We start from the raw sequence: 91,178 nt of genomic DNA, 5'->3' as shown, positions 1-91,178 counted from the left end.
ATCCTGGGGCTGTAGTCGGTCCCAAGGGTTGGGCTGTTCGCCCATTAAAGCGGTACGCGAGCTGGGTTCAGAACGTCGTGAGACAGTTCGGTCCCTATCCGTCGTGGGCGCAGGAAATTTGAGAGGAGCTGTCCTTAGTACGAGAGGACCGGGATGGACGCACCGCTGGTGTACCAGTTGTCTTGCCAAAGGCATCGCTGGGTAGCTATGTGCGGAAGGGATAAGTGCTGAAAGCATCTAAGCATGAAGCCCCCCTCGAGATGAGATTTCCCATAGCGTAAGCTAGTAAGATCCCTGAAAGATGATCAGGTTGATAGGTCTGAGGTGGAAGCGTGGTGACACGTGGAGCTGACAGATACTAATAGATCGAGGACTTAACCACAATTGATTGCTTAGTAATTCTTCTTCTGCATTATCTAGTTTTGAGGGAATGAAAATTTTAAAAAAATCCCTTGCAAAACAAAAACAAGATGATATAATAATACTTGTCTTGAAAAAATAGTCTGGTGGCGATAGCGAGAAGGTCACACCCGTTCCCATACCGAACACGGAAGTTAAGCTTCTCAGCGCCGATGGTAGTTGGGGGATCTCCCCCTGTGAGAGTAGGACGCTGCCGGGCGAAACAAAAACATTCCGCAGTAGCTCAGTGGTAGAGCATTCGGCTGTTAACCGAACGGTCGCAGGTTCGAGTCCTGCCTGCGGAGCCATCCTTAATACCGCTTAAGGTATTGGGCTAATGCTTCCATAGCTCAGTAGGTAGAGTGCTTCCATGGTAAGGAAGAGGTCACCGGTTCGAGCCCGGTTGGAAGCTTATAGAGATCATAATTTGTTAAATTAATAGCAAGGCCCCTTGGTCAAGCGGTTAAGACACCGCCCTTTCACGGCGGTAACACGGGTTCGAATCCCGTAGGGGTCACCATTTTGGAGGATTAGCTCAGCTGGGAGAGCATCTGCCTTACAAGCAGAGGGTCGGCGGTTCGATCCCGTCATCCTCCACCATATTTGCCGGTTTAGCTCAATTGGTAGAGCAACTGACTTGTAATCAGTAGGTTGGGGGTTCAAGTCCTCTAGCCGGCACCATTTCCTTTACTTATCTGTAATGGAATGTGGAGGGGTAGCGAAGTGGCTAAACGCGGCGGACTGTAAATCCGCTCCCTCCGGGTTCGGCGGTTCGAATCCGTCCCCCTCCACCATTTTGAATAAAAAACTCCAGATTTGGACAATCTTATAAATGTCCTTTTTATTTTGACCGTCAGGTCATTGATCAATGGGCTATAGCCAAGCGGTAAGGCAACGGACTTTGACTCCGTCATGCGTTGGTTCGAATCCAGCTAGCCCAGCCATTTTTTGAGCCATTAGCTCAGTCGGTAGAGCATCTGACTTTTAATCAGAGGGTCGAAGGTTCGAGTCCTTCATGGCTCATCATAGCAGGGCAGGCCTTAGGTTGTATACCCTAAGGTTTGTCTTAATGAATGCGGAAGTAGTTCAGTGGTAGAACATCACCTTGCCAAGGTGGGGGTCGCGGGTTCGAATCCCGTCTTCCGCTCCAATATACGGGGCCTTAGCTCAGCTGGGAGAGCGCCTGCTTTGCACGCAGGAGGTCAGCGGTTCGATCCCGCTAGGCTCCACCATTACTACATACATCTTACCTTAAACTCTGCCGGGTTTAAGGTTTTTTTATGTTTAAAAATGTTATACCTTCTAACAGCTTTACATGAACCTAAAATCTAAATCTGCAGCAGCTTGTGTTAGCCGCGGGTGATCATGCCACTTTCGTTAGGATCCTTGCTGCCGATTCCCCAGGAACTACCCCTATCTTTTCATCCTTTTGATTTTTCAGAAAAGTACGCATATATATGCATGATTTTGTCGAGTTGAGTCATTGCTTTGAAAGCGGTTAAAATGAAAGCAGAACAGGGGTGAAGGAGGAACATAGAGAGATGAAGAAACTATCGATTATCGGGATGCCGATGGATCTTGGACAAATGAGGCGAGGCGTTGATATGGGGCCAAGTGCTATCCGCTATGCCGGTGTAAATGAACGCCTGAAATCTTTATTTGAGCACATTCATGATCTGGGTGATATAGCGATTGGACGCCCGGAGGTGGAGATAGATCCAGATACCAATCTGAGGAATCTTGAGCTTATTGCAGATAAGACCGGCCAGCTTGCAGAAAAGGTCGATGAAGTAATCAAGGGTGGTTCATTCCCTCTTGTGTTAGGCGGGGACCACAGCATTGCCATCGGGACGCTTGCAGGTGTATCGCGGCACTATAAAAACCTCGGCGTCATCTGGTATGATGCCCATGGAGATCTGAATACAGCAGAAACATCGCCTTCTGGGAATATCCATGGCATGCCGCTGGCAGCTTCGCTGGGCATCGGCCATCCGCTTCTGACCGGAATTGGGGGCTACTCACCGAAGGTAAAGCCTGAGAATATCGTCATCATCGGAGCAAGGGCCCTGGATGAGGGTGAGAAAGAGCTTGTGAAGGAGAAGGGCATCAAAGTGTATACAATGCATGAGATTGACAGGCTCGGGATGGCAAGAGTGATGGAAGAAGCAATTGAGTATCTGAGGGACCGTACTGATGGGGTCCATTTATCATTGGATCTGGATGGGCTGGACCCCAACGATGCACCAGGCGTGGGGACTCCAGTCATAGGCGGCATCAGCTACCGTGAAAGCCACTTGGCGATGGAAATGCTTGCAGAAGCGGAGCTGATCACCTCCGCTGAGTTCGTGGAGGTCAATCCGATCCTCGATGACAAGAATAAGACGGCATCTGTAGCCGTTGCGCTCATGGGATCGCTTTTCGGCGAAAAGCTCCTTTAAAGAAAGAAACAAAAAACGGTAACTTGATTTTTCAAGTTACCGTTTTTTGACTAGATGATTGTATTTGTTCAGCAATGAATCCAGCCTTGTACTGGCTTCAATTACGTGATGGCTGGACAAAGAGGTACGGGAAGCCAGTTGGACCATTTCCTTGCGGCACTTTTCAATATCCTGCAACAGTTCTTGAATGCCCATTCACAAAAAACCTGCCTTTTCCTCAGCTTAATTAGTTCCTTTATACCCCATTTTAAACTTTTTAAACATGAAGAAGTAAATTTTTGTTAAAATAATAGTTATTGAGAAATTTTATATAAAAAAACGAAACCTTTTCCGCTATCGATCCGTAATATCGTATAGCCGCATTAGAGCGGAGGTAAATAGAAATGGAAGCAATCGTAAAGAAAAGGATCAAACAGGTATTAAAAGGCGACCAGAATGCTTTTGGGGAAATTGTGGAAATTTATAAAGACAAGGTGTTCCAGCTTTGTTTCCGTATGCTCGGCAACCGCCATGAGGCGGAGGATATTGCACAGGAGGCTTTTCTGCGCGCATATGTTAATATTCAAAGCTTTAATATCGACCTGAAGTTTTCCACCTGGCTGTATAGAATCGCAACCAATTTATGCATTGACCGGATCAGGAAGAAAAAGCCCGACTATTTTCTGGATGCGGAGGTTGCCGGGACGGACGGATTGACGATGTATTCGCAGATTGCAGCGGATACAAGGCTGCCCGAGGAAGATGTAGAGAGCCTGGAGCTTCAGGAAACCATTCAAAACGAAATTTCCAAGCTTCCTGAAAAATACAGGTCAGTAATTGTGCTGAAATATATCGAGGAGCTTTCTCTCAACGAAATAAGCGAGATTATGGACCTGCCGCTCGGGACGGTTAAGACCCGCATACACAGGGGCAGGGAAGCTTTAAGAAAGCAGCTGCGTCATGTGTAGAGATGAATGGCTATGCCATCTTCTTTTGCAAAAATGAATTCAGCTTATCATTTTAAGAGGGTGAGAACTTTGAAATGTCCAGCAGAGATTGTCGAGTATATGCACGAGTATCTAGATGAAGAGATCTCAGCCGAGCATGAACAGCAATTAAGGGAGCATTTGAGCAGCTGCGACGAATGCCGCTCTTATTTTCATGAATTAAAGAGAGCTATTGCACTGGTGCAAAGCACTTCACATATACAAGCTCCGTCAGGCTTCACAGCTGGTGTAATGGCGAAGCTTCCAAAAGAAAAGAAGCAGGTGGGCTTCCAGCGGTGGTTCAGGCATCATCCCCTGCTTACTGCTGCTTCCCTGTTCCTCGTCCTTATGATGGGAAGTGTCGTCTCCACCTGGAATAAGGACCATAATTTTTCGGTCTCCAAACAGCCGAACCTGATCGTCCAGAATGACACGGTCATCGTACCGGAAGGTGAAGTAATCAAGGGCGATGTGATTGTCCGCAATGGCAAGATAAAAATCGAAGGCCAGGTTGATGGCGATGTGACCGTCATCAATGGAGAGCAGTATATGGCTTCTGCAGGCCAGGTGACTGGTGATATCAAGGAAGTGAATGAAGTGTTTGAGTGGCTCTGGTATCACATCAAGAGCCTTGGCAAAGATCTTGTGAATGTGTTCGATGAGAAAGAAAAAGAGCCTGCAGCAGGCTGATTGAATAGAGAGAGCAAATCCCTGTCAAACTAGAAATATCCGGCTGAGCCGATATTCATTTGGCAGGGATTTTCTTTTAGCGAATGAGAAGGCACGCCGGGAGCTTTGCAATATATCCCATGTCCATATCATTGGTTTTCAGAGTATTTATGATATAATATGTGAGTTACATACATTGAAAACAAAGCTTATGCTTTTTGGAAAAATATATTTGGAGGAAGGGATAATGTCGTTTGCAGATTTCTCAATTTTGAAATACCTGGCTAATATTGTTGACATTCTCCTTGTTTGGTACGTCATCTACAAACTGATCATGATTGTGAGGGGCACCAAGGCCGTACAGCTTTTGAAAGGGATTTTTGTCATTCTGATCGTCAAGGTGATCAGCGATAAATTCCAGCTGCAGACACTTGGCTGGATGATGGAACAGGTTCTGCTATGGGGGGTCCTGGCCATTATTATCATCTTCCAGCCCGAGCTCCGGAGGGCGCTTGAGCAGCTGGGAAGGGGAAGATTCTTTTCGAGAAGCAGCTCCCAGGAAGAAAATGAACAGGAAAAGATGGTGGATTCCATTACAAAGGCCGTTGATTATATGGCTAAACGCCGGATTGGCGCCCTGATTTCGATTGAACGTGAAACAGGGATGGGCGATTATATAGAAACAGGCATTCAGCTGAATTCAAAAATATCATCAGAGCTCCTGATCAATATTTTCATCCCGAATACACCTCTTCATGATGGGGCGGTCATCATCCAGAGAAACTGTGTGGAAGCTGCAGCCTGCTATCTGCCGCTGTCCGAGAGTCCGTTCATTTCTAAGGAACTTGGCACAAGGCACAGGGCCGCCCTGGGAATCAGTGAGGTCACAGACAGCCTTACAATCGTTGTATCTGAAGAAACGGGCAGCATCTCACTGACTAAAAACGGTGAGCTTCACAGAAGCCTGAGCTCTGAGGCATTCAAGGAGCTCCTATCCAATGAATTGATTGTCAGCCAGAAGGCGAAACAGTCTTCTTCAGCCCGCTGGAATTGGAGGGGGAAGAAAAATGGATAAGCTGATTGATAAGCTGGTGGACAACAGGTGGTTCATGAAAGCTGTGGCACTTGTTCTGGCTTTGCTCCTTTTTGATGCTGTCTATGATGGATCCGACAAATCGGGCGAGGTTAATGTTCCCGGGGATCAGGACACTGAGCTGATTGAAGATGTCCCGGTCAAATCCTATTATGATACCGATAATCTTGTCGTCACCGGAGTCCCGGATACTGTGGATGTGAGGGTGTCAGGGCCGAAAAGCCATGTCCAGATCGCCAAGACACAGCGGGACTTTGAAGTATATGTAAATTTATCTGATGCCGAAGTTGGAGAAAAGCAGGTCCGGATCCTTGTAAGGGATATTTCGGATCGCCTCGATGTAACGGTCGAACCGCTATATGCAACAGTCTCTATCCAGGAGAAAGTAACGAAGGAGTTCAAGGTAGAGCCTGAATTCAACCAGTCCCTGCTTGGAGACGGATTCACATCCGGAGCACCATCTGTTAAGCCTGAAACTGTTAAAATAACAGGTGCCAAGGACGTAGTCGACCGCATCAGCTATGTGAAGGCAGCGCTCGATGTCAAAGGTCCGATAGAGGAATCTGTTACAGGAGCTGCAAGCATCAGGGTGCTCGACAGGGATATGAATAAGCTGAATGTAGCTGTCGATCCAGAGACGGTAGAGGTTACCGTGTCTGTGAAAAGCCTCGCTAAGACCGTGCCGATCGATATCGTCCGGAAGGGTTCACTGCCTTCGGGTGTGACGCTTAACAGTATTGACCTGGATACAGCTGAGGCGAGAATCACCGGAAGCGAAGAAGCGCTGGGCCAGACGGAAAGAGTAAGGGTTGAGATTGACCTGGGCAAGATCACCAAAGATGGTGTTCAGACCCTTCCGGTCATCATCCCGGACGGCATCACTTCCGTCGATCCGAAGACAGTCGAGGCTTCCGTGGATGTGACAGCTGAAAGCCAGGAAGATCAGGAGGATGCCGGGTCAGAAGCAGAAGAAGATGAAGCTGAGACGGCGACTCCTCCTGCGGAAGAAACAGAGAAGGATGAAACCAAAACCTTCTCTAACCTTCCGATTGACCTGACTGGGTCATCAGAAGGATATACCGCTGCTTTCGCTGATGGATCAGGAAGAACAAATCTTTCTGTCCAGGGGCCGGTCAGTGTGGTCAATGGCCTCGGTTCTGCAGATTTCAATATATTTGTCGATGCAAGCGGCCTGTCAGAAGGGGAGCATAATGTGCCTGTAAAGGTTACTGGCCCCGATAATGTAAGCTGGAAGCTATCAAGAGAAACAATAAAGATTTCTATCACTCAAAAGAATGAAGAAGCTTAAATATAATGTCACTATGGTTAGAAGGAGCGATTTTTAATGGGTAAATATTTCGGTACCGATGGAGTACGAGGGATTGCAAACAGTGAGTTGACCCCGGAGCTGGCATTTAAACTGGGCCGGTTTGGCGGATATGTGCTAACAAAGAATGAGGAACGCCCGAAAGTATTGATCGGCCGCGATACACGCATATCAGGGCATATGCTGGAAGGAGCCCTTGTCGCAGGACTGCTTTCCATTGGCGCTGAAGTTATGCGCCTCGGCGTCATTTCAACACCTGGAGTAGCGTATCTGACAAAAGCCCTTGGTGCACAGGCAGGTGTCATGATTTCAGCCTCCCACAACCCTGTAGCTGATAATGGGATCAAATTCTTCGGGCCTGATGGCTTTAAGCTTTCAGATGATCAGGAGCTGGAAATTGAAGGTCTCATGGATAAGGCAGAAGATGAGCTTCCGCGTCCGGTAGGGGCGGACCTTGGCCAGGTGAATGATTATTTTGAAGGCGGACAGAAATATCTTCAATATCTGAAGCAAAGTGTTGATGAAGACTTCTCTGGCATACATATTGCGCTTGACTGTGCGAACGGTGCTACATCTTCACTGGCAGCACATTTGTTTGCAGACCTTGATGCCGACCTTTCGACAATGGGCGCATCCCCTAACGGCCTTAACATCAACGATGGCGTAGGCTCGACGCATCCTGAAGCGCTTTCGGCCTTTGTAAAGGAAAAAGGGGCGGATGCCGGATTTGCTTTTGACGGGGACGGAGACCGTTTGATTGCTGTAGACGAAAATGGCGACATTGTTGATGGAGACCAGATCATGTATATCTGCGGAAAATACCTGAAAGAGCAGGGCCGCCTGAAGCATAACACAGTTGTATCCACAGTCATGAGCAACCTGGGCTTCTACAAAGGGCTTGAAGCAAATGGCATTGAAAGCATCCAGACTGCAGTCGGAGACCGCTATGTGGTGGAGGAAATGAAAAAAGAGGGCTACAGCCTTGGCGGGGAGCAATCCGGCCATATTATATTCCTTGACTACAACACAACCGGTGATGGCCTTTTGACTGGCCTTCAGCTTGCCAATATCATGCAAGCGACCAAGAAGCCGCTGTCAGAGCTTGCGAATGAAATGAGGAAGTTCCCGCAGACGCTCGTCAACATTAAAGTTACAGACAAGCACCATGTAACAGACAACGATAAGGTTCATGCCGTGATTACAGAGGTTGAAAATGAAATGAACGGAAACGGGCGCATCCTTGTCAGGCCTTCCGGCACTGAGCCTTTGGTCCGTGTAATGGCTGAGGCGCCTACAAAGGAGCAGTGTGAGGCCTATGTGGAGCGCATAGCCGCTGTTGTCCGCGAGGAAATGGGTTTAAAAGAGTAATGGAAGGGAAGATATGCATAGAGGAACGCTTTGGCGCCTCTATGCATATTTTTGTATATGGAGCCCCAAAGCTTCATGGGAAAATGTGTATTTTTTATGATATCAGTTGACGGAGTCTCGCGTGGTGATGTATGATTATCCTGTTTTTGCAAACCATAGTGCAAAGCATATTCAATAATAGAAAGGTGGGTCGTCAGGGTATACTTTTAAAGCGCCTGAACTAGCCATGAGAGGGCTAGTTGACGAGGAGGAGGTTTATCGATTTTTCGGCGGATGCCTCCCGGTTGAGCAAGCACAACCGAAAATCCTTCTTTAAAGCATCAAGGCAACTTGGTGGACAAAGAGAGGGATATGCTTCTGAACAAACAAAAACTAGAGATAAGGGGGCAAGTGTGCCCTCTAAAAAAGGCTTCTTGCCCCCTTTATTAGGGAGGACACAGAAGTATGTGCGGAATTGTAGGTTATATCGGAAACACTGATTCAAAGGAAGTATTATTAAAAGGCTTGGAAAAGCTTGAATATAGAGGCTATGACTCAGCAGGGATCGCTGTCATGAACGAAAACGGCGTTCATGTTTTCAAGGAAAAAGGCCGCATTGCCGACCTGCGCAGCATTGTTGATGGAGATGTGGAAGCCCATACCGGGATTGGACACACGCGCTGGGCGACACATGGCGTACCGAGCAAAAAGAATGCCCATCCTCACCAGAGTACTGGCGGACGCTTCACACTCGTACACAACGGTGTTATTGAAAACTATGACCAGCTGAAGCGCGAATTCCTGAGCGGTGTAGAGCTTCAGAGCGATACGGACACAGAAGTCATCGTTCAGCTGATCGAGCTGTTCGTAAATGAAGGAGAAGCAACAGAAGACGCTTTCCGCAAGACGCTGCGCCTGCTGAAGGGTTCTTATGCTTTGGCGCTCCTTGATGAGCAGAATGATGAAACGATCTTTGTAGCGAAGAACAAGAGTCCGCTCCTTGTCGGCCTTGGCGACACATTCAATGTGGTTGCGAGCGACGCAATGGCTATGCTTCAGGTTACAGACCAGTATGTCGAGCTTATGGACAAAGAAATCGTTATCGTCAAGAAGAACGAAGTCATGATCCAGGATATGGACGGCCAGATCATTGCCAGAAATCCATATACTGCTGAACTGGATGCAAGTGATATTGAAAAAGGCACATATCCTCACTATATGCTGAAGGAAATTGATGAGCAGCCGCTTGTGACACGCCGCATCATCCAGAAATACCAGAATGCAAATGGTGAATTGGTCATCGACCAGGATATCCTTGATGCGATGAATGAAAGCGACCGGATTTATATCATTGCAGCTGGTACTTCTTATCATGCCGGCCTTGTCGGCAAGCAGTTCATCGAAAGAATGGCAAAAATTCCGGTAGAAGTCCATATTGCCAGCGAATTTGGCTACAATATGCCTCTTCTGTCAGAAAAGCCGCTATTCATCTTTATTTCACAGAGCGGTGAAACAGCAGACAGCCGTGCCGTGCTTGTAAACATCAAGGAGATGGGCTATAAAGCACTGACCATCACGAATGTACAGGGATCAACCCTTTCCCGTGAAGCTGATTACACGCTGCTTCTTCATGCAGGTCCTGAAATTGCCGTTGCTTCAACAAAAGCATATACTGCCCAGCTGGCTGTACTTGCCATCCTGGCAGAAGTAACAGCGAAGAGCAAAGGGCTTGGACTGCCGTTTAACCTGGTTCAGGAGCTTGGCATCGCTGCCAATGCTATGGAGGTTCTCTGTGACAGCAAAGAAGAATTCGAAGCGATTGCCCGCGAATATCTGGCAACAACACGCAACGCTTTCTTCATCGGCCGCGGCATCGACTTCTATGTCGGCCTTGAAGGCTCACTGAAGCTGAAGGAGATTTCGTATATCCAGGCTGAAGGCTTTGCCGGCGGAGAATTGAAGCACGGTACAATTGCCCTGATCGAGGAAGGTACGCCAGTCATTGCCCTTGCTACACAGGAAAGCGTCAACCTGAGCATCCGCGGAAACGTCAAGGAAGTTGTATCCCGCGGCGCAAACCCATGCATCATCAGCATGAAGGGGCTTGAGCAGGAAGAAGACCGCTTCGTTATTCCGGAAATTAATGAATTATTAACACCTCTTATCTCTGTTATACCATTGCAGCTGATCTCTTATTATGCTGCCCTGCACCGCGAATGCGATGTAGACAAACCGCGCAACCTGGCTAAATCTGTTACGGTTGAGTAAGCGGATTTAGGATTATATATTGTATGTCTAAGGAGGCTCCTTTCAGGATGCCTCCTTTTTGCATAGGTGTGGAAATGCAAAGGTATTAATCAAATGTTTAATTAAGGGCGGCAATAGTACTGCTGACACAGTATCCAAGGTATTAATCAAACGTTTGATTAAGAGCAAATAGACTGCTGCTGCAAAAGTTATAAGGCTTTAATCAAACGTTTGACTAAGGATAATAATGGACTGCTGCTGCCAGGTATGTGAGGCTTTAATTAAACATTTGAACAACAATGCCTGGGCAAAGAAACGATCATAATTTATCTGCTGGCAACCCTCTTTATTCCGTTTTACATTATTCCGGCCATAATGAAGAAATTTTAAGGAGATGGAATGGATGAATCAGGATTTACTTATTTTTGGGACTATTTTTCTTGTGCTTGGTTTTTTGGTGGGTGTTAAGAAAATGACGTGGCTTTTATCGGGGTTTAATGAAAAAAGGGTGAGGGACAAAAAGAAACTGGCCCATTTGGTGGGGGGAACGGAAGCGGTTCTTGGCATTGTTCTCATTATCGGCGGCATTCTGGGAGTGGGTTCACCGAAGTTTTTGATCATGCTCTGTATAGCCATTATGATGGGGCTCGTATTTTATGTGAACAGCAGGATGGTAGAGTGAATAAGGAGGGGAGCTGCCCCTCCTTATTCTTCTCCTCCGTTAAACCATAGGAGAGCATCATCATCAGGATCGCCGTTATAGTTGATCATGATTTCTTCATCTTTTTTAATATCCTTGTAAGCATAGAAATCAAAAGAGTGATTCTCGAAACTGATTTCATAATCGGCATTCGGCTCATAGGAATGGTTGAACAGCATTCCGTATCCAAGGAGAAGGGCAGAATGGTTCGTCCCATACTCGAATACATAGTCGGCGAGCCTGGTTTTTTCAATATATTTATGTTCTTCATTTGGATATGCAAGTACCGGGGCCCTGTGGATCAGCTCTCCCTTTTTGATATCACGGGTAGCGAACACACCTTTATTGGTTTCATCATCGGTAATGTTTGAGATTCTAACTTCAATCAAGCTTTTCACCTTCGCCTTCATAATCTGTCAATCCTAGTCTGACAGTCTTGGGGCAAAAATGCAATCGCAGGAAGCAATTGGATGACAGTCCCAGGGCTGTGGGGAGCTGATTTGATACCAGCCCGGGTGTTTGTATGGTAAAGTAATCATAACAGCAAAGGAGGAAATACAGATGCAAATCACCGATCAGGCACGCGATATTTTAAAGCAGATGTTTGAAAAAGAAAATGCCCGCAATATCCGCATATATTTCGCAGGCTATGGCTGAGGACAGCCAAAAGTAGGACTGGCTCTGGATGAGCCGGAAGAGGACGACAATGTATCAACAATCAATGAAATCACGGTGGCAATCGATCCGATCATTGAACCGAATGTAGAGGATCTGGTCCTTGATCTCAGCGGGGACAAGAAAGGCCTTGTACTGCTGGGGAATACGGGCAATTGCTGCTAGAATAAGAAAGCATGGAAAGGGCTTCTGCTCTTTTACATGCTTTTTTTTGTTATTCCTCAAGGCACAGGGGCAGCTGCAGAGCATGCAGCCTGTTCTCACAAAAAACATGCAGACACACTCGAATTGTACTATAATGAATACCAAAATCAGGATAATCGGGAGGTGGATATAATGGCAGAAATATTCCGGCTGCCGGATACTGGAGCGGCTCATGCAAAGCCTGTAAGAGGAAAGGCGATACTTTGCATGGGGAGAAGATCTATATAATCGCCCTTACAATGTGATCTCATTTCTATTACTGGCTTTGCCCCTTATTTAAGAAACCATTAAAATAAGGAGCTGGCCGAAATGAGCTATGTAAAAGCAGCCGCTGTTTTGCCTGAAGAGCTGATAGCGGAGATACAGAAATATATTCAAGGTGAGATGATCTATATTCCCAAGCCTGAGGCTGCCCGGCAAAAGTGGGGGGAGTCCTCCGGAGGGCGGAAGCAGATTGATGCACGCAATGAGGAGATCAGGAAGGCATTCCGGAACGGAAAGCCGGTCGAAGTGCTGGCGGACGAATACTTCCTGGCCAATGAAACAATCAAAAAGATAGTCTATTCAAAACAGAAACGCAGGCAGTAGGTACACTTTGGTTCAGAGTCATTCTCTGCCTATTCCCGGCTGCTGATTTTTCTTATAATTGTCTTGAGAAATCAACAGCCTGATCCGGGCCAGAATAGGAGTGAATGAAATGGAACACTTTATCCGGAACGACCAGTATAATTTTATAAAAGAACAGGCAGCCCACCTTGTGAATGGGCACAGCTCTGTAAATGATAAAGGGGTTTTGAATGCGCTGAAAGCCATCACCTCTGAGAAGGCTAAAGCGCTGTTTCCAGAGCTCACTGCTGAGCAGGAGGAGATTCTTGCCCCGTTGTCTGATATAAAAGACAGAACAGATGCAGACCGGTTCCTGGAAGGCCTGCAGGATTATATCATCCCATTCCCGGCAGTGGGCGAACAGGCAGCCAGGAAGCTGTTTCCCAAGGCTAAAAAGCTGAAGGTGCCTGAAGCCGGGCTGGAGGAGCAGAAAGGCCTTTCCTACTTTTCCTGGGACGACAAGGGCACGGGGAGAAGGTATATGGCCGTGCTGTATAAAAATAAGCTTGCCGGCCTGTCGGGAACCTTCAAGCCGATCAGCCAAAAAGGGATTTGTTCCATATGCGGCAAACATGGAGAGGCAGGACTGTTTGTTTCCCAAAAGAAAGGCGCCGTTCAAGGGACTTACGTAAGAAAAGGCAATTATATCTGCAGCGACAGTGTGAAGTGCAACGAAAGCCTGACAAGCCTTGAGAAGCTGGAGCAATTTGCAGAACTGGTGAAATAGCATAAAAGAAAAGACAGGGGCCTGGTTTCAGGTCCCTGTCTTTGCGGTAACCCGCTGGGCAGGTTCTAAAGATCTTTGCCTCAGGTTATTGAAGCTGATCATCCTTATAGTCAACATAAAGGGTGCCATTCTGCTGAACTTCAGCATAAAAGACATCAGACAGGGAGGCGCCGCTTTGCTGGAGCTGGTCTTCAATCCATTCCTGGGAAAGGTTTAAGCCGTCGAGATTCCGGGAGACAAGCTGGCCATCGGAAATGACGGCAGTGCCGACCGGATAGGCATCTTTAGGCACCGGGTTCCCCTGGGCTGCGTGGCTTTGTGTCAGCGGGCGCTTTCCTTCTTTTTTGAGCACCGACAGCTTGCCGTTTGTTTCAAAGATTGCGTAGTCTGCATCTGAAATGGAGAAGATATTTTTTTGCCTGAGCAGGGCGCTTAGCGCATTGATATCCAGCCTGGCTTTGCGGAGGGAATCTTCCATCACCTTGCCGTCTTTTATGACAATCAGCGGCTGGCCCTCCAGGAACACCCTGGCTTTCCTGGATTTGATATCAAGATAGCCCATTAGGATGGTGAATACTGCCCAGCCGGTGAGTGCAATGACGCCGCTCCGAAGGGCAACATTCGGGTTAAGAACTGTGTTGGCTGCAATAGATCCAATAGCAATGGCCGATACAAAATTGAAAAAGGTCATCTGGGCAATTTCTTTCCGCCCCATCAGCCTGGCCAGTAGAAAAAGGACAAGAAATGAAACAGAGATCCTTATGAGCAATTCCGAAATATTCACGTTACACCTCGTTTAGTTTTTATTGGCTGCAAAAAGCATTTGATTTGTAGACTAATCTGTTCTCCTGTCAAGATGCATCCTTATTTTGGCAGTGGAGCATCTTTTTATACATAAAAAAGAAAGAGAGATGATTTGTATGCTTGAATTATTGCTGATCCGCCATGGCCAGTCAGAAGCTGACCTGCTGGGCGTCCACGAGGGCAGGGCGGATTTTCCGCTGACATGTTTGGGAAGGAGGCAGGCGGGCCTTCTTGCCGAGTTTATCACCGAACACTATCCTCCAGATATGATCTGGGCAAGTACGCTGAAAAGGGCCTATGAAACAGCGGTTATTACAGCTGACAGAGCAGGGTGCGGGCTGAAGGCGGATGAAAGGCTGATGGAATTCAATAATGGGGTACTGGCCGGGATGTCCCGGGAGGAAGCGGGCATCCGCTATCCTGAACCGCCTGAGGGCAGAAAGCCGCATGAGCGCATCGAGAAGGGGGAGTCGATGCTTGAAATGAGATTCCGTGCCGAAACTGTATTATCAGAGCTGCTGGATGATGCGGAACAAAAAGGATTCAAGCGGATTGCTGCGGTTTCGCACGGCGGGTTGATTTCCATGCTGATCCTGGCGCTGCTTGGACTGCCCAATACCAGCACCCGGCTCTTTGCTACAGGAGATACCGGTGTTCATTTGTTCAAGCTGGATCATAAAAGAAGAGTGGCCATGTTTTTGAACAGCCAGCGCCATTTGCCTGATGAACTTTTAGGATAGGAGGGGACAGGATAGCCTGTTCCTTTTCTTTTTTCCATAAAAAGGAGCTTGTTTCCCAATTTTCGGTCTTTCCAAACCGGGACGGACGAAGTATGATAATTCTATCAAACTGAAAGGGAAGACAATATAGCGGGAATGAATCTCCTTTTCCTATTTGCGATCAGTGTTTATAGTCTATGGGGATTTGGGCATGACCCTTTCTCGAGCCTGCTTTCGGGCGATGACAAGCGCTTTGAGATGATTGTACTGGAGGAGGGCAAGGCTTTTTCGAAAGAAAAACCTTTTGAGCGAAAAGGGAAGCTCCTGGGAACGGGCCCGTATCTTCCATTATTGGCAGCGCCGGCCGGCATGCTCCTTTTTAGAAGATTTTTCCGGATGGATATCATGCTGGAAAAATTGAGGTTCCTGCTTACGCCGGTCTTTTTTCATTCTAAGTTTTTTATCTCCTCCTCTGTTAGTGATGGATAAAACTAATCTGAAAAAAGAGGTGCAGAGATGAGGAATTTAGGCTTTGGGGAAATCATGGTCATCGTTTTTGTTGCGCTGCTTATATTTGGTCCGCAAAAGCTTCCTGAGCTTGGCAGGGCAGCCGGCAATACGCTTCGTGAATTCAAAAAGGCAACAAAAGGCATCATGGAAGATGATAAAGAGAAAGATAAATAAATAGATGGCAGGACTGCTCCGCCGAGTGAGAGCTCATATTAGAAGCTTTTGCGTGCGGGGCAGCTGTTTTGTTCTGGAGGAAAATGATGAAAGAGATGATTGTTGCCCTGATATTGGGCATTGTTGAAGGCCTTACTGAATTTGCGCCCGTTTCGTCTACGGGCCATATGATTATAGTGGACGATATTCTATTAAAATCCAAAGAGCTTTTCTCGAAGGAAGTAGCCAATACATTCAAGGTTGTCATTCAGCTTGGGTCGATCCTGGCGGTGGTGATTGTGTTCAAGGACCGGTTTATCCAGCTGCTCGGGCTGGGTAAAGGGGGGAAGGAACAATCGGATGGACCGAGGCTGAAGCTCACGCAGGTGATTGCAGGCCTGCTGCCTGCTGCGGTTCTTGGGCTTCTGTTCGAGGACTATATTGATGAATATTTATTTTCGATTAATACGGTGGTGATAGGCCTGGTTGCTGGCGCTTTGCTTATGATTGCAGCTGATTATTATTCAAAGAGGAAGCCGGCCATCGAGACAGTGGACAAGATCACTTACCGGCAGGCAATCCTCATTGGATTGTTCCAATGCATCGCCTTATGGCCGGGCTTTTCACGGTCAGGCTCCACAATCTCGGGCGGGGTGCTGCTTGGCCTCAGCCACAGGGCAGCCTCTGACTTTACCTTTATTATGGCGGTGCCTGTCATGCTTGGAGCGAGCGGGCTGTCGCTCTTGAAAAATTGGGAGTATTTCACGCCTGATGCCGTTCCATTCTTCATTGTAGGCTTCATCAGTGCTTTTGTATTCGCCCTGCTATCAATCCGTTTTTTCCTGGCGCTCATCAACAGAATCAAGCTGGTGCCGTTCGCCATTTACAGAATTATCCTGGCAGCAGTCATTTATTTTGTTTTTCTGTGAGGCTAAAGTACAGTTCCAGTATTTAAATATTTACAGAAGCTAGGTTCATAGAGTAAAATTAAAAAAAAATTATCGAAAGATGCGCTTAATCTTTTAAAGAGCGGGGGATCCAACCGGCATACACATGCCTCGGGGTGAATCCTTTACAGGTAGGGCACTCTCAAAGCCCGAATCCGACAGCTAACCTCGTAAGCGTTATTGAGAGGACAAGTCTGCGTTCAAACACAGAGGTCTCGCCCTCTGTGTTTTTTTATGCTAAAAATTCGATTAAGGAGGCTTGCGTTATGAAACTATCAACAAAGATTATCATCGCTCTGATTGCGGGGGGCATTGTCGGCTTATTATTGAATCTGTATTCTCCCGATTTATTTGAAACATTGAATACGTATTTATTTACTCCGCTGGGGAAAATATTCCTCAACCTGATCAATATGCTCGTTGTGCCGATCGTGTTCTTCTCCATCACACTTGGCACCGCAGGCCTTGGCGATCCTAAAAAGCTCGGGAGAATCGGCCTGAAGACCATTACTTTCTTCCTGGCTACCACCTGTATGGCTTTGATCATCGGGATTGCGTTCTCTTACATCTTCCAGCCGGGGAATGTAGGGACCTTTGATACGACCGGGGCAGAGTTTGAAGCGCAGGAGGCGCCGCCCGTATCTGAAACCCTGCTGAATATCATCCCGACAAATCCTATCAAGGCATTTACGGAAGGAAATATGCTTCAGATCATTACTTTCTCTGTTTTCATCGGCTTTGCCCTTACAATGCTTGGCGAGAAAACCAGAGGTGTTCTAAAGCTGTTTGATCAGGGGAATGAGCTGATGATGTACCTGGTGAACCTGATTATGCGTTTTGCGCCATATGGAACCTTCGGCCTGATCGTATCGGCTGTCGGCACCCAGGGGGTTGATGCGATTAAAGCCATGGGGCTGTATATGGGTGTGGTGCTTGCGGCACTGATTGTCCATACGCTTGTGACATACGGATCAGCGGTATACTTCCTGGCCAGGCGCAGTCCGATTGAATTCTTTAAGGGCTTTGCCCCTGCGATGAGCGTGGCTTTCAGTACATCGAGCAGTAATGCCACACTTCCGGTTTCCATGAATGTGGCCCAGAAGAACTTAAAGGTCCCTGAATCGGTTAGCAGCTTCGTTCAGCCGCTTGGCGCAACGATCAATATGGATGGCACGGCGATCATGCAAGGTGTAGCCACCATCTTTATCGCTCAGGTATATGGCCTTGACCTGACGTTCACGCAGCTTGTGACGGTCGTCCTGACTGCTGTCCTTGCGAGCATCGGTACAGCGGGCGTGCCGGGTGTCGGCCTGATCATGCTGGCGATGGTCCTTCAGTCTGTTAACCTTCCTGTTGAAGGGATTGCCCTGATCATCGGGATCGACAGGCTTCTTGATATGACGAGAACAGCCGTCAATATTACAGGCGATGCCGCTTGTGCGGTAATCGTCGGTGAATCTGAGAAAAAGAAAAACAGGGAATTAACCTGATAATAGGGAAAGCAAAACACCGTCCGGATGAAGGACGGTGTTTTTTAATGGACCTGGTGAACCGAGGAAAGTTCTTATGCAGTCGGCTCGGCCGCTTCTTCTATCTTTTTCTGCAGGAGAAGCTTCTTGAGCTGCGGCTTGCACTTGCGGCTGGCGAGGATATACAGCACATCTCCTGGAAGGATGATGGTGCTGCCGGCCGGGGTGATCAGTTCATCATTGCGGATGATGGCATTCACAAGCGCCCCTTTAGGAAACGGGATATCAATCAGGGTCTGCCCGATGATCTGGGCATCATCCTCCATTTCGTATTCAATCATTTCTGCATCGGCTTTTCCAATGGACACAAGCTCAAGCGAATGCATAGGCGTCGTTTTTTTCGGTCCGGTCAGCTTCAGCTTCGCTGCGAGTGCTGTAATCGTTGAGCCTTGAATGAGGCAGCTGGTCAGGACGACGAAGAACACAACATTGAAGATCTGCTGGCTTCCCTCAATTCCTGCAAGAAGAGGGAAGGTGGCCAATACGATTGGAACGGCCCCTTTTAGTCCTGCCCAGGAAAGGAAGATCAGTTCATTCTTTTTATATCCCATTCTAATAGTAGACAAAAAGACAGCTGCGGGCCTTGCGATCAATATGAGAATCGCAGAAATGGCGATGCCTTTCAGGAAGATATCCAGGCTGAACAGCTCTGAAGGGAATACCAGCAGGCCGAGAATCACAAACATCATAATCTGCATCATCCAGGCAAATCCTTCAGAAAAGCGGAAAATGGTGTGTTTGTAGGCAAGTTCCATGTTTCCGATGACAATGGCAGCGATATAGACGGCTAGAAGGCCGCTTCCGCTCGCAAAGGCTGTAATTCCATATGTTAAAAGTGCAAAGGCTGTGGCGAAGACAGGATAGAGGCCGCCTGAATCCAGATTGATGCGGTTAAGGGCAAAAACGGCCAATCTGCCAAAAATAAGGCCAAACAGGAGGCCGATGCTCATCTGGAGGAAAAAGGTTCCGATCAAGGACCAGATGCTTGCTTCCGGAAGGGTGATCAATTCAATCATGGCGACTGTCAGGAAGACAGCCATCGGATCATTGGAGCCTGACTCTGCTTCAAGAGTGGCGCCGATCCGTTCATCGATATTCTTATCCTTGAGGACAGCGAAGACGGCAGCAGCATCCGTTGATCCGACAATGGCCCCGAAAAGGATTGATTCAAGCCAGCCTGTCCCCAGGATGAATTTCGCTGCTGCAGCTACAATTCCGGATGTGAGGATGACGCCGAGGGTGGCGAGTGACAATGATGGGAGGACGACCGGGCGCAGTGTTTTCCACTTAGTCTGCAGGCCGCCTTCAAACAGGATAATGATCAAAGCAAGAACACCAATCATTTGGGCTGTGCTGGCATTGTCGAAATAAATGATGCCCAGTACATCGCTGCCCATCAGCATCCCGACTGCCATAAACAGCACGAGGGAAGGAACGCCGAGCCGCGAGGAAAATTTAGTCGTCAGCACGCCGGTGATGAACAGGATGGCCGCAAGCAGGATGAATGTATCTGTATGCAAAACATTAATCATTGTTATCAGCTCCTTTTCTATAAGTTGACGTCGAGAGTGACAGGTGGAGGGTTCTTAGGTGAAATCCCCAGATAGCTATAGGTTTCTGACGGGGAGGATTGCTGGAGCCTCTTTTGGATGAGCGACACGGCAATGCCTTTTGTATAGGCATGATAGCCAAAGGTTTTTCTTAGCGTATGTGTGCCGACAGGATCTTCAATGCCGGCGGCCCGGGCAGCCTCATTAATGATCCGGTATGCCTGTACCCTTGTGATTGAGTTATGGGACTTTCTTGACTTAAAGAGCGGGTCTTCCCATTTGAGGCCATTCTCCTGGATGCATGTATGGAGGGCTTCACGGACCTGCAGGTTGAAATAAATAGGGGGAAAGCAAGCTTCCGAGGCAGGCAAATAGGAAAGGATATTTCCATTTTCATCTGCAGCATCTTTTACCTGAAGATGAAGCAGGTCATTGATGCGTATTCCGGTGTTGATGCCGAGCAGGAACAAACAATAGTCCCGGGATGACCGGGTTTGGAGCCATTCCTCCATAAACAGGATCTTCTGTTTGTCAGTTATTGCACCAACTGTTTTCATTAATTCACCCCCCAATGTAACTTAATCCTATTATAGCATATGGTTATGTAACATGAAAAAGAATAGAACCTGCTTTGGCTCCAATGAGTTCTGTGAAAAATGGAAATAACATGAAATTGAAAATAATTTTTGTTACGATAGAAAAAAAGCCCGGCTCTTATAAAAGGAGGAACCATGTTAAAGAAGTTGTTTATGCCTATTATTTATATAAGTGAGTGGGTGGTGTTTTTTTATACTGTCCTCTTTATGATTGTTTTCAATCTGACTTATTACGTAAACATGGTCATCATTGATATGCCTTGGGAAGAACGTACCTCCCTGCCTTTTATAAAGACTGTGATTTTCATGACAGGTGCCTGTATGGTTTGTTTCCTGTATATCAAATACGTGAAAGGAAGAAGGATTTATCAGAATATAAAAGATATCCTTTGGGGTATTCTGTTTGGAGTAAATGGCCTGCTGTGTATCCTTATGCTGGGGATAAGCCTTATCTTTGAGCTGCCTATTAATGAACGGGTTCTGCTGGCATTGGCCTTCATTGCAAGTGCAGGGTTTTTTTTGGCGTGCATCAGAAGCCTGTTGCTTTCAAATATAGGACGCCCTTTTTCATCCAGGTAACTACAGCCAACATGGTGATCAGGATCATATAATAAGCGCATGGATGTTAACATCCATGCGCTTATGAATACTTTGATAACAGGGCATATCCCTTTTTAAAAGCTTCTTATAAGAATTTCACACATACAGGGTAAGGAACTGAAACATCCTTCTGCAGCAGGGATAGCCTGCCGCTTTGTGCGTCACGGGCAAACAGGGTGAGGTTTCCGGTTTCCTGGTTGGAGGCAACGATATATCTTTCTGAAGGATCGAGCACAAAGTCGCGCGGCCAGTTTCCTTCGGTTGAAGTATGCTCGATGAAATCCAGCTTGCCTGTTTCTTCATTTACAGAATATACGGCAATGCTGTCATGTCCGCGATTGGCGGCATAGACAAAGCGGCCGTCAGAAGAGATATGGATGGCGCTTCCCTGGTTATTTTCCCGGAATGTTTCAGGAATGGCCGGTACTGTCTGCATTACCTTGAAGCTGCCGTCATTCGGGCTGTACTCGAGCACGATCACCTCGGAGCTCAGCTCTGTCATCACATAGGCAATATTCCTTTCCGGGTGGAAAACAAGATGCCGCGGACCGCTGCCGGGCTTTACATCCAGCTTGGCTGCTTCCTTCAGCTGTCCATCTTGTAACTCATACGTAATGATTTCATCTGTACCCAGGTCAACAGCGGCAATATATTTTTCATCTGGCGTAAAGCCTGCATAGTGGGCATGCGGCTTTTCCTGGCGGTCTGCATTCGGGCCTGTGCCTTCATGCTGAGCAACCGAGGAAGCCGAAAGCAGGGAACCGTCTCCTGTCAGTCCGTATGCTTCAATCGTACCTTTATGGTAATTGGCAGTCACTGCATAGCTCAATTCTTTATTTACACTGATATGGCATGGAGATGAACCGTCAGACAGCTGGCGGTTCAGTTCTGTAAGCCCGCCGTCATCGCTGATGGAAAACGCGGCAGCGCCGCCCTTCGCCCCTTCCTTTACGACGGAATAAAGGCGTGTTTTATCTTCGCTGATTGTCACATATGTAGGGTTTTCAAGCTCTGCGGCGAGCTTGACATTTTCGAGCCTGCCGTTTTCTGTATTCAATTCAAAAGCATAAATGCCTTTGCTGTCGCCTTTTGTGTAGGTGCCGATAAAACCGGAAAAAATATGGTCCTTCATACTATTTCTCCTTTCAAAGTGCGGAATTGCCTCTATTATAGCATGAACCTTTTCAGTGCATTCAGCAGGGCATTGTGAAAAAGCCAAAGGACCTGGCGGGTCAGTCTGCCAGGTCCTTATTGGCCAGCTGACCTCTTATCCTTTAGGATAGTCTGAATTAGGCTGGCGCGGGTCAGTATAATCGCGGTTCACTTCATCTCTCAGTCTGTCTTCATCTGCAAAGGGATTGCTTACCACTTTGTCACTGAGAGGGGTATTCGGATCTATATTCTCATCTGTATACGGGCGGTTTTGATCATTATGGTCCTGGAATGCATTTTCACCTTTATCCAGTTCACCAGGATTAAGAGGATCAACTATATAGTCGTCATACTTATCTTCCTGGTCCGTAGCCCGGATGGCTGTATTCCTGTCTGTTGTGCCTACGAAATCCTCGTCAGTGCGGCGGGCGTCATTGACAGCTCCTCCGGTGAAGATTGTTTCATCATCTGTCAGGCGGTCGCGGTTCCGGTCATCGGGATCGACAAGGATCAGGATTCTTCCTTCTTTTACCTCTGCTTCATAACGGCTGGCCTCTTCTTCCGGGATGCCCATGCCGATCAATGCGCCTGCAAGTCCGCCTGCCCCGGCGCCAACCGCTGCCCCGGTCAGTGTTGCAGCAATCGGACCCGCCGCAACGATCGGTCCAATTCCAGGGATTGCAAGGGCGCCGATGCCCACGAGCAGACCTGTGAGCCCGCCCAATGCTCCGCCGGCAGCAGCGCCAGCCGCAAGGCCTTCCTCTGTCTTCGTCCCGGTTTCCTCGCTCACAGCGTCAAGATCATCACGGTTTTTGCTGATGACGGAAATGTCCTCAGCCCGGTAGCCTTCTGCTTTCAGCCTTTCAATTGTTTCAACCGCTTCATCCTCTGTTGCATATGAGCCTACTACGCGCTTATTATCTTCTGCCATGTTCATTCCTCCTTATTATATAAAAACTTTTCTAATAGAATACATACCCTTATGTGAAAAAGGCCTAAACCTCAGCCCGCCTGAAATATATGGCAAAAAGCCGCTTCGTGCGGGGGCTCAGGGAAGGTCAGCGTTGCAATACAGCAGGGAAATGCTATGATATAATTGTCAGACTTTTTCATGGGAGAAGGGATTGCATTGAGGAACGAATTGCTTAAGATTGGCACAAGAATAGTAGAGAGCAAAGAGCAGCTCGTCAATCACATATTTGAACGGGAATGCCCTTTCTATAAGGAAAAGCTTAAGAAATCGACTGTTGCCAGAAAGCAGATAGCTGAATGGCGCAAAGCCTTGATTCAGATCCTGGGTGAATCATTATATACGGATCAGGAGGAAAGCGGGCGCAAAATTGAAAAATGGGCCCGTGACACAGGAGAAACTGCGATAGAAAACGGCGTTCCCCTGGACGAATCCCTGCGTGTGCTGTCCCTGTTCAGATCGGTTATTTGGGACGTTTTCACTGAGGAGCTGGAGAAAAATCAATTTGCTGCAGTCACGATGCTTGATGTCAGCAAAATCATCAACCCGCTCCTGGATGAGGTCGCGTATATATTCAGCAATATTTACATGAACTACAGCACAAGGAAAATAGAAGTAGCCCGGACTGCCCTGCAGGAGCTGTCCGTTCCGGTTGTCCCGATTTCAGCGGATATTGCCGTTCTTCCGCTCGTTGGGGAAGTGGATACAGAGCGCGCAAAATTCATTATGGAAAAATGCCTGAAAAACAGCTCAGAGCTTCAATTAAAGCAGCTGTTCATTGATGTTTCCGGCGTACCGATGATAGATACGATGGTTGCCCATAATCTGTTTCAGATTGTAAAGTCATTGAACCTGATCGGCGTGAAGGCAACTATGACCGGAATACGGCCGGAAATCGCCCAGACAATCGTGGCTCTCGGAATAGAATTCCGGGAAATCCCGACAAGGGCAAATCTTAAGCAGGCGCTGATGGCAGCAGGATTCGAGCATACTAAAAGATGATATTTGTGTGAAACTTATATACAAATGAGGAACTGACTGAATATAAAGTGATACACTAATCATATACAGTTGAAGGGAAATCTATTAAGCAGCCTTCTGGAAAAGCGGGGAGTCGAACATGAAGCTGGGATTAATCATCGTTATAGCCATTATCATTCTTTCTTTAATTTTCACCCTTATGCTGGCCGGCAAAAGTGATGCTGACTACTCAAAGTCAGCCAGGAAAAATACGGTCAACCTGACTGTGATTTATGCAGTAGTCATTCTGCTTTCTATTGTCGCACTGGGTGTCTATATAAAATGGGGAATCTAAAAAAAGTGAAGCGGTGCACGCTTCACTTTTTTTAATTGGCTGCCTGCCATTGTCTCTGCACCTGTTCCTGTGCAAGGCGTGCAATTTCCTCTTCTTGTGTCCCTCTACGTGCGATTACATTTGTCATATAATTTTTTCCGCCGTGATTAACGGTTACAGTTACTTGTACCATGCTTGTTTATTCCTTTCTTAATGATATTTTAATATAGTGATACCATTTTAAAAGGAAAGTAAAACCTGTTTTACTGAAATTATGAGCCTCATCTATTATTTAGAATGGAAGGGGCATTTCCCTTCAATCGGCTTGATATCATCGCCGATGAAATATTGCTTCCATTCCCGATGCTCAGGATCCCCGTAATGGCTGATATTAGGATGCGTTGGCAGTCCATCCCACTTTTCCACTCGTTCCCTGACTTTTTCCCGGGACATGATTCCTCCTTTTGAAGTGCCTTCCAGCCCCTCAAAAATTCTCCGCGGCTGGAATCCCAGCACAAGGGAGTTGCCTAGATCCCTTGTTTTCCGCTGCTTATAGGCTGGAGCGTTTCCAAATACAAAGAAGGGCTCTTCGGCAAAAGAGAATGCCCATAGATGGTGGTCCGGGTCCTCAGGATAATCTTTTGGCCAAGGTTTTTCATCCTGATCATGAAGATACTGGAGGATGTTCCAGAAATATTCGCGGTAGTAAGAGATATCCTTCTCTTCTTTTTCCGGCTCCACAAACACAAACAAGCCATGGCGGATAAGCTTAGGGGCATCAAAAAGATCAATGAACTGTTCCAGCGCCTTCGGAAGCTGTGACCAGTCCTCCTGTGAAATATATGCATAGCGCAGCTCCCCGCGGTTTTCAGCAGTCATGCCGAAATAGCAGGGGAAGGTCTTGTCTGTGACGGTTTGATGGAAGGTCTTATATTCTTCAATGACCCAGGCAGGCACAATGTCAGGGTTGGTCATATCTTCTTTTGTCAGCAATGATTTTTGGATGGTTTTCATAATCAGCTCTCCTAATGTTTTTTTTTCATAGTGCATGAAAGCCGGCTTCCCGCAGGAGGCCGGCTTCATCTCATGCTTCAAAGATCATTTCTATTCTTTGCTGTTATTCATCTCTTTTTTCATTCATGCGATTATGCTCCGGATTTATCGGATCAGCGTTATCAGGCGTCATCGGCCGGGCAGGACCGGAATCTCCAGCTTGATTGCCCCTGGAGGCATCTGGAGTCATTGATTCTTTAATCTGGGTGGTGCGGGCATCTTTATTGATGCTCGTCTGCTCAATTTTACGGTCAAGCTTTTGCAGATACTTGGCGGCAAAATCCTTTCCTCCTAAACCGAAGGCAAGGCCAAAGGCGAGAGCCAGTCCGCCGAGTATAAGGATAAAGGCAGAATTGACGATGGAATGGGCGACGCCAAGCTGGTCCAGGGCCATAAAGATGGAAACGGCTACGATCGCATATTGCGCCACAGATGACAGAAGGCGGAAATGAGGGCCTTCCAGCAGGCTTGAAAGCAGCTTCTTTACCAGGGTTCCGAGCCATAATCCAGCTCCAAGAATGACAAGTGCTGCAAGAACATGCGGCAAATAGGCTATGACCCCGGTTGCCAGTGTGACAAGGAAGTCGAGCTTCAGCAGGTTCAGAGCCTGTACAACAAATAAGAGGACAACAATGATCTGGGCAATATAGCCAATCAGCTGGGAAATCCCGCTTTTTGCAGCCCTGGTTTTATTTTTTGTTAATCCGATGCTATTAAAATATGAGTCTGCGCCGATTCGTTCAAGAAGGCCGGCAACCATCCCCCTGACCCATTTTCCGAGCCAGATGCCCGCAAGGATAAAGGCGATGGCGACAATGATATTCGGGATCATAGTGAGGACATCGTTCAGCATGGCAATCGCAGGCTGTGATATTCCTTCCAGATCCAATTCTTCGAGTGCCGCGATTACGACCGGGATCATAATGAAGACAAAGACGATATAGCCGGCAACAGATGAAAGGGTGGTCCCTTCAAACAGCTTGGACAGGCCGAAACGCCCGACAAGCTTTTCCGTACCGATGCTCTGCAGGAAGCTCGTGACAATATCACGGACCAGCTTGGCGATGAACCAGCCGATAAACAGAATAAGGGCAGCGGCAAGGAGTTTAGGAAGGAAAGCCAGAATATCATTGAGCATGCTGGCAAACGGTCCGGAGACTCCCTCGAGATTCAGGGCTGACAGCACGGCAGGAAGGGAAATCAGCAGAACCAGATAGAATACAATATTGGCAGCTTTATCGACGATATTGGAGGAGTCGTGATCTCCTTTAATGAATTTATATTTGTTCAGTGTTTCATGGACGCGAAGCGTTCTGCCTCCACGCTTGATGAGAAACTTGAGGGCGGATGCCACCAGCCAGGCAACCAGCAGGATCAAAGCAGCCTTTAAAATGCTTGGGATGGCACCTGTAATAGTCGAGAACATGCCTACTAGCGGAGTAGCCAGGAAGCTTAAGTTTAGGATATTGAAGAACCAAATAAAGACAAAAATGAGGATGAGAATATAAACGATTTTGCTTATGATTTTCTCAGGGGAATACTTTCTGTTTCCCGGCTCGGCAAACAGTTTGTTATCAAGATTGGTTTTACGGAGGCCTTTCAGGACCGCCTTTTCAACCGCCTTTGCAATGATCCATCCCAACAGGAGGACGACTAATGCCAGCAAAAGGTCGGGAAGCTGGTTCAGATAGCCATTCCAGCCATTCCAAAATGCATAATTATTATCCAACTAGATCCACTCCTTAACATAGATATTTACATTTACCCAGTGAGTTAGCAGATAAACAGGCTGCAGGCAGCCGAATTGGAAAATAAAGTTTGGAAAAGCAAAACCTTTTTCCTATGAAGCAGTCTAATATTCAGGAAAACAAGAGGGGGATCGATCAGCCTTGGAGCATATTGTCCGCAAAGCCATAAAAGGGGATGATGAAGCTTTTCTTGATATCATCCGTTCCTGCAAGGCGGATTTGTATAAAACCGCACTCGCCTATATGCGAAATGAGGAAGAAGCTCTTGAGGCCGTGCAGGAAGTAACCTTCCGGGCTTACAAGAGCATAAAAGATCTGAAGCAGCCTGCCTATTTCAAGACATGGATCATCCGTATCATGATCCATTACTGCTGCGACAGGCTCAAGAAGCAGAACAGGCTCGTATATAATGAACAGCTGTTCCTCGCAGCGGGCGGGGAAGAGGATACTCTTCTATTCGAGGTCCAGGATGCGATGGAGTCGCTCGATGACCGCTCCCGTGAGCTGCTGACGCTAAAATACTTCCACGATCTTAAAATCAAGGAAGTGGCTGCCCTGTACAACCGTCCGGAAGGAACCGTGAAAACATGGCTCAATAAAGCGTTGAAGTCACTAAGAGAGAAGCTCGAGGAAAGCGGGGGGAAGATGGATGTTTGAAAAGGAAGAAAAAAAGCTTGAAGCCATAGGGGAGCGGTATCAGGAGTTTCCTGTGCCGGATGAACAGCTGGAACAAGCAATCATGAAAGGATTCCAGCAGGCCAAAGCAGCTTCCCCGAAGAAGCGGTTCATCAAAAGGAGCTGGCTGCCCGGGATTGCGGCCGCCCTGCTATTGCTCGGATTTTTGACCAGCATCAGAGTTTCCCTGGCCTTTGCCCACTATGTCGCAGAAATGCCGGGTATGGAAAAGCTGGTAGACCTCATCCGGTATGATAAGGGCTTAATATCCGCCGTGGAGAATGACTATATGCAGCCGCTCGGCATATCCCAGGAGAGAAACGGGGTCCGGCTTACGCTTGACGGTGCTATCCGGGATGAGCGGGGTCTGGTGGTATTTTATACAGTTGAGTCAGAGGAGAAGCAGGTGCTTCATACAAATAGTATTCATATCACTGGTGGTGATGGGGAAGAGCTTCCTGTCAGTTTTTCAGGTTCTGGTGACAGCTCTTACACTGATGAACCAGTAAAGTCTGTCAATGGAACCGCGGACTACTTATTCAGTGAAGACTTGAAAGGGAAAGAGTTTAAGGCAGAGGCGGAGGTCAAAACTGCGGAAGGCATAGAGACTTTTGACATTGATTTTACGGTTGAAGGACCGAAAGTGAAGAAAAAGATATACCCTCTAAATGAAACTGTTTCAATAGAAGGGCAGAAAATCTTTTTCAAGGACATTGCCATTTATCCATTGCGTGTGGCTATCCATGTCTCATTTGATCCGGAAAACAGCATGAAAATCTTTGCTTTGGATGATTTGCGGCTTGTTGATGAGAATGGAGAAGTCTGGTCTGGCATTGCCAATGGTGTGTCAGCACAGGAAATAAAGGAAAATGAGCATATTATTTATCTGCAGAGCAACTATTTTAAAGAACCGAAGGAGCTGTATCTGGTTCTTAATAAAGTAATGGCCGTGGATAAAGAGGATGCGGAAGTGGTCATTAATACCGAAACGAAAGAGATTGTGAAGCAGCCAAAGGGTGATAAATTATCAGGTGCAGTCTTAAATGGGAGAGATCTCTCTGTCCAGGTTCGGGCAGGGGAGGAATACAATCATCAGCTCTTTACGACTGCAAAAGATGCAGAAGGCAGGGATCTGGATGGCGGAAGCTCCTTCTATCGATCCGGGGGCGATGGTCTTTATAAGGAGTTTGGCGTTTCCTTATCTGAAGCAGATCCTGCCAACTATAAGAATCCTATCAGTCTGGAGTTATCAGCATTTCCATCCTGGATAGAGGGAGAAGTGAAGATTAAGCTGGAGTAAAGGCGAATGGAGTTGTCTAAGCAGGAAATTCCAATTTTATTAAAACTCAAAAAAGCAGCAATCAGCTTGTAAAAGATCAGGCCGGAACGGTAAGTTCCGGCCTGGTTTTATGGAATGAAAATTGCTGCTCAAATTAAGTCTGAGCAAGCGTCCTACGCATTTCGTCTTGTCCAGCTCCAGGCGCTAACCCCTCGAGTCATAAGCCACTCCTGAATTGAAGGCAAAGAACGCCTTCTATCCAGGAGCGTCTTATGCTGGGCCCGCAGGTCATGCAGGCGTTGCCACAGGACGTGGCGTCTTTAGCCTGCGTTCCTTAAATCTGAGCAAGCGCCCTCCGCTTTTCCCTAGCCCAACAAAACATCCTCACCAGGATACCGAATTTTCTCCGGTTTTTGTTTGGCGAAGGAGAAGGCGAGCGTGAGCGGGCCAAGTTTGCCCAGGAACATGATGAAGATGATGATTTCTTTTCCGATTTCCGACAGGTCGGCAGTAATGCCCATGGACAGGCCGACCGTTCCGAAGGCGGATACAACTTCGAAAATAATTTTAATAAATGGCAAATCCTCCGTGATGCTCAGGACAAAGATGGCGATAAAGACGAACAGGATGGAAATCATCGATATGGCCAATGCTTTTGTCAGATAGTTGACGCTGATGGTGCGGCGGAAAATGACGATGTCTTTTTTGCCGCGTATGAATGTAATGACAGCCATGATAATGATGATAAAGGTCGTCAGTTTAATTCCGCCGCCTGTGGACGCGCTCCCCGCGCCCACAAACATTAACAGCAGCATATACAGGACAGTTGCATCCTCTAGCCCGCCTATGTCAACTGAATTGAATCCGGCAGTCCTGGGAGAAACGGCCTGAAAATAGGATGCCCAAAGCTTTTCCCCGCTGGTCAGATGGGCGAGGGTCTGCGGATTATTATATTCTAGATAAAAGATGACAGCCATTGATACAATATTGACCGCAAAAGTGCCCACAATCATCATTTTGGAATGAAGCGACAGCCTTTTGAATTGCTTTGATTTCCACAGATCGGCCAATACGGTAAAACCGAGGCCGCCAATGATGAAGAGCATGGAAATGACAATATTGATGACAGGGTCGCCGACAAATTGACTCAGACCATCCTGCCAGAGCTGGAAGCCGGCATTATTGAAGGCTGAAACAGAGTGGAAGAGGCTGTAATAAAAGCCATCACCCCATCCGTACTTAGGAACCCATCTCAGGCAGAGAAAGAACACGGCGATCGCCTCGATCGTAAAGGAAAAAATAAACAGGTAGCGGACGAGGCGGATGACCCCGCCGACCGACGTCTGGTTCAATGCCTGCTGCAGGACAAGGCGCTCCTTGAACCCGATTTTCCTTCCGAGCATCAAGTAAATCAGCACAGCGAAGGACATGATTCCAAGGCCTCCGAGCTGGATGAGGCACATGATGACAATCTGGCCGAACAAGGTATAGGTAGACGCCGTATCAGCCACTGTCAGCCCTGTCACAGTCATAGCCGAGGTGGCTGTGAACAGGGCATCGATCCATGAGACACCATGAACGGTTGAAAAAGGTAGCTTCAGCAAGGCGGCCCCCAGCAGGATGAAAAACAGGAATATTAGGGTCAAAAGCTGCGGCGGCGTGATATTCAGGTATTTTCGCTTCATGATAGATAGAGCTCCTTTTTCCTCAAATGATGAAAAGCAAATATATTATTGGCCATAAAAAAACCATTCTTATCCACAGAAAAGAATGGTCAATATACGTATTGGCCTTTCTCTCAATATGCTTACGGAGTTAGCTGCCGGATTAGGAATTGAGAGCTTCCTTCCTGGCCCGCGCCAGGATTCACCCCGGGCAGGCGCAAACAGCCTCCTGCCATATTGGTTCCCCCGTTCTTAACATAAGATTCAGCAAAGGTATGAAATTTGAGTGTGATTATACTAATTAAAATACTCCCGCTCATGTGCAAAGTCAATCAGGAAATTGTAAATTTTTTCGAATCAAAAAACCGTGCCGGTGCACGGTTTTTCAAGTCTAATCCTCCAGATGGATACGCCTGTAATCATCCTCCAGAATGCTCATCATGATGGAGTCGTGATATTGGTGATCGTAAAATAAAGCCTCGCGCTGGACGCCTTCCTGCCTGAAGCCGAGCTTTTCGTAAACATGAAGAGCCCGGTCATTATAGTCGAAAACATTCAGCTCGACTCTGTGCAGATTCAGCACACCAAAAGCATAGCCAAGCATCAGTTCCATTGCTTCGCTGCCATAGCCGCGCCCCTGATTCTCTTCCTCGCTGATGTTCACTCGGATATTGGCATTTCGGTTGGTGCTGTCTATATCCTGAAGGGCGATGTCACCAATTACTTCGTTCGTTCCATCAAGGACAATCAATAAGAGGATGGAAGATGAATCCTCCGCTTTTTCTTTAATATAAGAGAAAATCTGATCTTTCGAAAACGCTTTCTTCAGTCCGGTAAGCTTTCTTGACTGTTCATTATAGAGCAGCTTCACATATATATCCGTATCTTCTGTGCTGATGGGCCGCAGATAAATCCGCTCTCCCTGCAGGAACCGTATTGCATCCATTCGTATTCCTCCTTATTTTCTCTTAAATACAATATAATCCAATCCAGCTCATATAAAAATAGATACTTTTTCCCTTTCAGCAATTTAAGCATCAATCATAATTGAAACTTCAAAAGTTGGGTAAATGTAAATGTAATAGCAGTATACTGTTCGGAAAAGGGGGCCTTGGCCAGGATGGAATTTAGAAAAGGAATGCTTGTTTATAATGGAAATGCCGGGCAAAAAAATATGGAAAAGTCGCTGGCAGCCTGTGTTCCGGTCTTGTCTGCAGAACTGGATTCACTGGTTCTGCTGCCAACCAAAAGGGAAGGGCATGCAAGGGAGCTTTGCATGGAATATGGGTCTGAAGTGGATGTTGTTTTCATCCTGGGCGGAGACGGGACGGTACACGAATGCATCAATGGGCTGGCGCCGCTCGGGACCCGGCCGGCCATCGGCATATTGCCTGGAGGTACTTGCAATGATTTTTCAAGAACATTGAACATCCCCCAGGATATCCGTGATGCGGCACTTAGCATGGTTGCAGGGGAAACGGAGCCGGTTGATGTCATGCAGGCAAACGAGGATTATTTCCTCAATTTCTGGGGGATCGGCCTGGTGGCGGAGGCTTCGGAAAATATTAAGGAAACAGAAAAAAACCTGTTTGGGCGGATCAGCTACTTCCTGAGCGCCTTGCGGACAATCAAGGAAATGGAGCCATTCCATGCGTCCATCATAGTTGATGGGAAGGAAATAGAGGAGGATGCTGTCATGATCCTGCTGGCCAATGGCCAGTATATAGGGACCAATGCATTGCCTTTCAGGGATCTCGATTATAATGACGGACTGGCTGATTTATTTATTATAAAAGATGCCAATCTTACGTTAATGAAACAGGCACTTACAGAAGACAGCATGGAAGCGAACGAGAATATTCTTCATTATAAAGGGAAGGAATTACAAGTAAGGACAGACAAGAGGATGGAGGCAGATATGGATGGTGAGGTGTATTCGGCCACTCCCTGCCAGATACGCGTCCATCAGGCACATGTGCAAATGATAAAGCCAGGGCAGCTTTAAGGGCTGTCCTGGCTTATGGTTGTTTCAGGAGGCTCGTTCAGCGCTCCGATTTCTTTCAGGATAAAATAAAATCCGCCTGCAGATACAATGGTAAAGCCCCAATTCAGGATCTGCCTCAGCACGATTCCCTGGTCGAAGGCATCAACCCCGTATTTGCCAATGAGCCAGACCTTAATGGAGGCGAGAAGAATGAACTTCAGAGCAAAGCCCGCCGTAATCAGGCTGAAGATCATCAGTGTTTTGCTTTTAAAGAAAACTTCCTTCATGCTGCCCCTGTCTTTTCCCTGAAGTTCCATAAAATCAAGAGTGAAATAGAGGAAGACTGGCTTTTTCAGTACAATCGTCAGCAAAAACAGGCAGCCCAGCACATAAGAATAAATGACATTATTCCATAGAAGCTGAAGGGCCGACCCGGCGAGCACATCGATCAGGGTGCCGATCACCAGGTTCACAAGAAGGAACAGGCCGAATAGATTGATTTTCTTAAGCTGAAAGAAGCGGTACAGTGTATAGATGATGCCAGGTACGGATGACAGGATCATCGCCAGATAATCACCAAGCATGTCCCGGCCGTAATTCCAAACAACAAGAGGGAGCACAACATAAAAGAGAATGTCTGGCACCATTGAATTTTTCTGCATTTTTTTCGTTCCTGCCTTTTTTAAAAGATTTCTGTAATTAAGTATTCCCCAAAGAAAGTAGATCTCCTTTATTTTCTTAAAGGAGTATACAAAAAAAGAGCCGCTTTGGGCTCTTTTTTATGCTAGGAAGGCTTTCAGCATCCAGATTTTCTTTTCCAGATCTTCAATCAGCCCAATGGCAAGATCTTCTGTGACCGGGTCATTTTCTTCCTCGGCGAGTCCTGCCAATTCTTTTAGTTCCGTACTGATCGTGCTGTAGTCCGATATAAGGGCAGCAACCATTTCTTCTGCTGTTTCTTCACTGCCGTTATCCTTGATAGACGCATATTCAAGGAACTCGCTCATTGTGGCAATCGGCCTGCTTCCTGCTGCCAATGCCCGTTCTGCAATTGTATCCACATTCGCTGCTGCTTCATTGTAAAGCTCTTCGAATTTCCCGTGCAGGGTGAAAAATGCAGGTCCTTTTACAAACCAGTGAAAACGGTGAAGTTTGGTATATAGGACGCTCCAGTTAGCGATTTGTTTATTCAGGCTGTTTGTCAAAGTCATAAATATTTCCTCCTCGTTTTGTGTGTAACTATATTATATCAAATATTATTTTATAATCAATACTTATTTATAATAATTATAAATAAAAAATTAATATAAAAAAAACGGCCATTAGAGGGCCGTTTTCGATCAGACAGTTTTTTTCTTTTTACGCATAACCAGATAGATAATATACACGATGACGATCAGGGCGCCGCCTACGAGTGTAAGCATCCCGAAGTTCTCTTCAATGAATGGACGCGCCTGGGCGCCAAGTACCATAATAAGGGCAGCTTCAAGGAAGAAGCGGGCGCCTCTGCCTATGATGGACCAGATGACGAGGGTCCGGAGCCGCACTGTTGTAATGCCGGCAAAAATGGTGAACACTTTATAAGGAATTGGGGTAAAGCCTGCAATAAGGATGGCTACTGGCCCGTATTTATTGAAATAGTTCTCGACTTTCTGGATTCTTTCTTCAGAGATGATGTACCGCAAAACAGGGCGTCCCAGTTTTTTACCGATGAACCATCCGAGAATGGCGCCAAGGACAGATGCCACAGTTGTGATGAACGCATACCAGATGACGCGGTCGGGATTGGAAATGCCCATTGGGATTAATAGTACATCCGGAGGGATAGGGAAGAAGGATGAGTCGGCAAAGGACACAAAAAACAATCCAAAGATACCATACTCCATAAGCCATTCTTCGATCGTGTGAATCAATTCTGACATAACGGATCTCCTTTAGCAGCTTCGTTAAATATCCTCAAGCCCCTTGTACAGAGAGCTGAAGGACAGCACACGAGAAGTATATCATTTACTGTCTGCCAAGTCATGCAGGAGTCCGATAATTACATTAATTTTCATAAAAGGCAAGGGGGGCTTTACCGCTGGCCGGCTGATCCGGTTTTTCCTTTACTCGGTAAGAATAATAGGGTATACAGCTGCCTCGCAAGAAGATAAATGAATGCCCCGATCAGGATGGCGAACAGGTCGAGCCAGAGACCATCCTGGTATCTTTCAGGCTGCTTGAACCAGTCAAGCGATGTCAATCCCGAGATAAAAGCAGCCGGGACGAGGATGACCACCCAGGGGCTCTGCAGCCACTTCACTTTATAAGCCTGTGACACAGCTTCATACAATATCTCTGCGATCCCTGCAAGGAAGAACACAAGCATATAAGTGGTAAAAAGGTAGCCTGGTTCCAGGCCGAACTCATACTGCGGATTATAATACACCATAGCCTCGTATGATAGGAGATGTAGGGCAGCCGTCAGAAAAATCGTGCTGAAGAGGAACCTGAAAATTTTATAAAAAGGAAAAACGGCTTTCTTCAGCTCTGAGCTGATTCGTTTTTCATTCCCGAAGCATCTGATTGCTTCCCCGGCGGCTTCCTCCTCTGACCAGCCGAAGGCCATCAGCTCTTTTGCATGCTCTTCAAGATGGGAGGTCATCTCAAGCCTCAGTTCTTCCCTTTCAGCATTGTCCATCGGCAGGCCATCAACGATATTATCAATATATTGATATATTGTCTTCATGAGTACCCCTCCGAAAATTTGTGGATCAAATCGCTGATCTTGTTCCAGTTTTTGAGCTTTTTGCCCAATTCTTTGCGACCGTCTTCGGTGATGCTGTAATACTTCCGCCTGCTGGCTTCAAGCTCCTGATGCCAGTAAGAATTGACAAACCCTTTTGCCTCCAGCCGCTTAAGGGCAGGATACAGAGTTCCTTCATTCATGCTGTATGCTTCATCGCTTTTTTTGCGGATTTCCTTTGTCATTTCATATCCATAGCTGTCTTTTTCAGAAAGAAGGGATAATAAAAGAATATCGATGCTTCCTTTTAAAAGTTCTTTATCCACCAAGGGTACCTCCAGGTTCATTTGTATACATTGTACTTCAATGTACATTGTATTACAAGGTAAAGGACGAAGGGTAATGAAATCAGTTACAATGGGTATAGAGATAACAAAGGAGTTTTTATATGGACTATTTACTGTTTTTATTGCTGGGCGGAGTGATCAGCGTCCTCTCCGGCTTCTTTGGAGTAGGAGGAGGATTCATCCTGACGCCTGTTCTGCTATTGATCGGGTTTGCACCCCTTGAGGCGATTGCAACCAGTCTTTTTTTCTCGATCGGCACTTCACTGTCGGGTATCGGCGCCCATTTCAGGCTGAAAAATATTCTTTGGAAGGAAGGGGCAATACTCGGGGTGAGCGGTATGCTTGCCACCCAGGCCGCAAAGCCTCTGGTGCTTTTACTGAGTGAAAAGGGACTTGATGCAACCGTTATACCGGCATGCTATATTGTCTTGCTTTCCTATTTCGCGTTCACCATGTTCCGTCAGGGCAAAAAGACCGATGAACAGTCCCATGAGGGCAGGCCATCCCTTGCGCGAATGCTGCTGATCGGATTTTCAGGCGGTTTTGTTTCGGCAGCTTTAGGGGTTGGGGGAGGATTCATCATGGTGCCCCTGTCGATTGCCTTCCTGGGACTGCAGCCGAGAAAGGCAGTGGGGACAAGCCTGTTTGCTGTCCTGCTGATTGTCAGCACTGGATTCCTGTCGTATGCATCTGCTGTGGAAATCAGCTATCTGACTGCCATCCTGCTTGTCGCCGGCGGCCTTGTCGGATCCCAGGCCGGCGCATGGCTGACCAATTTTTATAAAAACAAGGACATCAGCCTGCTGCTTTCAGGATTGTATATCGCGACCCTCCTAAGCGTTGTTTTCAAGCTGGTCCATCACAATCTGATCGGAATTGTCCTGCTGAGCCTGTTTATTGCTTATTTCTTTTTCCTGTCACTTTCGAAGATCATCAGGAAAAAGGAAGCAGAGGCATAGAGGCAGGAGGGGAGGGTGCTTTGCCCTCCTCTTTTTGTTGATCCTACATTTTCTTTGGCGCTGTTATTCCAAGCAGCCGCAGTCCTTCTTCAAGGACAAGGGATACAGCCCGGACAAGGCTGAGTCTTGTCTCAAGCCCCGGCGTATCGTCCAGTATCCGGATCTGCCCATAATATTTATTGAAGCTCTGTGCCACATTGATGATATACTTGGCAATCACTGAAGGCGAATAATGCTTATAGGCTTCTTCAATCTTCCCGGGAAAGAGGCTGAGCTGCTTGAGCAGATCCCAGCTGTAAGGGTCGCTGAGCCCCTGCTTCATCACTCCGGCTGTCCCGGCTTTTTGAAGGATGGAGTGTGCCCTGGCATTTGTGTACTGGATATAAGGGCCGGTTTCACCTTCAAATGTAAGCATTTCTTCCAAAGAAAATTCAATATGGTTGAGGCGGTCATTTTTCAAGTCGTGAAAAAGGACTGCTCCGATGCCGACAGCGGCAGCGGTTTCTTCCTTCTGCTCAAGAGAAGGATTCTTGCGGCAGATATTCTCATAGGCAAGCTCGGCCGCTTCATTCAGAACATCCTCAAGCAGGACGACCCTGCCTTTCCTCGTAGACATTTTCTTCCCGTCCTTCAGATAAAGCCCGAAAGGTATATGATGCATATTTTCTGCCCACTGAAAGCCCAGCTTTTTCAGCACAAGCTTCAGCTGCCTGAAGTGGACGGACTGCTCCTGCCCGACGACATACAGGCTTTCAGAAAAGTGATAGTTTTCCTGCCGGAAGATCGCAGCGGCCAGGTCGCGGGTTGCATACAGGGTCGCTCCATCCGATTTCTTGATCAGGCAGGGAGGGAGGCCGTGTTCTTCCAAAGGGACCACCTCTGCTCCATGGGATTGGGTGAGGAGATTCCGGGACTGGAGGAGCTCTACGGCTTTTTCCATTTTATCGTTGTAAAAGGCCTCTCCGTTATAGGAATCAAAAGAGATGCCCAACAGATCATAGATCCGGTTGAACTCTTTCAATGATTCCTCCCTGAACCAGCTCCATAGCGCAAAAGCCTCTTCATTACCCCGTTCAAGCTCCCGGAACCAGCGGCGCGCTTCGTCTTCGAGACCAGGATCTTTCTCTGCCTCCTCATGGAAACGGATATAAAGCTTGAACAGTTCGGCGATCGGCTTTTCTTTCACAGTGCCGGGGCTGCCCCATTTTTTATAGGCGGTAATCAGCTTGCCGAACTGGGTTCCCCAATCGCCGAGATGGTTGATCCTGATGACTTCATAGCCGCATTTTTCAGCAATCAGGCTGATGCTGTTTCCGATGACGGTTGAACGCAGATGGCCCATTGAAAACGGCTTGGCGATATTGGGTGCAGAGAAATCGATAGTGACAGTCTTTCCTGTGCCGATGCTGCTATTGCCGTATAGGAAGCCGGCTTCAAGAAGGGACTGCAGGATTTTCAAGCCAGCCTTCTCCTTCGAGAAGAAAATATTCAGGTACGGGCCATGTGCCTCTGCCCGGTCAATGAGGCTGTGCTGCAGTTTTTCGGCGGCTTCAGCAGCTATCACAGCAGGCGCCTGCTTCATTTTTTTTGCAAGGGTGAAGCAGGGAAATGCGAGGTCGCCGTGCTCCGTATTCTTTGGCACTTCAATCAATCCGGCAAGCTCAGCAGCTGTGAGCTGGTCTTCAAACAGTTCCATAAGCGCTTCAGTAAAAATGGCTTTCAGTTTGATCATGGGATCTTTCTCCTTCCAGTCGTTTTGATTGAACGCAAAAAAGCCCGCCTCTTATAAAAGAGACGAGCTTTATACCCGCGGTGCCACTCTGATTGTCCATAGGACCTCTTGACATGATAACGGGGGATTGCCCCGGCAGGGCCTACTTTGACTTTCGGCCCGGCATCTCCGAAGTGCGCTTCATAAAAGGGTCCCTGCAGGCTTTCACCATCCCTGCATCGCTTCAGGGGACCGCCCTTTACTACTCTCTTCATCATTGATTGAATATATCGCTGCGTTGAATATTACACGTATTATATCCTATTGTATAAAAATTGCAAGATTATTGTGAATCGGATGAAAACATATAGGTTTTATGATGGAAGCGGATGCTGAAGATCAAGCCCATCGCAAACATATTGCCCATCAGCGAGCTTCCGCCATAGCTGATGAATGGAAGCGGAATCCCTGTGATCGGCAGCAGCTGTATGGTCATGCCGATGTTCTGGAACACATGGAAGGTGATCATACTGATGATCCCCGTACAAATATAAGTATTATAAGGATCCTTGGTTTCCATGGCCGTCTTGGTCAAATGATAGATTAAGAGGAAGAAAAGGCTGATGACGATGCTTGCCCCAAGGAAGCCGTATTCCTCTCCGATGACGCTGAAGATGAAATCGGAATGATTGTCGGGGATATTGACCTGTCTGTCGCCGACCCCTTTCCCTGTTATAAGGCCGGAGCCAATAGCCTGGAGCGAGCGCAGCAGCTGAAGGCCGGCAGACTGCCCATAGCTCTCGGGATCGAGCCATGAATAGATCCGGTCAAATTGATAAGGATCGACCTTTAAATATTTTTCAATAACGTCAGGCGCCCAAATGACCAGGTAAAGAACGCTGGCAGCAAACCCGATGCCTGCACTGTAGATGGGCAGCAGAATCTTCCATGAAATCCCGGAGACGAAGATGATCCCGAGCATGATGGCAATGATGACGAGGGCAGTCCCCAAGTCCTGAACAAGGATGAGGCCGAGCGGCAAAGCAGTCACAGCGCCAAGCTTGATCAGAAGATAAAAGTCTGTCTTCAGCGTTTTCCGGATAAATTTCTCGTGATGGGAGGCGATCAGCTTGCTGAGTGCCATGATCAGGAATACTTTAACAAATTCGGATGGCTGGATTGAACCGACATGGGGGATGACAAACCAGCTTTTTGCTCCTTTGATTACGGGAGCGATGCTGCTGGGGGCGAGGGCAAGCGCGACAAGCAGGAGTATGCCGAAAGCATAGAGGATCCAGGAAAGCTTCCTGAATTGCTCACTGTCGAAATACATGGTCACGCCCGCGATGAAAGCGCCGACACCATACCAGAAAATCTGCATCAGCAAGAAATTTTTATCATATTGCTGCAAGGTTTGGGCGCTGTAAATCGCTGTACAGCTGACTATGGCAAATAACAGCAGCAGAAAGCTCAGCGTCCAGTCGAAGCGGTCGGAAGGCTTAAGTGAACGATCCATTATAAAATACACCCTGTTTCATTTCAGTTTGGCCATTGTGTATATAAGCCGCCCCTCTGCAGGGGGAGGCAAGTGGATTCTGGCGAAAGTCCGGATTGGTTTTTTAATTTCAGAAAGCGGCTAATAGTATAGACGTATCTGCCAGGCAGATTGTTTCCTTAAAAGGAGATTTTTTCAAACTCAATAGGAAAAATAGAGTATTTATGATGGTCATATTTTTGCTCAGTCTGCTGATGCTTTAATGTCAAATGAATGAGCACCGTCATTCTTGCATTGTGAAGTCCGCCATAAATTGGAAAGTTACAGCCGATTTATATTTTTATTAAAACTAAGAAATTTTCAATGTTTTTTGCTAAAATAGGGATATTGTATCCGGACGGGCATGGCAGCTTAGCGTGAAGCTAGGCTGTGCACTTTAATAGATCAGAAGATGCATTAAACTTCGACAACTGTTCAGCCCCGCGCTCCATCGGCTCAGAAATCATCTTTTTTCATTTTTATTCGGAGGTTCTGCTATTGAAAAAGAATCATAACAGCTCGCGTGATCTCATATATGTCCACTTAAATGAACAGGAAAATTACGTAATGTCTTACGGCATTGAATTTGAGGAGTTTGCCCGTTCACTGTCAGATGTAATGGCGAATCTCCTGCTGCTGAAGCATGGATTTGATGATGGGGAATTTAACCGGCATACGCTCCTGGAGTATGTTCCGTATGAAAAGCTGAATAAGCTGCTTTCTGATGATGTCTACAACTATGGCGACTTCTGCTGGATTGATTTTGAAGAGCTTGACGGGCTGAACGAGCTGCCGGGCCAGACCATTGCAGAGTTATTGTATCTGGGACATCTGAAGGAGCACCTGAAAGCGCCATTTTATAACTATCTTGGCAACCGCTTTGTGTACTTGGCCCATGATGACGGCTGGTATAACAAAACCTATTACCGGGATATGGCTGATTTTTACCGCCTGCTGAGCCAGCTGATCCCTGAAAAGCTGAGCGAAATCAAGCCGGAAAAATCACTTCTCGGCCTGCGGAAGAAAGGTTCATTCCCGCCGGTGCCGCAAGAAGCCATTTCCTACATGAAAGACATGATGAGGGAAGGCGCCGTCATCTCCATCAGACAGACCGATCAAAATCGTGCGCGGATTGAAATCCCCATCTGGGTGATCGGCGACTTCGCCAATATGGATGACATGTACGAAGAATACGAAAGCATCGCAAAAGAAAAATGTGAAGCCAAGCTTGTGTTTGATAAAAAAACACGGGAATGGAAGCTGTATGCGAGATGAAGAAAGCCCGGCAGAGTGCCGGGCTTTTGTTTTTTTTGGATGGAATTTTAATTTTGATGAATAGAGGGTGTCAGTGAGGAGACTAAGACCCTCTAAAAGAGTTTTTGTGAAACAGAGGGTGCCAGTGAGCCTGACTAAAGCCCTCTAGAAGAGTTTTTGTGAGACAGAGGGTGCCAGTGAGCCCGACTAAGACCCTCTAGAAGAGTTTTTGTGAAACAGAGGGTGCTAGTGAGCCCGACTAAGGCCCTCTAGAAGAGTTTTTGTGAAACAGAGGGTGCCAGTGAGGCCGACTAAGGCCCTCTAGAAGAGTTTTTGTGAAACAGAGGGTGCTAGTGAGCCTGACTAAAGCCCTCTAGAAGAGTTTTATTAAAACAGAGGGTGCTAGTGAGCCTGACTAAAGCCCTCTAGAAGAGTTTTATTAAAACAGAGGGTGCTAGTGAGGCCGACTAAGACCCTCTAAAGGAGTTTTAACAAAACAGAGGGTGCCAGTGTCCGTTCACTCTTCTGCACCTCAAATCCCCCCGTCAACCGAAAGATACCCGCACTCCGCCTCGCCCCTAATACCGCAATTTCAAAAGAACATCCCGTACCGCTTTATCCTCCATGATCGTATCTTTATATTTCTGTGTAATTTCGGTAAGGGCGACATCATGATAGAAGAACTCAGCGAAAAACTTCACGAGCGGCCTTGAACGGGTCGTGATGGCATTCCATTTGCCGGCTTCCATGCCGGCGAACAGCATTTCTTCTTCGTCGATGATGGCAATCCTGCTTCTTTCGAGTGTTTCATGATGCTTGTCCGGAATCAGGACCGAGACGGACGGGAGGCTTGTTTCGATATTTCCGATAGAGTGGACATGGATACTGACGCCGCTTTCGTGCTTTTCCTCCAGCAGCTCCGCATACTTCTCCAAATCATCGCCCCAGGCAGAGATGATGATTTTTCTTTCCGCCCTGCCGAGCATTTCCTCCAGCAGGGAGAGGATGGAGTGATTATCCTTCAAGGTCCACACCCGGTCATCCGCGACAGGTTTTTTGACGGCTGCCTCCCGCAGCTCCTGGACGCTGGTTTCGAAATCTGCTTTCAGCCTGCTGATCACCGATTCCACGGGAAGGGCGGTGTACAAACGCTTTTTTTCTACCGTCGTTTCAAGGATGATGCCTTTCTCTGCCAGGCGGTGAATTACTTCATACACCTTTGAGCGGGGGACGGCAGAGAGCTTGACGATCCCTGTGGCGTCCAGAGGCTGGTCCGCGGAAATAAGCGCCTGATAAATTTGGCTTTCATATTGGGTAAACCCGAATTGCTGCAGCATAGACAGAACTCCTGAGTCAGTTTTTCTTAATAATATCATATCTTTTCCGCTAAATCGCACTGGGAAAATTAACACTTGCACCTATCCCTATAAAAAGTTACCATTGTGGTGGTAACTAATTGAGAGGTGTATAAAATGGATAAACGTGTGTATCTTTTGACGATCGTTTCCTTTGTAGTCGGGATGGTCGAGCTTATTATAGGAGGAATCATTGATCTGGTTGCGGCCGATCTTCATGTCAGCATCGGAAAAGCGGGCCTTTTGATCAGTGTGTTTTCGATTGTATATGCTGTCGCGGCACCGATTCTGCTGACAGCAACCGGGGGAGTGGAAAGGAAAAAGCTGACGCTCATGGCTCTGCTCGTATTCCTGGCAGGGAATATTCTGGCTTTCCTGAGCCCAAGTTATAGTATTCTTTTTCTTGCAAGGGTCGTATCCGCGGCGAGCGGATCTTTGCTTGTTGTGCTGTGCATCACGATCGCATCGAATATTGTGCAGGAAAAATACCGCGCACGGGCGATCGGCATCGTGTTTATGGGCGTAAGTGCTTCACTTGTTCTTGGCATTCCGGCCGGGCTTATGCTTGGTAATGAATTTGGCTGGAGGGCGCCGTTCCTGTTGATTGCTGTCCTGACCTGCCTGTCGATAGCAGGTGTGTACTTTTTCATGGACCGGATTGAGCCGAAAGCTGCCATATCCATCAGGCAGATGTTCGCTGCGCTGAAGAACCGGAAAATTCTATTCGCCCAGCTGGCCTCTTTCCTCTTTTTAGCAGGGCACCTGACACTGTATGGATATCTGACTCCATTCTTAAAGACCGTCCTGGGAATGGACGGAAACTGGGTCAGCATCATGTATCTGCTGTTCGGTATTGCAGCGGTCGCCGGCGGCGGTGCAGGCGGTTATCTCGCCGACCGCTTCGGGACAAAGCCGACAATTTTAGCCATTATCGTGCTGTTTGCGGCTGCACTGTTCTCGATTCCGCATACTGCCTTTTCCCTGCCGCTGTTCATTGCGGTCATGATTATCTGGAGCATGCTGAGCTGGGCAATCACACCGGCCTTGCAGAGCTATTTGATAGAGACATCGCCGGAAACTTCGGATATACAGCAAAGCTTGAATAACTCAGCCCTGCACTTTGGGATTGCCTTTGGGTCTCTGATCGGGGGAATTGTAATTGAACAGGCTTCAGTCGAGTGGAACGCTTCGGCAGGGGGAGTCTTCATCCTCTTAGCGCTTGGCGCTGCCGCTTTCTCGATGGCAGGATTGAAGAGCAGGCGGCCGGCAAGAAGCAGCAGCCCGACCGTCTAGCAAAAAGGGCCTGCCCGGTCTTCTTCCGGACGGCCCTTTTTCTGCTAGTTTTAAAGAAGAAATAGTGTATAATGGCGATAGCGGAAAATTTCATACATATGCAGAAACAGGTGTTTTTCTTTGAAAGACTTAAAAGGGAAGTTGGTGCAAATTCCAACGCGGTCCCGCCACTGTAAATGGGAGCAAGCTGCAGAAGCCACTGTACGGGATGTATGGGAAGGGGCAGCGAGCATTGACCATGAGCCAGGAGACCTGCCTGATTCTTATGCACCCATAAACCTACGAGGATAGGGAGGTGTACGGCAGCCTTTTGGAATCTTTTATTTTGAATCTGCGCACGCCGTGCAAAGCATCTCCATGTTTATTGGGGATGCTTTTTTTTGGTTCCAAAGGATGCTGGTCCCTTTTTGGGCATAAGACCTTTGCAGCATGAATTTTGCGACATTTATTCTACAGGGGGATTTACCATGAAAAAGCTTTATTCATTATTATTCAGCATGCTTTTGGCTGCTGGTGTTCTGTCAGGCTGCGGCGATTCAGCGGCAGAGCCTGAAAAGGACAATGGCAGCAGCACTGAACAGACAGAGACAGAAACAGAAAAAGCAGAATATCCGGTTACCATCACAGATGCCGCCGGTGAAGAAGTTGTCATTGAAGAAAAGCCGGAGAAGATTGTTTCCCTGATTCCAAGCAATACGGAAACTGCGTTTGCACTCGGTCTGGGAGAAGAAGTGGTTGGGGTATCAGATTTTGATAACTACCCGGAAGAGACAGCAGATAAAGAGAAAATCGGCGGAATGGAGTTCAATGTTGAAAAAATCATCTCCCTTGCTCCAGACCTGGTTCTTGCACACGCTTCAAGCGCACATAATTCAACTGCAGGATTGCAGCAGCTGAAGGATTCAGGCATCGCTGTGCTGGTTGTCAATGATGCCCAGAGCTTTGAACAGGTATATGAGTCGATCGAGATGATCGGGACCGCTTCAGGTGCAAAGGAAGAAGCAGAAGAAGTGATTGCCGGGATGAAAGAGAAGATAGAGGCAATCAAAGAAAAAGCTGCTGCAGTAACAGAAAAGAAGAAAGTCTTTGTAGAGGTGTCTCCAGCGCCGGAGATTTATTCGCCTGGGAAAAATACATTCATGGATGAAATGCTAACGATGATTAATGCAGAGAATATTGTAAAAGAAGAAGGCTGGCCAAAGGTAGATCCTGAAGCCATCATCAAGGAAAATCCGGACGTGATCATTTCCACTTCCGGCTACCGCAATGAAGATGCCGTTGCTGAAGTGCTTGCCCGAGAAGGCTGGCAGGATGTGAATGCCGTTAAAAACAAGCAGGTGTTCAGTGTGGATTCAGATACAGTAAGCCGCTCCGGCCCAAGGCTTGCTGAAGGAGTAGAGGAATTTGCCAAAGCTGTCTATCCGGACGTATTTAAGTAAGAATAAGCTGTCAGCCTATGTGTTTGCAGCCGCTTTCCTTGTCCTGTGCATGCTGGTGGGGATTTCAATCGGTACAGTCTCTGTGCCGATTCCTTCTATCATTAATATAGTTGGATCTAAGCTTCTGCCGATTCAGCTTGATGCTTTGGTTGACCCGATGCACAGCAATATTGTGATGAATATCCGCCTGCCCAGGGTCATTCTTGCCGGGCTTGTAGGAGCTTCCCTCGCCATCGCGGGGGCAGCCTTCCAGGGCCTCTTGCGGAATCCGCTTGCAGATCCTTATACACTTGGGGTTTCATCGGGTGCGTCCGTCGGTGCAGTGCTGGTGCTGTTTTTTCAAATATCGATCCCGTTTGCCGGCCTCTTTACACTGCCTATTCTCAGCATGGTTTTCTCATTCCTGACCATATTTGCCGTGCTGTTTTTTGCAAGAAGAATTGACAGGGCCATGAAGGTGGAAACGATCATTTTGACAGGGATTATTGTGAGTTCTTTTCTTGGCGCCCTCATTTCGCTCATGATCGCTTTGACAGGAGAAGAGCTCAGGCAGATCATCGGCTGGATCATGGGGAGCGTTTCGATGAGGGGATGGGCCTATATCCGCATCATCCTGCCGTTTTTCATAATAGGAAGCCTTCTGTTAATGATGAATGCGAAAGAGCTGAATGCCATGTCATTTGGAGAAGAGCGTGCACAGCATCTGGGCGTAAATGTGCAAAGAAGAAAAATGATGGTCCTTGTGGCTGGGTCCATTTTAACAGGCGCAGCCGTCGCAGTGTCAGGCACCATCGGCTTTGTCGGCCTCGTCATCCCGCATCTGACAAGGCGGCTGTGGGGGCCTGATCATATCCATCTGCTGCCTTTGTCGATGCTGACCGGCGCAGGCTTCCTGATTCTTGCCGACCTGGTCGCACGGACGGTCATCTCGCCGACAGAGCTGCCGATCGGCGTCATTACGAGCATCATCGGAGCGCCTGTTTTTGCACTCATTTTGCTGAAAAGAAGAAATAGGAGGACGGTCTGATGCTGAGCATACAAGGATTGACCGGCGGCTACGCAGACGAAAGCATTATTAAAGAGGTCAGTTTTTCAGTGAAAAAAGGGGAGCTGTTCGGCATCCTGGGCCCAAATGGAAGCGGAAAGACAACTCTCTTAAAAATGCTGAGCGGCATCCTCTCCTATAAGAGCGGGAGCATTTCTGTCAAAGGCAGGCCTTTGACGGAGTTCTCGGTGAAAGAGCTGGCAAAGGTCATTGCGGTGCTGCCGCAGCATTCATCACAGTCTTTTTCTTATACAGTCAAAGAAACAGTTTCTTTAGGCAGGTATGCCCATCAGAAGGGATGGTTCCAGACCTGGTCTGAAGAGGATGAAAAGACCGTCCAGCGCGTGATGGAACAGACGCGGGTCGCAGAATTCAAGGACCATTATATCCATGAGCTTTCCGGCGGGGAGAGGCAGCGGGTATTCCTTGCCCAGGCGCTGGCCCAGGAACCTGAGATCCTGCTCCTGGATGAGCCGACCAACCATCTGGATCTATCATTCCAGAAAGAGCTGCTTGACCTGCTGCGGACATGGGCGAAAGAATGCGGGATGACTGTTGTTTCCATTTTCCATGATCTGAATCTTGCGGCGCTGTATTGCGACAGGCTGCTTTTGATGGAAAACGGGAAGGTAGTGGCGGCAGATGTCCCGAACGAGGTGCTCCATGAGGACAGGATCCGCACAGTCTATCAGACGGATATCATGAAGCATGCCCATCCTGCCGTCCCTGCCCCGCAGATGGCGATCCTGCCAGGTGACCTGACTGCTGAACCGGCCGTTATCGGCGAAAAAGATGTCCAGGTGTACGAAGACCATGTGCTTGTGAATTCTCCTTTCCCCCTCCGCACGATGTCCTCGGGGGTGGCAGGAGCCGGGGTAGGCTGGCACAGGCTGTTTGTTAACCGCCAGGTGCCGAACACTTATGACTGCAGTGACCACCGGGCAGAAATGAAAGAATATCTGCGGGAAAACGGCTATGAGCCAGGCGAGACGGTCGGCATGATGACAGCCGTCCAGGTGGCCGACGCTGCCTACAGGCTCTATGAATCCGACGGCTTTTCTCTCCTTGCAGTTGTCACCGCGGGAACAGGGAATGCTGTAGACGCTTCCCAAAGCGGCCTGCACAGCTTTGAGTTTACCCCAGGCACGATCAACACATGGATCTTCATCAACGGAAATCTGACAGAGGAAGCCTTCATTCAAAGCATCATGACAGCCACAGAAACAAAGGTGAAGGTGCTTCATGACCATGGTATTGAGGATAAGGTGTCAGGCACTCTGGCAACAGGCACTAGCACAGACAGTATCCTGATTGCTGCGGCCCAGTCAGGGAAAAAGCTGGAGTTTGCAGGAACGATTACACCGCTTGGCAAGCTGATCAGCAAAGCTGTATATGACTGTACAGCTGAAGCGCTCCACAAATACCGGAAGAGGGTGTCATCATGATGGTTTATCATCTGGCTGCCCTTACCCTTGCGTTTCTGATGGATCTGCTTATTGGAGATCCGCCTAAATGGCCCCATCCAGTCCGGTGGATCGGGTCATTTATTCTATTTTTGGATAAAAAATGGAACCGGGGCGGCCGGCGGAAGCTGAAAGGGGCCATCATGGTCCTGGCTGTCCTTGGTACTGTATTCCTTGCTGCAAGTGCCATCACATACACCGGCTATTACATCCATCCGCTGGCAGGAATCATAATCGAAGCCATCCTCATTTCCACCGCCATCGCGCAAAAAAGCCTGAAGGAAGCGGCGCTTGAGGTCTATAGTCCGCTTCATAGAGACAATATATCTGAAGCACGCCTGAAGCTTTCCTATATAGTCGGCCGTGATACAGAAAAGCTGGAAGAGCCGGACATTGTAAGAGGAACAGTAGAAACGGTTGCAGAAAATACGAGTGACGGGATCACTGCTCCTCTATTTTGGGCGCTCATCGGCGGAGCACCTCTGGCCCTCTTATATCGTGCAGCCAATACTTGCGACTCTATGGCAGGATATAAAAATGAAAAATATATCGACTTCGGCTGGGCTTCCGCCCGGCTCGATGATCTGCTGAACTTTATCCCGGCCCGGCTGACCGGCCTTCTGATGCTGATCGGCAAAAAGCCCGAGCATACCAGCTTTAAGAATGCATGGAACATTCTCATCAGGGACAGCAGGAAGCACCCGAGCCCGAACAGCGGCTGGGGAGAAGCGGCAGCTGCTGCCTTGATGGGCGTGCAGCTCGGGGGCATCAATTACTATAAAGGGGTCGTTTCTGACAGGGCAAGAATGGGCGACCCTGTCGCCGTCCTGGAAAAAGGCCATATATTGTCGGTCATTGAGATTATGAATAGGACGTCTTTATTATTTCTATTACTCTTATGGCTGGGGGGAATGCTCTTTGAATTGGCCGTCACATGGATCTAATCCGCAGCATTTATTTAAGGCAATTGGGATGCCGGAGCCATCAGAGCTGCTGGACTTCAGCGCCAATATCAATCCTATGGGGCCGCCTGAACGGTTAAAGGCAGACTGGCATTCATTTTTCAATGAGCTGCCTGTTTACCCGGATCCTTTTGCGGCAGAGCTGACTGCAAGGCTCGCTCAGAAGGAAGGCATTGGAAAGGAATACGTTCTGGCCGGGAACGGGGCATCCGAGCTGATCAGTCTGGCAGCAAGGCTTCTGTCCGGAAAAAAAGTCATGATTGTTCAGCCGGCTTTCTCTGAATATGAACAGGCCTGCAGAGTGAATGAATGTGACATCAGCTATTTTCAGCTGGATGAGGGGAGCTGGGAGCTGGATGCAAAGAGGCTCTGCGAAGACGCCAAAATAGCGGATGCCCTGTTTCTCTGCAACCCGGCTAATCCGACAGGGAGATACTATGGCCGTGAAAAAATCGTTTCATTATTAGAGGGATGTCCCGAAACGCTCGTCATCGTAGACGAGGCATTCTATGATTTTGTGCCGGATTATGAACCTCTCGTGCCGCTGCTTGTAAAATATAAGAACCTAATCCTTCTCCGCAGCATGACAAAAATGTTCAGCATCCCGGGTCTGCGGCTCGGCTATGCCCTGGGAGATCCTGAGCAGATCAGGGGGATGGCCCGCTTTCAATACCATTGGAGCATCAACTCTGCTGCGCAGCAGGCAGGGCTGATTTGTCTGGATGAAGATCTATACATAGAGGAAACACAAATTTATATGGAAAAAGAAAGAAGCAGGCTCTTTAACTTTTACAGAACCAAAGGCTTGATTGTGTCTGAATCGAAAACCAATTTTTATCTGCTCCGTGACCCGGAGCTGGCCGGCCAGGAAAAATTGTTCTTCTTTTTGCTGGAAAAAGGGGTTGTCCCGCGCCATACCTATAATTTTCCCGGCCTTTCAGGACGCTGGCTGCGGTTTGCCGTCAAAGGGACAGAAGATAACCGGAAGCTGATGGAGGCGATCGACGAATGGACAGTGCAGAAGGACTGATATTCATTACAGGAGGCGTCCGCAGCGGCAAAAGCACCTTTGCAGAAAAAACAGCAGCGTCCCGAGCTGCCGCCTCCAATGGACGTCTTCATTATATTGCCGCAGGGAAGAGCTCGGACGAAGAAATGGCCGAGCGGATCCTGCTGCATCAAAAGCAGCGGGATGAAAGCGGCAGCGGTTGGAGGACATGGGAACAGCCAGCGAGAATAGGGGAGCTGGCTGCCGCTTTTACAAAGCAGGATGTGCTGCTTCTGGACTGCCTGACCACTCTATTGAATAATGAATTATTCGGCACAGGCGGCAGATGGGAGAGTCCGGAATTCCAGGAAGAGGTCAAGGAGCGGATCCTTGCTGATATCCACTCCCTTAAAGAGAGTGCGGGGGCATTAATCATTGTCAGCAATGAAGTCCAGTATGAACCGTTTGAAGCAGGGAGTGTGTCCCATATATACGCCAGGCTGCTTGGCCGGCTTCATCAGAGGATTGTGGGAATGGCAGTCCAGGCTTATCTTGTGGAAGCGGGAATTCCGCTTCCCATGAAAGGAAGAAAACCATGAAAGGCATCATGATACAGGGAACGGCTTCAGATGCGGGGAAAAGCTTTATCGCTACTGCTCTCTGCCGGCTGCTGTCCAATGAAGGCCTCAGGGTGTCGCCGTTCAAGTCGCAGAATATGTCCAATAATTCCTATGCGACGGCTGACGGCAGGGAAATCGGCCGGGCGCAGGGCATCCAGGCAGAAGCGGCGAGGACCAAAGCAACAGTCTGGATGAACCCGATCCTGCTCAAGCCGAAATCTGACATGAGCTCAGAGGTGGTCCTGCTCGGAAAGGCTGTTCGAACCTATACCGGCCGCAGCTACCGTGAGAATTTCTATGAAAAGGGTCTGGCTGTGATCCAGGAATCATTGAAAAAGCTTGAAGCCGATTTTGAGGTCATTGTTGCAGAAGGTGCCGGAAGCCCGGTGGAAATCAATCTGAAGGACCGGGAATTGGTCAATATGAAGGTGGCCGGTCTTGCTGACATCCCGGTCATCCTGGCAGCAGATATCGACCGCGGAGGTGTGTTTGCAAGCATCATCGGCACCCTTGAGCTGCTCACTCCAGAAGAAAGGGAGCGGGTAAAGGGTTTGATCATCAATAAGTTCAGGGGCGACCCGGATTTGTTTGCGGACGGCATCTCCTGGCTGGAGGAGCGGACAGGGATTCCTGTTCTCGGCGTTCTTCCTCATTTTGATAACCATATGATTGATGGAGAGGACTCCCTTTCCCTTGAGGACAGCTTTTACAGGAAACAGGGAGGGAAGATTGATATTGCGGTGATCAGGCTGCCGTATATATCAAATTACAGCGACATTGAACCGTTTCTCTACGAAGAAGACGTGTCGGTGCGCTGGGTGAAAGATGCTGCTGAGCTGGGCAAGCCGGATGCCATCATCATCCCGGGGACGAAAAGTACAATCCATGACCTGCAGTTTTTGAAGGCAGCCGGCCTGGACCGTTCTATTATCCGTCTTGCCGGGGAGGGCGGCAGGATTGCCGGAATATGCGGCGGCTACCAGATGCTGGGGGAGCAGCTGTATGATCCTGAAGGGACCGACTCTGGTACGATAGGCTTTAAAGAAAAGGGGCTGGGCCTGATTGCGGCGGATACGACCTTTTTCAGTGAAAAAATAACCGTCCAGGCTAAGGGTTCGTACATAGCATCTGCCGGTTTTGGCAGCGGCAGTATTGAAGGGTATGAGATTCATCTCGGCCAAACAGCCAAAAAAGGCATAGATGCAGGCAGGAGTTTATTTATGATGGAAGATGGCCGAGAGGAAGGCTATAGCGGCGGAAAAATAATCGGGACCTATCTGCACCATGTTTTTCATAATGACACCTTCAGAAACAGATGGCTTGAGAGCATACGGAAGGAAAAAGGCCTGCCGCAAAAGGATCCTGTACGGATCGGAGACATGAAGGACGAACGTTTTGAGAAACTCGCCAATGAGGCAAAGCAGCATCTTCAGTGGGACAAAATCAAAGAAATTATAGGATATGAAAAAACATGAAAACCATTAAAGGACTTCTGATCAACATTCAATTTTTCACAAGCATTCCGGTGCCGATGCAGATTCCGATGGATAAAGCCCATTTGAAAAGGGCCGTGATTACTTTTCCAATTCTCGGGCTTCTCCAGGGACTCTTTTACAGCCTGGTGCTGTATGGGTTCCTGGAATGGACCCCGTTTTCGCCGCTCGCCTCCGCATTTGCCCTATGGCTTGCGATGATCATCCTGACCGGGGGAATCCACCTGGACGGCTGGATGGATGCAAGCGATGCCTTCTTCTCTTATCAGGATCGGGAGAAGCGGCTCGAAATCATGAAAGATCCCCGTACAGGTGCGTTCGGCGTCCTTTCGGCCATTGTGCTTCTTGCCGCACGCTTTCTGTTCATATATGAAATAGTGCTCCAGCAGCAGCCGGAGACATATTGGCTCATTGCCCTGATTCCTTTTCTCGGAAAGCAGATCATGGGCGTCCTCCTGATGCAGGTGCGCCCGGCAAAGCCTGAAGGTCTGGGGGCAATGTTTCAAAAAGCTGCCAGTGCCAAAGATTTGGCCTTTTACCCCGCAGCAGTGCTGCTGGTGTTCGTGCTGTATGCTATGGCAGATATCAGCCTTGCAGTCCATGCGGCGATTCTGCTGTTGGCAGCAGCAGGTTTTCTGATGTTTGCCGCTGTAAAGTCGGTTAAATGGTTTGGGGGAATTACAGGGGATGTGCTTGGTGCATCTGCAGAAGGAGCTGAATGCTTTTTATGGATGGTACTGTGGCTGTTACATTATTTCGCCATGTCCTGACAGAAGAAAACAAGCGGCATGCCTATCTTGGCTGGACAGACTCTCCTTTGTGCCCTGAAGCGAAGGAGCGGTTCGAAACTTGGAGCCGGGCCCTGCCTGAGTATCCTTTCATTTTTTCAAGCGACCTGGGACGCTGCCTCGAGACTGCCAGTATTTTGCCCGGAGGGAATGCTCTCAAGCTGAAGGAGCTGCGGGAAATGAATTTTGGCAGATGGGAAGGCAGTATTTATGAAGAGCTGAAGAATGATCCTGCCTACCAGGTCTGGCTCAATGATCCTTTTACCGCCCCGATACCGGAAGGCGAGAATTATGGGCAGTTTTCTGAAAGGGTCATGCATGGCTGGGAAAAAATCAGGACCATCCTGATCCGGCAAGAAGGAACAAGAGCTGCTGTCGTCACGCACGGAGGAGTGATCCGGCAGCTGTTGACCAGGCTAGCACCAGAGGAAAGGCCGTTCTGGGAGTGGAAAGCCCCGCATGCCGGCGCCATCACACTTATCTGGGAAAACAATGGGTTCAGGAGGGGTGAAAGATGCACTTTATTATTGGAGGAAGCTTCAACGGGAAAGCTGTCTGGGTGACGAGGCAGTATGCAGAAGAAAAGGCTTCCTGGCATAGTGCTTACAAGGGAGAGTGTTTTCCTGAAGCTGCTGATGCAGCGACAGACTGTTTCATTCTGGAAGGAATCGAACAGTGGATCCGCGAAGATATAAAGAGAATGGATAAGGATCCGGCAAGAGCCCTGTGGAAGGAGCGGCTGGATGATTGGCTCCGCTGGGAAGCTGGTGTGCAGGAAAGAAAACTGGTGCTGATCGGGACAGATATCACCAAAGGGATTGTACCGATGGAAAAAGAAGACCGGGATTGGCGGGATGCCTCCGGGTGGATATTCCAGGATGCTGCAGCAGCTGCTGAAAGGGTCGATCTGATCTGGTATGGCATCAGCCGGACATTAAAATAAAAAGATAGGGGAAATGAAGATGAGGATTTATACAAGGACTGGCGATAAAGGGCAGACAAGCATCATTGGCGGCCGGGTGGATAAAGACGATGTCCGGGTTGAAGCGTATGGCACGGTCGATGAGGTCAACTGCTTTGTCGGACAGGCCATGGCTGAGCTGGATGAAAAGATATTCCAGGATGTGCTTGATGATCTGGAAAAGATTCAGCATGAGCTGTTTGACTGCGGAGGAGACCTGGCCAATGTGTCGTCTAAAAGGGAACTGAAGCTTGGACAGGAAGCCATCGATTATCTGGAAAGCAGGATCGATGAATTCATCGAAGAAGCACCGGAGCTCGAACGCTTTATTCTTCCAGGCGGTTCGAAGCCGTCTGCTTCCATCCATATAGCAAGGACGGTTGCCAGAAGGGCAGAGAGGCACATCGTAACGCTCATCAAAACGGAAGAAAAGGTTCCCGAAGTTTGCCTGCAGTATATGAACCGCCTCTCTGACTATTTCTTCGCATTGGCGAGGGTGATCAATTTCCGCCTTCAAGTGAAGGATGTGGAATATGTTCGCAGTGCAAAGGTTTTCCGAGGCGGAAAGCGCAAGGAGAACTGATTGTGAAAAATAAAAAGATGATGCTGGCTGCCTTGTTCATTGCTTTTTCAGCCATTGGGGCAGCTGTCAAAATTCCGGCGGTCATAGGGAGTGTGGCACTCGATTCCTTTCCTGCCTTAGCTGCCGCTGCCCTGCTGGGGGGCGGAGCCGGCAGCATTGTGGCCGGGCTCGGCCACCTCTTGTCGGCACTGGTCGGCGGGATGCCGCTCGGACCGCTTCATTTTCTCGTTGCTGCTGAAATGGCCGTTCTTGTCTGGGTGTACGGAAAACTGTGGGGAAGCGGCCGGAGGAAGATGGCTTTCGCCATTTTTGCAGCAGGCAACACATTTGCCGCGCCGCTCCCGTTCCTTTTTTTAATGGGGACTGGTTTTTATATCGCGATTGTCCCTTCCCTTCTGATTGGCTCGCTTCTAAATGGGTTGCTGGCTTTCTGGGCAGTCCCGCGCATCAGCCGGGTGCTTGGTGAGCGGCAGAGGGAAGGGAATGTGCCGGAATGAGGGATATATTATACATACCAGGCGGAAACGGAGAAACCCTGGTCATCAGCAGCGACAACAGCGGCGGCATCGGCCTGAAGGAGGCAGATCATGTAAAGGTCCCGTATGATACGGTTGCTTACTTTGCTTTTCGCACGGCTGTCATGGAGAATCTTTCAGCCGGCGGTGCTCCTTTTGCAGCCGTCCTGCACAATTTTGCAGGGGACGAGCATTGGAATGCGCTTGCCGGGGGCATTGAGAAGGGTGCACAGGAAGCGGGGATTGAAGGCTTGACTGTCACAGGAAGCACCGAAAGCAATTTTGAACTCCTCCAATCAGCGGTCGGTCTGATCGTTATCGGAAAAAAGACAGGCAGCCCTGAAGGTCCTCTCCTTTACACCGGCCGGGAGAAGCTGGCTGTCATCGGGCTGCCGCTTGTCGGTGAGGAGGTCCTGAGCAAAAAAGAGGCAATCGCACCGCTTTCTCTATTTAAGGAAATCAGCAGGATGGATGGGATCCGTACACTGCCTGTCGGCTCGAAGGGAATACTTTACGAGCTGAACCAGCTTTTTTCCAATAGGGAGTTCACTGGAGATGAAGTTTCCTGCAAGGGCGTGGACCTCTTAAAATCAGGCGGGCCTTCCTGCTGCTTCATTGCCTCCTATTCCAGAGAGCTTGAGCAGGAAATACTGGTGAAGGCGGGAAGCTTTCATCATCAGCTGGAGATCAACTAGAGGAGGAATGAAACTTGCTTGATTTATATTTTGTAAGGCATGGTGAAACGGAATGGAATAAAGCCGGAAGGATGCAGGGCAGGCTCGATTCAAATTTGACCGAAAAGGGCCTGAAGGAAGCTGAAAGGCTCGGGGAACATTTACAGGAAATGCAATTCGACGAAATCATCTCAAGCCCAAGCTCCCGGACCATCCAGACTGCTGAAAAGCTTGCCGGAAGCAGCACTGCGGCCATCCGTACGGACGAAAGACTGATGGAGATCCATCTTGGCCAGTGGCAGGGAAAAACAGGCGACGAAATAAAGATGCTCTTTCCTGAACAATATGGCTATTACTGGAACGAGCCGGAAAAGTTTGAGAACCCGGAGGGAGAAACCTTTCTGGATGTAAAGACCAGGCTGGCAGGGTTCCTGCAGGAGCTTATAGAAGACCGCAGCTCAGGAAAGATTCTGATCGTCACCCATGCGGTTGTCATCAAAACGGCAGTCATGCTTGCCAATAAGGTGACAGTCAATGAAATATGGGAACCCCCATTCATCCATGGCACAAGCCTCACCCATATGAAATACAGGGACGGAGTGCTCGAGCTTGTACTCGCCGGTGATCTTTCCCATATCGGAGTGCCAGGCTGAATGCTGGTGAAATATATCAGGTGAGGGGTTGAAGCAGGTTCCAGGGAAAAGTTCTGCCTTGCGCAAATGGGATGGGCATTGCGGCCCGTGGAGTAGAGCTTGTCTGGGAATGGGAAGTACGGGGCGGCAATAAGCTGAGAATCCAGGAGCCTCAGCTTATTTTAGTGGAAATTCAAAGCCGGTATATGTTGAAATATGGGTAAAGCCAAGCCGCTCTGCAACAGCGATGGAAGGCTTGTTCATTTCCATGCAGTCCCAATAGGCAATTATATCTTTCTGCAGGCATTCTTGTACAAACTTGCGGGCTAAGCTTTGCGCTAATCTCTTTCCTTGATGGGGCTTGAGTGTTTCGATATCAATTCCGTGGACGTTTCCCGCAACAAATCCGGAGAAGCAAACACTGACGATTTCATTTTCATAGATAGAAGCATAGCCTATTCCTTCTTTTAAAAAGGTCTCGGGCGCTGGCCAGTACAGGCTAACCTTTTCCTGAAGGAATTTGTTTTTTCCTTTTTCAAAATGTTCCTTCTCGATTCTTATGGTTTCATAGCCTTCTTCAGCAGAGTCGTCAAAGTCATCAGAATAGCTGCCTGGCTTTAATTTATATATTCTTTGCTTCCAGCTGCCAAGCTCCCGGCGGGCAAAAGCTTTTTCCATCGTCTTATTCCATTCATCATGATTGCCAATAGCTTCGAACCATTCTAACTGAACTTTCATTGCCTCGGTTTTAATCACTCTGTCTATAAAAGCATTTAAAGCTCCGTTAAAATTTTCATTGTTTTCATCACCAATGAAAATAAAGCCGTCATTATTCCCGAGCCAAATAAGACCTGTGGTAGGGGCGAGTCTATCGTCTGCAAAAACCCTTCCTGCACTGGCCCCTTCTATCACAGCGGCAGCTTCTAATTGCCCTTCCGGGTGAAGCAGCTTCCTGCATCTGCTGAATTCCTCTTTATCCAGTTCCGTAATCATCATTAGCATCCTCCTGTCAAAAAAATACTAACATATTTTCCCTTATTTTAGTGAGGCAGCAGAAATGTTTTCTCTATTGAATATAAGGATTCATTTTGTTATACTTCTAACTAACGATAGTTAGGGAGATGAAACAAGGATGACTTCACAGCAGATCAAACAAGCAGCATTAAAGCTTTTTGCTGAAAAAGGATACGAGGGAACGCCGCTCTCTGCCATCGCCAAGGCGGTTGGCATAAAAACCCCTTCTTTATATGCGCATTTTCCTTCAAAAGAAGAGCTGTTCCTGTCGGTTTTCCGGGATACTGTTTCCTTGGAGCTGCTCACCATTAAGGAAGCCATGGACGACCAAAGCTCTGATAATGCTCTTGATACGATCAAGGCGATCTTTGATGCGCTGACCGAGTTAAGGGAAGAAAATGAGAATATCCAGTTTTTTAAGCGGGCGATATTTTTTCCGCCGGCTGATCTCGGTCCAAAGCTGAAAGAAGAATTTTTTGAATATGAAAAGCATTCCACTGACATGCTGCAGGGCTTATTTGAGCACGGTAAAAAAGAGTCGATGTTCACGGCGGCCGGAAGCGGCGAAATGGCTGCAGCATTTTATTGCCTGATTGACGGGCTTTTGGTCGAACAGCATTATTACAGCCAGGAGGAATATAACAAACGGAGAGAATCGGCATGGAAGATCTTCCTGGCCGGAATCATCATGAAGAAAGAAGGGTAGCATCCATGCCTTGGATTTATTTATTTGCAGCAGGAATATGCGAAATAGGGTGGGCCTTCGGGCTTAAGTATTCAGAAGGATTCACAAAGCCTCTGCCGGCGGCCATCACGATTATATTGATTATCATCAGCTTTATGCTGTTCTCAAATGCGATGAAGACCATTCCGATCGGGACGGCCTATGCTGTTTTCACTGGAATAGGAGCAGCGGGGACTGTAATTGTCAGCATGATGTTCCTTGGGGAACCAGGTGGAGCCTTGAAGCTCTTATTCCTCGCATTGCTCCTCGGCGGCATTATCGGGCTGAAAATGACCTCCAAAGACGAAGATGCGGAAAAGGGGGCTGAGTAGGCATGTCATGGTTTTATCTAGTATTGGCAGGCTTCGGTGAAATAGGTTTTGTTATTTTCATGAAGCTGTCTGAAGGCTTCACCAGAAAAAAATATACACTCTTATCCGGTTTATCTGGCTTCATCAGCTTTTATTTTCTTTCCCGGGCACTGCTGGAGATTCCGATTGGCACCGGCTACGGAATCTGGACCGGAATCGGTGCAGCCGGAAGCGTGCTGCTCGGCATGCTGTTTTTCGGTGAATCCCGTGATTGGAAACGGGTTATATTTATCGGGATGATCATTGGCGGGGTTATTGGGTTGAAGACGATCAGCTAGGCAAAGGCAGCAGCTCTAAAATGCAGAGCTGCTGTTTTTTTTTTCGGCTGATTCTGCCTGGTTTCAGAGTTATTCTGCCTGGAATTTTGTTTTTTCTACCTAGAACCGGCTGGATTCTACCTAAAAACAGTGATAATTTTTCCTAATTACATTAATTTCCAAATAAAAAGGCGTAAAATTCAAAAAATTATAAAACATCCCTTGCATAAATGCTAAAATATAAGAAAAAAGGAGTCAAAACCCATGTACTGCCTACTAACCGACAGTTAGCAACCTCATCAGGGGCCCGCCCTCCGTCTATCTTGATAAGTTAATAAACAATAGACAGGAGGAGAAAGAATGAACAGAGCATATTTTAATTTTTTAATACAACAAGCAGAAAAGGAATTTACAGGATGGGACTTCTCTTATCTGACGGAAACAGGGAGGATGGCTTCTGAACCGCTGGCCTGGAACTATACGAACTGGGTGCTGCCTGAGATGGTGAATGCTGCGTCCATGCTGGACATGGGCACTGGCGGAGGAGAGTTACTTTCCTTATTAACCCCGCTTCCGTCCCATACAGCTGCCACAGAAGGGTACGGACCGAATATAGAAATTGCAGCAGAACGTCTGACGCCGCTGGGGATAGAGGTATACAAGGTAGATGATGATTCCAGGCTGCCTTTTGATGATCGATTATTCGATCTCATTATTAACCGTCATGAATCATATGATCCGCAGGAAGTAAACCGCATCCTGAAGCCTGGCGGACTCTTCATCACCCAGCAGGTTGGCGGCACAGACAACTTAGGCCTGAACCGTTTGCTCGGCGCTAAAGAGGACTTCGGCTATGCCGGCTGGAACATGGAGAAGGCCGTTCAGCAGCTTGAAGCTGCCGGCTTTCATATTGTGGCATCTTTTGAAGCATACCCTTATACAAGATTCTATGATGTCGGCGCCATTCTCTACTATTTGAAGGCTATTCCCTGGCAGATTGAAGGGTTTTCTTTTAAAGGATACGAGAAAAAGCTGAGAGAATTGCACGATGAGATTCTGCGGACAGGATATGCAGAAGTCCGTTCGCACCGCTTCATAATAAAAGCACAAAAAAATAAAGAAAAGCCGGCCTGAGAAAGACAGGCCCGCTGGAAGGAGCTTAGTATGGACCTGAAGCTGGGCTATATCATTTTATATGTTGAGGATTTGGAAAAGACGAAGCAGTTTTACGGTGAACTTCTCGGTCTTGAGCTGAAAAATGAATTCGGCACTTATATAGAATATGACACAGGCAGCACCATCCTTTCCATGAACACAAGGGAAAATGGGCGTGAACTGACAGATCTTCCAATACCAGCAGGCTTCCGGGAAGAGCAGACGATGGAGCTGAGCTTTGTAACAGAGGATGTGGAAGGGACAATTGAAAAAGCGCGCCAGGCCGGAGTCCGCATTTTGCTGGAGCCGGTGAAAAAGCCGTGGGGGCAGATTGTCGCTTATATGGAAGATCCGGATGGGCATTATATTGAGATTTGCACGCCCATCGGCTAGAAATGCTGCCCTCTTTTTAGAGGGCTTATTTTTTTGCAGCAGCAAGATTTATCCGGTTAAGTATTTTGAAGAAAATCGAAGAAAAACAGTGGAAACTCATTGATTCGGCGCTTACACCACCTCTTGTAAATTATTTGGTATATGGTATGATACTCTATGTTTTTGTCGGCCCGGACTTTGATGAGAGTTCAAAGTCACACTATAAATCTAATAAACGAAGAGGTGTTCATTTGAAAGGTTTATCAATTAAAGAACAATGGTTTGGCAATGTCAGAGGAGATATCCTGGCCGGGATTGTCGTAGCGCTTGCGCTCATTCCCGAGGCGATTGCTTTCTCTATTATTGCAGGTGTGGACCCGATGGTCGGTCTCTATGCTTCTTTTTGTATTGCCGTCATAATCGCATTTATCGGCGGACGGCCGGGGATGATTTCAGCGGCAACCGGGGCCATGGCCCTGCTGATGGTTACGCTTGTTGCAGACCACGGGCTTCAGTACTTGTTTGCTGCCACCATCCTGACCGGGATCATTCAGCTGCTGCTGGGTGTCTTTAAGCTGGCCAGGTTTATGAAATTCATTCCAAGATCTGTGATGATCGGGTTTGTGAATGCGCTCGCCATCTTGATTTTTATGGCACAGCTTGAACAGTTTGTCGATGCTACATGGGTCATGTATGCCATGGTAGCTGGTGCTCTTGCCATCATTTATCTGTTTCCGCGCATGACAAAGGCTGTCCCATCGCCGCTTGTTGCCATTATTGTCATTTCTATCATTGCGATAACGACAGGTTCTGATGTACGGACAGTAGGAGACATGGGGGAGCTGACAAGAAAGCTTCCGGTCTTCCTGATTCCGGATATCCCGCTGAACCTGGAAACACTGAAAATTATTTTCCCTTATTCCCTTGGACTGGCCATTGTCGGTCTGCTTGAATCGCTTTTGACGGCGTCCATCGTCGATGATATGACCGACACAGGAAGCAATAAAAACCGCGAAGCCAGAGGGCAGGGGATTGCCAATATCATTAACGGATTTTTCGGCGGGATGGCCGGCTGTGCGATGATTGGCCAATCCGTCATTAATGTGAAATCAGGGGGCCGGGGAAGGTTATCTACCTTGACAGCCGGTGTGTTCCTGATGTTCCTGATTCTCGTCCTCGGCGACCTGGTTGTCCAGATTCCGATGGCTGCGCTGGTAGGAGTCATGATTATGGTATCCATTGGTACATTTGACTGGGCTTCTCTCCGCAATATGGCAAAGGTTCCTGCTACGGACTCCATTGTCATGGTCGTAACCGTTGTAACAGTGGTCTTCACCCATGACCTGTCTAAAGGCGTGTTTGCTGGAGTGCTCCTCAGTGCAATCTTCTTCGTTGCCAAAATCTCAAAGGTGAAGGTGTCGACGATCCTTGATCAAAAAGCAGGCAAACGCACCTATAAAGTGACCGGACAACTGTTCTTCGCCTCTGTCACTGATTTTGCCGGCAGTTTTGATTTGAAGGAAACCGCGCAGGAAGTAGTGATTGACCTCTCTGAAGCACATGTCTGGGATGACTCTGCTGTAGCGGCCATTGATAAAATTGTGATGAAGCTCCGCCAAAACGGAACAAGCGTCCAGCTGTTCGGCCTTAACGAACCGAGCCTGCATCTGGTTGATAAGCTGGCTGTCCACAAACAGGATGGCGCCAAGCTTTCCGGCCATTAATATAGAAAAAAGGAAGACATACCTAAATGGTGTCTTCCTTTTTTATTTAGCTCTTTTTAATCCTGACGAACTTCCGCTTTCCAACTTGCAGGATCAGCTCTGCCTGCAAAGAAACCTTTTTGTTAATATCCTCAGCTCTTTCGCCATTCATCCGGACTCCGCCATTTTGAACCATCCTTCTTGCCTCACTTTTAGAAGGGAAGAGGCCGGCAAACATCAGCAGCTCCAGCAGCTCTGGTTCATCACCAGCATCCCAAGTAAGGACAGGCATGTCTTCCGGTATGGAGCCTTGCTGGAATACGCTTTTAAAATGGTCCTCTGCCTTTTCGGCAGCCTCAAGTCCGTGATACATGCTGACAATGGTTCTGGCAAGCTGCATTTTAGCATCCCGGGGATGAAGCGACCCTTCTTCAAGCCTTTCCTTTATGGACCTTTTCTCAGCAAGAGGCAGGTTTGTCGCAAGGTGGAAGTATTTCTCCATCAGCTCATCTGGAATCGACATGGCTTTGCCGTACATTTCCTCCGGCTTTTCGTCCACCCCGATGTAGTTGTTCTTGGACTTTGACATTTTCTCCGTTCCATCGAGCCCTTCCAAAAGAGGGACAAGGATTACCACTTGTTTTTCTTTGCCATAGTGCTCCTGTAAATGCCTTCCCATGAGGACATTGAAGTGCTGGTCATTGCCTCCGAGTTCAATATCGCTTTCGAGCATTACTGAATCGTAGCCCTGCATGAGCGGGTAGAAAAACTCATGGAGGGAAATCGGTTTGCCTGTCCCAAGCCTTTCGGAAAAGTCATTCCGTTCGAGCAGGCGGGCCACTGTGATTTTGCCGGCCAGTTCGATGACATCCTGGAGATTGAGGGAGGACAGCCATTTGGAATTATAGTGCAGCTCGGCCTTTCCCATATCGAGTACTTTGCCGAATTGCTGGAAGTAGGTTTCTGCATTATGCTTCACCTCTTCGTCGGTCAGCTGTTTTCTTGCTGCTGATTTTCCGGTCGGATCACCGATTTTTCCGGTGAAGTCGCCGATGATCAGCTGGATGGTATGGCCATTTTCCTGGAATTGCTTCAGCTTGTTCAGTACGACCGTATGGCCCAGGTGGACGTCAGGTGCGGATGGATCAAGCCCGAGCTTCACCTTCAGCGGCTTGCCGAGGAAGAGTGATTTGGCGATTTTATTTTTCATCTCCTGAGGGGGCACCACATCCTGAGTGCCGCTGGTGTAAAGCTGATATTGCCTTTCAAGCTCCTTTTCCTGATTGGGGTTCAGCTTTTCTATAAAATTCTCCACGATATATCCTCCTTTATTTTTTGTTTGCGGCACTTCCTGATGAGTTTTGAACGCACAAAAAAACCACATCCCTGTAAAAAGGGACGTGGTTTTGCACGCGGTACCACCCTTGTTGAAGACACCTGTCTTCCGCTCGTTCGGATAACGGACCGTCCGTCCTTTGCTACTTCATGTTTCACAAAGAATGTTCAAGGAGGTAATTCACGTTTGCTTATGTACCGGTTCGCACCAAACACCGGCTCTCTTCAAACAGGGAAGCAAACCCTACTGATTCCTGTCATAACTCATCTATTAGTTTCTGTTTACTGAATGTTAGAAACAGTTTAGATGATTATCCAGGAGATGTCAAAAGTAATTTTCAGGCTAAACAGCTTTTGCTTCATTTTTGAGCGGAACGGCTTTCTTTCCGCTTGCTTTGTCTGCCAGGATTGTGATGGCGCCGTCGCCTGTTACGTTGCAGGCAGTGCCAAAGCTGTCCTGGGCGAGATAAAGGGCAATCATCAGAGCGGTCATTGTCCCATTAAAGCCAAGCATAGATTCCAGCAGGCCGAGGGCAGCCATGACGGCGCCCCCGGGAACGCCTGGAGCGGCAATCATTGTGATCCCGAGCATCATGATAAACGGGAACATCTGCCCGAAGGATACTGCTTCACCCTGGAGCATAAGAACCGCAATGGAACAGCTCACTAGTGTGATGGTGCTCCCGGATAAATGGATCGTTGCCAGTAACGGCACAGCGAAATCTGCTGTCTTCTCCCGAGCGCCCAGCTTTTTAACCTGTTTCAGCGTGACAGGGATTGTTGAGGCAGAAGACTGGGTCCCGAGCGCTGTGAAATAAGCAGGAAGCATGGACTTCAGCAGGTAGAAAGGATTCTTCCTGGCGGCAGCCCCTGCTGCTGTGTATTGTAAAAGCAGGAAAAGGAAATGAAGGGCAATAATCATGATAAATACTTTTGCGAATACACTGATGATGCTTCCGACCTGTCCTCCGTACGTCATATTGGCAAAAATCCCGAAAATATGGAAAGGCAGCAAGGGGATAATGATTTTTTCAATCAGCATTTCGATGATTCTCTTGAAATCATCCATCACATTCTGCAGGGCATTGCTTTTCAGGCCGGCAAGTCCGAGCCCTATAGTGAAAGCAAGCAGAAGTGCTGTCATCACGCCCATGACCGGCGGCATGTCCACCTGGAAAAAAGGAGCAGCGAGTGCTTCTTCCGGATTCCCGAATTCTTTTAAGCTCTGATTCTTAAGCAGGGCAGGGTACAGGCTGACAGCAGCAAAATAGGCGGCTGTCCCTGCAGCGATGGTAGAGGCATAAGCAAACCCTGTCGTAATGCCGAGAAGCTTGCCGGCACCTCTTCCCATTGTCCCGATGCCGGGAGCAATGAACCCGATGATGATTAAAGGGATGGCAAAGCCGAGAAAGTTTCCGAACAGGCTGTTGAATGTAGCAAACAGCCTGATGGCTCCTTCTTGAGAAAAAGAGCCGATTAAAATGCCTAAAGCTATTGCAAGAATAATTCTGGGGAGTAGTCCTAGCCGTTTCATTCTTGTCCTCCTTAAAAACACATTTGTTTGTATAACGTGGATTATACAGTCGTAAACCTTTCTTGTTAAGTGGGAATTTATAAAAGAAGATAAATAAAAATATTCTATAAATTCAAACTATAACATCTTAAAAACTATTTGAGAATAATTCCTTCGAACCAGTTATCCGGGAGGAAGGAGGAATTAAAGGGAATGGGTTGCAGATGGGCATAGGAAATCATACATATATAGAAAGCAGGGCAGACTGGGAAAGAAAAAAATTCCTGCAAATAACAATAGTCAATCACGCCTTTTTCGCTTTTGGAGTGGTAAAATGAAACATGTGATTGAATAAATGGAGGGTTCCTTTTGATGAAAAAGAAGCTTGGATTATTATACGGCGGAAAATCCGCAGAGCATAAAGTATCAATGCAGACGGCCCTTGCTGTCATTAAAGCTTTGGATCTGGAGAAATTCGATATATATCCTGTTTACATAACCGAGGAAGGGGAATGGGTGAAGGGCCCCATGCTTGAAGCACCGGCAGAGAGCGTCAAGCAGCTGGAGTTCTCCCAGGGAGAAGCTATGTCGCCTGCAGCCCTCGCTCCGGCTATGTTCAAGTCAGCTGAAGAAAGCAGCTTTGACGTGATCTTCCCTCTTCTTCACGGACCAAATGGTGAAGACGGCACGGTCCAGGGGATGCTTGAGCTCCTTAACCTTCCTTATGTCGGCAATGGCGTGCTTGCTTCATCTGCAGGCATGGATAAAGTCATCATGAAGAATATTTTTGCCCAGGCTGGCCTGCCTCAGGTCAACTATGTATGGTTCGTCCGCAGCGAATGGCAAAAGGCTGGGGAAACAGCTTATGAGAAAGTGGAAGAAGAGCTTGGCTATCCTTGCTTTGTCAAGCCGGCCAATCTTGGTTCGAGTGTAGGAATCAGCAAATGCACAAATCGTGAAGAGCTGGCAGCAGCTTTTGAAGAAGCATTCCAGTTCGACCGGAAGATCATTGTGGAGGAAGGCGTAACAGCGAGGGAAATTGAGCTCGGCGTCCTTGGAAACGATGAGCCGGAGTGTTCGGTTGCCGGTGAGATCGTACCGAAAAAAGACTTCTATGATTATAAAGCCAAGTATGAGGATGGCGATACAGCCATGATCATTCCTGCTGAAATTACAGAAGAGGAATACAGCACACTGAACGAGATGTCCATCAGGGCTTTCAAAGCGCTTGACTGCTCAGGACTCGTAAGGGCAGACTTCTTCCTGACGCGTGACGGCAAGGTTATGATCAATGAGGTCAATACAATGCCTGGATTTACGCCGTTCAGCATGTTCCCGCTTCTCTGGAAGCATACTGGCGTGGAATATCCGCAGCTGATTGAAAGGCTTGTGAACCTGGCTATTGAAAGGCATACGGAAAAACAGAGCATCAAACATACAATGTGATTTTTAAGTGATAGAGGCACGGCTTATGGGCCGTGTCCCTTTTCTATTAGCAGATCAGTCAGGAGGCGCAGAAGATGATTAAACGTACAATCGCTCAGATTGCCGGGATGATTCCGATTCAAAACGACCACTCGGCTTTTTCTGATGTCAGCATCAAGGGAGTATCAATCAATTCAAGGACAATGGAGCCCGGCAACCTGTTTGTTCCTTTCAAGGGTGAACACACCGATGGACACCGTTTTGTGGAGGATGCCCTTCGAAAGGGGGCGGCAGCTGCGCTTTGGCAGCAGGATGTCCCGAATCCGCCGCTTCACCTGCCGATCCTTGTTGTAGAGGACACGCTCAAGGCAGTGCAGCAGCTGTCAGAAGCTTACCGGAACGAGCTTGACATTAAAGTGGCAGGCATTACAGGCAGCAATGGAAAGACAACTGTGAAGGATATGACCGCCCGTCTGCTGTCATTAAAATACAAGGTACAGAAAACAGAGGGAAACTATAATAACCACCTTGGCCTGCCCCTTACCCTTCTTTCCCTTGAGGAAGATACTGAGGCTGCGGTCCTTGAAATGGGGATGAGCGGCTTTGGGGAAATCGAGTTCCTGACAAAGCTTGCCCGTCCGGATGTGGTAATGATTACCAATATCGGGGAATCGCATCTCCAGGATCTAGGCTCAAGGGCAGGCATTGCAAAGGCCAAGCTTGAAATCATTGAAGGGCTGAAGGACGATGGAATGATCATCTATCATGGGGATGAGCCTCTTCTGAAAGACAGGCTCGACGGCTACAGCGGTCCGGCAGAAGTCCGATCGTTCGGCAAGGGCCATTCCAACAGCATCTATCCTGTGCGGATCGATCAGGAAGAGAAGGGGAGCGTTTTTCAGACGAATCTTTCAGATACGGAATACCATTTGCCTGTGCTCGGTGTCCATAATGTCATGAATGCACTTTGCGCCATGGAGGCTGCCCATTTCCTCGGAATCCCTTACGAGCAGATGGATGAAGGGTTTGCTTCCTTGAAGCTGACAGCTATGAGAATGGAGCTTTCGGAAGGAAGCAAAGGCGAAAAGGTCATCAATGACGCCTATAATGCCAGTCCCACTTCGATGAGGGCGGCAATTGATCTCGTGTCAGAGCTTTCCGGCTATAGCAGAAAGGTGCTTGTGCTGGCTGATATGCTTGAGCTTGGAGATGATGAAGTGAGATTTCATCGCGAAATCGGCCTGGCAATCGACCCTGAAAAGATTGAGTATGTATTAACGTTCGGAACACTCGGCCGCGTTATTGCGGAAGGAGCACAAGAGGCGTTTCCAGAGGATCGTGTTTTTGCTTTTTCTGAGAAAGGTCCATTGATCGAAAAGCTGCAGAGTCTGACGAATGCAGAAACAATTGTGCTGTTTAAAGGCTCCAGGGGCATGAAGCTGGAAGAAGCAGCTGAAGCACTACAATAGGTTGGTGTAAGGAAAAAAATCCCTGTTTCACATGAAACAGGGATTTTTTATAACTATATCGGTCAGAGACGCAAAAGCTGGGCAATGGCCAATACCGCGCCAATGGCTATTGGGGAAGCAGTCAGAAGTGTTAAGCTTCCTCCTTTATTAATATAGTTTTCCAGTGGATTAACCGCAGGGGATGCCAAAAAAGAGAGAATTCTGTCGAATTTGCTCTTTTTCCTGGAGATTTCCGGTATGTTTACATGGTAGGAATCCAGATGCATCTTTAAAAACGGTTCCTGTTTTAATAATTCTTCTGCATCATTGGGTTTTTCTTTGTTCAATCTCATCCACCTCCAGGACAGTTTTCAATGTTTTTATGGCATGATGAAGCCTTGACTTTACCGTGCCGACAGGGATGCCCACAACCTCTGCAATCTCTGCCTGTGGCATATCATGATAATAGCTTAGAATGATGACTGCCCTCTGTGCCTCAGGGAGGCTGGCGATGGCTTCCCGGACTGTCATCTTATCTGCCTGGTCCAGCTGCCCGTCTGTTGAGGGGAGCAGGAAGGGCATCAGCTTCTGCCATTTTTTCCGTCTGTTCAGCTTGGTGATCATTAAATGGTAAGCGATTTGAAAAAGATAGGTTTTAACGCCTGCCTTCTTTGGGTCATAGCTTCCTTTTGACTGGTGGAGCTTCAGGAAAGCGTCCTGAACAAGATCGATGCTGAGCTGCTCTTCTTTCGTGAAGCGGAACAGAAAAGCATATAAGGGAGATTTAAGCGAAAGATACAGCTGGTCAAATGCCTCTTCACTCCCTTCCTGGAAGGCTATCATAAATTGATTGGCTCTTCCGGTATGCTCAGTCATCCCGCTGAAGCTCCTTGACCCCTTTGATGACCATGGACAGCCTTGAAATGAGATAGGCGGTCCCGACAATCACCCAGGCCTGGCCCTGGTTTGTGAAAAATTGGACAAAAGGATTTTCAATGGTGCTTCCTCCGGAAATCATGAAGTTTAAAATCTGGATGCAGATGATGCTGTAGGCAGCCAATCCGATCGCGAGACCGTCGAAAACATTCCAGCGGAGCAGGACAGGCGACTTGCGGAAATTGATCTTGCCATTTTCCTTGACGATATATTTCCGCTGAAACGGAATGGCTATAGAGAAGATGATGATCATGATAAATCCTGTGACAATCATTGAAATGATGAATCCGATTCCCATTTAAGACACTCCCTTACTTGCATTGTATCTATTATACAAATGAAGGGGGAGGGAGGTTCAATAGAAAAACAAAAAAACGGCGGGTGGCCGTTTTTTTAGACTGTAGATTAGGAATAGAGTCAGCCGTAGAGCATTTCCGGATATAATGGGGCTGTTGATTTCCGTTCCGGGCACTCCGCTTTCCGCGGGGCGACGCTGAGCCTCCTCAGAGCAAGCTCCTGCGGGGTCTCAGCCTTGCTGCTATTTCCCGCAGGAGTCTGCGTGCCTTGCACTGCAATCAACAGGGTTCCTAAAATTAGTTGGGAAAGTTTGCATCAATAACGGGGCTGTTGATTTCCGTTCCAGGCACTTCGCTTTCCGCGGGGCGACGCTGAGCCTCCTCAGAGCAAGCTCTTGCGGGGTCTCAGCCTTGCCGCTATCTCCCGCAGGAGTCTGCGTGCCTTGCACTCCAATCAACAGGGTTTTTAAACTTTCTTGGCAGATCCAAACAAACCCCAAATGTTTTAAAAATCTACTTCTGCTGCTATCCCCTTTGTTTTTCCCAGCTAAGTAAGAAGCTCATAGATTTCATTCAGCTTATTGGCTCTTTTATAATCCAGCTCTTCTTTGGCGTGCTGGATTTCAGGGGGGAGGATGCTGTTCAGGAAAGCGGCTTCCTGCTCGGTAAGTCTGCTTACAAAGGCATTGTCCTCTTCCGAAAGATCGTCAGTGATTTTATGGTACAGCTCCCTGCATTCATGGGAGCGGTCCGTGTAATTGGACAGCAGTTCACGCAAATATCCCAGCGATTGGTTCATGATCATCACCTCATTGTTGTAGTCACTTACTAGGATGGTGAGTGGATAAATGAAATATGTGCTCTGGCAGATAAATGTTTAAAAGAATTTTATAAAGGGTAAATGAAATGAAAAAATCCGGCCTACCCCCATAATCCGATTTGCTGAAGAGAATGTTATACTAGAGATAGAAAAGCCTGGCCCGAAAGAGGCACATAAAAGGCGTAGGAGGTTTCGTATGAGAGCATATTATCTGGATATTGACCGGCTGCTCGATGAAACCAGTGAATTACAAGAAGAGAATATATTTTATGCGATAGGCCAATTCGAGATAGACAAGCTCCTGGAGAGCACCCGGGATTGGTGAATTCATTGGTTCAGCCTTTAAGGCAGCACTCATGACAGCATAAAGGATTAATACAATCGGGGAAAGATAGATACAAACCAGGGAGGCTGCCATTTTCAGGCAGTCTTTTCTTTGATATTGCCTTTCTTTGCAGGGCGGATTATTTTGTTGGAATAATACTCATAGCAAAGTGTAAAATAAAGGAACTGTGAGGGCAAATCATACAGACGAAGGTGATGTACATGATCGGCTGTCTTTGTATACACGGATTTACAGGTGCTCCGTTTGAAATCGAGCCGCTGACTGAGTATCTCAAGAAACATACTGCGTGGGAAGTGGCCGTCCCTACCCTGCCTGGACATGGGGACAGGCTGCAGCTGAAAGGCATTGAGTATAAAAAGTGGATAAGCCATGCAGAAGATGAACTCCAAAAGCTGATGGAAAAGTGTGATGAAGTCTATGTGATCGGTTTCTCCATGGGCGGGATCATTGCCAGTTATCTGGCAGTGCATTACCCCGTGAAAAAGCTGATCCTCTTAAGCGCGGCTGCCTATTATGTGAACCCGAAGCAGCTTGTGAAAGATATAGGAGAAATGATAAAGGACACCGTTAAAGGGAATCTCTTTAAGAATGAAATGTTTCTCAGGTATAATCGGAAAATCAGGGAAACCCCGATTGCAGCCACGCTGCAGTTCAGGAGGCTGGTATCTTCTGTTAGGCCGATCATTAACCAGATCAGGATTCCTACCCTGATTGCCCAGGGGGAAGTGGACGGAGTCGTCCCGCCGCGCAGTGCCACATACCTATATGAAAATATAGGAGCATCGTCCAAAAAGCTTATTTTTCTAAAAGAATCGAAGCACCTGATCTGCCACAGCGGCGAATGTGAAGGGCTGTTCCAGGATATATTGGAATTTCTGCAGCATGAGGCATAATTGCAAAGGGGGGGCACTTTATTGCAAAGCGCCCTTAAAAATGGTAAGATAAACCCTAAAGTGCCAAAGAGAAATTTCTTTGAAACCCGGACATACTCCACCTGGAGAATGTCTTTTTTCACTTTAATATATAGGTATGACTGCAAGGGGAGACTTCCGGGGCTGCCCGTTCGGCTTTATTATAAACATTGTTCATATACTGAATGAAATATAGCCAGCTGAAATAAGCTGCCATCTCCTTTACCGGGTTTCAGCAGCCAGGATCCCTCCACTCAGATCCCGGCAGAGATACAAGATCTTCGGGCCTCTTAGAACACTCCAAAACGCTTGCCTGCCGTTTTCAGTGCAGGAAAGCATGTTTTGCCATGAATTGTCCGAGCGGCAGCTTACCCTGCTGATCTGACGCTAATCACCATAAATAATTGCCAAGAAACAGAAGGAGAGAATACATTGACAAAGTTTCAAGATTTAGGCATCAGTCCTGCTACAATGAAATCACTAAAAAGAATGGGGTTTGAAGAAGCTACCCCGATCCAGGCCGAAACAATTCCTTTGAGCCTGGCAAATAAAGATCTGATCGGCCAGGCGCAGACCGGTACGGGAAAAACCGCTGCATTCGGAGTTCCGCTGATTGATAAAATCGACACAAGCAAGGATGTTATCCAGGGGATCATCATTGCTCCGACCCGGGAGCTTGCAATCCAGGTGTCTGAAGAACTGTATAAGATCGGCTATGGAAAAAGAGCACGCGTGCTTTCTATTTACGGTGGCCAGGATATCAACCGCCAGATCCGTGCCCTTAAAAAGCCCCCTCATATCATCGTTGGAACACCGGGAAGGGTACTTGACCATATTAAACGCAAAACGCTCCGCCTGGACAATGTTCACACAGCAATCCTTGACGAAGCAGATGAAATGCTGAACATGGGCTTCATCGAGGACATCGAATCCATTCTGGCAAGCGTTCCTGTGGAAAGACAAACACTCTTGTTCTCTGCCACAATGCCTGCACCGATCCAGAGAATGGCAGAAAGATTCATGAGGGACCCGCAGATCATCCGTGTCAAAGCAAAGGAAATGACGGTTCCGCTTATTGAGCAATTCTATGTGGAAGTACAGGAGAGAACCAAGTTTGACGTACTGACTCGCCTTCTGAATATCCAGTCGCCAGAACTGGCCATCATCTTTGGGCGTACCAAAAGGCGTGTAGATGAGCTTGCAGAGGCACTGAATTTGAGAGGCTTCCTTGCAGAAGGAATTCACGGAGACCTCAGCCAGGCAAAGCGTATGTCTGTCCTGAGAAAGTTCAAGGAAGGATCCATCGATGTTCTTGTTGCGACTGATGTTGCTGCGAGGGGTCTTGATATTTCCGGCGTAACACATGTATACAACTTTGACATCCCTCAGGATCCTGAAAGCTATGTTCACCGCATCGGCCGTACAGGGCGTGCAGGAAAAGAAGGAATGGCAATGACATTCATCACACCTCGCGAGAAATCTTACCTGGCTGTTGTTGAAAGAACGACCAAGAGCAAGATGGAAAAAATGGTGCCGCCTACGCTTGCTGAAGCCCTCGAAGGCCAGCAGAAGGCAGCAGTCGACAAGATTTCACAGGCAATCAGTGCCAATAACCTGGAAAACTATAAAGAGGCAGCTGATGAGCTTCTAGAGCAGCACGATGCTTCTGACGTTGTGGCAGCTGTCCTGAAGCTGTTGACGAAAGAGCCGGACGACACTCCTGTCAAGCTGACAGAAGAAAAGCCGCTTCCTTCCAAAAGGGACAGAAAGCCATATGACCGCAGAAGAAGCAATGACAATAGAAGAGGCAGCGACAACAGAAGAGGCTATGATTCCAAAAGGAAAGACGGCCAATACAAACCAAGGCAGGGACAGGGCGGACGCCGTCAGGGCAATTATTCCAACCGTACGTCTGACAGCAGCCGTTAATAGAATATAAAATTGGGCAGGGTACGGAATGACATCATTCCGTACCCTTTTTGCTGTTTAATCGGATTTTGGCGGAGGTGCACATAGTAATTTTCATCGTCTTTCGGAAGGATTCTACATAAAATCTCCTTTTTTCTACATAAAAAGGGATGGATTCTACATAAAACTGGGACGTTTCTACATAAATTCAAAGGGATTCTGCATAAAATACATAAATTACCATAAATCTCATGAAAACCAGCCCTCCTTTTTTAAAAAAGAAATTGCGCATACTAAGCGGGATAATGAACATAAAAGGGAGGTTGCTCTTTGACGATCATAAAGCTTGGATATGTGGCGATGAGTGTGCATCTGCAGAATTGCTCGCCTTCGCAGACGATGACCTACAAACAATTTTCCGGCATTAAGGACCGGGATGCAGCCATCAGGAAGCTTGAGAGGATCGCGATTTCCAATCTTGAAAATTGCCTGCGCCTCCTGAAGCATAATGCCGCACATGATATTTCCTTCTTCCGGCTCAGCTCCAAGCTGATTCCGCTTGCCAATCATGAGGAGCTGTCCGATTGGAAATACATGAGGCCGCTAAAGCCGGCTCTCCAGGAACTGGCGGACTATATTAAAGAACATAGAATGAGGGTCGATTTCCACCCCGATCATTTTGTCCTGCTGAATGCCCTGAAGCCGGAAATCCTGAATGTCTCGATCAAAACGCTTTCCATGCATAAAGCTTTGCTGAAGGGGATGGGGATTGAACCAGAGCACCGGTGTGTCCTGCATGTGGGGGGGGCTTACAATGACAAGGAGAAGGCACTGGAGCAGTTTGTCCATAACTGGGGGCTGATCCCGGCAGCCATCCAGCAGATGGTCATGCTGGAGAATGATGATACAGCCTTCACGCTGGATGATACGCTGTATTTATGCGAGAAGCTTGGCATCCCGCTTGTCTTTGACTATCACCATCATCTGGCCCACTTTGAAAATGAAGACTGGATAAGCAATTGGGAGCGGGTCACATCGACCTGGAAGCATGCGAAGCTTCCCATCAAGATGCATATATCAAGCCCCCGCTCCGCCAAGGACTTTCGGGCGCATGCTGATTATGTTGATCCTGTCATGTTCATGGACTTCCTGAAGAACATCAATGGGAGCGTACCGGAAATTCATTGCATGATTGAAGCGAAAAAGAAGGATGATGCTCTTTTCAGGCTGGCAGACTACCTCCGGAATGAGGCAGGTTTGGAAGAAGTGGACCAGGCAGCGTTCAAAATATAATTTCCTCACGGGCAGCCTGAAGTCCTGTATACTGGAAGGTATAAAAACTGAAGGACGGCTTAAAACTTAAAGTGCCTTTTCAGGAGGAATTATTTTATGAGCACCGGACCAAGAAAAAGGATTTCAAAAAGGGCCCTCCCGGTATGGAGGATATCAGGGGCGATCCACTCAGGCATTTTTGTGCTTGCGATGGGAGGGGCTGCGGCGCTTGCCTTTATTTTCGACGGGCCAGGATGGATCATCCCGGCTGCCGTCATCCTGGCATGTGTGTATATGTATTTTTTTATCATTCTTTTCCCTTCGCTGAAGTGGAAAAGGTGGCGCTATGAGGTGCGGGAGCAGGAGATCGAGCTTCAGCACGGCATATTCATTGTCAAAAGGACGCTGGTCCCAATGGTCAGGGTACAGCATGTCGATACAAGGCAGGGTCCGATCCTGAGGAAGTATGCGCTGGCCACCATTGCCGTGTCTACAGCAGCTACTGTTCATGAGATACCTGCGCTTGATATGGACGAAGCAGAAGGTTTGCGCCTCTCCATTTCAAAGCTGGCAAGGGTGGCTGATGAAGATGTCTGAGCCGAAGAGGCTGCATCCGATCTCTGCGGTTGCCAACTTTTTTAAGCAGCTTAAAGAACTTATTGTACCGTTTTTGGTATTCATTGTTTTCGGGTTCAAAAATTCAAACTGGGACCTTTTCTACCTGATTGGCTCTGCAGCTGTAGTCCTCCTCGTGCTGGCGGGCGGCATCCTGAAGTGGCTCCGCTTTACCTACCGGATAGAGGAGGGGGAGCTCCGGATTGAATATGGGGTCTTTGTCCGCAAGAAAAGGTATATCCCCTTTGAAAGGATTCAGAGCCTGGATTTTTCCGAAGGCATTCTGCACCGTCCGTTCGGGTTAGTGAAAGTCAAGGTGGAAACGGCAGGGACGAGCGGGACTCAGGAGGCAGAGGCGACCCTGACAGCCATTACCAAAGCGGAGGCTGCCGCCATCCAGGCGGAGCTTACAGCGGAGAAGGGCAGCGGGGACGGAGAGAAGGAGGAGGCCCGCATCAGCGGACAAGACATTTATAAGATCTCCCCCGGACAGCTTCTGCTGCTTGCATCCACTTCCGGCGGGGCGGGGGTGGTCATTTCCGCGGTGATTGCTTTTTTCTTTCAGTTTGAGGAGATCATTCCCTATGAAGCTCTTTTTCACCGCTTTGAGCATTTTGCAGAGAATGGCGTCATTTTCATCAGCGGGGCTGTATTTCTGCTCCTGCTGCTGGCATGGGTGATCGCTGTCATTGGGACAATGCTGAAATATGCGGGCTTTACCGTCAGAAGAGAGGAAGATGACCTGGTCATCTCCAGGGGACTTTTGGAGAAAAGGCAGCTCACGATTCCCCTGCACAGGATACAGGCGCTCCGCTTCAGTGAAAATCCTGCCAGGCAGCCGCTCGGATTCGGTACTTTATATGTGGAAAGCGCTGGCGGGTCGGCAGTGGATAGGGATAGTGCCAAGGTGATGCTTTTACCGCTTATCCAAAGGAATGAATTGGGGGAGATGATCGGGCATCATTTTACAGATTATAACGCCGGAATCGAGCTTGCGGGACTGCCGAAAAGGGCGCTTCCGCGGTATCTTCTCAGGGGGCTCCTTTTTGCGGCTTTATTCATAATTGTGCCGCCGGCCATCTTTCGTCCATGGGGATTTCTGTCCCTTTTGCTGCTCCTGCCGGCCGTGGTCTGGTCCTTTTTGAAATTCAGGGCAGCAGGGTGGCATATCAGCGGCAGCCAGCTGACGCTCCGATACAGGACGTTCAGCAAGCATACGGTTTATATGATGAAGAATAAGGTGCAGTCGCTCAGCCTGAAGGAAAGCCGCTTTCAAAGACGGAAGCAGCTTGCGACAGTGGAAGCTACTGTCAAGTCCGGCTCGGGAGGGTCTGGCGGGAAGGCAGCTGACCTGGACATAAGTGATGCAGAACAGATTTATGAATGGTACTCCAGAGAAAAATAACAGCTATAAAGAAAAGCGCCGGCTGGCGCTTTTTCTGCATTATCTATTCCTTTTTAATGAAAGGGCCCCTATAAGAAACCCGGAGATGAAACCGAAGATATGCGCCGAAATATTGATGTTTGGCTGGATGAAGGTCATAATAAGCCCAATGACGGCTATCGTAATGATGATCTGTGAATTCTCGCGAGACATCAAGTCTTTCCGGAAGTATGCGACCGCTGCAAAGAAGCCAAACAGGCCGAAGATGGCCCCGCTTGAGCCGACATGCGTGTAGGTGAGCGGCTCAAGCAGCAGGGTGGCGACATTGGCCGAAATGCCGGTGATAAGGTAGATGCCGGCAAATCTCGCCTTTCCTGCAATCCTCTCCAGGGCAGGGCCGAACAGGACAAGTGAAAAGCTGTTAAACAGGACATGCGTAAAGCCGCTGTGCATGAATATCGGTGAGGCAAGCCGCCATACCTCACCTTCCCTGATGAATAAATTGACTCCGGCAAGCCTTTCAAATATGTAGGAATTCGGAAATACAGGCAGAACAGTCAGCAAATAGAGTAGTATATTCAAAAGCAAAATGATGGAGACAATGGGATAGAAGCGGATGAATTCCCTGAAGCTCTCTGTCCTTGTAAACATAGCAGTCCCCTTTCTATTTTTATCAGTTAAGGAAGGTTAATTATACTATAGCGTGAAAGAGCCGGAAATGGCCACTGCTTGTATACTATTGTGTATGCAAGCTGCAAACCAATTAGAAGGATGATGCATGTGATTGAAGGGATCGGCATTGATATCGTTGAAATCGGAAGAATCAGCAGGATGGCCAATCGGGCAAAGTTTTCAGAACGCATCCTGACAGAGCGGGAACTGGCTAAATATATAACGCTGAGCGATAAGAGGCAGCTTGAATTCATTGCAGGCCGGTTTGCGGCAAAGGAAGCTTTTTCGAAGGCTAATGGCACAGGGATAGGAAGCGAGCTGTCTTTTCAGGATATTGAAATATCAAATGACCGCAAAGGGAAGCCATTCTTCAGCAAGCCTGAAAGGGAAGGCCTCCATCTTTCCATTTCCCACAGTGAAAGCTATGCTGTTGCCCAGGTTGTCATTGAAACCCCGCTGCCGGAAATCCGTGACTAAAAAGCTGTCATAGGCCAAGTCATATTCCCGGAGGTTGTCTCATATATTCATAGTGCGACAGGAGAGACAAGGCTATCCGATTTGCCAGCCTGCATTCATGCGGCGGCTTTCCGGGCTTGCCAAGCCTCTCCTTCAGAAAGCGGAATGCCTGTAAGCAGGCAGGAAGCGCACAATTGATGAAATGAGACAGAAGGGGTTGAAGGAATGAAGAAAAGATTGTTCATGCTTCTCGCCGGGCTTTTGGCCATCTTTGCCTTAACTGCCTGTGGAACTAAATCACAAGAGGATGTGGTGAAGGAGCTTGGCGGAAAAGTGGAGGAACTGAAGGGATATAAAGCAGAAGCGAAAATGACCCTTCAGATGGGCACGGAGCCTCAGACTTATGCGATTGAAATCTGGCATAAAGAACCTGCTTACTATCGCGTCAGTCTGAAAAATCCTGAAAAGAATCAAAGCCAGATGATCCTCCGCAATGATGAAGGCGTTTTTGTCCTGACACCGGCCCTCAACAAGAGCTTCAAGTTCCAGAGCGACTGGCCGCAGAACAGCAGCCAGGCTTATCTGTACGAGTCCCTGCTGCAGGATATCCTCGAAGATAAAGAGGCGAAATTCAGCGCCACTAAGGAACATTATGTTTTTGAAACAAAGACGAGATACCAGAACAACAAGATGCTTCCTTACCAGGAAATCACCCTTGATAAAAAGGACCTTGCCCCTGTCAGCGTCAAGGTCATGGATTCAGACAGGAACCCGCTGGTGACCGTCGACTTCTCCAAGGTTGACTTCAAGGCTGCCCTTGATAAAAAAGATTTCGATACCCAGAAAAATATGACCGGGGCCCAGATCGAGGTTCCAGTCATGGCAGAAGAAGCGGCCAGTGAGGAATTCTCTGTCAAATATCCGCAGGCCGAGCTTGAAAATGTCAGCCTGATCGATGAAAAAGAAATCAGCATGGAGGATGGCAAACGCTTCATCCTGACTTACGGCGGCGACAAGTCCTTCACACTCATCCAGGAAAAAGCAGATGTCATGCCGGCAAACACCTCCTATACTTCCGAATCAGGGGAGCCGGTGGATCTTGGCTTCACAATAGGGGCCATTGACGACAATAAAATCAGCTGGACCCACGGCGGGGTGGAATATATCATCGCATCCAGCGACCTGACGAGGGAAGAAATGGTCATGCTTGCACAATCCGTGCAGGGGGATGCAGTGAAATAATGGAAAGGCAGATGCTCTGGAACGGGCATCTGCCTTCTTTTTGCTGCGGCTGATTTACGGAGAAAGCCGCCTCTGCATTTCGATTTGTCCAGCTCCGGCTCCTAGGTGCTCGAGTCATAAGCCAATCAGGCCAGAAGGTTAAAGAACAACCTTCCGTCCTGCTCGTCTTATGGATGAGGCCCGCAGGACGCGGGTCATGCAGGTGTTGTCACAGGACGTGGCGTTCTTAGCCTGCGTTCCTTAATATGAGCAAGCGCCCTCCGCATTTCTTGTTGTCCAGCTCCGGGCGCTAGCCCCTCGAGTCATAAGCCAATCAGGCCAGAAGGTTAAAGAACAACCTTCCGTCCTGCTCGTCTTATGCTTGTCGGGGCTGAGCAAGCGCCCTCCGCATTTCTTATTGTCCAGCTGCAGCGGCTAGGGACTCGAGACATAAGTCAGCCTGGCTAAAAGGTTAAAGAGCAAACCTTTCATCCAGTCTGTCTTATGCTTGTCGTCCCTGGGCAAGCCGCCTCCGCATTTCGGTTGACATTAAGATTCCAGAGTTCGATAATAATTTGTATACTTTTTGAACGGAAGGAAAAGGACGTGAATGGCAATGGATTATCCCACAGGGTTTTACCGGGATACATGGGCTGAAATTAATCTTGATCATATAAAAGAAAATGTGAAATCTATGAGAAAGCTTCTTCCTGGGGATGTGAAGCTGTTTGCTGTGGTGAAAGCAAACGGATACGGGCATGGAGATATCCAGGCTGCGAGGGCGGCCCTTGAGGCTGGGGCGGATTGCCTGGCTGTTGCCTTTTTGGATGAGGCTCTTTCACTCAGGCAGAGGGGAATTGAGGCTCCGATTCTGGTATTAGGTGCCAGCAGGCCAGAGGATGCACCACTGGCTGCATCTGCGGATATAACCCTGACGGTTTTCCAGGTAAGCTGGCTCGAGAAGGCACTTCCTTGTCTGCAAGGGAAGAGACTGACTTTCCATATAAAGCTCGATACCGGAATGGGGCGGATCGGCGTACGGGAGAAGGACGAGCTGCGTGCCATTGAGAAGCTTGCGGGGAGGGAGGATGCCTTTGAGCTGCAAGGCATCTACACTCATTTTGCAACAGCAGATGAACTGGACGATTCCTATTTCCGGGAGCAGCTCGGCCGATTCAGGGAAATGCTGTCTTGGCTCGGCGAGGTGCCGGAAATGGTCCATACCAGCAATAGTGCTGCTTCGCTCAGATATCCTGAAGCCCGCTTTAATGCTGTCAGGATGGGAATCAGCATGTATGGCCTTACCCCATCGCCGGAAATTGAGCATGAGCTGCCATTCCCGCTAAAGGAGGCTTTCTCGCTTCATGCCAGGATCGTACATGTGAAAAAGCTCCAAAAAGGTGATAAAGTCAGCTATGGCGCCACCTATGAAGCAGAAGGAGACGAATGGATCGGCACACTCCCAATCGGCTATGCCGACGGCTGGATCCGCAGGCTGCAGGGACAGGAAGTGCTGGTGAATGGGAGCAGAGTCCCCATTGTCGGACGTATCTGTATGGATCAATGCATGATCCGCCTGCCATACGAGGTGGAGCCTGGAACAGCCGCGACCCTGATAGGTGAGCAGGAAGGCAGTATGATCTCTGTCAATGAAATTGCGGCAAAGCTTGAGACCATCAATTACGAGGTCACCTGCATGATCTCCAGCCGGGTGCCGCGCGTATATAAGCAGGAAGAAAAGACTGTGGATCTGAATAACCCGCTTCTTGGCAGGCAGAGCAGGCTTTGAGCGGGGGGGTATCCCTGCTCATCCCGTTCCAGCTCAGCCATTTCATTCATATTTCAGGAAATAAATGCGTATTAATGCATAAAAGGATATTTTTTTGGCCGATAATACAGAGGAATTGCTGATTAGTCCTTTGCACAGCAGCTGAATAATGGTAATATAAAAAATGGTAGAGATAAAAAATGGTGTGTAGTGATGGTGGAGGTGTATGTTTGTGTCTGAGTCCAGCGCAACAACAGAGATCATGGTAAAGTTACCGCAGCATCTTTTAACCGAGTTAGAAAGCTTTGTTAAGCAGGAGAATGTCAATCGGAGCGAATTCATTTATCAGGCAACGAAAATGTATTTGCGTGAGCGGAAGAAGAGACAAATTCGTGAGTCGATGAGAAGAGGCTACATGGAAATGGCAAAAATTAATCTGACGATTGCATCTGAGGCATTCCAAGCGGAATATGAGGCAGAACACACAGTTGAACGTCTAGTAAGCGGAGGATAATCCTTTGATTGTCAAACGTGGCGACGTTTATTTTGCAGACCTATCCCCAGTTGTTGGTTCAGAACAAGGCGGCGTACGTCCAGTACTTGTCATCCAAAACGACATCGGGAATCGGTTCAGTCCCACAGTAATAGTTGCAGCCATTACAGCCCAAATTCAAAAAGCTAAGCTGCCTACTCACGTTGAAATTGATGCGAAGCGTTACGGTTTTGAACGAGACTCTGTCATTCTGTTGGAACAAATTCGTACAATTGATAAACAACGCTTAACCGATAAGATAACCCATCTCGATGACGAAATGATGGAAAAAGTGGATGAAGCTTTGCAAATAAGCTTGGGTCTTATTGAATTCTAGTTATAAGCACGCACGCTCTTTATGGGTGTCTTTTTATAACACACAGATTTCGCTGTGTCTTCCGGAAAACCAAGAGATAAAGGATTTGCTTTATCTCGGGTACATATCAAATTTTAACCTACTTTATATTGTGTATCTGCTGAGGACAAGCATGTGTGTTGCTTGTCTTTTATTATGTCTATTTTTTGCAGGACAGGGTAGATTGCAAAGGTTTAATCATCCGAAAAACGGGTAAAATTAAAAGTCTTTCTTCTAGTGCCAATACTTAGAGGTTTTATTTGACTGTGCCTAACTGTTATCATTAAATGGTATATATATATATTTTGTTTACATTTTTAAATTTGGTTTACAAGTGCAGGGTAACTCCATCTTTAGAAATATTTGTATGTTAAAATGGGGAGGATCAAATGGATAAAAAGGTTTTGGATTATATTCAAGCTCGAAAAGATGAGATCTTCAATGAATGGGTCAGCAGCACGAAGGAAAACGCGGATGAACGGGTGATACGCGTAGTTTCGGACCAGGTTTTCACAGGCACGAGCTATGAGTTCATCGATTTGATTATTTCGAATATAAAGGGTACGAACGAGGAGTTCACCTCCAAACTGTCCGATTTTGCCGAAAAAGTAGTCCGGCTCGGCTGGCCGCTGAGTTTTGTGACGAAAGGGCTGCAGACCTTCGGAAAAGTCGTTTCTGATGGAATGCAGGAGGAAGGGCTGATTACGCCCGAGAACCAGCTGGACATCGTCAAGGATTTTGAAAGCTGGATGACGCCTGTCTCCAATGAAATTGTCGATATGTATTCCTCGACCTGGGAAAGAACCGTCTCCCTGCAGAAAATCGCCCTTCAAGAGCTGTCCGCTCCATTAATCCCTGTTTTTGAAGGTATTACTGTAATGCCCCTGGTGGGCACCATAGATACGGAACGCGCAAAGCAAATCATGGAGAATCTCCTGAATGGAGTGGTCAAACATCGATCGGAAGTGGTTTTAATAGATATAACGGGTGTGCCTGTCGTGGATACCATGGTGGCTCATCATATCATCCAGGCAGCGGATGCCGTCCGCCTGGTGGGCGCCAAGTGCATGCTTGTCGGGATCAGGCCTGAAATAGCCCAGACCATTGTGAATCTGGGGATCGACCTGAATCAATTTACAACGAAGAACACACTGAAAAAGGGAATTGAAGCAGCACTTGAACTGACTAGCCGTAAAATTGTAGCTGTGGAGGGAGAACAGTGAGAATACCTATATTAAAATTGCATGACTGTCTGCTAGTGTCCATTCAATGGGAACTTGATGACCAGACAGCACTACAGTTTCAGGAAGACCTGCTCCATAAGATTCATGAAACCAGTGCAAACGGGGTTGTTATAGACTTAACATCCATTGACTTTATCGATTCTTTTATTGCCAAGGTCCTTGGCGACGTTATAAACATGTCCAAACTGATGGGTGCAAAAGTCGTCATTACCGGTATACAGCCAGCTGTAGCTATTACGCTAATTGAATTAGGCATAGGGTTAGATGATGTCCTTACTGCATTAGATCTAGAAAAAGGTTTGGAGAAACTTCAACAGGAATTGGGGGATTAAACTGTATGGGTATCCAATCCTGCGTAAAAATCATTAATGAATGGGACATCGTAGCAGCACGCCAGCTGGGGCGTAATGTTGCAAAGGAGCTTGGGTTCGGTACAGTGGACCAGGCCCGTATTACGACGGCCATCAGTGAACTGGCCAGGAATATATACTTATATGCCGGACAAGGTCAAATATGTATAGAGAAAATTTATGACGGCGGCAAAGCGGGATTGCAGATCGTAGCAGTGGACAGCGGCCCTGGAATAAATGATATGCGCCAAGTCATGGAGGATGGGTTCTCTACCTCCGGCGGACTGGGAGCCGGTCTGCCTGGGGTCAAGAGACTGATGGACGAATTCTACATCAACTCATCGCCCGGAGACGGTACAGATATAAGAGCGACTAAATGGCTTCGTTAGGGGGAGGCATTATGGATTTCCGAGAAATGATGGAATCAAAGTATCGGGATATTCTAGAGAATTATTTAAAAGACCAGTCAGAACAGACACTGTATCAAGGTCAAAAATTCAGTAGAAAATCCATTGAACATAAAATATCACCAGAGGAAATCATCAGTCTTCACAAAAGTCTTTTGTTTGAAATTTATCCTGAGCTTCCCGAAAATGTACTTCATTCCTTTGATGTACTGCTTGAAGTGATGATCGGCTACGGACTTGCTTACCGTGAGCACCAGAGCTTAAGGCACAAACAGGAAGAATTGAGGTCCGAAATGGAAATTGCCGCGAACGTCCAGCAGACTCTGCTCGGCACGAGCGTACCAGCCGTCGATTCCCTTGATATAGGGGCAATCAGCGTTCCGGCAAAACATATGAACGGGGACTATTATCATTTTGTTCAGGATGAGCATAATAACATAAGCATAGCCATTGCCGATGTCATCGGCAAAGGAATTCCAGCAGCCTTGTGCATGTCAATGATCAAATATGCCATGGACAGCCTGCCGGAAAACCGGCATGAGCCAAGCAGCGTGCTTGAGAACCTGAACAGGGTCGTAGAGCAGAACGTCGACCCAAGCATGTTCATTACCATGTTCTACGGAATGTACAATACGGAAAGCCATCTTTTCCATTACGCTTCTGCAGGCCATGAACCCGGTTTCTATTATAATGCCGAAAAAGATGAATTCAGCGAGACGACGGCCAAGGGACTGCTGCTCGGGGTCGACAAGCGGACGAAGTATAAGCAGTTCGAGAAGGAGGTTCATCCCGGGGACATGATCGTGCTCATGTCGGATGGGGTGACTGAGTGCCGGACAGATGAAGGCTTCATTGAAAAAGATACGCTGATTGGATATATACGCAAATACATCCATCTCAGCGCGCAGGAGATAGTCACAAATATTTATAAAGAACTTGAAAAGCTTCAGCATTTTCAATTGCGTGATGATTTTACATTAATAATATTGAAAAGGAATGTTTAGCGTTTCATCGCGCCGGGTATAAGGTAAGAGCAATTGACATGTTAAGAGGTGGGGTCTAGTTATGAATATTACGATAGATTTGAAAGAGAATGATACATTGGTACAAGCTAAAATAAGCGGAGAAATTGATGCATATACAGCTCCGAAGCTAAGAGAATCATTATTCCCGCTTTCTGAAAAAGAGGCAGTTGAAATGGTTGTGGACCTTTCGGAAGTATCTTATATGGACAGTACAGGATTAGGCGTTTTTGTCGGGGTTTTCAAAAATGTACGCTCCAACAATGGCAAGTTTCAGATTGTCGGCCTTTCTGAACGTCTGAAAAGGCTGTTCGAAATTACGGGCCTAGCCGATATTATTGATATTAACAGCCAGATTGAGGGTGGGGTACAATGAGTCAACCGTTTGATTACTTAGAAATGAAAATTCCGGCCAAGCCAGAATTTGTCGGAGTTATCCGGCTGACATTGTCAGGCATCGCAAGCCGAATGGGATTTTCTTATGATGAAATAGAAGATTTGAAGATCGCGACAAGTGAAGCTTGCACAAACGCTGTGCAGCATGCTTATAAAACGAGTGAAAAAGGTGAAGTGGTTATTGGCTTTGGCCTATATAACGACCGTCTCGAGGTTATGGTGGCTGACAGCGGTAAAAGCTTTGACTTCCAATCTGCACGCGAAGGCATTGGTCCCTATGATCAAACGGATTCTGTCGAATTTCTGCGTGAAGGAGGACTGGGCCTTTACTTGATCGAAACATTGATGGACGAGGTTAGAATCCATCATAAAGAGGGTGTGACGGTCTTTATGACCAAGTACCTGGAAGGAGAGCAGGTGGAGAGGGATGCAGAAACAATCTCAACCTAACCAGAGATCCAAAGAAGAAATAAATGATTTAATCAAAGCCTATCAGGAAAATCAGGATGAAGAAGCCCAGGAGATACTCGTCAGAAATTACAAAGCCCTGGTTGAGACGATTGCCAGGAAGTATTCAAAGGGACGCTCCTACCATGAGGATATTGCACAGGTAGGAATCATCGGCCTGCTGGGAGCCATTCGCCGTTATGATGAAACCTTCGGGAAAAGCTTTGAAGCTTTTGCTGTCCCGACGATCATCGGGGAAATCAAGCGATTTCTGCGCGATAAAACATGGAGCGTGCATGTACCTCGCCGGATAAAGGAATTAGGACCGAAGATAAAAACAACGGTTGAAGAACTGACGACCCAGCTTCACAGATCTCCGAGGGTTGATGAAATAGCGGACGAAATCGGGGTCTCTGAAGAAGAAGTACTGGAAGCAATGGAAATGGGCAAGAGCTATCAGGCCCTTTCTGTCGATCACTCCATTGAGGCCGATTCTGACGGAGGAACGGTTACCCTTTTAGATATTGTGGGCAATGTGGATGAAGGATTTGAAAAGGTCAATCAGCGGATGGTACTTGAAAGAGTGCTCCATGTCCTGACAGACCGCGAAAAACAAATCATTCAATACACCTATCTGGAGAATATGAGCCAAAAAGATGCCGGGGACAAGCTTGGGATTTCCCAAATGCATGTGTCAAGGCTGCAGAGAAGGGCCATTAAAAAGCTCCAGGAAGCGATCAATGCTGAAAGCAATAACTCGGAGTGCCTTTCATGACGCATATTGTCAAAGATAATCTTGAGGTCCTCGCTCATCAGACAGCAAAAGAAGGAAAGTCCCAATGTGGGGATGGCTATTTTTTTACAGCAACAGAGGAATACTTTGTCTGCGTCCTGGCAGATGGACTGGGAAGCGGCCAATATGCCCATGAAGCATCTTCTGCTGTCATCCAGGTGGTAGAAGAAAACCACCAGGAAGATGTTGATACCCTTATGAAGCTGTGCAATAAGGTGCTGGTTCAGAAAAGGGGAGCGGCTGTTTCGGTATTCAAGGCTGATCTTATCAATAAAGAATTTGTATACAGCTGTGTCGGGAATATCCGATTCTTTTTGTATTCAGCAGCAGGCAAATTGACGTATCCGCTCCCAGTAACAGGCTATCTGTCCGGAAGGCCGCAGGTGTTCAATACACAGCGGTTCAATTATGAAGCCAAATCCAAATTTCTTATCCACTCGGATGGCTTTAATATCAGCGGAGTAAAGTCCCTGCTCAAAAGCTTTATGCCGATTGATTGTATTGCCGAAGAGATTAAAAGCAAATATTCAAACAGCACTGATGATTCAACCTTTATTATTGGGAGCCTGCTCTAATGAGAGCCGGCTTTTTTTCTTTGTTTGGGAAACCTGGATATATTTGATAAAATAGTAGTAGAAAATCGAAGGTTGTGGGGGATTGAATTTGGAGAAGACTGCACATAAACAGGAAGAGATGTTAAAGCTCGTGTCAGCTGAATTGAAGATAAACAGCAAACAGGTGAAAAGTGTCATCAGCCTGCTGGAGGATGGGAATACGGTTCCTTTTATTGCCCGGTACCGGAAAGAGCAGACAGGTGCATTGGATGAGGTGCAAATCCGGAACATTATGGAGCGATGGCAATACATACAGAATCTTGAACAGCGGAAAGAAGAAGTGCTGAGGACGATAGAAGAACAGGGTAAGCTGACGCCGGAGCTTGCTGCCCAAATCGGAAAAGCGGTCAAACTGCAGGAGGTAGAGGATCTGTATCGCCCTTATAAGCAGAAGCGGAGGACAAAGGCTACCCAGGCGAAGGAAAAAGGGCTTGAGCCGTTAGCAGAGTGGATGCTGGCGTTCACCAAAGAACCGGTTGAAGAGAAAGCGGCTGCGTTTATTTCTGAGGAAAAAGGAGTGAATACAGCTGAAGAAGCCATTGCTGGTGCCAGGGATATCATTGCTGAAATGGTCTCTGATGATCCGGAAAGCAGAAAGTGGATCAGAAGGGAAACCTTCAAAAACGGTAAAATTGAAACTTCTGTAAAAGATGCAGACAATGATGAGAAAAAGGTCTATGAAATGTATTACGAATATGAGGAGCCGATCAGTAAAATCGTTCCTCACAGAATTCTGGCTGTAAACCGCGGCGAAAAGGAAGATATCCTCAGAGCGGCAATCCGGCCGAATATAGATATGATGCAGAGCTACTTGAAGAAAAAATGGGTCAAAAATCTTTCTTCCCCCTCTGCTGTACCGGTAAGCGAAGCGATTGAGGATGGATATAAAAGGCTGATCCAGCCGTCCATCGAGCGGGAAATCCGGAATGAATTGACGGAGAAGGCAGAGGAACAGGCCATCCATATATTCTCGGAGAATTTGAGGAACCTCCTGCTTCAGCCGCCTCTTAAAGGAAAGGTTGTTCTTGGGGTGGATCCTGCGTACCGTACAGGCTGCAAACTGGCAGTTGTTGACGAGACGGGAAAAGTAATGGACATTGGCGTTATATATCCTCATCCGCCGGTCTCTAAAACAAAGGATGCAAAAGAAAAAGTAAAACAAATCATTAAAACTTTCAAAGTCGAAATGGTAGCGATCGGAAACGGTACAGCTTCAAGAGAAACCGAGCAATTCATTGCAGATATCCTAAAAGAACTGAGCGGCGATATTTATTATATTATTGTAAACGAAGCCGGGGCGAGTGTCTATTCAGCATCAGACCTTGCCAGGGAAGAATTCCCTGATTTCCAGGTGGAAGAACGGAGTGCTGTATCTATCGCCCGCCGCCTGCAGGATCCATTGGCTGAGCTGGTTAAAATTGACCCTAAATCTGTAGGGGTGGGCCAATACCAGCATGATGTATCTCAAAAAAGGCTGAGTGAATCCCTTACATTTGTCGTTGAAACAGCCGTAAACCAGGTCGGCGTTAATGTTAATACAGCTTCATCTTCTCTCTTGCAGTATGTGGCAGGCTTATCAAAGACAGTTGCCAATAATATTGTTAAGAAAAGAGAGGAAGAAGGCAAATTCTTATCAAGGGTCCAGCTGAAAAAGATTCCCAGACTGGGAGCTAAAACTTATGAGCAAGCTATCGGCTTTCTGCGCATTGCGGGTGGAAAAGAGCCGCTTGACAGGACGAGTATCCACCCTGAGAGCTATCAGGATGCCGTCAAGCTTCTGTCCAGGCTTGGATTTAAAACAACTGATATTGGATCAGAAGAGCTGAAAGCAGCACTTGCCGGAATTGATATCAAACAAACAGCGGAAGAGCTTGAAACAGGTGAACTGACGCTCAAGGATATCATCGATGCTCTCAGGAGCCCTGCGAGAGATCCGCGTGATGATCTCGCTAAGCCTATCCTCAAAACAGATGTTTTGAAGCTTGAAGATTTAAAGCCTGGCATGGAGCTTCAAGGAACAGTCAGGAATGTAGTGGATTTTGGCGCTTTTGTCGATATCGGCGTAAAGCAGGACGGGCTTGTCCATATATCAAAGCTGCGAAAACAGTTTGTGAAGCATCCACTGGATGTTGTATCGGTGGGAGATGTGGTGACAGTGTGGGTGGACAGTATTGACAGCCAAAAGGGAAGAGTGGCCCTGACCATGCTTTCTGATCAATGATCAATTACAGAAGGAGGAGTGTCAGCATGCACTCCCCCTTTTTATTAGTTCACTGCAAGTGTTTCTTTCTATAGAAATACCAGCACTGGTTCAGCAATTTAATCTGATATCGGTTTTTCTCCAGGAATGCACGCTGAATCTGATTTTGAAACCATGTAGGCATAGGAACCCTCCTGTAGTAAAATCTGTATATATAGCCTATGCAGGGCAAGGTTGTCACGTGAACCTGCGGTGCTGATAAAACCAAGTAAAAAGGGCATAACTAGAAAGGATACAATGGAATGAACGATCAAGAACTCCAACTGCTGACCGAAAGGATTTCAAAAGAATATTTTCAAAAGCCATTCCGGCACAAAGCTTATTTTAACCCTCGTTTGCGGACAACCGGAGGCAGATATATTTTAAGCACCCATAATATTGATATAAATAAAAGCTATCTTGATCAGCTGGGAAGAGAAGAGCTGGTCGGCATCATCAAGCATGAGTTATGCCATTATCACCTCCACCTGGAGGGGAAGGGATACCGGCATAAAGACAAGGATTTCAGATTGCTGTTAGAACAAGTGGGTGCACCAAGATTTTGCTCTGCTTTACCGGACAGGCCAAAGAGGAAGGATGCTAAAGTAATTGCCTATACATGCTCAGGCTGCGGCCAGCTCTATAAGAGAAGGCGATCGATCAATACATCAAAATATGTATGCGGAAAGTGCAGGGGAAGGCTCGTGAAGTCAGGAGAAATCAAGGCAGATTAAGTTTAAATAGGCCTATTAAAACTTTTTTAAAAACATAGTTGACTTTTGGTTTCTGGATTCTTATAATAGTAAGAGTCGATAAGATGTTAAAGACATTCCGCAGTAGCTCAGTGGTAGAGCATTCGGCTGTTAACCGAACGGTCGCAGGTTCGAGTCCTGCCTGCGGAGCCATATGGGGAAGTACTCAAGTGGCTGAAGAGGCGCCCCTGCTAAGGGTGTAGGTCGGGCAACCGGCGCGAGGGTTCAAATCCCTCCTTCTCCGCCAGATACAACCTGGTCTTATGATGGCCCCTTGGTCAAGCGGTTAAGACACCGCCCTTTCACGGCGGTAACACGGGTTCGAATCCCGTAGGGGTCACTTGCAATATATTGTTTTCTTTCTTAAAGATGGTCCCGTGGTGTAGCGGTTAACATGCCTGCCTGTCACGCAGGAGATCGCGGGTTCGATTCCCGTCGGGACCGCCATTTTTCTCAAAAAAACATTGGGCTATAGCCAAGCGGTAAGGCAACGGACTTTGACTCCGTCATGCGTTGGTTCGAATCCAGCTAGCCCAGCCATTTTTGAGCCATTAGCTCAGTCGGTAGAGCATCTGACTTTTAATCAGAGGGTCGAAGGTTCGAGTCCTTCATGGCTCACCATTTAATCTCTATATGCGGGTGTGGCGGAATTGGCAGACGCACCAGACTTAGGATCTGGCGCCGCAAGGCGTGGGGGTTCGACTCCCTTCACCCGCATCAGCATTATTTACCAGTTGATATTCACTTGATTACCTGGTATAATAAGTTTTGCTGTCACTTATAATATGCGGTCGTGGCGGAATGGCAGACGCGCTAGGTTGAGGGCCTAGTGGGGGTTAACCCCGTGGAGGTTCAAGTCCTCTCGGCCGCACCAAAAAACTTATTGACAACCGAAAGTGGTTGTGATAAGATATAAAAGTTGCTTCTTAAAAAAAGCAATTCAAAATATGCGCCCGTAGCTCAATTGGATAGAGCGTCTGACTACGGATCAGAAGGTTATGGGTTCGACTCCTTTCGGGCGCGCCATATTTTACGGGGAGTAGCTCAGCTTGGTAGAGCACTTGGTTTGGGACCAAGGGGTCGCAGGTTCGAATCCTGTCTTCCCGACCATGAGTATTTCAAGTTTAATATGCGGGTGTAGTTTAATGGTAAAACCTCAGCCTTCCAAGCTGATGTCGTGGGTTCGATTCCCATCACCCGCTCCAATTTAAAGATTGTCCTTTGAAAACTGAACGAACAAAAACGTCAACGTTAATCTTAATTTTTTATCAGAGCTAAATCTTACTCTTATATGGAGAGTTTGATCCTGGCTCAGGACGAACGCTGGCGGCGTGCCTAATACATGCAAGTCGAGCGGACGGATGGGAGCTTGCTCCCTGAAGTCAGCGGCGGACGGGTGAGTAACACGTGGGCAACCTGCCTGTAAGACTGGGATAACTTCGGGAAACCGGAGCTAATACCGGATAATGCATTTCCCCTCATGGGGATATGCTGAAAGATGGTTTCGGCTATCACTTACAGATGGGCCCGCGGCGCATTAGCTAGTTGGTGAGGTAACGGCTCACCAAGGCAACGATGCGTAGCCGACCTGAGAGGGTGATCGGCCACACTGGGACTGAGACACGGCCCAGACTCCTACGGGAGGCAGCAGTAGGGAATCTTCCGCAATGGACGAAAGTCTGACGGAGCAACGCCGCGTGAGTGATGAAGGTTTTCGGATCGTAAAACTCTGTTGTCAGGGAAGAACAAGTGCCGGAGTAACTGCCGGCACCTTGACGGTACCTGACCAGAAAGCCACGGCTAACTACGTGCCAGCAGCCGCGGTAATACGTAGGTGGCAAGCGTTGTCCGGAATTATTGGGCGTAAAGCGCGCGCAGGCGGTCTCTTAAGTCTGATGTGAAAGCCCACGGCTCAACCGTGGAGGGTCATTGGAAACTGGGGGACTTGAGTGCAGAAGAGGAAAGTGGAATTCCACGTGTAGCGGTGAAATGCGTAGAGATGTGGAGGAACACCAGTGGCGAAGGCGACTTTCTGGTCTGTAACTGACGCTGAGGCGCGAAAGCGTGGGGAGCAAACAGGATTAGATACCCTGGTAGTCCACGCCGTAAACGATGAGTGCTAAGTGTTAGAGGGTTTCCG

At 47.8% G+C, this 91,178-nt stretch carries 96 protein-coding genes, 21 tRNA genes, 3 rRNA genes, 3 riboswitches and 2 other annotated features; of the genes, 91 read left to right on the top strand and 29 right to left on the bottom strand.

The annotated features are described in order from the left end of the window. From FZD51_RS23035 to rocF, 13 genes are all read left to right on the top strand, one after another. Positions 1 to 382: ribosomal RNA gene (locus FZD51_RS23035) — 23S ribosomal RNA — on the top strand; the annotation flags it as partial. Between the two features lie 120 nt (positions 383 to 502). Next, positions 503 to 619: ribosomal RNA gene (gene rrf, locus FZD51_RS23030) — 5S ribosomal RNA — on the top strand. Between the two features lie 13 nt (positions 620 to 632). After that, positions 633 to 707: transfer RNA gene (locus tag FZD51_RS23025), tRNA-Asn, on the top strand. 31 nt (positions 708 to 738) lie between these two features. Then, positions 739 to 811, top strand: a tRNA-Thr gene (locus tag FZD51_RS23020). Between the two features lie 33 nt (positions 812 to 844). After that, positions 845 to 919, top strand: a tRNA-Glu gene (locus FZD51_RS23015). Between the two features lie 4 nt (positions 920 to 923). After that, a tRNA-Val gene (locus FZD51_RS23010) sits at positions 924 to 999 on the top strand. Positions 1,000 to 1,004: 5 nt separating this feature from the next. Continuing rightward, a tRNA-Thr gene (locus FZD51_RS23005) sits at positions 1,005 to 1,080 on the top strand. 28 nt (positions 1,081 to 1,108) lie between these two features. Then, positions 1,109 to 1,193 (top strand) — tRNA-Tyr (locus FZD51_RS23000). A 75-nt stretch (positions 1,194 to 1,268) separates the two neighbouring features. Further along, a tRNA-Gln gene (locus tag FZD51_RS22995) sits at positions 1,269 to 1,343 on the top strand. A gap of 6 nt (positions 1,344 to 1,349) precedes the next feature. Next, positions 1,350 to 1,422, top strand: a tRNA-Lys gene (locus tag FZD51_RS22990). Positions 1,423 to 1,474: 52 nt separating this feature from the next. Next, positions 1,475 to 1,549: transfer RNA gene (locus FZD51_RS22985), tRNA-Gly, on the top strand. 6 nt (positions 1,550 to 1,555) lie between these two features. Then, a tRNA-Ala gene (locus FZD51_RS22980) sits at positions 1,556 to 1,631 on the top strand. 309 nt (positions 1,632 to 1,940) lie between these two features. Continuing rightward, entirely contained in the window at positions 1,941 to 2,837 is an 897-nt protein-coding gene (gene rocF / locus FZD51_RS22975) for an arginase (protein ID WP_009795852.1), read from the top strand. A 36-nt stretch (positions 2,838 to 2,873) separates the two neighbouring features. On the opposite strand, the gene FZD51_RS22970 is transcribed toward rocF, so the two are convergent. Next, a complete protein-coding gene (locus tag FZD51_RS22970; RefSeq protein WP_022543224.1) occupies positions 2,874 to 3,032 on the bottom strand; it encodes an aspartyl-phosphate phosphatase Spo0E family protein in 159 nt (52 codons plus the stop codon). A 188-nt stretch (positions 3,033 to 3,220) separates the two neighbouring features. Here FZD51_RS22970 and sigW point away from each other — a divergent pair, with 188 nt between their 5' ends. The 7 genes from sigW to FZD51_RS22935 all read left to right on the top strand — a co-directional run bounded on the left by sigW (position 3,221) and on the right by FZD51_RS22935 (position 11,167). Beyond that, a complete protein-coding gene (sigW, locus tag FZD51_RS22965; RefSeq protein ID WP_009795680.1) occupies positions 3,221 to 3,784 on the top strand; it encodes an RNA polymerase sigma factor SigW in 564 nt (187 codons plus the stop codon). 69 nt (positions 3,785 to 3,853) lie between these two features. Beyond that, complete coding sequence (locus tag FZD51_RS22960) at positions 3,854 to 4,492, top strand: anti-sigma factor family protein (protein ID WP_148976867.1); 639 nt, start codon at positions 3,854 to 3,856, stop codon at positions 4,490 to 4,492. A 226-nt stretch (positions 4,493 to 4,718) separates the two neighbouring features. Further along, positions 4,719 to 5,546 carry a diadenylate cyclase CdaA gene (gene cdaA / locus FZD51_RS22955; RefSeq protein ID WP_148976866.1) on the top strand — a complete coding sequence of 276 codons (828 nt, stop codon included), beginning with the start codon at positions 4,719 to 4,721 and terminating at the stop codon, positions 5,544 to 5,546. Continuing rightward, a complete protein-coding gene (locus FZD51_RS22950; RefSeq protein WP_148976865.1) occupies positions 5,539 to 6,873 on the top strand; it encodes a CdaR family protein in 1,335 nt (444 codons plus the stop codon). Before cdaA ends, FZD51_RS22950 begins: the two co-directional genes overlap by 8 nt. Positions 6,874 to 6,909: 36 nt before the next feature. Then, complete coding sequence (gene glmM, locus FZD51_RS22945) at positions 6,910 to 8,259, top strand: phosphoglucosamine mutase (protein ID WP_148976864.1); 1,350 nt, start codon at positions 6,910 to 6,912, stop codon at positions 8,257 to 8,259. Between the two features lie 444 nt (positions 8,260 to 8,703). After that, positions 8,704 to 10,506: a glutamine--fructose-6-phosphate transaminase (isomerizing) gene (gene glmS, locus FZD51_RS22940; protein WP_148976863.1), complete on the top strand. Its 1,803-nt coding sequence runs from the start codon at positions 8,704 to 8,706 to the stop codon at positions 10,504 to 10,506. A 382-nt stretch (positions 10,507 to 10,888) separates the two neighbouring features. After that, positions 10,889 to 11,167, top strand: a complete 279-nt coding sequence (locus FZD51_RS22935) for a DUF3784 domain-containing protein (RefSeq protein ID WP_148976862.1) — start codon at positions 10,889 to 10,891, stop codon at positions 11,165 to 11,167. Between the two features lie 23 nt (positions 11,168 to 11,190). Here FZD51_RS22935 and FZD51_RS22930 read toward each other — a convergent pair whose 3' ends face one another. Further along, positions 11,191 to 11,574 (bottom strand): SET domain-containing protein, encoded by a 384-nt coding sequence (locus FZD51_RS22930; RefSeq protein WP_035403454.1) that lies wholly within the window; start codon positions 11,572 to 11,574, stop codon positions 11,191 to 11,193. Between the two features lie 799 nt (positions 11,575 to 12,373). On the opposite strand from FZD51_RS22930, the gene FZD51_RS22925 reads away from it, so the two are divergent. Beyond that, positions 12,374 to 12,652 (top strand): CD3324 family protein, encoded by a 279-nt coding sequence (locus tag FZD51_RS22925; RefSeq protein ID WP_148976861.1) that lies wholly within the window; start codon positions 12,374 to 12,376, stop codon positions 12,650 to 12,652. Between the two features lie 109 nt (positions 12,653 to 12,761). Then, positions 12,762 to 13,397 (top strand): FusB/FusC family EF-G-binding protein, encoded by a 636-nt coding sequence (locus tag FZD51_RS22920; protein WP_148976860.1) that lies wholly within the window; start codon positions 12,762 to 12,764, stop codon positions 13,395 to 13,397. An 85-nt stretch (positions 13,398 to 13,482) separates the two neighbouring features. Here FZD51_RS22920 and FZD51_RS22915 read toward each other — a convergent pair whose 3' ends face one another. Next, a complete protein-coding gene (locus FZD51_RS22915; protein ID WP_148976859.1) occupies positions 13,483 to 14,181 on the bottom strand; it encodes a DUF421 domain-containing protein in 699 nt (232 codons plus the stop codon). 136 nt (positions 14,182 to 14,317) lie between these two features. Between FZD51_RS22915 and FZD51_RS22910 the strand changes: the two genes are divergently transcribed. From FZD51_RS22910 to FZD51_RS22890, 5 genes are all read left to right on the top strand, one after another. Beyond that, positions 14,318 to 14,941, top strand: coding sequence for a histidine phosphatase family protein (locus FZD51_RS22910; protein ID WP_148976858.1), 624 nt, complete (start codon positions 14,318 to 14,320; stop codon positions 14,939 to 14,941). 135 nt (positions 14,942 to 15,076) lie between these two features. Then, positions 15,077 to 15,409 (top strand): hypothetical protein, encoded by a 333-nt coding sequence (locus FZD51_RS22905; protein ID WP_148976857.1) that lies wholly within the window; start codon positions 15,077 to 15,079, stop codon positions 15,407 to 15,409. Positions 15,410 to 15,436: 27 nt separating this feature from the next. Beyond that, positions 15,437 to 15,604, top strand: coding sequence for a twin-arginine translocase TatA/TatE family subunit (locus FZD51_RS22900; RefSeq protein WP_148976856.1), 168 nt, complete (start codon positions 15,437 to 15,439; stop codon positions 15,602 to 15,604). Positions 15,605 to 15,690: 86 nt separating this feature from the next. Beyond that, entirely contained in the window at positions 15,691 to 16,512 is an 822-nt protein-coding gene (locus FZD51_RS22895) for an undecaprenyl-diphosphate phosphatase (RefSeq protein WP_148976872.1), read from the top strand. 72 nt (positions 16,513 to 16,584) lie between these two features. Continuing rightward, a riboswitch (cyclic di-AMP (ydaO/yuaA leader) is annotated at positions 16,585 to 16,722 on the top strand. Between the two features lie 74 nt (positions 16,723 to 16,796). Then, complete coding sequence (locus FZD51_RS22890) at positions 16,797 to 18,020, top strand: dicarboxylate/amino acid:cation symporter (RefSeq protein WP_148976855.1); 1,224 nt, start codon at positions 16,797 to 16,799, stop codon at positions 18,018 to 18,020. Between the two features lie 74 nt (positions 18,021 to 18,094). Here FZD51_RS22890 and FZD51_RS22885 read toward each other — a convergent pair whose 3' ends face one another. Beyond that, complete coding sequence (locus tag FZD51_RS22885; protein WP_148976854.1) at positions 18,095 to 19,591, bottom strand: potassium/proton antiporter; 1,497 nt, start codon at positions 19,589 to 19,591, stop codon at positions 18,095 to 18,097. Between the two features lie 17 nt (positions 19,592 to 19,608). Continuing rightward, positions 19,609 to 20,166, bottom strand: coding sequence for a tyrosine-type recombinase/integrase (locus FZD51_RS22880; RefSeq protein WP_148976853.1), 558 nt, complete (start codon positions 20,164 to 20,166; stop codon positions 19,609 to 19,611). A gap of 174 nt (positions 20,167 to 20,340) precedes the next feature. On the opposite strand from FZD51_RS22880, the gene FZD51_RS22875 reads away from it, so the two are divergent. Further along, positions 20,341 to 20,784, top strand: coding sequence for a hypothetical protein (locus tag FZD51_RS22875; protein ID WP_148976852.1), 444 nt, complete (start codon positions 20,341 to 20,343; stop codon positions 20,782 to 20,784). 106 nt (positions 20,785 to 20,890) lie between these two features. Here the strand turns inward: FZD51_RS22875 and FZD51_RS22870 are convergent, their stop codons facing one another. Further along, on the bottom strand, positions 20,891 to 21,937 hold the full coding sequence (locus tag FZD51_RS22870) for a lactonase family protein (protein ID WP_148976851.1): 1,047 nt from the start codon (positions 21,935 to 21,937) through the stop codon (positions 20,891 to 20,893). A gap of 135 nt (positions 21,938 to 22,072) precedes the next feature. After that, a complete protein-coding gene (locus tag FZD51_RS22865; RefSeq protein WP_094769385.1) occupies positions 22,073 to 22,888 on the bottom strand; it encodes a general stress protein in 816 nt (271 codons plus the stop codon). A gap of 198 nt (positions 22,889 to 23,086) precedes the next feature. Between FZD51_RS22865 and FZD51_RS22860 the strand changes: the two genes are divergently transcribed. Continuing rightward, positions 23,087 to 23,929 carry an STAS domain-containing protein gene (locus FZD51_RS22860; RefSeq protein ID WP_262381070.1) on the top strand — a complete coding sequence of 281 codons (843 nt, stop codon included), beginning with the start codon at positions 23,087 to 23,089 and terminating at the stop codon, positions 23,927 to 23,929. 118 nt (positions 23,930 to 24,047) lie between these two features. Beyond that, positions 24,048 to 24,242 carry a hypothetical protein gene (locus tag FZD51_RS22855; protein ID WP_009795711.1) on the top strand — a complete coding sequence of 65 codons (195 nt, stop codon included), beginning with the start codon at positions 24,048 to 24,050 and terminating at the stop codon, positions 24,240 to 24,242. A gap of 31 nt (positions 24,243 to 24,273) precedes the next feature. On the opposite strand, the gene FZD51_RS22850 is transcribed toward FZD51_RS22855, so the two are convergent. From FZD51_RS22850 to FZD51_RS22840, 3 genes are all read right to left on the bottom strand, one after another. Then, positions 24,274 to 24,414: a BA3454 family stress response protein gene (locus FZD51_RS22850; RefSeq protein ID WP_148976849.1), complete on the bottom strand. Its 141-nt coding sequence runs from the start codon at positions 24,412 to 24,414 to the stop codon at positions 24,274 to 24,276. A gap of 95 nt (positions 24,415 to 24,509) precedes the next feature. Further along, positions 24,510 to 25,235: a YqcI/YcgG family protein gene (locus FZD51_RS22845; RefSeq protein ID WP_148976848.1), complete on the bottom strand. Its 726-nt coding sequence runs from the start codon at positions 25,233 to 25,235 to the stop codon at positions 24,510 to 24,512. Between the two features lie 103 nt (positions 25,236 to 25,338). After that, entirely contained in the window at positions 25,339 to 27,003 is a 1,665-nt protein-coding gene (locus FZD51_RS22840) for a mechanosensitive ion channel (protein WP_148976847.1), read from the bottom strand. 160 nt (positions 27,004 to 27,163) lie between these two features. On the opposite strand from FZD51_RS22840, the gene FZD51_RS22835 reads away from it, so the two are divergent. Together FZD51_RS22835 and FZD51_RS22830 are read left to right on the top strand one after the other, a co-directional pair. Further along, on the top strand, positions 27,164 to 27,679 hold the full coding sequence (locus tag FZD51_RS22835) for a sigma-70 family RNA polymerase sigma factor (protein WP_148976846.1): 516 nt from the start codon (positions 27,164 to 27,166) through the stop codon (positions 27,677 to 27,679). Beyond that, the gene (locus FZD51_RS22830) at positions 27,672 to 28,997 is read left to right on the top strand and encodes a DUF4179 domain-containing protein (RefSeq protein WP_148976845.1); all 1,326 of its coding nucleotides are present in this window, start codon (positions 27,672 to 27,674) and stop codon (positions 28,995 to 28,997) included. Before FZD51_RS22835 ends, FZD51_RS22830 begins: the two co-directional genes overlap by 8 nt. Before the next feature lie 344 nt (positions 28,998 to 29,341). On the opposite strand, the gene FZD51_RS22820 is transcribed toward FZD51_RS22830, so the two are convergent. After that, positions 29,342 to 30,661: a TrkH family potassium uptake protein gene (locus FZD51_RS22820; protein ID WP_148976843.1), complete on the bottom strand. Its 1,320-nt coding sequence runs from the start codon at positions 30,659 to 30,661 to the stop codon at positions 29,342 to 29,344. Positions 30,662 to 30,766: 105 nt separating this feature from the next. Then, a riboswitch (cyclic di-AMP (ydaO/yuaA leader) is annotated at positions 30,767 to 30,920 on the bottom strand. A gap of 111 nt (positions 30,921 to 31,031) precedes the next feature. Further along, a complete protein-coding gene (locus FZD51_RS22815) occupies positions 31,032 to 31,586 on the bottom strand; it encodes a GNAT family N-acetyltransferase (protein WP_148976842.1) in 555 nt (184 codons plus the stop codon). 174 nt (positions 31,587 to 31,760) lie between these two features. Here FZD51_RS22815 and FZD51_RS22810 point away from each other — a divergent pair, with 174 nt between their 5' ends. Then, complete coding sequence (locus FZD51_RS22810; protein ID WP_148976841.1) at positions 31,761 to 32,645, top strand: diacylglycerol/lipid kinase family protein; 885 nt, start codon at positions 31,761 to 31,763, stop codon at positions 32,643 to 32,645. Here FZD51_RS22810 and FZD51_RS22805 read toward each other — a convergent pair. The 5 genes from FZD51_RS22805 to FZD51_RS22785 form a co-directional block, all read right to left on the bottom strand. After that, positions 32,642 to 33,286 carry a VC0807 family protein gene (locus FZD51_RS22805; RefSeq protein ID WP_262381069.1) on the bottom strand — a complete coding sequence of 215 codons (645 nt, stop codon included), beginning with the start codon at positions 33,284 to 33,286 and terminating at the stop codon, positions 32,642 to 32,644. The two genes, FZD51_RS22810 and FZD51_RS22805, sit on opposite strands and share 4 nt — an antisense overlap. Positions 33,287 to 33,403: 117 nt before the next feature. Further along, positions 33,404 to 33,835, bottom strand: coding sequence for a Dps family protein (locus tag FZD51_RS22800; protein WP_148976840.1), 432 nt, complete (start codon positions 33,833 to 33,835; stop codon positions 33,404 to 33,406). A 129-nt stretch (positions 33,836 to 33,964) separates the two neighbouring features. After that, on the bottom strand, positions 33,965 to 34,546 hold the full coding sequence (locus FZD51_RS22795) for a YqaA family protein (protein WP_148976839.1): 582 nt from the start codon (positions 34,544 to 34,546) through the stop codon (positions 33,965 to 33,967). 152 nt (positions 34,547 to 34,698) lie between these two features. Next, the gene (locus tag FZD51_RS22790; RefSeq protein WP_148976838.1) at positions 34,699 to 35,352 is read right to left on the bottom strand and encodes a permease prefix domain 1-containing protein; all 654 of its coding nucleotides are present in this window, start codon (positions 35,350 to 35,352) and stop codon (positions 34,699 to 34,701) included. Then, entirely contained in the window at positions 35,349 to 35,675 is a 327-nt protein-coding gene (locus FZD51_RS22785; protein ID WP_262381068.1) for a PadR family transcriptional regulator, read from the bottom strand. The genes FZD51_RS22790 and FZD51_RS22785 overlap by 4 nt, the downstream gene beginning before the upstream one ends. Positions 35,676 to 35,797: 122 nt before the next feature. On the opposite strand from FZD51_RS22785, the gene FZD51_RS22780 reads away from it, so the two are divergent. Further along, the gene (locus FZD51_RS22780; RefSeq protein WP_148976836.1) at positions 35,798 to 36,655 is read left to right on the top strand and encodes a sulfite exporter TauE/SafE family protein; all 858 of its coding nucleotides are present in this window, start codon (positions 35,798 to 35,800) and stop codon (positions 36,653 to 36,655) included. A 43-nt stretch (positions 36,656 to 36,698) separates the two neighbouring features. Here the strand turns inward: FZD51_RS22780 and argS are convergent, their stop codons facing one another. Both argS and FZD51_RS22770 read right to left on the bottom strand, forming a co-directional pair. Next, positions 36,699 to 38,384, bottom strand: a complete 1,686-nt coding sequence (argS, locus tag FZD51_RS22775; protein WP_420886297.1) for an arginine--tRNA ligase — start codon at positions 38,382 to 38,384, stop codon at positions 36,699 to 36,701. Between the two features lie 58 nt (positions 38,385 to 38,442). Next, positions 38,443 to 38,653: a binding site (T-box leader), on the bottom strand. Positions 38,654 to 38,709: 56 nt separating this feature from the next. Next, on the bottom strand, positions 38,710 to 39,882 hold the full coding sequence (locus FZD51_RS22770) for an FtsW/RodA/SpoVE family cell cycle protein (RefSeq protein WP_148976834.1): 1,173 nt from the start codon (positions 39,880 to 39,882) through the stop codon (positions 38,710 to 38,712). Positions 39,883 to 40,398: 516 nt separating this feature from the next. On the opposite strand from FZD51_RS22770, the gene FZD51_RS22765 reads away from it, so the two are divergent. Continuing rightward, complete coding sequence (locus FZD51_RS22765; protein WP_022543240.1) at positions 40,399 to 41,175, top strand: hypothetical protein; 777 nt, start codon at positions 40,399 to 40,401, stop codon at positions 41,173 to 41,175. A gap of 557 nt (positions 41,176 to 41,732) precedes the next feature. Here the strand turns inward: FZD51_RS22765 and FZD51_RS22760 are convergent. Then, positions 41,733 to 42,491: a TrmB family transcriptional regulator gene (locus FZD51_RS22760; RefSeq protein WP_148976833.1), complete on the bottom strand. Its 759-nt coding sequence runs from the start codon at positions 42,489 to 42,491 to the stop codon at positions 41,733 to 41,735. Positions 42,492 to 42,626: 135 nt separating this feature from the next. On the opposite strand from FZD51_RS22760, the gene FZD51_RS22755 reads away from it, so the two are divergent. The 15 genes from FZD51_RS22755 to FZD51_RS22685 all read left to right on the top strand — a co-directional run bounded on the left by FZD51_RS22755 (position 42,627) and on the right by FZD51_RS22685 (position 55,986). Continuing rightward, the gene (locus tag FZD51_RS22755; protein ID WP_148976832.1) at positions 42,627 to 43,802 is read left to right on the top strand and encodes an MFS transporter; all 1,176 of its coding nucleotides are present in this window, start codon (positions 42,627 to 42,629) and stop codon (positions 43,800 to 43,802) included. Positions 43,803 to 43,893: 91 nt separating this feature from the next. Further along, positions 43,894 to 44,076, top strand: a riboswitch (cobalamin riboswitch). Positions 44,077 to 44,269: 193 nt separating this feature from the next. Continuing rightward, entirely contained in the window at positions 44,270 to 45,241 is a 972-nt protein-coding gene (locus FZD51_RS22750; RefSeq protein ID WP_148976831.1) for an ABC transporter substrate-binding protein, read from the top strand. After that, positions 45,207 to 46,268, top strand: coding sequence for a FecCD family ABC transporter permease (locus FZD51_RS22745; RefSeq protein WP_148976830.1), 1,062 nt, complete (start codon positions 45,207 to 45,209; stop codon positions 46,266 to 46,268). Before FZD51_RS22750 ends, FZD51_RS22745 begins: the two co-directional genes overlap by 35 nt. Further along, positions 46,268 to 47,731: a heme ABC transporter ATP-binding protein gene (locus FZD51_RS22740; protein ID WP_148976829.1), complete on the top strand. Its 1,464-nt coding sequence runs from the start codon at positions 46,268 to 46,270 to the stop codon at positions 47,729 to 47,731. The genes FZD51_RS22745 and FZD51_RS22740 overlap by 1 nt, the downstream gene beginning before the upstream one ends. Then, positions 47,728 to 48,693, top strand: a complete 966-nt coding sequence (gene cbiB / locus FZD51_RS22735; RefSeq protein ID WP_148976828.1) for an adenosylcobinamide-phosphate synthase CbiB — start codon at positions 47,728 to 47,730, stop codon at positions 48,691 to 48,693. Before FZD51_RS22740 ends, cbiB begins: the two co-directional genes overlap by 4 nt. Further along, positions 48,668 to 49,741, top strand: a complete 1,074-nt coding sequence (gene cobD / locus FZD51_RS22730; RefSeq protein ID WP_148976827.1) for a threonine-phosphate decarboxylase CobD — start codon at positions 48,668 to 48,670, stop codon at positions 49,739 to 49,741. The genes cbiB and cobD overlap by 26 nt, the downstream gene beginning before the upstream one ends. Continuing rightward, complete coding sequence (locus FZD51_RS22725) at positions 49,720 to 50,298, top strand: bifunctional adenosylcobinamide kinase/adenosylcobinamide-phosphate guanylyltransferase (RefSeq protein WP_148976826.1); 579 nt, start codon at positions 49,720 to 49,722, stop codon at positions 50,296 to 50,298. The genes cobD and FZD51_RS22725 overlap by 22 nt, the downstream gene beginning before the upstream one ends. Beyond that, on the top strand, positions 50,295 to 51,794 hold the full coding sequence (locus FZD51_RS22720; protein ID WP_148976825.1) for a cobyric acid synthase: 1,500 nt from the start codon (positions 50,295 to 50,297) through the stop codon (positions 51,792 to 51,794). The genes FZD51_RS22725 and FZD51_RS22720 overlap by 4 nt, the downstream gene beginning before the upstream one ends. Further along, complete coding sequence (gene cobS, locus FZD51_RS22715) at positions 51,791 to 52,582, top strand: adenosylcobinamide-GDP ribazoletransferase (protein ID WP_148976824.1); 792 nt, start codon at positions 51,791 to 51,793, stop codon at positions 52,580 to 52,582. Before FZD51_RS22720 ends, cobS begins: the two co-directional genes overlap by 4 nt. Next, positions 52,531 to 53,163: a histidine phosphatase family protein gene (locus FZD51_RS22710; RefSeq protein ID WP_148976823.1), complete on the top strand. Its 633-nt coding sequence runs from the start codon at positions 52,531 to 52,533 to the stop codon at positions 53,161 to 53,163. The genes cobS and FZD51_RS22710 overlap by 52 nt, the downstream gene beginning before the upstream one ends. Then, complete coding sequence (locus FZD51_RS22705) at positions 53,115 to 53,543, top strand: bifunctional adenosylcobinamide kinase/adenosylcobinamide-phosphate guanylyltransferase (protein ID WP_148976822.1); 429 nt, start codon at positions 53,115 to 53,117, stop codon at positions 53,541 to 53,543. The genes FZD51_RS22710 and FZD51_RS22705 overlap by 49 nt, the downstream gene beginning before the upstream one ends. A 19-nt stretch (positions 53,544 to 53,562) precedes the next feature. Continuing rightward, complete coding sequence (locus FZD51_RS22700) at positions 53,563 to 54,144, top strand: cob(I)yrinic acid a,c-diamide adenosyltransferase (RefSeq protein WP_148976821.1); 582 nt, start codon at positions 53,563 to 53,565, stop codon at positions 54,142 to 54,144. Between the two features lie 2 nt (positions 54,145 to 54,146). Then, the gene (locus FZD51_RS22695; RefSeq protein ID WP_129614040.1) at positions 54,147 to 54,641 is read left to right on the top strand and encodes an ECF transporter S component; all 495 of its coding nucleotides are present in this window, start codon (positions 54,147 to 54,149) and stop codon (positions 54,639 to 54,641) included. Continuing rightward, on the top strand, positions 54,638 to 55,354 hold the full coding sequence (locus FZD51_RS22690) for an ATP-binding protein (protein WP_148976820.1): 717 nt from the start codon (positions 54,638 to 54,640) through the stop codon (positions 55,352 to 55,354). The genes FZD51_RS22695 and FZD51_RS22690 overlap by 4 nt, the downstream gene beginning before the upstream one ends. A gap of 14 nt (positions 55,355 to 55,368) precedes the next feature. Next, positions 55,369 to 55,986, top strand: coding sequence for a histidine phosphatase family protein (locus tag FZD51_RS22685; protein ID WP_148976819.1), 618 nt, complete (start codon positions 55,369 to 55,371; stop codon positions 55,984 to 55,986). A 156-nt stretch (positions 55,987 to 56,142) separates the two neighbouring features. Here the strand turns inward: FZD51_RS22685 and FZD51_RS22680 are convergent, their stop codons facing one another. Next, positions 56,143 to 56,958, bottom strand: coding sequence for a GNAT family N-acetyltransferase (locus tag FZD51_RS22680; RefSeq protein ID WP_187445868.1), 816 nt, complete (start codon positions 56,956 to 56,958; stop codon positions 56,143 to 56,145). Positions 56,959 to 57,097: 139 nt separating this feature from the next. Between FZD51_RS22680 and FZD51_RS22675 the strand changes: the two genes are divergently transcribed. From FZD51_RS22675 to FZD51_RS22650, 6 genes are all read left to right on the top strand, one after another. Beyond that, positions 57,098 to 57,685, top strand: coding sequence for a TetR/AcrR family transcriptional regulator (locus FZD51_RS22675; protein WP_129614045.1), 588 nt, complete (start codon positions 57,098 to 57,100; stop codon positions 57,683 to 57,685). Between the two features lie 5 nt (positions 57,686 to 57,690). Further along, the gene (locus tag FZD51_RS22670; protein ID WP_148976870.1) at positions 57,691 to 58,035 is read left to right on the top strand and encodes a DMT family transporter; all 345 of its coding nucleotides are present in this window, start codon (positions 57,691 to 57,693) and stop codon (positions 58,033 to 58,035) included. 2 nt (positions 58,036 to 58,037) lie between these two features. Next, a complete protein-coding gene (locus FZD51_RS22665) occupies positions 58,038 to 58,352 on the top strand; it encodes a DMT family transporter (RefSeq protein ID WP_009795753.1) in 315 nt (104 codons plus the stop codon). Positions 58,353 to 58,691: 339 nt separating this feature from the next. Then, positions 58,692 to 59,465: a class I SAM-dependent methyltransferase gene (locus FZD51_RS22660; RefSeq protein WP_148976817.1), complete on the top strand. Its 774-nt coding sequence runs from the start codon at positions 58,692 to 58,694 to the stop codon at positions 59,463 to 59,465. Between the two features lie 30 nt (positions 59,466 to 59,495). After that, positions 59,496 to 59,879, top strand: a complete 384-nt coding sequence (locus FZD51_RS22655; protein WP_148976816.1) for a VOC family protein — start codon at positions 59,496 to 59,498, stop codon at positions 59,877 to 59,879. A 230-nt stretch (positions 59,880 to 60,109) separates the two neighbouring features. Beyond that, entirely contained in the window at positions 60,110 to 61,582 is a 1,473-nt protein-coding gene (locus FZD51_RS22650) for a SulP family inorganic anion transporter (RefSeq protein WP_148976815.1), read from the top strand. 46 nt (positions 61,583 to 61,628) lie between these two features. On the opposite strand, the gene tyrS is transcribed toward FZD51_RS22650, so the two are convergent. Both tyrS and FZD51_RS22640 read right to left on the bottom strand, forming a co-directional pair. Continuing rightward, positions 61,629 to 62,876, bottom strand: a complete 1,248-nt coding sequence (gene tyrS / locus FZD51_RS22645; RefSeq protein WP_148976814.1) for a tyrosine--tRNA ligase — start codon at positions 62,874 to 62,876, stop codon at positions 61,629 to 61,631. 76 nt (positions 62,877 to 62,952) lie between these two features. Further along, positions 62,953 to 63,166: a binding site (T-box leader), on the bottom strand. Between the two features lie 73 nt (positions 63,167 to 63,239). After that, entirely contained in the window at positions 63,240 to 64,430 is a 1,191-nt protein-coding gene (locus FZD51_RS22640) for a dicarboxylate/amino acid:cation symporter (protein ID WP_148976813.1), read from the bottom strand. A 351-nt stretch (positions 64,431 to 64,781) separates the two neighbouring features. On the opposite strand from FZD51_RS22640, the gene FZD51_RS22635 reads away from it, so the two are divergent. Together FZD51_RS22635 and FZD51_RS22630 are read left to right on the top strand one after the other, a co-directional pair. Further along, positions 64,782 to 65,855 (top strand): D-alanine--D-alanine ligase, encoded by a 1,074-nt coding sequence (locus tag FZD51_RS22635; protein WP_009795765.1) that lies wholly within the window; start codon positions 64,782 to 64,784, stop codon positions 65,853 to 65,855. Positions 65,856 to 65,929: 74 nt separating this feature from the next. Further along, complete coding sequence (locus tag FZD51_RS22630) at positions 65,930 to 67,303, top strand: UDP-N-acetylmuramoyl-tripeptide--D-alanyl-D-alanine ligase (protein ID WP_148976812.1); 1,374 nt, start codon at positions 65,930 to 65,932, stop codon at positions 67,301 to 67,303. Positions 67,304 to 67,365: 62 nt separating this feature from the next. Here FZD51_RS22630 and FZD51_RS22625 read toward each other — a convergent pair whose 3' ends face one another. The 4 genes from FZD51_RS22625 to FZD51_RS22605 all read right to left on the bottom strand — a co-directional run bounded on the left by FZD51_RS22625 (position 67,366) and on the right by FZD51_RS22605 (position 69,313). Then, complete coding sequence (locus FZD51_RS22625) at positions 67,366 to 67,629, bottom strand: hypothetical protein (RefSeq protein WP_148976811.1); 264 nt, start codon at positions 67,627 to 67,629, stop codon at positions 67,366 to 67,368. Then, positions 67,607 to 68,125, bottom strand: coding sequence for an RNA polymerase sigma factor (locus FZD51_RS22620; RefSeq protein WP_148976869.1), 519 nt, complete (start codon positions 68,123 to 68,125; stop codon positions 67,607 to 67,609). Before FZD51_RS22620 ends, FZD51_RS22625 begins: the two co-directional genes overlap by 23 nt. 25 nt (positions 68,126 to 68,150) lie before the next feature. After that, the gene (locus FZD51_RS22615; RefSeq protein ID WP_148976809.1) at positions 68,151 to 68,516 is read right to left on the bottom strand and encodes a group-specific protein; all 366 of its coding nucleotides are present in this window, start codon (positions 68,514 to 68,516) and stop codon (positions 68,151 to 68,153) included. Positions 68,517 to 69,061: 545 nt separating this feature from the next. Beyond that, on the bottom strand, positions 69,062 to 69,313 hold the full coding sequence (locus FZD51_RS22605; protein WP_022543247.1) for a sigma-G-dependent sporulation-specific acid-soluble spore protein CsgA: 252 nt from the start codon (positions 69,311 to 69,313) through the stop codon (positions 69,062 to 69,064). 217 nt (positions 69,314 to 69,530) lie between these two features. Here FZD51_RS22605 and FZD51_RS26730 point away from each other — a divergent pair, with 217 nt between their 5' ends. The 6 genes from FZD51_RS26730 to FZD51_RS22580 all read left to right on the top strand — a co-directional run bounded on the left by FZD51_RS26730 (position 69,531) and on the right by FZD51_RS22580 (position 75,791). After that, a complete protein-coding gene (locus tag FZD51_RS26730) occupies positions 69,531 to 69,659 on the top strand; it encodes a hypothetical protein (RefSeq protein WP_009795771.1) in 129 nt (42 codons plus the stop codon). 221 nt (positions 69,660 to 69,880) lie between these two features. Beyond that, positions 69,881 to 70,573, top strand: coding sequence for an alpha/beta hydrolase (locus FZD51_RS22600; RefSeq protein WP_009795773.1), 693 nt, complete (start codon positions 69,881 to 69,883; stop codon positions 70,571 to 70,573). A gap of 450 nt (positions 70,574 to 71,023) precedes the next feature. Next, positions 71,024 to 72,520 carry a degradosome RNA helicase CshA gene (gene cshA / locus FZD51_RS22595; protein ID WP_148976806.1) on the top strand — a complete coding sequence of 499 codons (1,497 nt, stop codon included), beginning with the start codon at positions 71,024 to 71,026 and terminating at the stop codon, positions 72,518 to 72,520. A gap of 309 nt (positions 72,521 to 72,829) precedes the next feature. Next, the gene (gene uvsE, locus FZD51_RS22590; RefSeq protein ID WP_148976804.1) at positions 72,830 to 73,792 is read left to right on the top strand and encodes a UV DNA damage repair endonuclease UvsE; all 963 of its coding nucleotides are present in this window, start codon (positions 72,830 to 72,832) and stop codon (positions 73,790 to 73,792) included. 96 nt (positions 73,793 to 73,888) lie between these two features. Next, the gene (locus tag FZD51_RS22585; RefSeq protein ID WP_148976802.1) at positions 73,889 to 74,368 is read left to right on the top strand and encodes a PH domain-containing protein; all 480 of its coding nucleotides are present in this window, start codon (positions 73,889 to 73,891) and stop codon (positions 74,366 to 74,368) included. After that, positions 74,361 to 75,791, top strand: a complete 1,431-nt coding sequence (locus FZD51_RS22580; protein WP_338120405.1) for a PH domain-containing protein — start codon at positions 74,361 to 74,363, stop codon at positions 75,789 to 75,791. The genes FZD51_RS22585 and FZD51_RS22580 overlap by 8 nt, the downstream gene beginning before the upstream one ends. A 39-nt stretch (positions 75,792 to 75,830) precedes the next feature. On the opposite strand, the gene FZD51_RS22575 is transcribed toward FZD51_RS22580, so the two are convergent. After that, positions 75,831 to 76,421: a rhomboid family intramembrane serine protease gene (locus tag FZD51_RS22575; protein WP_148976799.1), complete on the bottom strand. Its 591-nt coding sequence runs from the start codon at positions 76,419 to 76,421 to the stop codon at positions 75,831 to 75,833. A gap of 129 nt (positions 76,422 to 76,550) precedes the next feature. Between FZD51_RS22575 and acpS the strand changes: the two genes are divergently transcribed. From acpS to FZD51_RS22505, 14 genes are all read left to right on the top strand, one after another. After that, positions 76,551 to 76,919, top strand: a complete 369-nt coding sequence (gene acpS, locus FZD51_RS22570) for a holo-ACP synthase (RefSeq protein ID WP_148976868.1) — start codon at positions 76,551 to 76,553, stop codon at positions 76,917 to 76,919. A 204-nt stretch (positions 76,920 to 77,123) separates the two neighbouring features. Beyond that, positions 77,124 to 78,140, top strand: a complete 1,017-nt coding sequence (locus tag FZD51_RS22565; protein WP_022543252.1) for a LolA family protein — start codon at positions 77,124 to 77,126, stop codon at positions 78,138 to 78,140. Positions 78,141 to 78,729: 589 nt separating this feature from the next. Continuing rightward, on the top strand, positions 78,730 to 79,908 hold the full coding sequence (alr, locus tag FZD51_RS22560; protein ID WP_148976798.1) for an alanine racemase: 1,179 nt from the start codon (positions 78,730 to 78,732) through the stop codon (positions 79,906 to 79,908). A 211-nt stretch (positions 79,909 to 80,119) separates the two neighbouring features. Then, the gene (locus FZD51_RS22555) at positions 80,120 to 80,401 is read left to right on the top strand and encodes a CopG family ribbon-helix-helix protein (RefSeq protein ID WP_009795786.1); all 282 of its coding nucleotides are present in this window, start codon (positions 80,120 to 80,122) and stop codon (positions 80,399 to 80,401) included. A 4-nt stretch (positions 80,402 to 80,405) separates the two neighbouring features. Beyond that, positions 80,406 to 80,756: a type II toxin-antitoxin system endoribonuclease NdoA gene (gene ndoA / locus FZD51_RS22550; protein ID WP_009795787.1), complete on the top strand. Its 351-nt coding sequence runs from the start codon at positions 80,406 to 80,408 to the stop codon at positions 80,754 to 80,756. A gap of 407 nt (positions 80,757 to 81,163) precedes the next feature. Next, positions 81,164 to 81,997, top strand: a complete 834-nt coding sequence (locus tag FZD51_RS22545; protein WP_148976797.1) for an RsbT co-antagonist protein RsbRA — start codon at positions 81,164 to 81,166, stop codon at positions 81,995 to 81,997. Beyond that, positions 81,994 to 82,350, top strand: a complete 357-nt coding sequence (locus tag FZD51_RS22540) for an STAS domain-containing protein (RefSeq protein ID WP_009795789.1) — start codon at positions 81,994 to 81,996, stop codon at positions 82,348 to 82,350. Before FZD51_RS22545 ends, FZD51_RS22540 begins: the two co-directional genes overlap by 4 nt. Positions 82,351 to 82,355: 5 nt before the next feature. Then, positions 82,356 to 82,757 (top strand): anti-sigma regulatory factor, encoded by a 402-nt coding sequence (locus FZD51_RS22535; RefSeq protein WP_148976796.1) that lies wholly within the window; start codon positions 82,356 to 82,358, stop codon positions 82,755 to 82,757. A gap of 11 nt (positions 82,758 to 82,768) precedes the next feature. Beyond that, positions 82,769 to 83,779: a PP2C family protein-serine/threonine phosphatase gene (locus FZD51_RS22530; RefSeq protein WP_148976795.1), complete on the top strand. Its 1,011-nt coding sequence runs from the start codon at positions 82,769 to 82,771 to the stop codon at positions 83,777 to 83,779. Positions 83,780 to 83,840: 61 nt separating this feature from the next. Next, positions 83,841 to 84,173: an anti-sigma factor antagonist gene (locus tag FZD51_RS22525; protein WP_009795792.1), complete on the top strand. Its 333-nt coding sequence runs from the start codon at positions 83,841 to 83,843 to the stop codon at positions 84,171 to 84,173. Continuing rightward, positions 84,170 to 84,643, top strand: a complete 474-nt coding sequence (gene rsbW, locus FZD51_RS22520) for an anti-sigma B factor RsbW (RefSeq protein WP_101552667.1) — start codon at positions 84,170 to 84,172, stop codon at positions 84,641 to 84,643. Before FZD51_RS22525 ends, rsbW begins: the two co-directional genes overlap by 4 nt. After that, entirely contained in the window at positions 84,621 to 85,415 is a 795-nt protein-coding gene (gene sigB, locus FZD51_RS22515; protein ID WP_148976794.1) for an RNA polymerase sigma factor SigB, read from the top strand. The genes rsbW and sigB overlap by 23 nt, the downstream gene beginning before the upstream one ends. Continuing rightward, positions 85,412 to 86,008 carry a PP2C family serine/threonine-protein phosphatase gene (locus tag FZD51_RS22510; protein WP_148976792.1) on the top strand — a complete coding sequence of 199 codons (597 nt, stop codon included), beginning with the start codon at positions 85,412 to 85,414 and terminating at the stop codon, positions 86,006 to 86,008. Before sigB ends, FZD51_RS22510 begins: the two co-directional genes overlap by 4 nt. A 118-nt stretch (positions 86,009 to 86,126) precedes the next feature. Then, positions 86,127 to 88,268: a Tex family protein gene (locus tag FZD51_RS22505; protein ID WP_187445867.1), complete on the top strand. Its 2,142-nt coding sequence runs from the start codon at positions 86,127 to 86,129 to the stop codon at positions 88,266 to 88,268. Positions 88,269 to 88,317: 49 nt separating this feature from the next. On the opposite strand, the gene cmpA is transcribed toward FZD51_RS22505, so the two are convergent. Beyond that, complete coding sequence (cmpA, locus tag FZD51_RS22500; protein ID WP_009795797.1) at positions 88,318 to 88,431, bottom strand: cortex morphogenetic protein CmpA; 114 nt, start codon at positions 88,429 to 88,431, stop codon at positions 88,318 to 88,320. Positions 88,432 to 88,549: 118 nt separating this feature from the next. Between cmpA and FZD51_RS22495 the strand changes: the two genes are divergently transcribed. The 13 genes from FZD51_RS22495 to FZD51_RS22435 form a co-directional block, all read left to right on the top strand. Continuing rightward, positions 88,550 to 89,020, top strand: coding sequence for a SprT family protein (locus FZD51_RS22495; protein ID WP_148976788.1), 471 nt, complete (start codon positions 88,550 to 88,552; stop codon positions 89,018 to 89,020). A 96-nt stretch (positions 89,021 to 89,116) separates the two neighbouring features. Further along, positions 89,117 to 89,191, top strand: a tRNA-Asn gene (locus FZD51_RS22490). Between the two features lie 3 nt (positions 89,192 to 89,194). Beyond that, a tRNA-Ser gene (locus FZD51_RS22485) sits at positions 89,195 to 89,285 on the top strand. Between the two features lie 21 nt (positions 89,286 to 89,306). Beyond that, positions 89,307 to 89,378 (top strand) — tRNA-Glu (locus tag FZD51_RS22480). A 31-nt stretch (positions 89,379 to 89,409) separates the two neighbouring features. Then, positions 89,410 to 89,485, top strand: a tRNA-Asp gene (locus FZD51_RS22475). Between the two features lie 18 nt (positions 89,486 to 89,503). Next, positions 89,504 to 89,578, top strand: a tRNA-Gln gene (locus FZD51_RS22470). Between the two features lie 5 nt (positions 89,579 to 89,583). Beyond that, positions 89,584 to 89,659, top strand: a tRNA-Lys gene (locus FZD51_RS22465). A 14-nt stretch (positions 89,660 to 89,673) separates the two neighbouring features. After that, positions 89,674 to 89,755: transfer RNA gene (locus tag FZD51_RS22460), tRNA-Leu, on the top strand. Positions 89,756 to 89,825: 70 nt separating this feature from the next. Next, positions 89,826 to 89,912 (top strand) — tRNA-Leu (locus tag FZD51_RS22455). A 75-nt stretch (positions 89,913 to 89,987) separates the two neighbouring features. Further along, positions 89,988 to 90,064: transfer RNA gene (locus FZD51_RS22450), tRNA-Arg, on the top strand. 7 nt (positions 90,065 to 90,071) lie between these two features. Continuing rightward, positions 90,072 to 90,148: transfer RNA gene (locus tag FZD51_RS22445), tRNA-Pro, on the top strand. A 21-nt stretch (positions 90,149 to 90,169) separates the two neighbouring features. Further along, positions 90,170 to 90,243 (top strand) — tRNA-Gly (locus tag FZD51_RS22440). Between the two features lie 83 nt (positions 90,244 to 90,326). After that, a 16S ribosomal RNA gene (locus tag FZD51_RS22435) occupies positions 90,327 to 91,178 on the top strand; the annotation flags it as partial.

Source organism: Bacillus infantis (assembly GCF_008180445.1).
Lineage (GTDB): Bacteria > Bacillota > Bacilli > Bacillales > Cytobacillaceae > Bacillus_AB > Bacillus_AB infantis_B.
The sequence above is the reverse complement of the archived record's forward strand: the minus strand, read 5'-3'. Positions and strand labels throughout refer to the sequence as shown.

What these genes read in the sequence shown, in the direction of transcription:
- rocF (WP_009795852.1), top strand. Translation starts at nt 1,941, where the DNA reads ATGAAGAAACTATCGATTATCGGGATGCCGATGGATCTTGGACAAATG.
- FZD51_RS22970 (WP_022543224.1), bottom strand. Translation starts at nt 3,032, where the DNA reads ATGGGCATTCAAGAACTGTTGCAGGATATTGAAAAGTGCCGCAAGGAA.
- sigW (WP_009795680.1), top strand. Translation starts at nt 3,221, where the DNA reads ATGGAAGCAATCGTAAAGAAAAGGATCAAACAGGTATTAAAAGGCGAC.
- cdaA (WP_148976866.1), top strand. Translation starts at nt 4,719, where the DNA reads ATGTCGTTTGCAGATTTCTCAATTTTGAAATACCTGGCTAATATTGTT.
- FZD51_RS22950 (WP_148976865.1), top strand. Translation starts at nt 5,539, where the DNA reads ATGGATAAGCTGATTGATAAGCTGGTGGACAACAGGTGGTTCATGAAA.
- glmM (WP_148976864.1), top strand. Translation starts at nt 6,910, where the DNA reads ATGGGTAAATATTTCGGTACCGATGGAGTACGAGGGATTGCAAACAGT.
- glmS (WP_148976863.1), top strand. Translation starts at nt 8,704, where the DNA reads ATGTGCGGAATTGTAGGTTATATCGGAAACACTGATTCAAAGGAAGTA.
- FZD51_RS22935 (WP_148976862.1), top strand. Translation starts at nt 10,889, where the DNA reads ATGAATCAGGATTTACTTATTTTTGGGACTATTTTTCTTGTGCTTGGT.
- FZD51_RS22925 (WP_148976861.1), top strand. Translation starts at nt 12,374, where the DNA reads ATGAGCTATGTAAAAGCAGCCGCTGTTTTGCCTGAAGAGCTGATAGCG.
- FZD51_RS22920 (WP_148976860.1), top strand. Translation starts at nt 12,762, where the DNA reads ATGGAACACTTTATCCGGAACGACCAGTATAATTTTATAAAAGAACAG.
- FZD51_RS22910 (WP_148976858.1), top strand. Translation starts at nt 14,318, where the DNA reads ATGCTTGAATTATTGCTGATCCGCCATGGCCAGTCAGAAGCTGACCTG.
- FZD51_RS22905 (WP_148976857.1), top strand. Translation starts at nt 15,077, where the DNA reads ATGAATCTCCTTTTCCTATTTGCGATCAGTGTTTATAGTCTATGGGGA.
- FZD51_RS22900 (WP_148976856.1), top strand. Translation starts at nt 15,437, where the DNA reads ATGAGGAATTTAGGCTTTGGGGAAATCATGGTCATCGTTTTTGTTGCG.
- FZD51_RS22895 (WP_148976872.1), top strand. Translation starts at nt 15,691, where the DNA reads ATGAAAGAGATGATTGTTGCCCTGATATTGGGCATTGTTGAAGGCCTT.
- FZD51_RS22890 (WP_148976855.1), top strand. Translation starts at nt 16,797, where the DNA reads ATGAAACTATCAACAAAGATTATCATCGCTCTGATTGCGGGGGGCATT.
- FZD51_RS22885 (WP_148976854.1), bottom strand. Translation starts at nt 19,591, where the DNA reads ATGATTAATGTTTTGCATACAGATACATTCATCCTGCTTGCGGCCATC.
- FZD51_RS22880 (WP_148976853.1), bottom strand. Translation starts at nt 20,166, where the DNA reads ATGAAAACAGTTGGTGCAATAACTGACAAACAGAAGATCCTGTTTATG.
- FZD51_RS22875 (WP_148976852.1), top strand. Translation starts at nt 20,341, where the DNA reads ATGTTAAAGAAGTTGTTTATGCCTATTATTTATATAAGTGAGTGGGTG.
- FZD51_RS22870 (WP_148976851.1), bottom strand. Translation starts at nt 21,937, where the DNA reads ATGAAGGACCATATTTTTTCCGGTTTTATCGGCACCTACACAAAAGGC.
- FZD51_RS22865 (WP_094769385.1), bottom strand. Translation starts at nt 22,888, where the DNA reads ATGGCAGAAGATAATAAGCGCGTAGTAGGCTCATATGCAACAGAGGAT.
- FZD51_RS22855 (WP_009795711.1), top strand. Translation starts at nt 24,048, where the DNA reads ATGAAGCTGGGATTAATCATCGTTATAGCCATTATCATTCTTTCTTTA.
- FZD51_RS22850 (WP_148976849.1), bottom strand. Translation starts at nt 24,414, where the DNA reads ATGGTACAAGTAACTGTAACCGTTAATCACGGCGGAAAAAATTATATG.
- FZD51_RS22845 (WP_148976848.1), bottom strand. Translation starts at nt 25,235, where the DNA reads ATGAAAACCATCCAAAAATCATTGCTGACAAAAGAAGATATGACCAAC.
- FZD51_RS22830 (WP_148976845.1), top strand. Translation starts at nt 27,672, where the DNA reads ATGTTTGAAAAGGAAGAAAAAAAGCTTGAAGCCATAGGGGAGCGGTAT.
- FZD51_RS22820 (WP_148976843.1), bottom strand. Translation starts at nt 30,661, where the DNA reads ATGAAGCGAAAATACCTGAATATCACGCCGCCGCAGCTTTTGACCCTA.
- FZD51_RS22815 (WP_148976842.1), bottom strand. Translation starts at nt 31,586, where the DNA reads ATGGATGCAATACGGTTCCTGCAGGGAGAGCGGATTTATCTGCGGCCC.
- FZD51_RS22810 (WP_148976841.1), top strand. Translation starts at nt 31,761, where the DNA reads ATGGAATTTAGAAAAGGAATGCTTGTTTATAATGGAAATGCCGGGCAA.
- FZD51_RS22805 (WP_262381069.1), bottom strand. Translation starts at nt 33,286, where the DNA reads ATGCAGAAAAATTCAATGGTGCCAGACATTCTCTTTTATGTTGTGCTC.
- FZD51_RS22800 (WP_148976840.1), bottom strand. Translation starts at nt 33,835, where the DNA reads ATGACTTTGACAAACAGCCTGAATAAACAAATCGCTAACTGGAGCGTC.
- FZD51_RS22795 (WP_148976839.1), bottom strand. Translation starts at nt 34,546, where the DNA reads ATGTCAGAATTGATTCACACGATCGAAGAATGGCTTATGGAGTATGGT.
- FZD51_RS22790 (WP_148976838.1), bottom strand. Translation starts at nt 35,352, where the DNA reads ATGAAGACAATATATCAATATATTGATAATATCGTTGATGGCCTGCCG.
- FZD51_RS22780 (WP_148976836.1), top strand. Translation starts at nt 35,798, where the DNA reads ATGGACTATTTACTGTTTTTATTGCTGGGCGGAGTGATCAGCGTCCTC.
- FZD51_RS22770 (WP_148976834.1), bottom strand. Translation starts at nt 39,882, where the DNA reads ATGGATCGTTCACTTAAGCCTTCCGACCGCTTCGACTGGACGCTGAGC.
- FZD51_RS22760 (WP_148976833.1), bottom strand. Translation starts at nt 42,491, where the DNA reads ATGCTGCAGCAATTCGGGTTTACCCAATATGAAAGCCAAATTTATCAG.
- FZD51_RS22755 (WP_148976832.1), top strand. Translation starts at nt 42,627, where the DNA reads ATGGATAAACGTGTGTATCTTTTGACGATCGTTTCCTTTGTAGTCGGG.
- FZD51_RS22750 (WP_148976831.1), top strand. Translation starts at nt 44,270, where the DNA reads ATGAAAAAGCTTTATTCATTATTATTCAGCATGCTTTTGGCTGCTGGT.
- FZD51_RS22740 (WP_148976829.1), top strand. Translation starts at nt 46,268, where the DNA reads ATGCTGAGCATACAAGGATTGACCGGCGGCTACGCAGACGAAAGCATT.
- cbiB (WP_148976828.1), top strand. Translation starts at nt 47,728, where the DNA reads ATGATGGTTTATCATCTGGCTGCCCTTACCCTTGCGTTTCTGATGGAT.
- FZD51_RS22725 (WP_148976826.1), top strand. Translation starts at nt 49,720, where the DNA reads ATGGACAGTGCAGAAGGACTGATATTCATTACAGGAGGCGTCCGCAGC.
- FZD51_RS22720 (WP_148976825.1), top strand. Translation starts at nt 50,295, where the DNA reads ATGAAAGGCATCATGATACAGGGAACGGCTTCAGATGCGGGGAAAAGC.
- cobS (WP_148976824.1), top strand. Translation starts at nt 51,791, where the DNA reads ATGAAAACCATTAAAGGACTTCTGATCAACATTCAATTTTTCACAAGC.
- FZD51_RS22710 (WP_148976823.1), top strand. Translation starts at nt 52,531, where the DNA reads ATGCTTTTTATGGATGGTACTGTGGCTGTTACATTATTTCGCCATGTC.
- FZD51_RS22705 (WP_148976822.1), top strand. Translation starts at nt 53,115, where the DNA reads ATGCACTTTATTATTGGAGGAAGCTTCAACGGGAAAGCTGTCTGGGTG.
- FZD51_RS22700 (WP_148976821.1), top strand. Translation starts at nt 53,563, where the DNA reads ATGAGGATTTATACAAGGACTGGCGATAAAGGGCAGACAAGCATCATT.
- FZD51_RS22690 (WP_148976820.1), top strand. Translation starts at nt 54,638, where the DNA reads ATGAGGGATATATTATACATACCAGGCGGAAACGGAGAAACCCTGGTC.
- FZD51_RS22680 (WP_187445868.1), bottom strand. Translation starts at nt 56,958, where the DNA reads ATGATTACGGAACTGGATAAAGAGGAATTCAGCAGATGCAGGAAGCTG.
- FZD51_RS22675 (WP_129614045.1), top strand. Translation starts at nt 57,098, where the DNA reads ATGACTTCACAGCAGATCAAACAAGCAGCATTAAAGCTTTTTGCTGAA.
- FZD51_RS22670 (WP_148976870.1), top strand. Translation starts at nt 57,691, where the DNA reads ATGCCTTGGATTTATTTATTTGCAGCAGGAATATGCGAAATAGGGTGG.
- FZD51_RS22665 (WP_009795753.1), top strand. Translation starts at nt 58,038, where the DNA reads ATGTCATGGTTTTATCTAGTATTGGCAGGCTTCGGTGAAATAGGTTTT.
- FZD51_RS22660 (WP_148976817.1), top strand. Translation starts at nt 58,692, where the DNA reads ATGAACAGAGCATATTTTAATTTTTTAATACAACAAGCAGAAAAGGAA.
- FZD51_RS22655 (WP_148976816.1), top strand. Translation starts at nt 59,496, where the DNA reads ATGGACCTGAAGCTGGGCTATATCATTTTATATGTTGAGGATTTGGAA.
- FZD51_RS22640 (WP_148976813.1), bottom strand. Translation starts at nt 64,430, where the DNA reads ATGAAACGGCTAGGACTACTCCCCAGAATTATTCTTGCAATAGCTTTA.
- FZD51_RS22635 (WP_009795765.1), top strand. Translation starts at nt 64,782, where the DNA reads ATGAAAAAGAAGCTTGGATTATTATACGGCGGAAAATCCGCAGAGCAT.
- FZD51_RS22630 (WP_148976812.1), top strand. Translation starts at nt 65,930, where the DNA reads ATGATTAAACGTACAATCGCTCAGATTGCCGGGATGATTCCGATTCAA.
- FZD51_RS22620 (WP_148976869.1), bottom strand. Translation starts at nt 68,125, where the DNA reads ATGATAGCCTTCCAGGAAGGGAGTGAAGAGGCATTTGACCAGCTGTAT.
- FZD51_RS22615 (WP_148976809.1), bottom strand. Translation starts at nt 68,516, where the DNA reads ATGGGAATCGGATTCATCATTTCAATGATTGTCACAGGATTTATCATG.
- FZD51_RS22605 (WP_022543247.1), bottom strand. Translation starts at nt 69,313, where the DNA reads ATGAACCAATCGCTGGGATATTTGCGTGAACTGCTGTCCAATTACACG.
- FZD51_RS26730 (WP_009795771.1), top strand. Translation starts at nt 69,531, where the DNA reads ATGAGAGCATATTATCTGGATATTGACCGGCTGCTCGATGAAACCAGT.
- FZD51_RS22600 (WP_009795773.1), top strand. Translation starts at nt 69,881, where the DNA reads ATGATCGGCTGTCTTTGTATACACGGATTTACAGGTGCTCCGTTTGAA.
- FZD51_RS22585 (WP_148976802.1), top strand. Translation starts at nt 73,889, where the DNA reads ATGAGCACCGGACCAAGAAAAAGGATTTCAAAAAGGGCCCTCCCGGTA.
- FZD51_RS22580 (WP_338120405.1), top strand. Translation starts at nt 74,361, where the DNA reads ATGTCTGAGCCGAAGAGGCTGCATCCGATCTCTGCGGTTGCCAACTTT.
- FZD51_RS22575 (WP_148976799.1), bottom strand. Translation starts at nt 76,421, where the DNA reads ATGTTTACAAGGACAGAGAGCTTCAGGGAATTCATCCGCTTCTATCCC.
- FZD51_RS22565 (WP_022543252.1), top strand. Translation starts at nt 77,124, where the DNA reads ATGAAGAAAAGATTGTTCATGCTTCTCGCCGGGCTTTTGGCCATCTTT.
- alr (WP_148976798.1), top strand. Translation starts at nt 78,730, where the DNA reads ATGGCAATGGATTATCCCACAGGGTTTTACCGGGATACATGGGCTGAA.
- FZD51_RS22545 (WP_148976797.1), top strand. Translation starts at nt 81,164, where the DNA reads ATGGATAAAAAGGTTTTGGATTATATTCAAGCTCGAAAAGATGAGATC.
- FZD51_RS22535 (WP_148976796.1), top strand. Translation starts at nt 82,356, where the DNA reads ATGGGTATCCAATCCTGCGTAAAAATCATTAATGAATGGGACATCGTA.
- FZD51_RS22530 (WP_148976795.1), top strand. Translation starts at nt 82,769, where the DNA reads ATGGATTTCCGAGAAATGATGGAATCAAAGTATCGGGATATTCTAGAG.
- FZD51_RS22525 (WP_009795792.1), top strand. Translation starts at nt 83,841, where the DNA reads ATGAATATTACGATAGATTTGAAAGAGAATGATACATTGGTACAAGCT.
- rsbW (WP_101552667.1), top strand. Translation starts at nt 84,170, where the DNA reads ATGAGTCAACCGTTTGATTACTTAGAAATGAAAATTCCGGCCAAGCCA.
- sigB (WP_148976794.1), top strand. Translation starts at nt 84,621, where the DNA reads ATGCAGAAACAATCTCAACCTAACCAGAGATCCAAAGAAGAAATAAAT.
- FZD51_RS22510 (WP_148976792.1), top strand. Translation starts at nt 85,412, where the DNA reads ATGACGCATATTGTCAAAGATAATCTTGAGGTCCTCGCTCATCAGACA.
- FZD51_RS22505 (WP_187445867.1), top strand. Translation starts at nt 86,127, where the DNA reads ATGTTAAAGCTCGTGTCAGCTGAATTGAAGATAAACAGCAAACAGGTG.
- cmpA (WP_009795797.1), bottom strand. Translation starts at nt 88,431, where the DNA reads ATGCCTACATGGTTTCAAAATCAGATTCAGCGTGCATTCCTGGAGAAA.
- FZD51_RS22495 (WP_148976788.1), top strand. Translation starts at nt 88,550, where the DNA reads ATGAACGATCAAGAACTCCAACTGCTGACCGAAAGGATTTCAAAAGAA.